The sequence below is a fragment of the Haliscomenobacter sp. genome (assembly GCF_041740695.1).
Lineage (GTDB): Bacteria > Bacteroidota > Bacteroidia > Chitinophagales > Saprospiraceae > Haliscomenobacter.
This window is the reverse complement of record NZ_JBGSLK010000116.1, coordinates 1-109,997: the sequence shown is the minus strand read 5'-3', so window position 1 is coordinate 109,997 and position 109,997 is coordinate 1. Positions and strand designations below refer to the sequence as shown.

Annotated in this window: 86 protein-coding genes and 1 pseudogene; 36 read left to right on the top strand and 51 right to left on the bottom strand. The window is 47.1% G+C overall.

What is annotated here, in order from left to right:
- Positions 1 to 105: 105 nt before the first annotated feature.
- Positions 106 to 777, top strand: coding sequence for a uridine kinase (locus tag ACEW9O_RS24305; protein ID WP_373552819.1), 672 nt, complete (start codon positions 106 to 108; stop codon positions 775 to 777).
- On the opposite strand, the gene ACEW9O_RS24300 is transcribed toward ACEW9O_RS24305, so the two are convergent.
- Positions 774 to 1,055, bottom strand: a complete 282-nt coding sequence (locus tag ACEW9O_RS24300; RefSeq protein ID WP_373552818.1) for a hypothetical protein — start codon at positions 1,053 to 1,055, stop codon at positions 774 to 776. The genes ACEW9O_RS24305 and ACEW9O_RS24300 overlap by 4 nt on opposite strands.
- A 119-nt stretch (positions 1,056 to 1,174) precedes the next feature.
- Here ACEW9O_RS24300 and ACEW9O_RS24295 point away from each other — a divergent pair, with 119 nt between their 5' ends.
- The gene (locus tag ACEW9O_RS24295; RefSeq protein WP_373552817.1) at positions 1,175 to 1,543 is read left to right on the top strand and encodes a DUF6249 domain-containing protein; all 369 of its coding nucleotides are present in this window, start codon (positions 1,175 to 1,177) and stop codon (positions 1,541 to 1,543) included.
- 121 nt (positions 1,544 to 1,664) lie between these two features.
- Here the strand turns inward: ACEW9O_RS24295 and ACEW9O_RS24290 are convergent, their stop codons facing one another.
- The 3 genes from ACEW9O_RS24290 to ACEW9O_RS24280 are packed head-to-tail and all read right to left on the bottom strand — an operon-like array spanning position 1,665 to position 4,340.
- Positions 1,665 to 2,183 carry a hypothetical protein gene (locus tag ACEW9O_RS24290; RefSeq protein ID WP_373552816.1) on the bottom strand — a complete coding sequence of 173 codons (519 nt, stop codon included), beginning with the start codon at positions 2,181 to 2,183 and terminating at the stop codon, positions 1,665 to 1,667.
- 3 nt (positions 2,184 to 2,186) lie between these two features.
- Entirely contained in the window at positions 2,187 to 2,744 is a 558-nt protein-coding gene (locus ACEW9O_RS24285; protein ID WP_373552815.1) for an RNA polymerase sigma factor, read from the bottom strand.
- Between the two features lie 6 nt (positions 2,745 to 2,750).
- On the bottom strand, positions 2,751 to 4,340 hold the full coding sequence (locus ACEW9O_RS24280; RefSeq protein ID WP_373552814.1) for a formylglycine-generating enzyme family protein: 1,590 nt from the start codon (positions 4,338 to 4,340) through the stop codon (positions 2,751 to 2,753).
- Between the two features lie 130 nt (positions 4,341 to 4,470).
- Between ACEW9O_RS24280 and ACEW9O_RS24275 the strand changes: the two genes are divergently transcribed.
- Entirely contained in the window at positions 4,471 to 5,754 is a 1,284-nt protein-coding gene (locus ACEW9O_RS24275) for a Gfo/Idh/MocA family oxidoreductase (protein ID WP_373552813.1), read from the top strand.
- Between the two features lie 48 nt (positions 5,755 to 5,802).
- Complete coding sequence (locus ACEW9O_RS24270; RefSeq protein ID WP_373552812.1) at positions 5,803 to 8,727, top strand: DUF1080 domain-containing protein; 2,925 nt, start codon at positions 5,803 to 5,805, stop codon at positions 8,725 to 8,727.
- A 123-nt stretch (positions 8,728 to 8,850) separates the two neighbouring features.
- On the opposite strand, the gene ACEW9O_RS24265 is transcribed toward ACEW9O_RS24270, so the two are convergent.
- Together ACEW9O_RS24265 and ACEW9O_RS24260 are read right to left on the bottom strand one after the other, a co-directional pair.
- Entirely contained in the window at positions 8,851 to 10,290 is a 1,440-nt protein-coding gene (locus ACEW9O_RS24265) for a metallophosphoesterase (protein ID WP_373552811.1), read from the bottom strand.
- 270 nt (positions 10,291 to 10,560) lie between these two features.
- Positions 10,561 to 12,174, bottom strand: coding sequence for an aminopeptidase P N-terminal domain-containing protein (locus ACEW9O_RS24260; protein WP_373552810.1), 1,614 nt, complete (start codon positions 12,172 to 12,174; stop codon positions 10,561 to 10,563).
- 276 nt (positions 12,175 to 12,450) lie between these two features.
- Here ACEW9O_RS24260 and ACEW9O_RS24255 point away from each other — a divergent pair, with 276 nt between their 5' ends.
- Positions 12,451 to 13,095, top strand: coding sequence for a hypothetical protein (locus ACEW9O_RS24255; protein ID WP_373552809.1), 645 nt, complete (start codon positions 12,451 to 12,453; stop codon positions 13,093 to 13,095).
- A 307-nt stretch (positions 13,096 to 13,402) separates the two neighbouring features.
- Here the strand turns inward: ACEW9O_RS24255 and ACEW9O_RS24250 are convergent, their stop codons facing one another.
- Positions 13,403 to 15,046 carry an amidase gene (locus tag ACEW9O_RS24250; RefSeq protein ID WP_373552808.1) on the bottom strand — a complete coding sequence of 548 codons (1,644 nt, stop codon included), beginning with the start codon at positions 15,044 to 15,046 and terminating at the stop codon, positions 13,403 to 13,405.
- Positions 15,047 to 15,106: 60 nt separating this feature from the next.
- Here ACEW9O_RS24250 and ACEW9O_RS24245 point away from each other — a divergent pair, with 60 nt between their 5' ends.
- The 4 genes from ACEW9O_RS24245 to ACEW9O_RS24230 all read left to right on the top strand — a co-directional run bounded on the left by ACEW9O_RS24245 (position 15,107) and on the right by ACEW9O_RS24230 (position 18,992).
- Positions 15,107 to 16,381 carry an aspartate kinase gene (locus tag ACEW9O_RS24245; RefSeq protein ID WP_373552807.1) on the top strand — a complete coding sequence of 425 codons (1,275 nt, stop codon included), beginning with the start codon at positions 15,107 to 15,109 and terminating at the stop codon, positions 16,379 to 16,381.
- A gap of 154 nt (positions 16,382 to 16,535) precedes the next feature.
- Entirely contained in the window at positions 16,536 to 17,363 is an 828-nt protein-coding gene (locus ACEW9O_RS24240) for a helix-turn-helix transcriptional regulator (RefSeq protein ID WP_373552806.1), read from the top strand.
- 4 nt (positions 17,364 to 17,367) lie between these two features.
- Complete coding sequence (locus ACEW9O_RS24235; RefSeq protein ID WP_373552805.1) at positions 17,368 to 17,598, top strand: hypothetical protein; 231 nt, start codon at positions 17,368 to 17,370, stop codon at positions 17,596 to 17,598.
- Between the two features lie 173 nt (positions 17,599 to 17,771).
- Positions 17,772 to 18,992, top strand: a complete 1,221-nt coding sequence (locus ACEW9O_RS24230) for a pyridoxal phosphate-dependent aminotransferase (protein WP_373552804.1) — start codon at positions 17,772 to 17,774, stop codon at positions 18,990 to 18,992.
- 34 nt (positions 18,993 to 19,026) lie between these two features.
- On the opposite strand, the gene ACEW9O_RS24225 is transcribed toward ACEW9O_RS24230, so the two are convergent.
- Positions 19,027 to 19,485 (bottom strand): DUF3293 domain-containing protein, encoded by a 459-nt coding sequence (locus ACEW9O_RS24225; protein ID WP_373552803.1) that lies wholly within the window; start codon positions 19,483 to 19,485, stop codon positions 19,027 to 19,029.
- A gap of 112 nt (positions 19,486 to 19,597) precedes the next feature.
- Between ACEW9O_RS24225 and yidC the strand changes: the two genes are divergently transcribed.
- The 3 genes from yidC (at position 19,598) to ACEW9O_RS24210 (ending at position 22,845) form a co-directional block, all read left to right on the top strand.
- A complete protein-coding gene (gene yidC / locus ACEW9O_RS24220) occupies positions 19,598 to 21,499 on the top strand; it encodes a membrane protein insertase YidC (protein ID WP_373552802.1) in 1,902 nt (633 codons plus the stop codon).
- 67 nt (positions 21,500 to 21,566) lie between these two features.
- Positions 21,567 to 21,911, top strand: a complete 345-nt coding sequence (gene yajC, locus ACEW9O_RS24215; protein ID WP_373552801.1) for a preprotein translocase subunit YajC — start codon at positions 21,567 to 21,569, stop codon at positions 21,909 to 21,911.
- A 37-nt stretch (positions 21,912 to 21,948) separates the two neighbouring features.
- Positions 21,949 to 22,845, top strand: a complete 897-nt coding sequence (locus ACEW9O_RS24210) for a YbbR-like domain-containing protein (RefSeq protein WP_373552800.1) — start codon at positions 21,949 to 21,951, stop codon at positions 22,843 to 22,845.
- Here ACEW9O_RS24210 and ACEW9O_RS24205 read toward each other — a convergent pair.
- From ACEW9O_RS24205 to ACEW9O_RS24185, 5 genes are all read right to left on the bottom strand, one after another.
- Entirely contained in the window at positions 22,838 to 23,266 is a 429-nt protein-coding gene (locus tag ACEW9O_RS24205; protein ID WP_373552799.1) for a hypothetical protein, read from the bottom strand. The genes ACEW9O_RS24210 and ACEW9O_RS24205 overlap by 8 nt on opposite strands.
- 197 nt (positions 23,267 to 23,463) lie before the next feature.
- Positions 23,464 to 24,909 carry a thioredoxin-like domain-containing protein gene (locus tag ACEW9O_RS24200; protein WP_373552798.1) on the bottom strand — a complete coding sequence of 482 codons (1,446 nt, stop codon included), beginning with the start codon at positions 24,907 to 24,909 and terminating at the stop codon, positions 23,464 to 23,466.
- A gap of 89 nt (positions 24,910 to 24,998) precedes the next feature.
- The gene (locus ACEW9O_RS24195) at positions 24,999 to 26,414 is read right to left on the bottom strand and encodes a redoxin family protein (RefSeq protein WP_373552797.1); all 1,416 of its coding nucleotides are present in this window, start codon (positions 26,412 to 26,414) and stop codon (positions 24,999 to 25,001) included.
- Positions 26,415 to 26,680: 266 nt separating this feature from the next.
- On the bottom strand, positions 26,681 to 28,654 hold the full coding sequence (locus tag ACEW9O_RS24190) for a tetratricopeptide repeat protein (RefSeq protein WP_373552796.1): 1,974 nt from the start codon (positions 28,652 to 28,654) through the stop codon (positions 26,681 to 26,683).
- Between the two features lie 16 nt (positions 28,655 to 28,670).
- Positions 28,671 to 29,366 (bottom strand): LytR/AlgR family response regulator transcription factor, encoded by a 696-nt coding sequence (locus ACEW9O_RS24185; protein ID WP_373552795.1) that lies wholly within the window; start codon positions 29,364 to 29,366, stop codon positions 28,671 to 28,673.
- Positions 29,367 to 29,555: 189 nt separating this feature from the next.
- On the opposite strand from ACEW9O_RS24185, the gene ACEW9O_RS24180 reads away from it, so the two are divergent.
- From ACEW9O_RS24180 to ACEW9O_RS24160, 5 genes are read left to right on the top strand one after another with little or no spacing between them, the layout of a single operon-like run.
- Complete coding sequence (locus ACEW9O_RS24180; protein ID WP_373552794.1) at positions 29,556 to 30,092, top strand: hypothetical protein; 537 nt, start codon at positions 29,556 to 29,558, stop codon at positions 30,090 to 30,092.
- Positions 30,093 to 30,134: 42 nt separating this feature from the next.
- Complete coding sequence (locus ACEW9O_RS24175; RefSeq protein WP_373552793.1) at positions 30,135 to 31,766, top strand: right-handed parallel beta-helix repeat-containing protein; 1,632 nt, start codon at positions 30,135 to 30,137, stop codon at positions 31,764 to 31,766.
- A gap of 27 nt (positions 31,767 to 31,793) precedes the next feature.
- Positions 31,794 to 33,941 (top strand): RICIN domain-containing protein, encoded by a 2,148-nt coding sequence (locus ACEW9O_RS24170; RefSeq protein WP_373552792.1) that lies wholly within the window; start codon positions 31,794 to 31,796, stop codon positions 33,939 to 33,941.
- 2 nt (positions 33,942 to 33,943) lie between these two features.
- A complete protein-coding gene (locus ACEW9O_RS24165; RefSeq protein WP_373552791.1) occupies positions 33,944 to 34,990 on the top strand; it encodes a carbohydrate-binding protein in 1,047 nt (348 codons plus the stop codon).
- A 15-nt stretch (positions 34,991 to 35,005) separates the two neighbouring features.
- Entirely contained in the window at positions 35,006 to 35,623 is a 618-nt protein-coding gene (locus tag ACEW9O_RS24160) for a hypothetical protein (RefSeq protein WP_373552790.1), read from the top strand.
- Between the two features lie 170 nt (positions 35,624 to 35,793).
- Here the strand turns inward: ACEW9O_RS24160 and ACEW9O_RS24155 are convergent, their stop codons facing one another.
- Complete coding sequence (locus tag ACEW9O_RS24155) at positions 35,794 to 39,063, bottom strand: AAA family ATPase (RefSeq protein ID WP_373552789.1); 3,270 nt, start codon at positions 39,061 to 39,063, stop codon at positions 35,794 to 35,796.
- 153 nt (positions 39,064 to 39,216) lie between these two features.
- On the opposite strand from ACEW9O_RS24155, the gene ACEW9O_RS24150 reads away from it, so the two are divergent.
- Positions 39,217 to 41,853, top strand: coding sequence for an AAA family ATPase (locus ACEW9O_RS24150; RefSeq protein ID WP_373552788.1), 2,637 nt, complete (start codon positions 39,217 to 39,219; stop codon positions 41,851 to 41,853).
- A gap of 456 nt (positions 41,854 to 42,309) precedes the next feature.
- Here ACEW9O_RS24150 and ACEW9O_RS24145 read toward each other — a convergent pair.
- The 7 genes and pseudogenes from ACEW9O_RS24145 to ACEW9O_RS24115 form a co-directional block, all read right to left on the bottom strand.
- Positions 42,310 to 42,582: pseudogene (locus ACEW9O_RS24145) on the bottom strand (hypothetical protein); the annotation flags it as partial.
- Between the two features lie 37 nt (positions 42,583 to 42,619).
- Positions 42,620 to 42,976, bottom strand: coding sequence for a hypothetical protein (locus ACEW9O_RS24140; protein WP_373552787.1), 357 nt, complete (start codon positions 42,974 to 42,976; stop codon positions 42,620 to 42,622).
- Positions 42,969 to 43,253 carry a hypothetical protein gene (locus ACEW9O_RS24135; protein WP_373552786.1) on the bottom strand — a complete coding sequence of 95 codons (285 nt, stop codon included), beginning with the start codon at positions 43,251 to 43,253 and terminating at the stop codon, positions 42,969 to 42,971. Before ACEW9O_RS24135 ends, ACEW9O_RS24140 begins: the two co-directional genes overlap by 8 nt.
- Positions 43,250 to 43,597, bottom strand: coding sequence for a diversity-generating retroelement protein Avd (gene avd, locus ACEW9O_RS24130; RefSeq protein WP_373552785.1), 348 nt, complete (start codon positions 43,595 to 43,597; stop codon positions 43,250 to 43,252). Before avd ends, ACEW9O_RS24135 begins: the two co-directional genes overlap by 4 nt.
- Before the next feature lie 270 nt (positions 43,598 to 43,867).
- Positions 43,868 to 44,335: an HRDC domain-containing protein gene (locus ACEW9O_RS24125; RefSeq protein WP_373552784.1), complete on the bottom strand. Its 468-nt coding sequence runs from the start codon at positions 44,333 to 44,335 to the stop codon at positions 43,868 to 43,870.
- 183 nt (positions 44,336 to 44,518) lie between these two features.
- Positions 44,519 to 47,230 carry an SUMF1/EgtB/PvdO family nonheme iron enzyme gene (locus ACEW9O_RS24120; RefSeq protein WP_373552783.1) on the bottom strand — a complete coding sequence of 904 codons (2,712 nt, stop codon included), beginning with the start codon at positions 47,228 to 47,230 and terminating at the stop codon, positions 44,519 to 44,521.
- A gap of 292 nt (positions 47,231 to 47,522) precedes the next feature.
- Positions 47,523 to 48,668: an SIR2 family protein gene (locus tag ACEW9O_RS24115; protein ID WP_373552782.1), complete on the bottom strand. Its 1,146-nt coding sequence runs from the start codon at positions 48,666 to 48,668 to the stop codon at positions 47,523 to 47,525.
- A gap of 486 nt (positions 48,669 to 49,154) precedes the next feature.
- On the opposite strand from ACEW9O_RS24115, the gene ACEW9O_RS24110 reads away from it, so the two are divergent.
- Positions 49,155 to 52,205, top strand: a complete 3,051-nt coding sequence (locus tag ACEW9O_RS24110; RefSeq protein WP_373552781.1) for a PVC-type heme-binding CxxCH protein — start codon at positions 49,155 to 49,157, stop codon at positions 52,203 to 52,205.
- Between the two features lie 243 nt (positions 52,206 to 52,448).
- Here ACEW9O_RS24110 and ACEW9O_RS24105 read toward each other — a convergent pair whose 3' ends face one another.
- The 5 genes from ACEW9O_RS24105 to ACEW9O_RS24085 all read right to left on the bottom strand — a co-directional run bounded on the left by ACEW9O_RS24105 (position 52,449) and on the right by ACEW9O_RS24085 (position 58,879).
- A complete protein-coding gene (locus ACEW9O_RS24105) occupies positions 52,449 to 53,468 on the bottom strand; it encodes a PspA/IM30 family protein (protein ID WP_373552780.1) in 1,020 nt (339 codons plus the stop codon).
- 45 nt (positions 53,469 to 53,513) lie between these two features.
- Positions 53,514 to 54,065, bottom strand: a complete 552-nt coding sequence (locus ACEW9O_RS24100; protein ID WP_373552779.1) for a hypothetical protein — start codon at positions 54,063 to 54,065, stop codon at positions 53,514 to 53,516.
- A 201-nt stretch (positions 54,066 to 54,266) separates the two neighbouring features.
- Positions 54,267 to 55,631, bottom strand: a complete 1,365-nt coding sequence (locus ACEW9O_RS24095) for a Gfo/Idh/MocA family protein (RefSeq protein WP_373552778.1) — start codon at positions 55,629 to 55,631, stop codon at positions 54,267 to 54,269.
- A 99-nt stretch (positions 55,632 to 55,730) separates the two neighbouring features.
- Positions 55,731 to 56,363, bottom strand: coding sequence for a hypothetical protein (locus ACEW9O_RS24090; RefSeq protein ID WP_373552777.1), 633 nt, complete (start codon positions 56,361 to 56,363; stop codon positions 55,731 to 55,733).
- A 98-nt stretch (positions 56,364 to 56,461) separates the two neighbouring features.
- On the bottom strand, positions 56,462 to 58,879 hold the full coding sequence (locus tag ACEW9O_RS24085; RefSeq protein ID WP_373552776.1) for an outer membrane beta-barrel protein: 2,418 nt from the start codon (positions 58,877 to 58,879) through the stop codon (positions 56,462 to 56,464).
- A 195-nt stretch (positions 58,880 to 59,074) separates the two neighbouring features.
- Between ACEW9O_RS24085 and ACEW9O_RS24080 the strand changes: the two genes are divergently transcribed.
- Positions 59,075 to 60,115, top strand: a complete 1,041-nt coding sequence (locus tag ACEW9O_RS24080) for a sensor histidine kinase (RefSeq protein WP_373552775.1) — start codon at positions 59,075 to 59,077, stop codon at positions 60,113 to 60,115.
- A gap of 49 nt (positions 60,116 to 60,164) precedes the next feature.
- Positions 60,165 to 60,899, top strand: coding sequence for a LytR/AlgR family response regulator transcription factor (locus ACEW9O_RS24075; RefSeq protein WP_373552774.1), 735 nt, complete (start codon positions 60,165 to 60,167; stop codon positions 60,897 to 60,899).
- A gap of 8 nt (positions 60,900 to 60,907) precedes the next feature.
- Here the strand turns inward: ACEW9O_RS24075 and ACEW9O_RS24070 are convergent, their stop codons facing one another.
- The 12 genes from ACEW9O_RS24070 to ACEW9O_RS24015 all read right to left on the bottom strand — a co-directional run bounded on the left by ACEW9O_RS24070 (position 60,908) and on the right by ACEW9O_RS24015 (position 78,368).
- A complete protein-coding gene (locus ACEW9O_RS24070) occupies positions 60,908 to 61,642 on the bottom strand; it encodes a (Fe-S)-binding protein (RefSeq protein ID WP_373552773.1) in 735 nt (244 codons plus the stop codon).
- Between the two features lie 159 nt (positions 61,643 to 61,801).
- Entirely contained in the window at positions 61,802 to 63,172 is a 1,371-nt protein-coding gene (locus ACEW9O_RS24065; RefSeq protein WP_373552772.1) for a DUF1080 domain-containing protein, read from the bottom strand.
- Positions 63,173 to 63,354: 182 nt separating this feature from the next.
- Positions 63,355 to 66,897, bottom strand: a complete 3,543-nt coding sequence (locus tag ACEW9O_RS24060; RefSeq protein ID WP_373552771.1) for a hypothetical protein — start codon at positions 66,895 to 66,897, stop codon at positions 63,355 to 63,357.
- Between the two features lie 437 nt (positions 66,898 to 67,334).
- A complete protein-coding gene (locus ACEW9O_RS24055) occupies positions 67,335 to 68,306 on the bottom strand; it encodes a T9SS type A sorting domain-containing protein (RefSeq protein WP_373552770.1) in 972 nt (323 codons plus the stop codon).
- Positions 68,307 to 68,674: 368 nt separating this feature from the next.
- Positions 68,675 to 71,137 carry a T9SS type A sorting domain-containing protein gene (locus ACEW9O_RS24050; protein WP_373552769.1) on the bottom strand — a complete coding sequence of 821 codons (2,463 nt, stop codon included), beginning with the start codon at positions 71,135 to 71,137 and terminating at the stop codon, positions 68,675 to 68,677.
- Positions 71,138 to 71,279: 142 nt separating this feature from the next.
- Positions 71,280 to 71,816, bottom strand: coding sequence for an acyl-CoA thioesterase (locus ACEW9O_RS24045; protein ID WP_373552768.1), 537 nt, complete (start codon positions 71,814 to 71,816; stop codon positions 71,280 to 71,282).
- 97 nt (positions 71,817 to 71,913) lie between these two features.
- Positions 71,914 to 72,309: a hypothetical protein gene (locus ACEW9O_RS24040; RefSeq protein ID WP_373552767.1), complete on the bottom strand. Its 396-nt coding sequence runs from the start codon at positions 72,307 to 72,309 to the stop codon at positions 71,914 to 71,916.
- Entirely contained in the window at positions 72,306 to 73,040 is a 735-nt protein-coding gene (lipB, locus tag ACEW9O_RS24035) for a lipoyl(octanoyl) transferase LipB (protein ID WP_373552766.1), read from the bottom strand. Before lipB ends, ACEW9O_RS24040 begins: the two co-directional genes overlap by 4 nt.
- Before the next feature lie 77 nt (positions 73,041 to 73,117).
- Positions 73,118 to 75,190 carry an HD family phosphohydrolase gene (locus ACEW9O_RS24030; protein WP_373552765.1) on the bottom strand — a complete coding sequence of 691 codons (2,073 nt, stop codon included), beginning with the start codon at positions 75,188 to 75,190 and terminating at the stop codon, positions 73,118 to 73,120.
- A 64-nt stretch (positions 75,191 to 75,254) separates the two neighbouring features.
- Complete coding sequence (locus ACEW9O_RS24025; protein WP_373552764.1) at positions 75,255 to 75,806, bottom strand: cob(I)yrinic acid a,c-diamide adenosyltransferase; 552 nt, start codon at positions 75,804 to 75,806, stop codon at positions 75,255 to 75,257.
- 40 nt (positions 75,807 to 75,846) lie between these two features.
- Entirely contained in the window at positions 75,847 to 77,187 is a 1,341-nt protein-coding gene (locus ACEW9O_RS24020; protein WP_373552763.1) for a DUF2911 domain-containing protein, read from the bottom strand.
- A 50-nt stretch (positions 77,188 to 77,237) separates the two neighbouring features.
- Positions 77,238 to 78,368 carry a DUF3179 domain-containing (seleno)protein gene (locus tag ACEW9O_RS24015; protein WP_373552762.1) on the bottom strand — a complete coding sequence of 377 codons (1,131 nt, stop codon included), beginning with the start codon at positions 78,366 to 78,368 and terminating at the stop codon, positions 77,238 to 77,240.
- Between the two features lie 215 nt (positions 78,369 to 78,583).
- Between ACEW9O_RS24015 and ACEW9O_RS24010 the strand changes: the two genes are divergently transcribed.
- Together ACEW9O_RS24010 and ACEW9O_RS24005 are read left to right on the top strand one after the other, a co-directional pair.
- Positions 78,584 to 81,127, top strand: a complete 2,544-nt coding sequence (locus tag ACEW9O_RS24010) for a TonB-dependent receptor domain-containing protein (RefSeq protein WP_373552761.1) — start codon at positions 78,584 to 78,586, stop codon at positions 81,125 to 81,127.
- 41 nt (positions 81,128 to 81,168) lie between these two features.
- On the top strand, positions 81,169 to 81,882 hold the full coding sequence (locus ACEW9O_RS24005) for an outer membrane lipoprotein-sorting protein (RefSeq protein WP_373552760.1): 714 nt from the start codon (positions 81,169 to 81,171) through the stop codon (positions 81,880 to 81,882).
- Between the two features lie 231 nt (positions 81,883 to 82,113).
- Here the strand turns inward: ACEW9O_RS24005 and ACEW9O_RS24000 are convergent, their stop codons facing one another.
- Positions 82,114 to 84,495 carry an amylo-alpha-1,6-glucosidase gene (locus tag ACEW9O_RS24000; RefSeq protein WP_373552759.1) on the bottom strand — a complete coding sequence of 794 codons (2,382 nt, stop codon included), beginning with the start codon at positions 84,493 to 84,495 and terminating at the stop codon, positions 82,114 to 82,116.
- A 280-nt stretch (positions 84,496 to 84,775) separates the two neighbouring features.
- Positions 84,776 to 87,064: an NADP-dependent malic enzyme gene (locus ACEW9O_RS23995; RefSeq protein WP_373552758.1), complete on the bottom strand. Its 2,289-nt coding sequence runs from the start codon at positions 87,062 to 87,064 to the stop codon at positions 84,776 to 84,778.
- 391 nt (positions 87,065 to 87,455) lie between these two features.
- On the opposite strand from ACEW9O_RS23995, the gene ACEW9O_RS23990 reads away from it, so the two are divergent.
- The 3 genes from ACEW9O_RS23990 to ACEW9O_RS23980 all read left to right on the top strand — a co-directional run bounded on the left by ACEW9O_RS23990 (position 87,456) and on the right by ACEW9O_RS23980 (position 89,767).
- Positions 87,456 to 87,971 (top strand): hypothetical protein, encoded by a 516-nt coding sequence (locus ACEW9O_RS23990; protein ID WP_373552757.1) that lies wholly within the window; start codon positions 87,456 to 87,458, stop codon positions 87,969 to 87,971.
- A 131-nt stretch (positions 87,972 to 88,102) separates the two neighbouring features.
- Entirely contained in the window at positions 88,103 to 89,155 is a 1,053-nt protein-coding gene (locus tag ACEW9O_RS23985; protein ID WP_373552756.1) for a DUF3298 and DUF4163 domain-containing protein, read from the top strand.
- A gap of 39 nt (positions 89,156 to 89,194) precedes the next feature.
- Positions 89,195 to 89,767, top strand: a complete 573-nt coding sequence (locus ACEW9O_RS23980; RefSeq protein WP_373552755.1) for a DUF3828 domain-containing protein — start codon at positions 89,195 to 89,197, stop codon at positions 89,765 to 89,767.
- Between the two features lie 161 nt (positions 89,768 to 89,928).
- Here ACEW9O_RS23980 and ACEW9O_RS23975 read toward each other — a convergent pair whose 3' ends face one another.
- Positions 89,929 to 90,225: an antibiotic biosynthesis monooxygenase gene (locus ACEW9O_RS23975; RefSeq protein WP_373552754.1), complete on the bottom strand. Its 297-nt coding sequence runs from the start codon at positions 90,223 to 90,225 to the stop codon at positions 89,929 to 89,931.
- A gap of 170 nt (positions 90,226 to 90,395) precedes the next feature.
- On the opposite strand from ACEW9O_RS23975, the gene ACEW9O_RS23970 reads away from it, so the two are divergent.
- The 3 genes from ACEW9O_RS23970 to ACEW9O_RS23960 all read left to right on the top strand — a co-directional run bounded on the left by ACEW9O_RS23970 (position 90,396) and on the right by ACEW9O_RS23960 (position 95,063).
- Entirely contained in the window at positions 90,396 to 92,093 is a 1,698-nt protein-coding gene (locus ACEW9O_RS23970; RefSeq protein WP_373552753.1) for an AMP-binding protein, read from the top strand.
- A 221-nt stretch (positions 92,094 to 92,314) separates the two neighbouring features.
- On the top strand, positions 92,315 to 92,770 hold the full coding sequence (locus ACEW9O_RS23965; RefSeq protein ID WP_373552752.1) for a (2Fe-2S)-binding protein: 456 nt from the start codon (positions 92,315 to 92,317) through the stop codon (positions 92,768 to 92,770).
- 22 nt (positions 92,771 to 92,792) lie between these two features.
- Positions 92,793 to 95,063 (top strand): molybdopterin cofactor-binding domain-containing protein, encoded by a 2,271-nt coding sequence (locus ACEW9O_RS23960; RefSeq protein ID WP_373552751.1) that lies wholly within the window; start codon positions 92,793 to 92,795, stop codon positions 95,061 to 95,063.
- A gap of 95 nt (positions 95,064 to 95,158) precedes the next feature.
- Here the strand turns inward: ACEW9O_RS23960 and ACEW9O_RS23955 are convergent, their stop codons facing one another.
- The 4 genes from ACEW9O_RS23955 to ACEW9O_RS23940 form a co-directional block, all read right to left on the bottom strand.
- The gene (locus ACEW9O_RS23955) at positions 95,159 to 95,887 is read right to left on the bottom strand and encodes a PIN domain-containing protein (protein WP_373552750.1); all 729 of its coding nucleotides are present in this window, start codon (positions 95,885 to 95,887) and stop codon (positions 95,159 to 95,161) included.
- Positions 95,888 to 95,940: 53 nt separating this feature from the next.
- Entirely contained in the window at positions 95,941 to 96,417 is a 477-nt protein-coding gene (locus ACEW9O_RS23950; RefSeq protein WP_373552749.1) for a DUF3368 domain-containing protein, read from the bottom strand.
- The gene (locus ACEW9O_RS23945) at positions 96,418 to 96,654 is read right to left on the bottom strand and encodes a UPF0175 family protein (RefSeq protein WP_373552748.1); all 237 of its coding nucleotides are present in this window, start codon (positions 96,652 to 96,654) and stop codon (positions 96,418 to 96,420) included.
- Positions 96,655 to 96,873: 219 nt separating this feature from the next.
- On the bottom strand, positions 96,874 to 98,175 hold the full coding sequence (locus ACEW9O_RS23940; RefSeq protein WP_373552747.1) for a sialidase family protein: 1,302 nt from the start codon (positions 98,173 to 98,175) through the stop codon (positions 96,874 to 96,876).
- A gap of 195 nt (positions 98,176 to 98,370) precedes the next feature.
- On the opposite strand from ACEW9O_RS23940, the gene ACEW9O_RS23935 reads away from it, so the two are divergent.
- On the top strand, positions 98,371 to 99,090 hold the full coding sequence (locus ACEW9O_RS23935) for an SDR family oxidoreductase (RefSeq protein WP_373552746.1): 720 nt from the start codon (positions 98,371 to 98,373) through the stop codon (positions 99,088 to 99,090).
- Between the two features lie 17 nt (positions 99,091 to 99,107).
- On the opposite strand, the gene ACEW9O_RS23930 is transcribed toward ACEW9O_RS23935, so the two are convergent.
- Positions 99,108 to 99,932 (bottom strand): hypothetical protein, encoded by an 825-nt coding sequence (locus ACEW9O_RS23930; RefSeq protein ID WP_373552745.1) that lies wholly within the window; start codon positions 99,930 to 99,932, stop codon positions 99,108 to 99,110.
- 158 nt (positions 99,933 to 100,090) lie between these two features.
- On the opposite strand from ACEW9O_RS23930, the gene ACEW9O_RS23925 reads away from it, so the two are divergent.
- Positions 100,091 to 100,528, top strand: a complete 438-nt coding sequence (locus tag ACEW9O_RS23925) for a hypothetical protein (protein WP_373552744.1) — start codon at positions 100,091 to 100,093, stop codon at positions 100,526 to 100,528.
- A 22-nt stretch (positions 100,529 to 100,550) separates the two neighbouring features.
- Here ACEW9O_RS23925 and ACEW9O_RS23920 read toward each other — a convergent pair whose 3' ends face one another.
- A complete protein-coding gene (locus ACEW9O_RS23920; RefSeq protein WP_373552743.1) occupies positions 100,551 to 101,543 on the bottom strand; it encodes a 2-hydroxyacid dehydrogenase in 993 nt (330 codons plus the stop codon).
- A 270-nt stretch (positions 101,544 to 101,813) separates the two neighbouring features.
- Between ACEW9O_RS23920 and ACEW9O_RS23915 the strand changes: the two genes are divergently transcribed.
- Both ACEW9O_RS23915 and ACEW9O_RS23910 read left to right on the top strand, forming a co-directional pair.
- Positions 101,814 to 102,359 (top strand): delta-60 repeat domain-containing protein, encoded by a 546-nt coding sequence (locus ACEW9O_RS23915; protein ID WP_373552742.1) that lies wholly within the window; start codon positions 101,814 to 101,816, stop codon positions 102,357 to 102,359.
- Positions 102,319 to 103,443: a hypothetical protein gene (locus tag ACEW9O_RS23910; protein ID WP_373552741.1), complete on the top strand. Its 1,125-nt coding sequence runs from the start codon at positions 102,319 to 102,321 to the stop codon at positions 103,441 to 103,443. The genes ACEW9O_RS23915 and ACEW9O_RS23910 overlap by 41 nt, the downstream gene beginning before the upstream one ends.
- Before the next feature lie 209 nt (positions 103,444 to 103,652).
- On the opposite strand, the gene ACEW9O_RS23905 is transcribed toward ACEW9O_RS23910, so the two are convergent.
- The 4 genes from ACEW9O_RS23905 to ACEW9O_RS23890 all read right to left on the bottom strand — a co-directional run bounded on the left by ACEW9O_RS23905 (position 103,653) and on the right by ACEW9O_RS23890 (position 106,543).
- Entirely contained in the window at positions 103,653 to 104,573 is a 921-nt protein-coding gene (locus ACEW9O_RS23905; protein WP_373552740.1) for a GIN domain-containing protein, read from the bottom strand.
- Positions 104,570 to 104,938, bottom strand: coding sequence for a GntR family transcriptional regulator (locus ACEW9O_RS23900; RefSeq protein ID WP_373552739.1), 369 nt, complete (start codon positions 104,936 to 104,938; stop codon positions 104,570 to 104,572). Before ACEW9O_RS23900 ends, ACEW9O_RS23905 begins: the two co-directional genes overlap by 4 nt.
- Positions 104,935 to 105,366 (bottom strand): hypothetical protein, encoded by a 432-nt coding sequence (locus ACEW9O_RS23895; RefSeq protein WP_373552738.1) that lies wholly within the window; start codon positions 105,364 to 105,366, stop codon positions 104,935 to 104,937. The genes ACEW9O_RS23900 and ACEW9O_RS23895 overlap by 4 nt, the downstream gene beginning before the upstream one ends.
- Before the next feature lie 328 nt (positions 105,367 to 105,694).
- Entirely contained in the window at positions 105,695 to 106,543 is an 849-nt protein-coding gene (locus tag ACEW9O_RS23890) for an ATP-binding cassette domain-containing protein (RefSeq protein ID WP_373552737.1), read from the bottom strand.
- A gap of 166 nt (positions 106,544 to 106,709) precedes the next feature.
- On the opposite strand from ACEW9O_RS23890, the gene ACEW9O_RS23885 reads away from it, so the two are divergent.
- From ACEW9O_RS23885 to ACEW9O_RS23875, 3 genes are all read left to right on the top strand, one after another.
- A complete protein-coding gene (locus ACEW9O_RS23885) occupies positions 106,710 to 107,222 on the top strand; it encodes a heme-binding domain-containing protein (protein WP_373552736.1) in 513 nt (170 codons plus the stop codon).
- A 156-nt stretch (positions 107,223 to 107,378) separates the two neighbouring features.
- Positions 107,379 to 109,103: a GMC oxidoreductase gene (locus ACEW9O_RS23880; RefSeq protein WP_373552735.1), complete on the top strand. Its 1,725-nt coding sequence runs from the start codon at positions 107,379 to 107,381 to the stop codon at positions 109,101 to 109,103.
- Positions 109,104 to 109,125: 22 nt separating this feature from the next.
- Entirely contained in the window at positions 109,126 to 109,719 is a 594-nt protein-coding gene (locus ACEW9O_RS23875; RefSeq protein WP_373552734.1) for a gluconate 2-dehydrogenase subunit 3 family protein, read from the top strand.
- The last annotated feature ends 278 nt before the right edge of the window (positions 109,720 to 109,997 follow it).

The window sequence follows — 109,997 nt, the reverse complement described above, 5'->3', positions numbered from 1 at the left end:
CGAGGGTGCTGAAACCTATGCCCGAATTCAAGGCTTCATTAGTACCTGTCGTAAGCATCAACTCAATGTTTTCAATGAACTTCGTGCTGCTTGCAGCACCCAAATATATGTCGCGCCCTTCGGGCGCTAAATAGTTACACTCAACAAATGAACTCACCTTTGGTCATTGGGATTACTGGCGGCAGTGGTTCCGGTAAAACTACGTTTATCAAACTGCTACGGGAGCCGTTTCAGGATGCCGATGTCTGTGTGATTTCACAAGATGATTATTACAAACCCCGGGCCAGCCAAAAAAAGGATGAGCAAGGGGTCGTCAATTTTGACCTGCCTAACTCGATTGATAAAAAATCGTTTTTGTTAGACATTGAAAAATTGTTGGCGGGGCAAGTCGTTGAGCGGGTTGAGTATACTTTTAACAATGAACAAGCCAACCCCCAAACCTTGGTGTTTAAACCAGCACCGGTGGTTATCGTCGAAGGCCTGTTTGTATTTCACTACCGCAAAATCAATGCCTTACTGGATCTGCGCGTCTTTTTACACGCCAAGGAAAACCTCAAGGTGATTCGCCGGATTCGCCGCGACCAAATGGAGCGCAATTACCCTATCGATGATGTGTTGTACCGCTATGAGAACCATGTCATGCCCAGCTTTGAAAAGTATGTACAACCGCACGTGGAACACGCCGACCTGATCGTCAACAACAATAAGGATTTCAACATGGGGCTAAAAGTGGTGCAGGGGTTTATTAAGAATTTCTTGCAGGAGTATCCTCGTTAAATAATCCGATCAAATTCTTCTTCCTCTTCTTGAATGACGTTTCGTGCAATGGCCTGATTTTTCAGTTCGTGCATATTGGTGAGCAATTGCAATACCTGGGCCTGTAAAGGTGCATCTACTACCTTTTGCACATCTTCAAAACTTTCAATGCCCTCGCCAATTCTGAACTTGTAGGTCTGCTCGTACAAGCCCGATTCAAACTTGACGGAAATGCGGTTTTCCATTTTAAAAACCGTGATTTTAAGGATGGGGTGATCAATATTCCCAATGATGCGCATGTCAAATATTAATTTAGAGCGCAAAGCTCGAAAAAAAATGCATTTTTTTGTAACCAACAATGATCAAGACTCCGTCAAAAAAGCGTTCAATAGTTTAAAAAAGCACTAAAAAGAAAAATATGCACGGAGCCGAAGTTGCTGTTGCCATTAACGCGATTGTGTGGCCATTTATCGCCGCCATCGTTTTTTTCTACATGTATTTTAGCCATCAGACTAAAATACGTTTGGCTTTGATTGAGTCAGGACGCGATGCCAGTATTTTTCGGCGCAACGCAGTAAACAAGCTACGCTCTCTCAAGCACGGAATAGTAGCCTTGATGGCGGGAATTGGTCTCTTGTTTGGAGGCTTTTTTGATGCTTTGGGTATGGAAGATGGCGTGGCGTATCTTGCTGGAGTACTGCTGTTTGTAGGCGCAGGATTGGTCATGTTCTACTTTTATGTGAGCCGTACGGCGGATGTACATGAGCAGGAGTCGGACATTTTGTAAAAAAAATGGATGCCGGATTGTAGAGACGCACAGCCGTGCGTCTCTATGCTTGTGCTGGATGCAAAAGACGCACGGCTGTGCGTCTCTACAGTGCGCTGCCACGATTGTTTATGAACTCCAATTATTTCTCGGCTTGCGTAAACAAGCCCAACAACTCCGGCGCATCTTCCAGTGAAACGCCTTTCGGGTTATTGAGTATTAGTTGAATGCTATCCCGATCGCGGTAGACCACCCTGGTCTTTTGCACTATCCTTTCTCTCCACACTATTTTTTCCCGCAACAAAGTATCGCGTACTTGCACCACCGTGGGCGCAATGACCTTTGGTTCCGACTTACTGATCCAAAACGTACTCAACACCCCCAACAGAATGGCTGCTGCGGCTTGCCAGAGTGGAACCTGCCGCTTCCACCAAAGTTGAGTTCTGCCCATTTTTTCCTGAACTGCCAGCTGCCCCACCAATCGAGCACGCAACTGAGCGGGAGGCTGCACCGCTTCATCCAATGCTTTGATCTCCTGCAAGTGTTGATGCAAGCGCTGGTAATCTCCTTGACTCATCTGCGCCAATACTTGTGCTTGTTCAGTGCGGTTTAATGCCGACCAATCTTTATACATCGCCCAATCTTCAATCTTCGTGTCCATACTTCAGTGGGTTTTCCAAGCTTCCAAATGTTGACTTACTTGCTGCAAAGCGTAATGCAAGCGCGATTTGATCGTGCCTTCCGGGCAACCAATGATCGCGGCTATTTCGGCCACCGATTGTTCTTCCTGATAGCGCAAAATGAAACATTGCCGATGGTTAGCGCTCAATTGGTCGATTGCCCGCCGGAGTTGTTGATCAAATAAGTGCTGGTCCATTTTTTCTGAAAAGTTTTCGAATAAAACGCCCTGATCCAATTCTGCAAGTTCGCAGGGTTTTTTTCGGCGGTATTCATTTTTACAAAGATTGGCGGCCAGGGTGTACAGCCAGGTACAAAAATTGCGGGATGGATCAAAAGACTGCGGTTTTTCAATGATTTTCAGGAAAAGCTCCTGCGTAAAATCCTCCGCTTTGCCAGCATCCTGCCACAACATGCGGTAGAAATAACGGTACATTCGGGGCCCGTACCGATCGTACAGAACCCCGAATGCCTGTTGTTTGCCCTTGATCAGTTCGCGCATCAGGGCCTCATCACTGTATTGTTCCAGCGCTTTTTTAAACATCCGCCGCTATTCTTCGATGACCTCCATAAACACCCGAAATCCAAGGCTAGGACTGGGCTGTGTATAGGTTTTTTGCAAATTGATGTAGGCCATTTGTGGGGGATCTTGCCAGCTCCCACCTTTACTGATGCCGTATTCCTGAATCATCTCAGCCACATTTCCGGACACGCAATACAACCCAAAGTCATTGGGGAGATAGGAATTGGCCAGCACGCTAAAAATTCCGCCATCGATGCCATCGCCACCTTGGTCGGGGCAATCTCCGCAGGGTTGAACCGATTGATAATTTCCGAGGTAGCAACCCTTGGCATTGCGATAAAATTGGCTGCCCCAGGGAAACTGATCCCCTTTGCGGCCACCCGCAGCAGCCGTTTCCCACTCGGATTCACTCGGCAAACGGAACAATACCTTTTTGAATTTTTTCTTTTCTGCCGAAGCATTGTACACTTGGGTGATCCAGGCACAATAGCGTTGAGCAGCTTCGTGGCTGATGCTTTGCACAGGACTTGCAGTTCCACTGGGGTTGCCGTTTTTAAAAACTTGTTCCAGTGGCGTTTTGCTCAGGTTTTCAGGCAGCAACGCCTGCCAATCCACCGGATGAATGCGGCACTGGGCAATTTGATCGAAGTCTTTGTTCTTTAACAAGTCTTGCAAAAAAAGTTCGTATTGCCCATTGGTCACCTCGGTTTCGGCGGCATACAATTTGGGTGCCACTACCCGCATGGCCTTATCGAGGTTTTTTACTGAAATGGCGGATACAATTGGTGTGGCCGTTTTTTCTGGTAAAAATAAGGCGCTAACCTCGGCTTCCCGCTCGGCTGCACGGCCTACCTGTAGGGCTAAAGATTGCACCCGATTGGCTTGTGGCAAAGCGCCGTTGGCCGCGTAATACCGATGCAGCAGCACCAGGGCAGGCACATAATTGAGGTTCAAACGGGCAATCAAAGCAGGGTCTTTTTCGGGTTGCAGGGAAAACTCCAGGTAATCCAGGCGAAAATGTTGTTCAAAATTTTCGCGCAACATCACTACGTTGTCGAAATTTTGGAGGCTGTATTTAAGCGCCAAACCAGTGAGGTACAAGCGGGCTTTGTCGGCAAACAAGAGATTTTTATTGGTCATCACCCCAAAATAGATGGGCGTTTTTTGCAAATAAACCTGATTGCGGGTATCCAAAAACTGTTTCCAAAAATCGCTCAAACTTCCCTCCACCGCAATCCAGTGCAGTTGGTGATCCCGGATGACCAATTTCCGATACTCCAGATTTTCCAATAATTGGATGCCTAAAATTTTGACATCAGGACGTACCTTCAAGGCGTATTGCAACAACAAAGCTGGATAAGTGTCACTTTCTTGCTGAGTAAAAATAAAAGCGTCTTTTTCGACAGACATTAGGGCGTTGTAATTCCAGTTCAACACGCCGGGGGAATATTGACCACTGGCATACCATTCTTTGCAAATGGATTCGACCTGAGTTTTGTCGCCGATCAGTTCGGCTTGACGCAGGCGGTTTTCAAAATCGCCGCTGGAGGCTAAGAGGCTGACATTGAATAAAAAGAAGGAGGCTAAAAAAGCCATCAATAAACTGCTTTTGGACATAAAAAATGGGTTTTGCTGGGTTTACACGGCAAGAGTTGAAACGTTCAAAATTTTAGAGAAAATATTTGGCTAGACTTCCATCCCTACTTTTTCCAAAACCTGCCTATCTTACTCTATCAAAATACAGTGTATGTCAGCAGACCAAAACAAAACGAATCAGCTGCGATCTCGTCGCAATTTCATCAGGAACTCCGCCTTGGCAATCGGCGCGTTTAGCATTGTACCCCGTCACGTATTGGGCAAGGGATTTTTGGCCCCCAGTGATACCCTCACCAAGGGCATTATTGGCGTCGGCGGCATGGGGCGCGGCCATTTTGGCTACGAAGGCACCAAACTGGTTGCAGTGTGTGACGTGGATAAAAAGCACCTCAAGATGGCCGTCGACCAATCGGGCGGTCAGGCTAGGGCTTATTCCGATTTTCGCGATTTGATTGCCCAACCCGATATCGACATCGTCCACATCGCCACGCCGCCGCACTGGCACGGCGTGATGTCGGTGATGGCCGCCCAGGCCGGCAAGGACGTCTGGTGTGAAAAACCGATGACTCGTACCATCGGCGAAGGCAAACGTGTAGTGGAAGCCATGGAACAATACGGTCGGATGTTTCGCCTCAACACCTGGTTCCGCTTTACCGACCAATTCTACGGATTGAATACCACGGTCAAACCACTAAAAAAAGTAGTTGAAAGTGGTGTGCTGGGTTGGCCCCTTACGGTAAACATCAGTGGCGTAACGGGCTTCAACTGGAAATTTTATTGGGTGGGCAAAAGCAACCTGGAACCCACTCCGGTACCTGCTGATCTGGACTACGACATGTGGCTCGGCCCAGCGCCCTACAAACCTTATAATCCCCACCGCGTACACACCACCTTCCGGGGCTACTGGGACTACGATGGCGGCGGCCTGGGCGACATGGGGCAACACTACATCGACCCCGTGCAGTACATCCTTGGCAAGGACAACACCAGTCCGGTTAAAGTAGAGGTCGATTGCCCCCAGCAGCACGACGATGCCGTGGGCACCTGGCGTAAAATCACCTTTACCTATGCCGATGGTTGCAAAATCATTCTGGATGGAGAAAACAAAAACCCGGATGCAGCCTATATCGAAGGCCCCAAAGGGAAAATCTACAAAGGTTTTAAATCAACCATTCCCAATCTGTTGCAAATGATCGACAGCTTCCCTGATCCGGCACCCCAGGTGACCAGCTTCAGTGAATCGGTGAAAACCCGCCAGAAATTTGCCCTTAACGAAATCAACGGCCACAATTCCTGCACGGTAGTCAACATGGGTAAAGTTGCCCTACAGCTGGGGCGCAGCCTCCGTTTTGATCCACTCAAGCAAGAATTCATCGACGATGAAGCTGCCAATCGCCTCATCAACCAGCCCATGCGTGGCCCCTGGAAAATCTAATCACCGTTGCAAAAACCAACTATGAAACCACATCCATCCATATCTTCGATGCCTAACCATAACCATCATACTTCCACCGTGCCAACCCACGGTTTTAGCCGTGGGAGGCACCACCACCGTCCCGACCCACGACTTCAGTCGTGGGGAAAGCCGTGGGAAAACCAGTCGTGGCTAAGCCTACGACTTCAGTCGTGGGGAAAACTCCTGAGCCTCACCTTGCTCCTGAGCCCTTTCCTCCTCTTCGCCCAACCCAACACCCCCACCAAAATCGCCGACATCCTCGCCACCCTCCCAGCCACCAGCAATCAGGCTGCCGAGCGCAACTATGCGGAACTGCTGGCTACTGGTGCAGTTGGCCTTGGCCTGGTTTGCGAACAGGTCGCCCCCAGTGGTCAAGCGGCAGGGGTAGCTTCGCGTTACGCCGTTTCACTGCTGACCCACTACGCCAAAACGGCTACGGACAAAGCTTTGATTGAAAAAGCCTACCTACAAGCTTTGGGCAAAGCGTCCGACACGGAGGTGAAAGCCTATTTCATCAGTAACATTCAGTTGGTGGGCACTACCGCCAGCGTCAAAGCTTTAAGCGCATATTTCGCTAACGACGCCCTATACGCTCCAGCCATTGCTGCCTTGGTGACCATTCGTACTCCTGATGTAGCCCCCGCTTTGGTGGCAGCCTTAAAAGCCGCCAAACCAGCTGTGCAAAACCGCATCATTGAAGCTTTGGGCGAACTTAGAGCACGGACTACCATCCCTTCTATTTTGGCTTTTGCCTCCAGCTCAGATGTGGCCTTGCAAAAACAGGCGCTCTGGAGTCTGGCTTTGATGGGTGAAGGTTCAACCTACTCCCTTTTGCTGAACAAAGCCAAAGCGGTGGATTTTAAAAATGATCCAACCGAAGCTGCAAGTGCATTGGTGGAATACCTGAAGCAATTGCAGCGCCCCCAGAACATCGCCCTGGTCAGTAAATTGGCTAGTGATATGTTGGCGCTTACGCTCAAAACCGAACAGCAGCACTACCGCTTGGCTGCCCTCAAAGCTTTGAATTGGGCCAATGCTGAACTGGCAGTCAAAACTTTGAATGCTGAACTCAATCGTTTCGATGCAGAATACCGCCGGGAAGTGCTGAAAGTTGCGGCAAGCTCCCTTAAAAAACCTACGGTAAAACCACTATGGGAGGCGATTTACAGCAAAGCTACTGCGGATACCCAAGGCGAAATCCTGGCCATGCTGGCCGCAACCTCCAAATCAGATCCAACTTTTGTGGAAAAACGTTTGCTACCTGGTTTGAGCTCCAACAATGCGGCAGTTCGTACCGTGTCTGCCAATGCAATTGCTTTGACCGGGAATAAAAAATACGCCACAAATTTGCTGGATTATTTGTTGAAAGCAACCTCCAGTGAGGAAGCCCAACCTGCCCAGCAAGCTTTGTTGCAAGTAGTGGACAAAGACAATTGTAAAATTTTGGTGGACAAACTAGGGGCTGCTTCGCCCGCAGCACAATTGGCTTTGATCCAAATTATTGCCGAACGCCGTGCCAGCGCTTATTTCGACAACATTGCTGCATTGACCCAGTCTGCCGACACGACGGTGCAAAATGCCGCTTATCAAGCCTTGAGCCGTTTGTCTACCTCGGCCAAGTTATCCAATTTGTTGGGCATGTTGCCCAAAACGGATAAAGAGGCCCACCTTAAAGCCATCCAGGCGGCCATCGTTCCTGTTTTGGATGCCAGTTCAGTTGCAGTGGTCAATGAGGCTTACCAGAGCAACAAAAACAAAATCATTCCTATATTGGCTTACCTGGAGGACAAAGGCGCCTTGGAAAAAGTCAAGACCAGTTTTGAAAAAGGAACGGGTAAAGAAAAAGAAGCTGCTTTTGCCGCCTTGTGCAATTGGAACAACAGCGAGGCCATTCAGACTTTGTTGAAAATCCGGCAAAATCCTGATTTGAGTGCTTACCATTCCCGTGCTTTCAACGGGATGATCAACCAGTTGAACCGATCGACCTGGAACGATGAGCAAAAACTGGCCATTTTGAGCGAAAGTGTGCTGGGTGTCAACAGCAAAGCGGATCAAATTGCGGTGGTTCGGGCCATTGGCCGTTTGCGTGGCTTGGCTGCACTGATGTCGGCGAACCGTTTTATTGACAATCCAGATTTGAGTGCCACGGCCAGTCGCTCGGTGATGCAGATTGCCTTGCCTACCGCCGATGCCAAACCTGGCCTCACTGGCCCCGCAGTGCGCAGTGCTCTGGAGCGTGCCCGCAAGGTACTGGACGGCCCGGATAGCCAATACGAACTCATCGACATCGATACCTACCTGGCCACCCTTCCAGCATCAGGCACTGAAACCAATCAGGCCTATGAACTGACCGTAGATGAAAAAAAGGAGGGCTTTGACATCCTGTTCAATGGCAAAGATCTGGACAATTGGGTAGGGAATAAAACGGATTACGTAGTAGACAACTACACGCTGGCCATTTATCCAACGGCTACCCAAAACCGGGGCAACTTGTATACGGCCAAAGAATACGGCGACTTTATTTTCCGCTTTGAATTCCAATTGACACCTGGCGCCAACAATGGCCTGGGTATCCACGCACCACTGGAAGGCGATGCAGCATACGTGGGCAAGGAAATCCAGATTCTGGACAACACCGCTCCGATTTACGCCAAATTGGAGCAATACCAGTACCACGGTTCTGTATACGGCGTAATGCCCGCTAAGCGTGATTTCCTGAAACCAGTAGGGGAGTGGAACCAGGAAGAAGTATACGTCAAAGGTAACTTCATTCGGGTGACGCTGAATGGTACCGTGATTGTGGAAGGGGACATGAAGGAAGCTTCCAAGAGTGGCACCCTGGATCACAAGGATCACCCAGGTTTGAACCGCAACACTGGCCATATTGGCTTTTTGGGGCACGGCTCGATCCTGAAGTTCCGGAATATCCGCATTAAGGACCTGAGCAAATAGTATCGATCCTGAGGTGCCTCTTCGGTGTCTGAGGTTCCTTAGGTGGTGAATTATCCTGCTCCGCAGGCTTTTTCTTTTTTCACCACCTAAGGAACCTCAGACACCGAAGAGGCACCTCAGGAATTATTTTTTCTTCTTGGTCTTTACCGTTTTACCCTTCGCTGCTTGCACTTTAATCGCCTCTTCATGCGCCAATTTCCGCGCTTTGTAAGCATTGAACCGCTCGATCCATTTACCCCGTTCCGCTGCATTGAGTTTTTCCAAACGGGCGGTCGTCAATTCAATTCTTTCCTTCAAACCAGCAGGCGCCTGATCGATGAATTTTTTCCGCCCATTTCCAGTTTTAATCAATTGAAACTTATCGTACAAATCGCCGACAGTAGTATATGCCTCGTAAGTCAGGGTATCCTTATTGACATGCACCAATTGGTACAATTGCGTTTCTACCGCTGCCCGATCAATCCAGGATAACAAATTGGACAAGTACATCTTCGGGCCACTTACGGACACTGCGTAGACTGGCCCCGTGGAGTCAATCACCGTGGCACCGCTGGGCAAATTGTTGCCACCCCGGGCATAAGTATGGTCGTGCCCCTGGAGCACTACATCCACGTTGTATTTGTCAAATAGGGTTTTGAAGCCGCTGCGCAAAGCCGGGCTGTCCCGATCTCCGGCTGGCGAAAATACTGGGTGGTGCATGGTGACGACGGTCCATTTGTTGGGATTGTTCTGCAAAACCTGATCCAACCACAACATCTGGCTGATGCTGTCTTTATCAAAATAGAGGTAGGCTGTCGAGTTAAGCGAAATCACCCGCGTGCCTTGGTAGTCGACGTAATAAGCACTTTCTTCCAGCCCGCTAGGGCCATTCTCTGGCAAAGTGAAGGAAGGCCGCCAATGTTTGCTCAGTGCCGTTTGGTTATTGATGCGTGGATACTCGTGGTTTCCAGGGGTAATTATACTGGGGATGTTTTGATAAATCCAGCCTCCAGCATAAAACCATTCACCCCATTCCTGGTCGCGTTGGGCTATGTTGATCAAATCTCCAGCGTGCAGCATGAAGTCGGCTTTGGGCAAATCGCTGAACGCCTGCCGAATGGTGCGCGACCATTTTGACTTTAAATCATTTTGAGCATCGCCAAAGTAAATGAAGGAAAACGGCGCTTCTTTGGCCTCGGCCGTGCGAAAATGAATCCATTCACTCCAAATATTCATGCCGTCTCCAACGCGGTAGGCATAGAGGGTATTGGGTTTTAAACCTGTAAAATTGAGTGAGTGGTAGTTTGCTGCACTCAAGTCGCTGATCAACAACTCGCTAACAGCCTCCGTCATTTTAATGCTGTCAAAATCGGGACTAGCACTGGCCAAGGCAATTTGTCCTGCTCCTTTGCTCACACTCACCGCAGTGCGCCAGTTGACTGAAAAGGAAGTGCTGGGATCGGTTTTCCAACTGGTAATGATGCGATCGGGTACCGGGCTGGGGGGGTAGTAGTCTACGGGTATACTTTGGGCATTCAACAAGTAGACACTGAGCAAAAAAAGTAAGCTGAATAGATTTCTCATGAGAGGATAGATTTGGGTAATTGTTCCATTATTCTTAAAGTGATTTGATAATCAATCAATTGATGTTCTTTTACTTTGGTAAAGCGTTTTTTGAGTGACGAGTTCCGAATACATGACTTACGAGTTTTGAAGTGAGCTACCGCAGCGGCTTTGACATTGCCATGCCCAAGTCGCTGCGGTAGCTCACTTCAAAACTCGTAAGTCATGTATTCGGAACTCGTCACTCAAAAAAATTATCAATTGCCTAATTATCAATCTGCTTCAAGTCTATTAATTCTTCTTGTCTAGATTCGGCAACAAAAATGCATCCAAGGGACTCGGTTGGGCCATCATTTTTTCAATGTCCTCAACAGTCCGGGGGGCAGATTTTGACAGCAATTCATAGCCATCCTTGGTGATCAGCACATCATCCTCGATGCGCACCCCAATGCCCCACCACTTGGGATCACAAGGGCTGTTGGGTGGAATGTAAATGCCCGGCTCAACGGTAAGCACCATACCCTCAGCCATTGGCGCACCTGTGCTGCGGTCGTGTACATCCAGGCCAATGTGGTGAGAAACCCCGTGGGGGAAATATTCATGCTGTGCGCCGGGTTTGATCAAACCCAATTCAGCCAAACGTTTATCCGCAATTTCCCGGCAAATACGGGTCGTTTCACGCATAGCCGTGCCTGGTTTACATACTTTGAAAGCAGCTTCCTGAGCCTCCAAGACAATATTGTAAATGGCCTTTTGTTCTTCCGAAAAAGTGCCATCGGCAGGAACGGTGCGCGTAATATCGGCGGTGTAGCCGTGGTATTCAGCACCCAGGTCCATGAGTACCAAATCGGTAGAAACCCGTTGGCGATTGTTTTCGACGTAGTGCAATACACAGGAATTGTGGCCGGAACCTACGATCGAAGGGTAGCCCTCATATTCCGAACCGTAACGGCGGAAAACAAACTCATGGATGCCCCGGATTTCCATTTCAGACATTGCAGGGTGCATGGCTTTCATCACTTCCACCTGGCCCTGGCAGGATACCTCCACAGCTTTGCGCAGCAATTTTAGTTCCGCATCGGTTTTGACCATGCGCAATTGGCCCATTTTTCCTCCCAAAGAACTTGGATCCAGATTTTTGGGTAAAACCGGGATTTTGGCGACAATTTTTTTGGCTTCTTTGCCTGAACCCGCCTTGATAAAAGCTTGCAGGTGTTCGTCGTTGCGCATGCCCGGGTTGCGGCCATAGCGGGCAAAGACGCTTTCCGCCACCTGCTTGTAATTGTCCTCGGTGACTTCGCGCAATTGGGCGTACATGGTTTCCCTGGCGCCGTTGAACTGGCTGGGAATCCCCGCTTTGTCCCTGAATTGCTGGATCAAATCGTACAAATCAGCTTCTCCACCGGCGTCGCGTACGTCGTTTTTGAAGTCAAAAAAGAGCACTTTCTCAAAGGCGGCAAAATCGATTTTTTTATCCTTAAATTCCTTGTGGTCAAAGGTATTGGCGATGCCTAATTTGGACTTGACACCCTCCGGCCCCAGGCGTTTGCCATCCCAACGCTCACGCAATGGATCACGGCTTTGGGCAAAAAACAACTCGGTGTACTTGTTGCCTTTGTCATCGGTTTGTTCGTCGGCAAACAAAATCAACATGGCGTTGGGCTCTTGATACCCAGTGAGGTAGTAAAAATCGGGATCCTGGTGGTAGAGGTAGTCGACGTCGTTGGCGCGGTTGCGGACCGGGTTGGCGAAGAATACGGCAACGCCTTTGGAGGGCAACAACTTGCGCAAGGCTTCGCGGCGACCGAGGTGGAAGTCGGCGGGGAGTAGGTCTTGGGGCTCATCTTGGGCGAAGATGCTTGCACTCAATGAGCAGATCAGGAGGAGGAGAATCAATCGGGTCATGGTTGTTTTGGTTGAGGGTGGTTGAATGTGGAGGTCAAAGTTAAGGTGTAGGGGGGAATTTTTTGAGGGGGATTTTTTTTGGGGGGGGGATTGGACAGGAGAAGTGACGGAGTTATAACTAAACACGAAGGCTAGAATTTGTTCGGAAGTTCGAGTGGCTGGGAAATTTAATATGTTAATTGTTTGTTGGATCAACTATGCATTGCTATATTGTTGCTTGAAATAGTTGGCTTGTTTCACACAAGTAAAAAAGAGATGAACAGCAAATCAATCGCAATGAAGAAAAAAATAAATATTAAATTAGAATACTTTTGCCTGATTTTTATTTCAATATTTCTGTTCCGATGCCAGGGGAATGTCCAAAAAAATAAGGATTGTTCAAAGTTTGCAAACGAAATATACCAAGAAGTTTCAGATACTTCATTGGCAAAAGAAGCATTCGAATTTCAAAAATACCTGCTTGAAAAATTCAGTGAAGAATCGGTGAAAGGATTAAATTATGAAGCATATCACCTGCAATTTTATTCTTCGCATGGATATGGAGAATCGGTGAAATTCGTGAATAAAAACGGTGTTTATTCAATTGCTATAAAATGTAGATCCAAAGAAGAGTGGCTTCCGGATTGTAAAGAATATGAAATCAGGATAGACAAAGAAGAATGGAATGAATTAGAGAGAATGATTTATGAATTCAACTTCTGGACAGAAGAAGATTTTAAGACAAACAAGGGTGTGTTGGATGGATATGCGTATATTTTAGAGGGCAATAGACCTGAAGCAAAAAAGTGTAATAAAAAGGCCTACAAATTAGTTGGTCGAGGTTCTCCAAGATATGATAAAATTGGGGCTTTGTGTGGTAACATTCTTGATTACGAAGACCAATTGAAGTTTAAATACGAGCAAAGGAATAAAATAAAGTAATGTAAAAAAGAAACCTGATTCCGATGATTTATACCTCCCAATCCATCTAACATATTGTAACCCCCGCCTTTAGTCGGGGGCTCAAGGCCACCCACATCTAACATCCTTCCAGAGGCCCGCATCTACTACAATTTCATGATGTTAGCCTCTGGAAGGATGTTAGATGTAAAGAGTGGGGGCATCTGGATCCACCCGTTGAAACGGGCGGTTACAAGATGTTAAATGTGGTTGGTGCCAATACCTTATGATGAATTTGTATTCAATGCTTTTGAAATCCGCTCGCTAAAAACATTTTACGCACCCAACCCTACAACACCGGATGTTCCTTATGATGCACCGTCGCCTCCTGATACACCTTCGCCAAGTTCAAAATTTTCCCTTCCTCAAACAACTTCCCCGTAAAACTCAGACTAGTAGGCCGTCCATTCCGAAAACCATTCGGAATCACCACACAAGGATGCCCCGTATGGTTGGTGATGTTCAAACTGCGGCCACCCCAGGAAGGATGTACGTACACGTCCACTTGGTCGAACACCTTTTGCATGTCCTGCATCAGTTTGGTACGCAAACGATTAGCCTTGATGTACTCTACGGCGGGAATAAAGCGCGACTCCCGGAAAGAATTGGGCCAGGCATTTTTGATTTGACGACGCATCAAATCATCCCGACCACTCAGCGTCAATTCATCAAAGGCGGCGGCGGCTTCGGCAGAAAGAATGATGCTCAAATCGGGTGATTCCGGCAGTTCAATAGGGATCAATTTGAAGCCCATTGCTTTCATTTTTTCCAAGGCCACACTATCCTGATCGTGAAAAGCATACCGCCGATCAAAGTCTTTTTTCAAATAACCAATCTTCAATTGCCGTGGATCAGCGCTGGCATCGTACTGGAAAGCGGCAGGAATGAGCGATACGTCCTGTGGGTCTGGCCCCTGGATGGCGTTGAAGACAATCGCACAATCCTCCACTGAGCGACAAATCGGGCCAATTTTATCCATCGACCAACTCAAAGCCATCGCCCCGTGGCGGCTTACCCGCCCATAGGTAGGCCGCAGTCCCGAAGTGCCACAAACGGTGGAGGGAGAAACAATCGATCCCAGTGTTTCAGTCCCAATCGCAAAGGGCAACAAACCCGCCGAAACCGAGGAAGCCGAACCTGCCGAGGAACCGCTGGACCCCGTTTTAGTATCCCAGGGATTGCGTGTCATTTCCCCAAACCAGACGTCGCCCCAGGCCAATTCGCCCATGGTCAATTTGGCGCAAAGCACTGCTCCGGCAGCCTCCAATTTTTTGATGACCGTGGCATCGTAATCCAGTATTTGATCCTGGTAGGGCACCGAGCCCCAGGTGGTTTTGTATTTGCGGGCAGCCAAGAGGTCTTTAGCACCGTAGGGAATGCCGTGGAGCAAGCCACGATACTTGCCTGCTTTGATCTCCGTATCGGCTCGTTTGGCTTGTGCAATCGCCAAATCCTCGGTCAAAGTGATCACACAATGCAGCTGTGGATCATACTTTTTGAGGCGATCCAGAAAAAATCGGGTGAGTTCCTCGGAGCTGATTTGACGGGTACGCAACAATTCGGCCAATTCCCGCACGGTATACCAGGCCAGTTCATCGCGGTTTTGGGGCAAACGCACCAGGGGGGCTTTTCCAAAGTTGACTTTATCTGGCCCCGTGGGGATTTTCATGCCGGGAAGCAGCGGGTTAAACCAAATCGCTGGCCCTAAATCATTGGGGATGGTAGTTTTTCGGTTGGCAATATAACTGCTACGCGCATCTTCCAAACCGGGCAACAAGGAATCAATTTCACTTTGTGTCAGCTCAAGTCCGGCAATTTTTGCGGCCCCAATGACGTCTTCACTGCTGATTTTATCGCTAAAAAAACGCCCAGTAAAGGCGCCAAGGACAAAAATGATGCTCAATAGTAAAAAGAGTCTGAAAGTTTTTTTCATCTGATCCATATATTTGCAGCTTTATTTCGGGTATGCTCCCGAAGGGTTAACAAACATACAATGAATCAGCGCAGCAAAGTGTTCAAGTTTGGGGGTGCATCCGTAAAAGATGCCGAAGCGATTAGAAACGTAGCCGATATCCTGCAAAAATATCGACAAGAGACACTCATGATCGTCGTATCGGCAATGGGCAAAACCACCAACGCCCTGGAAAAGATAGTCGAGGCGCACGCCCATCAAGACGGGAAAGCCCTGGAATTGCTGGAAGAACTCAAACTCCAACACTACCGCATCATGGCCGAGTTGTTCGAGCCAGATGATGAAGTGTACGCCCTGGTGAACGATACCTTTGTGGAAATTGAATGGGTTTTGGACGATGAACCCCACGACAATTACGACTACATGTACGACCAGATCGTATCGGTAGGGGAGTTGTTGTCCACCAAAATATTGTGCGCTTACCTCAATAATGTTGCGCTACCCAGCCAGTGGCTGGACGCGCGTGACGTAGTTCAAACCAACGAATTGTACCGCGAAGCTTGGGTGCAATGGCAGGAAACCGAAGAACGTTTTTTGAAAAATGCCCAGCCGCTGCTCGACAAGGGTGGTTTTGTGGTTACCCAAGGCTTTATTGGGGCTACGCAAGAAAATTTCACCACCACTTTGGGTCGGGATGGATCGGATTATTCGGCGGCCATCTTTTCATTTTGCGCCAACGCTGAGAGTATGACCATCTGGAAAGATGCGCAGGGGGTGTTCAGTGCTGATCCAAGGTTTTTTGCCGAGGCAAAGATGTTGAGTGAAATGTCTTACGATGAGGCCATTGCGATGACCTATTACGGGGCAAAAATCATTCACCTAAAAACGGTTGGCCCGCTCAAACGCAAACATATTCCGCTGCACGTCAGGTCTTTCCTGGAGCCAGAAACCGGCGGAACCCTGATCTCCGAAAATGAAGTGGACGCGTATCCACCCTTATTGGCCGTAGAGGTCAATCAAGCCTTGTTGAAAATCACCAACAAAGATTTCTCCTTTGTGACCGAGCAGCATTTTAGCGAAATATTTGCCGCCATTTCGGATTTGCGCATGCAGGTTACTTTTATCCAAAATACGCCGCTGACCCTTTACCTCTGTGTGTTTAATCAAGGTGAAAAAGTGGCTCAGCTGGCTGGACGCATTCAGGAAACCTTGGGAACTGAAGCGGTAACTGGCCTGGAATTGATCAACGTACGCCATGCTACGCCTGAATTGTTGGGTCAATTGCGTAGCACACGTAAGGTTTTGGTGGAGCAGACGAATGGGGCGACGGCGCATTTGGTGGTGGAAATGAGTTGAAGAGTTTAGGATTTCCCTCCGGCGCTTCGGCTTCGCTCAGCGACCGGAGGGAAACCCTAAACTTTTCAACTAAAAAATCCCCCCAATCTAAGCCCAATTGACTACATTTGTTTAGGTCAGCGAATTTGCTCAATCAGCTGCTAAACCGCCCCCAATGAATAGTATTGTTACACAGCGCTTTATTCAGTGCCATCACCAACTTAAACAAGAAAATCGAGTGCGTTCCAGTCGGCAATTTGCGCTTGCACTGGATTATTTGCCACAAAGTTTGAGCGAAATATTGAAAGGGCGGCGAGATGTAACGATTGATTTGTTGCGCAAAGCGGTTGAGGTTTATCAGGTTAACCCTATTTTTTTGTACACTGGAGAAGGTGAACTATTTCTCAAACCCGGTGAAAACAAAGAATTGCGGATTCTGACCATAGTTACCGACCAACATCATGACGAACGCATCTTGCACATTCCCTGTTCGGTCCAGCCTGAATACGTGCAAGAAATTGGAAATCCTGAATTTATTCAATCTCTACCTTCTTATTCCTTGCCATCGCTGAACAACAAAACTGCTCAAAGGTCTTTTGACATCAATGGCGACAGCATGGAGCCCACTTTTTTTGAAGGAGACAAGGTAGTTTGTAGTTTCATTGAGCCAAACCAATGGGAACAAGGCATCAAAAACCAGCACGTTTATGTATTGGTGTCCAAGGCAGCCGTTGTGGTCAATCGGGTGCGCAATGAATTGAAAGAACACCAACACTTAAAGCTGTACGCTGACAATAGCTTTTACGAGTCGCATACTATACATTTGTCTGACATTCAGGAAGTATGGCAGGTGCACACCCAAATCAGTGCCTTTTTACCCGCCCGTCAACATCATCATTTGCCCGTGCAAGAAGACGTCAAAGCCTTGCGTCAAATGCTGGGGGAACAACAACTGATGATTCAGCGTTTACACAATACCATTGAAAAACTAGTTAATTCATAAAAAGATGCGAAAGAAAAAAATCAAAGGAAAGGTGGTCTACCTCGAATTGGAAGGTGGGATTTGGGGCATTGTAGATGAAAAAGGTGGCGATTGGCTACCGATCAATATGCCTTTCGAACTCATGAAAGATGGACTGGTTGTAGAGGTTGAAGCCCATAAAGTAAGCGATTTTATGTCAGGAGGAATGTGGGGCATTCCCATCGAAATTTCCGATTTTCAAATTTTGCTGTCGTAAATTAATCTGGAATTATTCCAGTCTAGTGGCAAAAATGCACTAATTTTCCGCCCTAACCAGAATCCAGAATCCAAATATTAAGGGAGTTGAGACGTTTAGGAGTTGAGACGTTGAGCACTCGACTCCCCATGTTCTCAATGTCTCGAAACTAATTGCTAGCAAACTTATAAGCAATGCCGAATATTTCGCAGCGGGCCAACAATGTCCCGTTATCACCCATCCGCAAGCTAGCAGGCTCTGCGGAACGTGCCAAGGCCAAAGGGCGGCACGTGTATCACCTCAACATTGGCCAGCCGGATATCGCAACTCCAGAAGCGGCCATGGCGCGTTTGCGCGAGGTGGATATCAAGGTACTGGAATATAGCCCAACGGAAGGTTGGGCGAGCACTCGAGCGGCATTTGCGGCGGCAATGAAAAAATTTGACGTTCACGTCACCAAAGACGAGGTCATGGTGACCACGGGCGCTTCGGAAGGCAACCAGTTGTTGTTCTTTGCCTGTTTCGACAAGGGGGATGAGGTCATCATTCCGGAGCCTTTTTACGCCAATTACAATGGCTTTGCCCAGATTGCCGATGTGGTGGTACGCCCCGTAACCAGTACGATTGAAACGGGTTTCGCGATGCCTCAGATTCAGGATTTTGAACGGGTCATCAACAGCCGTACCCGGGCCATTTTTCTGAATAATCCTAGCAATCCTACCGGGGCCTTTTATCCGCGTCAATTGCTCGAACAACTGGCCTTATTGGTCAAACAATACGACCTGTACCTGATTGTGGATGAAGTCTACCGCGATTTTTGCTACGATGGTCAGGAGTTCTTTTCGGTTTTGCGGCTGGAAGGATTGGAGGACAATGTGATCGTCCTGGATTCAATTTCCAAAAAATTCAGTGCTTGTGGTGCCAGGATTGGTACCATCATCACCCGCAACCCGGATGTGATGGTGGCGGTGAGCAATTACGGCAAACTGCGGCTGAGCCCACCCGCATTTGGACAATGGTTGTCGGAATTCCTCTGTGAGCTGGATGACGAATACATGGACAATGTCCGCGAAGAATACCACCGCCGCCGGGATCTGGTGTACGAACGACTGACTCGCATGTCGGGCGTCGTATCCTACAAACCGGGCGGAGCCTTTTATTGCTTTGCCAAATTCCCGGTAGAAAATGCCGATCACTTCTGCCAATGGATGTTGGAGGAGTTTGAATACAACGGGGCTACCGTGATGCTGGCCCCCGGGGAGGCATTTTATGCCACTCCTGGCTTAGGAATCGACGAAGTAAGGATCGCTTACGTACTCAATACCACTGCTTTGGATGCAGCAATGGATTGTTTGGAGCAGGCACTGGCCGTTTATCCGTATAAGAAGGTACGGGATATGGCGGTGATTGGATAGAATTTTCGAGGTAGAGACGCACGGCCGTGCGTCTCTACATTCGGCAATGTCTGTCCGCAATCAACAGCAATTCCGCCTCCTTTCCAATTTCCCCCCACACCACCGCATTCTGCGCCCATTTTTTTCCCAAATCCAGTGCCGCATTCCGCTCAATGCCCGCCACCCAAAAACTCTCCTCTGCCAGCCAAGTGCCATCTGCTCCGATTCCCCAACCGATTAAATAAGGCAATTGTAGGTTTTGAATGGTTTCTAGCAAGGCCAAATTCTGCGCTGCATTTTGACTCACCTCCAATAACTGCGAATGAGGATTCCAGGCCGTGATGAACAACCAATGGGCATACCCCACTTCCAACAGATGCTGATCCAACTCAGGATGTTTTTGACCTATGTGGATGTCCAACCTCGATTCGGGAGAAAAACACACCCGATAACAAGTACTCAAATAGGCTTGAAGCAGCCGTCCATCGAATGGAATCGAAGAATTATCCATCATTTGTGCAATTACAGGTACAAAGTAATTACCTTTGCTGCGATTTTTTACACCTCATTTTTTCAACTGAGATAAACAGTGTCTCAAAGGATTTTGTAATCTGTACGTCTGAAACATGGATAGAAATAACATCATCGGGATAGCCCTGATTTTCATTCTTTTTTTGGCATGGCAATACTTCCTCACTCCGTCAAAAGCGCAAATTGCCGCGCAGCAACGCACGCAGGACTCCATCGCCAGAGTAGAACGACTCCGCGACAGCTTGACCATCGTTAAAAAGCAGGAAGCCAAGAAAAAACTGGAAGCCGCAGCTGAAGTGCCCGATTCTCAGCGCGCACAAATATTGGGGGGACAATTTGGTACTTTCGCTGCCGCTGCTGTTGGCAGCGCCGAAACAACTGTGCTGGAAAACGAGCTCATCAAAGTTACTTTCAGCAATAAAGGTGGGCGCATCAAGGATGTGTTGATGAAAAAACACTTCAAGATGGTGCACGGCAAGGATCGCAAAGACCGGAAAATTCCCTTGCACTTGTTGGAGGACAACAAAAACCGCTTTGAGTACATCCTGCCCGTACAAGGTTTGCGCAATGGGGTCAATACTGCTGATTTGTACTTTACTGCTGAGGAAAATGGCAACTCCGTAACTTTCCGGGCGGATGCGGGCAATGGCCAGTATTTTGCACAGACCTATACGCTGACTGCCAATTCCTACAAGTTGGACTATGCGCTTGATTTTACAGGAATGGATAAAGTCTTTGCTTCCAATGCCAAGACGATTGAGTTGAAATGGGTGAATTATTTGGATAAAATTGAAAAATCCACCCAATACGAGCGCCAGTACTCGACCCTGAATTTCAAACCAGTGGATACCCGTGCCGGACGTTGTTCGCCCACCAAACAGTATTCTGAAAAAGATGCTGAAGGAGCACCCATTCAATGGGTTGCGAATACCAACCAGTTTTTCAACAGCGCCATAATGTCGGAAAAAGGTTTTGCCAGCGCCAAAATGAGCAGCAAAAACCTGCCCGAAGAGTCAGAAGACTTGAAAGAGTTGGTTAGCACCATCCAGATTCCATTCGGAGGTGGCAGCAATGAGCAGTTTGCCATGCACTTTTACATCGGACCGAACGAATTTGACCGATTGCACAATATGGGTTACAGCATGTCGGACATTGTTCCCTTTGGTCAGAACATCATGGGGACGATCAATCGTTGGATCATTCGCCCTTTGTTCAGTTTTTTGACTTGGCTGATTAGTAGCAAAGGTATTGTCATTCTGATGTTGACGCTCTTGGTTAAATTGATTTTGTTTCCCTTGACCTATCGCATGATCTATTCTCAGTCGAAAATGACGGCATTGAAGCCCGAAATCGACCGTTTGAAAGAACGCCATGGAGATGATCAGCAAAAGGTACAAATGGAAACCATGAAGATGTACCGCGAATTTGGGGTAAACCCACTGGGTGCTTGTTTCCCGATGTTGCTGCAATTGCCCATCTGGTTTGCCTTGTACCGCTTCTTCCCGGCATCTATTGAGTTCCGCCAGGCCAAGTTCCTGTGGGCAGGTGACCTGTCTTCTTACGACGAGTTTTTCCAATTGCCATTCAGCATTCCTTTTGGGTTTGGCGACCACATCAGCTTGTTTGCCCTCTTGTGGGTATTGTCTACCTTGCTGTATACCTGGTACAACTCCAAAAACATGGACTTCTCTGCTCAACCGGCGATGTTGTACATGCAGTACATCATGCCAGTAATGTTCATGGGCTTTTTCAATAGTTCTGCTTCTGGCTTGTCAGCTTATATGCTTTTTAGTAACTTGCTGAACATTGGACAAACCCTGGCTACCAAGTACTTCCTCATCGATGAGAAAAAGATCAAAGCTGGGATGGATGCCTACCGCAAAAAGCCCAAGAAAAAAAGTGGCTTTGGTGAACGAATGGAAACCATGCTGAAAGAACAGCAAAAATTGGCTGAAGAAAAAAACAAAGACAAAACCAAACCAGCTAAACGTAAATAATTTGCTCATTACTGAATCAAGGGCAATGCGCTCTTGATTCAGTTATTTGTCCTTAAAAATACAACACATGTTACTTTTACAAGCAGCAACCGGAGCTCCGGGAATGGGTTACATGAACCTACTTTTTATCGGTTCCATGTTTTTGATCATGTACTTGTTCATGATCCGCCCACAGGCGAAAAAACAACGCGAACAAGCTAACTTTGGCAAAAACTTGTCCAAAAACGACGAAGTAGTGACCAACAGTGGGATGCTTGGGCGTATCAGCAAAATTGAAGATGACGTGATTACCTTGGAGGTAGGCACCAAAGTATATGTTCGGGTATTGCGCAATGCTATTTCAAAGGAATTGACTGATGCCATCTATGGAGCAAGTAAAAAGCCGCAGGTGGTTACGACTACCGAAGAGTAACCTCGTCCCTCGTGCCAGGGAAGACCGGGCTATTCTAATGCAATGCATTGGAATAGCCCTCATTTTTTGGGTAGGGGTACGGATGTCTCAAACCTATGTGTCGACCAAAAAAATTGAACTCCATTTTTTACTGCCTCCCAATCAGGCTTTCCGCCAAGCTCCGCCCCGCAATATGTCCATCCAACTCAAAGGCCGAGGCTGGGACATGCTGTACGATTATTTGCTGGGGGCCAGAATCCATCTGACTTATGATCTTACCCAGCGCAATAACATTCGTTTGGATGAAAAAAGGCTGCTCAATGACATTCGTGAGCATGTAAATGCGGATGATTTGAGTTTTTCCAATCTTAGTCATACCGATATTCGAATTAGCCTGGAGCCTAAAATGCAAAAATGGGTGCCCATCCGACCTATTTCTGATTTGAGTTATTCACCCGGCTATTACCTTTCAGGAAATGTAAAAGTGAACCCCGATTCTGTCAATATTTCCGGGCCAGCATCTAAAATTGGCCCAACTTATGAATGGCCAACGGCTAAACTAACTTTGCACGATTTAAAAGATGATTATGAAGGCTTAGTGGAGCTAAAAACACCACCTGCAGAAATCAACTTAAACCTTCAGCGGGTTAATGTTCAGGTCCCAGTGGAGCAAGTGACGGAAAAAACACTCTTTGTAAAAATTCAGGTAAAAAATGCGGATCGGGAATACCGCTTGTTCCCCAGTCAGGTGCGCCTGACCTGCAATGTAGGCTTGAGTCATTTTAACTCGCTCAACTCAGAGGATTTTAAAGCAGAGGTAGATTTGTCGAATGCTGCGCTACAGGAGGGCAACACCGTTCCGGTAACAGTGAACCTTCAGCCAACCATTGTGAGCAATGTGCGCTTTGTACCGAAGGTAGTAGAGTTTTACGCCGTTAAAAAAGAAATCAATTGAGGAGACTAGGGTCTTTTTGTAACTCTTCAATCAGTTCTGCTTCTATTTCGAGATCAACTTCTACAATAACATCTTCTTCTTTCCATTTTTTAAATACGCCTCGAATCTGTGAAGGCAACAAGCTCACTCGATGCCCCAACCAAGACTCTAGAGTGACCGCCAAGACCATATACCCTTCCGTAACGCCAGGCAGTGGAACAGCAATACACATAAAAAAAGGCAGAAATTTAGGTAAGTCTTTGAGCTGCTCCCGGGCTTGTTGTAATTCTTCGGCAGTGGGTCCATCTTTTGATTTGGAGCGAATGATTTTACCCCTCCCATGTTTCACGAAAGTTTTGACCATTTGCTTGGTTTCGACTCCTTCCATCCAGAAGGCCCAGAGCATCATTTTAGGAAAACGGGCAATTTTGCGTAATCTCATAGGAATAGAGGTATGGTGTAATGGAGAGGTAACGCAAAATTACGGTAAAATGGTTCCAATTGCAATTAAATCGACCATGACAGTGACAGGATCGATATATGGGCGGCCGTCGTAGGGGCGACCCTACGTGGTCGCCTTTTTTTCGGCCGAAGGCCGCGTACGTCCAAAAGGGCGACCACAAAGGGTCGCCCCTACGGTTATTTATTTCCCGCGTTTTCTTTTTCCTTTTTGTTCATTTCGATGATCTTATCCATCACATCTTCCAACTGATCGGCGGGAACCTGCTTGGAAATGATCTCTTTCTTGTTGTCCAAAATGTACATCTGGGGGGTGGTTTCTACATTGTACTGGACATAATAACGCCCCGTTGGGTCAAAGGCATTGTACCATCCGGTCAAGCCATTTTCCTGAATGTATTTGAGGCATTCGGGTTGATCCTGGGCGGGTTTCACACAGATGGCTACCAGGGTGATGCCTTTGTCTTTGAATTTTTCAAAGAATTTTTTCATCGCGGGCATCGATTCTTTGCAGTGCCCACAATCGTAGCGCCAGAAGTAAAGCAGGGTATATTCTGACTTAAGCTGGCTCAACATTGTCCGGGCACCATTGCGTTCGAGTACGATGTCCGGTGCCGTTTTGCCAATCAGTAGTGGCTTGAGCTTTTTGGCATTGTCCACAATTTTTTTCACCTGTTCCTGGTTTGCCCAGTTGGCTTGACCCGTGGCGTAGTACTTTTCGGACATGTGCACATATACGGCGTCCATGCCCACAAACTTGGATGCGGCAAAGCTGTTCAAAAAGTGAATCAGATAATATTTAAAGGCCTCATCGGCTGGCCGCAAGCGCTCCAACACCGTATCAATGGCCACACTGATCGAATCGGGGTGTTGTACACTGAGTTTGTTGACATAATTATCGAGGCGTGAGAACAAAAACGGGGTGCGCAGCAAGCGGTTGTCACTCAGGTTGAGGTTGTCAAAAAAGTGCTTGCGCGTCCAGAGCCACAATTGGCGGTTTTTTTCTTCTTCAGCTAAATTGTCAAAGGTTTTTGGGGGCTCTACATTGATATTGGCATTGATGATGGCGGCGGCAAAAGTACCCTTGTATTTGACCACGTAGTCTTTTTGGTATTTTTCCACGTCCTCATTCAGCTTGTCCATTTTTTTCTGGGCAGCATCTTTGGCAGCCTGATTGTCTTTGGCTTCTGCAATTTCTTTGCCCAGGGCTTCGGCTTCCGGGCGTTTGGCGTTCAGGTAATTGACATAGTCGTAGAACAAGCTGTTTTCTTTGCTGCCCTCAAACTTGACGTTTTCACCCGGTTTGTCTTTGGTAGTCCGTACAAAAAAAGATTGTTCCTTATCGGTTACCAAGACTTGAAAAAAATCATTGCTTGGGGGCAACACCACGATGTACATCCCACCTTTGAGTGCTTCGGGGCCGCTGAACACAAATTCTCCTTTGGCGTCCACCAAAGCCGTGTCCATCACATATTGCTTGTCGCCCATGTAGTAACCCAGGAAGAGTTGTTTTTCGGTAAAGCCATCAATTTTTACCCGGATTTGATAAGCGTTTTTAGCCGTTGTCTGAGCAAAAACACTCGTGATCAAAAGGCTGGCAAAAAGTGAAAGAAAGTATTTTTTCATCTTGTCTATGAATTAATGCTGTTCAAACAATGTGATGAGATAAAGGGTTTCGGAACATGTTTAAATTTAAACATGCTGATATGGATTGATTACAACTTGTTTTTTTTACGGAGTTCAATGATTTGGTCCACCACTTCCTCCATTTTTTCATCCACAATTTGTTTGCCGATGATGACTTTGTTGCGGTCCATTAAATAGACCTGCGGGGTTGATTCTACATTATAGGTCTTGATATAAGCCAATTTGGGGTCATAGACGTGCAGCCAGGATCCCAAACCATTTTCATCCACATACTTCCAACAAGCCGGGATTTCGTTTTCAGTAACGTGACAAAGCGCGACTAATTTCACCCCCTTGCTTTTAAACTTGTCGTTAAACTTTTTCCAGTACGGCACCGAATGTTTACAATGCCCACAATCGTAGGCCCAAATGACCAGCATAGTATATTCCGATTCCAATTCGTGCAGGTTGAATGTTTTCCCCTGGCGATCTTTCAAGACCAGATTGGGCGCCACTTTACCCATCAACAAGGGCTTTCGTTTTTGCGCTATTTCAATCAACTTGTTCTGTTGCTCCACGTTGGCTAGCTTGACTTGGCCCGTTGCCAGGTAGGTTTCCACGAGGTGTACAAACATGGCATCCATGCCCATCACCTTGGATTGCAAATACTGCCGCATCAACAAGACAATGTAATATTCAAAAGCTTCCGGATTGGGCCGCAATTGGTTTAAGACATAATCGATGCCGACTTTAAGCGAATCGGGGTGTTGAAACAACAACTCGTTGACATAAGTAGTAACGGCCTGGTAATAATGCGGCGTGCGCAAGAGCCGAAACTCCTGCAAGGGCACATTGTCAAAACAATGTTTGCGGGCATAATACCAGGTTTTGTACATTTTTTCTTGATCGGTTCCCGTAAAGGTAGGGTAGCGAATGGGCAAACTGGCTTTGATGACCAAAGCTGTATAGGTGCTGCGGTTTGCGCTCAAAAATTGTTGCAAGTAATTTTGTACAGTTGAATCCGCTTTGAGCAAGTCCTGTTTGAGTTTTTCCTTTTTGGGGCCTTCTGTACTGCGTTTGTACTGCGCACGAAGTGTGTCCAACTTGGGATTGTTTTCACTGACGTAATGGATGTAACTTTGAAACAGCTCATTTTCCTTGGATCCAACAAATTTTAAACTGGCAAAGGGGCTGTCTTTTTTGGTCAGGACGCTGAATTGTTGTTCTTTTTCTGAAACGATGATATCGATGCCTACGTTACTCGGCATCATCACCAGGGTATAAATTCCCGGAACCAAGGCAGTAGCACCACTGAAGGTATAAGTCCCATCTACCCCCATTTTTACCGTATCCTTGATGTATTGTTGATTGCCGAAATAGTAAGTCAAGGTTAATTTGCGTTCCCGATAACCATCAATCTTCACATTGATGTTGTATCCCGCAGTGGCGAATACACTCAGCGTGTGAAAACAGAAAAGGACCAGCGTAGTAAATGCTATTTTCATGGATACAGATTGCTTTGTTGTGGGGCAAAAATAAGTGTTCCTTTTTCCTTTTGCCAAAGGATTAGATAAGACACTTGAAATGAACCATTTACTTATCTAATCTTTTGGCAAAAGGAACACTTATTTTTTTATCGCCCCTTTTGGGACGAAGGTATAAAACCTTGGTTACATCATCGGTGGCACAAAATTCGCAACTCTTTCGTAATTGCTTCCAATTGCCGTCAAAATTAACGAGTGCTTAACAGAATTAAGTGTGGAAAGGAGATTTAAGACTGTATTTTCAATATAACTCTAGCCCCACCTTCCGAGGCATTTTCAAATTGCAAGACAATTCCCAATTTTTGGGCAAAATCATGCACCACCTGTAAGCCAAATCCACTGAGGAAAATCTCGTTTTGGGCTTCATTGGAAGCATTGAGAATGTTTGCCGGAAACCCAGGGCCATTGTCGCTTATGCTCAGGTGTTTTTGCCCTGCTACACTCCAGGCCTTCCAGCTGATTTTTCCATTGCTTTGGTTTTTTAGTGCTTTGCTGGCATTGGAACTCAGGTTTTGGAGCACAATCCAGAGGTAGTTGGGATCGGTATGGATCACAAAATCCGTAGGACACTCGAATTCCCACTGCAACTGATCCTGTACCGAAAAAGTAGCCTGTAAGCGCCGAAAAAGCTCAGGAACCGATACATCCTGTAGCTCCACGCTAGCTTGATTCATTTGTTCCTTACTCCAGAGTAGCATGTTTTCGAGGTTCTCTAAGAGCACTTCGGTATTGGTAGTGATCCGATTTTGATTTTGGGTGGCCATCTCGGGGGTCAACAGATCAGGAGCATTTTTTTGCAAATGCAGCAGACTGATCAAATTACTCAACGGATGCCGCAAATCATGGCTCAATACCGCCAGCAACTGTGCTTTTTGCCGATTGGCACGATCCAAGGACTGGTTGAGTTGTTGGAGTTGCTGATTGGATTTACGCCGAATCTGACTCAAACGGTAAAACAAAAAGGCAATCACCAGAAACAAAAGACTTCCCAGCGCAAAAGCCAATTGAATTTTGCGTTGATTGCTGATTGTGAGTTTTTGGATGGCGATTTCAGCGTCTTTTTTTTCGAGGAAAAAATTGCTTTCTGCTTCAGCGAGTTTGTTTTTGTTCTCCTGGGAATAAATTGAATCGTATTGTTCGTGGTATTTATACAAGGCCTGATAAGCAACAGGGTAGTTGCTTTTGGCTGCTTCCAGTTCTGCATTTAGCCCAAGCAAAAAATGTTGATTGCCATGATCCTGGGCCGAATCTGCCCGAGCCTTTGCTAGTTGAAAATATTTCGTGGCTTTTTCCAATGCCAATTTTCGGAAAGCTGTGTTGTGTTTTGCACTATCGAGAAAAGACCAACCAATGTTGCCCAGGTTGGTGATCGACAATTGGTGTGCGGGAAAAGTTTGATCCCAAATGGCCTGCGCTTTGAGTTGGAGTTGAAGCCTTGTACGCAATTGTTTGAGCAGAAGTGCCTGGTTTTGATAAATCTCAGCCATTTTGGTTGGTGTGTCCGAGAAATGCAACAGATCAATGGCTTTTTGATAGTATAGTATGGCTTTAGCTGTATCCCCGGTTAGTTGGAATTTGTTGGCTATACCCGCATGCGTAGAGGCGATACCCAAGGTGTCGCCAATCTCCTGGTATTTGCGGAGCGCTTGACGAGAATAAGATAATGCTTTATCAAAGTGGTTTTGATCAAAATAAACGATTGCGATATTGTCCAAGATAATGGGTAGCAAAGCGTTGGATTTGGACTGCTCAGCAATCCTCAATGCTTTCAAGTAATTTTGTAGCGCTTGGGTGTGTTGGCCTTGCCTTAAGTTAAGCGTACCTAATGAACTATAAGCACTGGCAATATTGATTGAATCCTGATTCTGTTGATGGACTTTCAGTTCTTTGATGATGTAGGGTTTTGCTTTGGCATATTCTGCATTGTCGGTATATATCCTGCCAAATAGACCATTAAAAACACCAATTCCTTTGGACCAACCCATTTTTTTCACCTGCTTCATGCCCAGGTTTGTATAGTAAAGGGCTTTTTCAGGCTGGTTGGTAAACTGTTCTATGATGGCTTTGTACAAACGTGCACGTGCAGTATCGTTTTTTGTTTGAGGCAAAAGCTGGATCAGTGAATCTGCAGTGCTTTGAGCAGGAACGCCCCATGAGCAAGCAAGCAGCAGATACAGCAAGTACAAAAAACGATTGGGCATAAATTATTTTTTTGGCTCAAAAGGAAAGATTCTGCTTGTATTTCCTACCAATGGGCAAGGAAATGCCACGCACCACGATTTCCGAAGCACCAATTTTTTCAATAAAAAACTTCTGAATCGCGTAACTGCGGTGGATGCGGGTGAAATGACCAAATTCGGGCATCGACAACATGCTCCCCAACGTAGACAAAACGCAATGATTCTTCTGAGTTGTCACTATTTTGGTATAATCACCCAAGGCCTCCAGGTACAATACGTCCTTGAAGTTGATGCGTTGCTGTTCGTGGCCTTCTTTGATGAAAAAACTTTCGGATCCGATAAACTGGTCAAATAGCCCTGATTTTTCCTTCAGCAAAAAATGTTCCTGCAAACGCAGCACGCAGCGCTCAAAACGTTCCGATTTTAGCGGTTTGACCAGAAAATCAAAAGCAGCACTTTCATAACTGTCCAATGCATATTCAGGGTGAGCAGTGATGAAAACACAGATCGGCTTAGGGTCGAGGCTTTGCCAAAACTCCAAACCGGATTGTTCGGGCATGTCAATGTCCAAAAAAAGTACTTCAACCTTGTTTGTTAGCAAAAATTGAACTGCCTCAAGACTGGAAGAAAAGGTACCCCGCACATCCAAAAAAGGCACCTTACGTACCATCGATACATTCATCAGCAAGTCTACAGTGTCGTCGTCTACAATGATACAGGTGTGTTTGAGCATGTTTCTCCTTCGTTTTCACTTCTAGAGCTTATTTAAGGTTTTACAAAAGTAGCCATCTGAATTTGGTTCTGGTGTCGTTTACCGATAAAAAAAGTAGTTCATCGAGTAGCACTTGAGAAGGGTGGGACAGGGGCGTAGTTTTGAATTATCATTTAAACAAGCTCTAAAGCTTAAAATCGTCAATGGACTATGAAAAATCGAATTGCCCTTCCGCTTATATTGGCTTTTAGTTTTGTTGTCAGTTCTGCCTTTATGTGCAGCAAAGATGATACGGAGATCGCCCCCGTCACTCCTGAATTCACCTCTTTGATTGGTTATTGGAAGCTAAAAAGCGGAGCTTCCTTCGGCATCAATGAAAAAGGTGAAAAGAAACAAACCGCAACCATGAAAGAAGGTACAGTTGCCTACGAGTTTTTTGCAGATGGTACTTTTATCAGCCATGTATTGGTCGGAACACCTGAATCTGAAAAGGGCAACTGGAAATTGGAGGTCAAAAAACTGGTCAGCAAAGACATTGAAGAGGGCGTTTTAACACTCACCTCAGCTGGCACCAAAGCTAATGCCGGCGAAGTTTGGATAGATCAAGATGGCTCAATGCGGCAGCAAATCTCCAGTCTTGATAAACCGACTGGTGCCACCAAGCCCCGCATTTATCTCGTTTCGAAGCGCATTGAGGTGTATCCGTATAAAGAAGCTTGGGTGGAGACAACTTATGAAAAACAATAGTCTTTTTAAATAAAAACAAATCCACAACCTTAATCCCTAAACATGAAACATATCTTAATGCTTTTGCTTTGCACCATAACCTGGGCGCTACGAGCAAAAAACCTTTACGTTTCCACCACGGGAAATGACAACAACGCTGGAACACTAACTACCCCCTTTAAAACCTTAAGCAAAGCCATTTCCGCTGCTGCTTCTGGGGACATTATTGAACTACGCGGCGGCAAATACACCTCCAACGAAATTCGCATCAACAAAAGCAACCTGACCATTCGCTCTTACGCCAATGAATGGGCCATCATCACTGCCGTAACCAACGTGGAGGACATCAGCTCCTGCCTTTGGTACAACGAACCCGAAACCGACGGCGGCACCCTCGAACGCCTGGAAATTGTCGGTGGTTACTACTATGGCCTCAAATTTGAAAGCAATTGGGATTGGGACAACTCCGTACCTTTTTCCAAACGCCGAGGCACAAGCAACATCACCGTGCGCAACTGCATCATCCACGACACCGGGAGGGATGCCATCAAACTCACCCCGGCTTGCAAGGGCATCAAAATCCTCAACTGCGAAATTTACAACAGTGGCAAAGGCCCCGGTGCTCAATTGGACTTCAACGCCGAAGGCATCGACAACGTCAATGCGCCGGATATGTTGGTAAAAGGTTGCAAAATCCACGACATTGCCACTACGGGCATCTACGCTAAGGGCGGCGCCCGCAATTGCCGCATCGAAGGCAACACCATCACCAATTGTGGGGAAGGGGGGATTTACCTGGGTTTTTACACCGATGCAGAATGGTTTGATTCCCAATCCAATCCCGAATACTACGAAAACATTGATGGCATAATGATCAACAACCTGATCATGAACACCAAGCACGCCGGGATCGGCTTATGGGGGGCCAAAAACGCCCAGATTTACCACAATACGGTAGTCAATACCGGGCAAAGTGAAATGGCCACCCTCTTTTTTAACGTTGGTGACGTCTGGTTGAGTGACACAAAATCTGCCCATCCTGGGAACATCAACGCCAAGATCCAGAACAACCTTTTTGTGCAAACTTCAACCCAAAACCTGCCCATGTTCCGAATTCGGGACAATGCCGGCTCCAAAACCAATGTTATCGACAACAATGTGTATTTCCGCAACGGGGGCAAACCCGTTTTTATCAACGATGCCATCACCTGGGAAGACCTGACGCTGGCCCAGTGGAAAACGCAAAATGGGACGGATCAAAAAAGCCTGGAGGTAGACCCCAAGATTGACGCAAAAGGCCACCTGATCACGGGCAGCCCTTGTATCGGCAAAGCCATCCCCGTTCCGATGATTACCCACGATGTGGATGCGGGTTTGCGCGACAACAGCCCGGACATCGGTGCCGATGAGTTTAACATCGCTTCAAGTGTAAAAACTACACCTGCTAAAACAGGCTTACAACTGCACATCAAACAAAACCCCATCCAGGGTGAAACCCTCTATTTTGCCTTGAATACTGAACAAAAACTCAATGCCAACCTCCATATTCTTTCCACAAATGGCCAGGTACTCAAAAGCAAAAGCATGAGCCTATCCTCTGGTGAAACAGCACAGCAATGGTCAATGGCCGACCTGCCCGCTGGCGCTTATCTGCTTAACATTTATGGTCATAGTGCAATTTTTGTAAAACCTTAAAACACCTAAACTTAACTTCATACTACCATGAGAAATCCAATCTTTCGATTTTGGATAAGCCTATTGCTGTGCTTATCCCTCAACACCTTTCTGGATGCCCAACCTGTTAAAATCCAAACCCAAGTACCCAGAAACACCAACACCATCCTTCAACGGCAACCCATCGCCGACGGAGTTTATTACCTTAAAGTGCTCAACTCTGCAAAACACCTGGGTGTAGCAGGAGTGGATACACGCAATGGAGCAGCACTCATTCAATGGGATTTTGCCAATCAAGCCAATCATAAATTTGAGCTCAAAAACATTGGCAATAATGTATTTACCCTCAAGGCTTTGCATAGCAACCGCTACTTGAATGTGGCCGGACAGTCCCAAGATGACAATGCACCCATCATCCAGTGGGATTACGTCAACCAAGCAAATTTGCATTTTTCGCTTGTGGCTAGTGGCAACGGTTACAGCATTCGTTGTGAACAATCTCAAAAATATTGGCACCTGCAGGGTGGCAATGGACAAAATGCAAATGGGATAGCAGTTGTACAATTTTCAGGTCAAGGCGCTATCTTTTCGCTGGAGTCCGCTAACCAAACTTTTATGGCACCCGTAAGTCCTGCGATAAGTGGCATCATTGAAAAATCTCGCCAGACGGCAGATGGACACACGATCGTCTCAAAATACCGGGTTGCTACGCCGCTTAATTCGACAGGTTCCAAGTTCCCAAAAAAAGGACTTGTTGAAAAAGAAGTATCCAACCAAGGCGGTGGTGGTAATTGCCAAACAACTACTGTAAAAATATCGCTGGAAGATGATTCTTTCATGAGTGCTGATATTGCTGCACAATTGAATGAGATTGTACCAGGTACAATTTTTGATGTGAATGACTATTTGAATGGCTCCTGGAAAAGACAAGAAACTTTTCTTAAGCCCATTACACTTTCGGCCGATGTCGTAAACCTTCAACAAGGGGGCGAGGTGGCTCGAACGGTTTCAAATCCTACCAAACCATTTTTACAACAGGCCGTGGCACAGTTGTTTGGTTCGTTTAGTACTGATCCCAATCAAGCGGCCAACCTTACGACGAGTGTAACCATTCGGGAGGTAAACAATGAGGCTGATTTTCAAATGCAGGTAAGCGCAGGGGCGCACTATTTTGCATATAGCGTGAACAACTTATTCAGCTTTCAAAATAAATCCCGGAAAACCCGGCTTTTAATCGACATCATCAAGCCGATGTTCATCATCGAAGCTCATGCTCCGCAAGGTGGTTTCTTTACCGATCCAGCCCTGAATCAGGCCGGTAATCTGGTCTACCTGAAAAAAGCCGAATATGGCATGCGTATCTTGGCGAGTGTAGAGTCCAATGAGTCGATTGAAACCATCGCCAACCGCTTGGACATAAGTGTAGAAGCCCTTTTTGCCAGCGGTAGCGCTACGCTGGATGTGATGAGCAAAAATGTGGATCAGGATTTGACCATCAAAATGTACGTGGTGGGAGGCCAATCTCGTGATGTGATCCCCGCTTACGACGCCAAAGATCTAAAAACGAAAGTGGAGCGCATGGCTGGATCGCTAACTTACCAAACCTGCAAACCCATCCGTTACATCATTGCCAATACCCGCGACAATTACATTGTAAACTACCACAGTGCCACCGATGAATTTGTAAAGCAAAACTGTGGCGGTGGCATTTCCTTGCGTCAACTGAGCATCGAAGGTGGTCCCGATGGAGGCGATTTAAAAATGTACGGCAAAGTATGGGCGATGGCTTATCAAGCCGATGGTAAGGAAGTACCTGCCTTGAATGGACAAAACATGCTACTCGATTTACCCGGTGGGCAAGGCGTAGACCTGGATAACAAGAACAATCGAATTAGTTCCAATAGTTTGGTTCGTTACGAATTCCCGCCTGGCAGCATAGAAAATAGTTACATTGAAGTTCATTATGCTATTTTTGAGGAAGATGCAAACCCCGATTACGCTTACGGTGACGGAGATGATGACCATTTTACCTTCCGCAACTTCGACCAATCTAAAGGCTGCGAAACTGGCAAAATGAGTCGCCGGGTATGTACCCAGCGCTTTTACCTCAAAAACCTCAATGGAAACCTGGTTCGGGAAGAATTTGCAGAACAGGGGAGTGATGAATCGGTAGTCGTTAGCTTTCAAATCAAGTAATCATGCAAAGAATCACCATCATTGGTATCCTGATTATGGGGCTGTTACAGGGTTTGACGGCGCAGTTACCCGTTTGGGCCACTTTAAATGGAGAAACCCGCCGCGAACTTGACGTTCTGAGTCTGGGGCAAAACCAGCTGGCCGTGATTTCGCAAGACCCCAACTACATGATGAAATGGAAACACTGGAATGGATCAAGTTGGAGCGCCTGGAAAAATATGTTCTGGAGTCTGGCACCCACACTTTGTCCACCCAAAGTAGTAAGTTGGGGACCCAACCGCATGGATGCCTTTGTAGTGGCTTCCGAAGACAGGAAAATGTATCACGCCCATTGGAATGGTGGGGAATGGAGCGATTGGGAAAATCTTGGAGGTAACTTTAGTGGAGATTTTGATGTGGTAAGTTGGGGGGCTGGTCGACTGGATCTCTTTGCTAGAGATTATGTGGGCGGTCTGCAACATTTGTGGTACGATCAAAAGTGGGGTCAATGGACAACCATTCACTCGGGAAAGCTTCGTGAAAAGCAGAGTGTCACGGCAGTTTGTTGGGGACCCAACCGCATCGATGTGTTTACCGTAAAAACAGATGCAACCATCCAACACTTTTGGTACGACCAAAAATGGCAAAGCGCCGAATTTCTGCCCGGCACAGTGGCTGGTGATCTGACTGCGGTTAGTTTTGCCCCCAATCACCTCGATATTTTTGGCGAAGGCCACGACGGGGCAGTTTGGCACCAGTACTGGGATGGGAATCGCTGGAGTGATTGGCACTCCCTGGGTGGGAAGCTTGCCAATCGCGCTGAGATTGAAGCCGTTGCGTGGGGTGGGAACCGACTAGATTTGTTTGTCAAAGGAGCAGATGCGGGATTGTACCATGCCTACTGGGCTGGAGGCAACACCTGGAGTGGATTTGAAAACCTGGGTGGAAAAATGCTCAATGGCCCGGCAGTTTGTTCCTATGGTCCGAATCGCCTGGATATTTTTGCGGCAGGAACCGACCAGGCAATCTGGCACCTGCCCTGGAATGGACAACAATGGGGATACCGATAAATAACTCAATCAAATATGAGTACTCAAAAAAACCGTGGCCGTTGCCTCCTGCTTTTTCTTGGACTCGCTCTACTCAGTTGGGGCCTATACGAATGCCAATACCAATACAGCTATTGGCGCGACTACCAAACCCGCCCCTGGGCCTACAGCAAAGACAAAAATGCCAAATTGCTGGTGGGAGAGTGGCAGGGCAGCTACACTGACCCCGACGGAATCGCCAAATCCATCAGTTTGGAAATTTTTGAACCCTTATCCGACAAGGAGCGCCGTAAACAAGCCAATCGCAGTAGCCGCAGGCGCACCCGCGGAGGCCTGGGCTCCCGCAAAGACAAACGCCTATTTGAAGGCGTAGCCAGCGTAACCAGTCGTTTAGGCCAAGAGGATTATGTCCTATCTGGCTCCGTCGGTGAGGATGATTTCCACCAGTTGAAACTACAATTCGGCGCAGCCGACGAAGCCAAACGCCTGCAACCCAACTTCGCCCTCAACCTCAGTGAATCCGGGCAGTGGGCCGAAGATGCCATGACTTTGCGGATGGGTTTCTCCTATTTCAAAGCGGATGGCTCCAGTTTTTCGAGCAGCGCTGACCCACGTTTTGACCATATTGCAACCCTAACTTTGAAGCGAAAGTAGTGACATACTTTGATACCAATAACTTACAACATAATCCCCTTAGGTGCCCCTTAAGTGTCTTAGGTGGTGAAAAAGAAAAAAGCCCTGCGTAGCAGGGTAAATATTCACCACCTAAGAAACCTAAGACACTTAAGGGGCACCTAAGACTCGATAGTATTAGGCCATAACCCTCAAAAACGCATCAATTCTCTTCGCAACTCCGTGGCCAAACCCGCATACACCAGCAATTTAAACTCCTGCCCACTCATATTCATGACGTTAGTATATTGCGTACGCAGGTCGGTCAGGGTGCGATTACCATCGTACAAGCGGATGACCTGCCAGGTATTGATTTTTTCGGCCACGGGTTTGATATGCACTCGGATGGGAAGTGGATTTTGATGCGCGAGGTAAAACAAATGAATACCCGCTTCACTTTGTAGCAATGGCGCAATCCCATAATCCTCAGCTACAATCAGCTGTTCTTCAGGGTAATAATCAAACTCAACATTCAAGTGCTCGAGTAAATCCTGATAGCGGTCGGCCAGGTATTCCATTTCGCGTTGCCCTTGCCCAGCTACCAGCGACTCCATTTTGATCTCCACCTTATCCAGTTCACCGCGCAAAAAGGCCCGCCCCGCCAGGCGCAGCAGCCCAACATTGAGGTAATGATCCACAAATTCGGTATCCATGGCGTCATACACCCCATTGGCAAATTGGTAAGTTTCACTCACCTCCTTCAAAGCCGCATCGTGGAACAAACGCGCTTTCACATCCTCCAGCGATTCAGGATTGCGCGAATTGCTGCGATCCCGGAACAGTTCGGATTGTTTCAGACGCAGTGGAGTGGGTAAATTGCGTACAAAGTTGTTGTTGTTGAACGCAATCATGAACGTGGCAATGTTCTCTTTCATCTCATCCAGGCGGGTGATGAAATGGTAATAATGCCAGTCCTCCTGAAGGCTGCGTCCATCGTAATAATCAGGGCCAGTGTTGCGGTTGCTGACTTGTTCGTTCAACTCATCGACCAGATTGAGCAGGCGGCGGTAAAAAGCACCTCCACTATCAGGTTTTGGTGGTTTGGGGAAATAAGTTTCGCCGCTCGCCGTAGCAAATTCCAGTGGGAAAATGTTTGGAATCAAGCGGTCCTCATTCAGGTGAATGTCCAGAATGATCGGGCCTGGGGTGCGGATTTTCAACAACTGATCAGCGGATAAGCTGGTCAAATCCCGCTCAATCTGCCGCCGCAGCGCCCTGCCACCCATTTCTGGATCATAACCCCGGTTGGCTACCCATTCCAGGGCTTCTTTTTGGATGTTCAAAATGGTGGTACGGCGTACAAACCCATCGCGTTGCAACAATTCCTTGATTTGCAAACGGGCGATGCCCAGGATATGCTCCCGTTCCAGGGGCCTGAAGATGACGATTTGTTCAATTCGGTTGACAAACTCAGGGCGGAATTGTTTTTCCAACGCGCTCCGGTACACCTGAGCTTGTCCCTGATGTTGTGGATCATTGGTCAACGAAATGCGGAAGCGGTTGTCATCGGCCCCCACATTGGAAGTCATGATGATGATGCAGTTGGTAAAATCTACGGTGCGCCCGAGCCGATCGGTCAAACGACCATCGTCCAGCAATTGCAAAAAGAGGTCGTGGACCTTCGGGTGCGCTTTTTCAATCTCATCCAACAACAATACACTGAAGGGCCGATAGCGAATTTTACCCGTCAATTGCCCTTCTGGATTGTATTCGTCCCCAATGAGCCGATCAATGGCGTAGGGATCGAGGTATTCGTTCATGTCAAAACGCACCAGCGCTTCTTCCGTGCCAGTCAGGTAGCGGGTCAGAATTTTCGCGGCATGCGTTTTACCTACTCCGGTTGGCCCGATGAACATGAGCGAACTGATCGGCCTGCGGGGATTGTTCAATTTGGCTTTATACAGCTGAATCACGTTGTTCAGGGCCATGGCAGCCTCTTGTTGGCCGATCAACTCCCGTTGCAAGCCATTGAGCACTTCGTTTTTTTCAAACCAATGCCCTGAACTAAAAATTTCCTCCCTCAGTCCGCTGACCATCCCAAACTCTTCCCGCACATTTTGAGCATCAACGTAACCGTAGCGGTGTTTGATTGCCATTTGCCGCAGGAGGCGGATGACCGCGCCCGGCAGCGCCTTATTGGACTGAAAAATTCGGTGTACGTACATCAACTGGCTGAGGGCCGAGATGGAAATGCGCAGACCGTTTTCCTGTTCCAGAATTTTTCGTTGCTCCAAAATGATCTTCAACGCCGTCGAAGGATCCGGCTCATACACTCGGATGACCTGAAACAAATCGCTAAAAGCCCGGTCTTTTTCCTGAATCAATTGCCATTCCTGGGGCGTGGCAATGAGGATACTTTGCAAGCTGCGTTTTTCCAGATAGGGCTTGAGCACATCGCTTAAAGTCATGGAGTTTTGCCCCGATTTGCCAATGCGCAGGAGTGCCACGGGGTTGTCGATCAATAATTTATGCCCCGGATTGGGTTTGATTAGGTATTGAATGATGGCTTCGGTGCGTTTTTGCCATTGCCCCACGACCGACATGCCGCTGATGATGCGGTTGGGATCCAGGTTCCACACGCTGACAGGCAACTCTTTTTCATCATCAGAACGTTGGGATAAATAGCGGTGCACTGCATTGGAAATCAAATTGTGCCTGCCGACCCCTTCTTCACCTACCAATACAAAGGGGATGGGGTCGCGTTGGTACATCAAGTCGTGCACTTCTGCAGCCAGCTCGTCGCGGAAAAAACTTTGTTGTAAGGCGTGGGGGAAACTTTCATTGAGGTCGTTGCCCGTTTTGGCAGCTTCCTCCGCGCCATCAAATTCAGTTTCCTGGAAAAAGCGGAAAAAAGGATTGGTATCCTGAACGTCTTCAAAACGATTGGGGCCAGCTTTCAGGTCTAGTTTGACCGAGACATCCACTAAATAATCGCGCCGATTGGCATAATATTCCTCGGGCTGGAACTCTCCCCCCTGGTATTCACGTTCTTTCTGCAACAACTTTTTGATCACTTTTTCCAACTCCACGTCACTAATTGGTGTTTCTTCTGTAGCCAAGAGTTGCATGGTGTTGTTAAAAGCAGGCAAATACAAGATGGGCAAGTCGTTTACAGTGAATTGTAGCACCAAAAACAATCCATCAACCTGGTGTTTGCCAAAAGAAAATTGAACCTTGCGTTTTTGAAACGAGGGTTTGGGTTGGAAAATCAACCAAAGGGTTTGATCCAACGTATTGCGGCTAATTGGGTAAGCAGATAGATGGTGCCTTACTTCCTTCCGAAAACCCGCCACCGCCTCCTGATACCGACGATGAATGGAGATCGGACCGGGCCAAAACAGCGGTCTTAGGCTAAAATAGGGCCTTCCATCTACTTGAATGTGTTGGACTAAGGTGGGTACTTTGAATTCTTGCTGGGACATTAGATGACTTTGTAGTGGGGCAAAATTTTTTTTGTCGCCCCTTTGATGCAAGAAAGTTAAAAACTTTGTACAAAAAGCAGCATATTAGCAGAGCGAAAACAAAAAATTAAACAAATCTTGTGTTCTGTGTGTGCATAAACCCAGAGTGATGTTATGACGGAAGAATTTGCAAAACCAGGATTTAAGCGGCATAAATTCAAAGAATTGAAGGTTTATGCCTCGACGGAGTGGCTGGCTGATAATAAAAAGAAGTATCGGCAGGTGTTTGATCGTTTGGAAACTACTTACATCTACGCAGAACTCTCTTTTTACAACAAGTACTTCGACATCGAAGATTGGGAAATCGACGTGGAGTTGAAGTGTTATTCCCTAAAAAAAGGCCGGAAAGAGATTTGTGATTTGCCCTTGCGCAAAAAAGTGAGCAAATACGACAATGTCGTTTACATCCGCGAAGGCTGGGGCAACAAAACCGAAGGTTCTTTTTGGAAAAACGGTACGTATTATTGGGAGGCCTGGATCGAAGGGGAAAAGGTAGGTACCAAATACTTTTACATCGAAGACGCTGGCCAAGACTTTTTGCGCGGTGAAAATCCCTACCTCGCCGTAAACTCCCTGCGCTTGTACGAGGGGCCTTACGACGATGTTCCAGAGCTGGATCGGGTGTATTACAAATCCTTCAGCGGCGAAGAAACCCGCTACATCTACATCGAAGTAGTGCTGCAAAACCAACACATTTCCAAAGCCTGGCAATGTGAGTTGTTCGCCAAATTCTACAACGATGCCCGGGAGTTGAAGGGGCAAGTGGTGCGTTTGCACCGGGTGGAAAAAAAGGACGAGTTCATCAAAATTACCACCGGCTGGGGCTCCAATGTCAAGGGTTCCTGGCGCAAAGATCGCTATACGGCCGAGTTGGTCTTTATGGATCGGCTCATTGCGGTGATTCCTTTTGAGATTGACGAAGATTTTGTCGAGGGCATCTCGCCAGTTTGGTTGCCCGATCGGGGTCAACAAATTGTGCCTAGCATCCAACCCGATGACCGCCAGAGTTTTGACGACGCCATGGCCCAGTTTGACAACCTGATTGGCCTCACCGACATCAAGCAACAAGTCCGCAATCACGCGGATTACATCAAGTTCCTGCAATTGCGCAAAGAAAGGGGCTTTGATGAAAAAGAAAACGTCAACGTCCATTCGGTTTTCATTGGTAATCCTGGCACAGGCAAAACCACCGTGGCGGGCATGATGGGCCTGTTGTACCGCAAAATGGGCTTGCTCAGCAAGGGCCATGTTCATGAGGTAGATCGGGTAGATCTGGTGGGTGAGTACATCGGCCAAACTGCACCCAAAGTTAAAGAAGCCATCGAAAAAGCCCGGGGCGGCGTCCTGTTCATTGACGAAGCTTATGCCCTGGCGCGTTCCAGCGACGATACCAAAGATTTTGGCCGGGAAGTGATTGAAATCCTGGTGCGGGAAATGTCCAATGGTGCTGGTGATCTGGCCATCATCGTGGCGGGTTACCCCAAGGAAATGAAGCAGTTCCTGGATTCCAACCCCGGCCTGAAATCGCGTTTCCAGTTCAATTTTGAATTTGCGGATTACCTGCCGCAGGAGCTTTCCCAAATTGCCCGTTTTGTGTGCAAACAGAAAGGGGTCAAACTGGGCGAGGAGGCCGAAAAAAAGGTAGACGAAGTCATCATCGACGCCTACCGCAAACGCGACCGCACCTTCGGCAACGCTCGTTTTGTGAACGACCTGATCGAAAAAGCCAAAATCAACCTGGGCTTGCGGATCATGCGCAATGAAGACCCGCGTCTGTTGTCGCGAGAAAACCTGGAATTGCTCGAATTGGCCGATATCGCCGCTATTGACCTGAAAGCCCGTCGGCCATTGCCCAATATCCCCATCGATGAAGTACTGCTGCGCGAGTCGATCGACGAGCTGAATCGCCTGATTGGTATGGACAAAATCAAGGCGCAAATCCAGGAAATGGTGCGTTTGGTGCGTTTTTACCGGGAAACGGGCAAAGATGTGTTGAACAGCTTTTTCCTACATACCGTCTTGATTGGCAACCCCGGCACGGGTAAAACCACCGTCGCCCGCATTTTGACCAAAATCTACAAATCTCTGGGCATGTTGGAGCGGGGCCACATGGTGGAAACCGACCGCCAGGGACTGGTAGCGGGCTATGTGGGGCAAACAGCGATCAAAACCAACGAAAAAATCGAAGAAGCGCAAGGTGGTGTCCTCTTCATCGACGAAGCTTACGCGTTGACGGCCAAAACGGGCGGCGCACACGGCGACTTCGGCGACGAAGCGATCCAAACCTTGTTGAAACGCATGGAAGACCTGCGGGGCCATTTCTTCGTCTTTGTGGCGGGTTACACCGACAACATGGAGACCTTCCTCAAGGCCAACCCGGGCTTGAACAGCCGCTTCGACAAAATGCTGCGCTTTGATGACTACCTGCCGCAGGAGCTCCTGGAAATTGCCATGTTCATGCTCGACCAAAGTGGGCTGATACCGACGCCGGAAGCAGAGGAATACCTGAAGAGCTACCTCACCTTCATTTACGATTGTCGGGACAAATACTTCGGCAACGCCCGCACGGTGCGCAACATTGTGAATGAGGCGATTAAAAATCAAAACCTGCGCCTGGCGGCTTTGTCACTCGAAGACCGCCAAAATGTGCCGAATAACTTGCTGACCTTGGATGATTTGGAGACTTTCAAGTTGGACAAGAGTACGTTTGCGTTTAATCGGCAGACGATAGGGTTTAAAGCCAGAGGCTAAAAAACCCTGAGGTGTCCCTTAAGTGTCTTAGGTTTCTAAGGTGGTGAGAAGAAAAGGCCTGCTGCGCAGGTAGGGTATTTTTTCACCACCTAAGAAACCTAAGACACCTGAGGGGCACCTAAGTCGGGTTAAGTTTTTAGATTCGTACCAACGCGAAGGCAAGTCGCACCCCAAATTTTCCAAAGCGGCATTTTTTTTCACAAAGGACACCAAGTCAGCACAAAGGGCACAAAGTTAGACGTTGACGGCCACGCTGGTACAAGTCTCCAGACTTGTACCCGTATCTGCGCGTCTCCAGACGCAGGAGTATGCAATATTTCTCAACTTTTCCTGGAATTTATTATTTGAAGCAATGGCTTGATTGCTGTGCGTTGAGGCACGTCAGAGGCGTGTGGATATTGGTACAAGTCTGGAGACTTGTACCAGCACGAAGGTACTTGTACTAGCAGAAAAACGCTACTTCCGCAGTTCGAATTCATCTACTAGGCGGAAGCAGAAATGGCTATTTGATCTGTACTGAAATTCCCATACAGATGCAGGATAAGCAGACTGGACAGCAGAAGCCTCGCTACCAGCATCCATCCATAGATAAGACTGGTATTCCGGGAATTTGTCGGCTGTATTGGCAAGACGGAAACCTATATTATTGTTGCGGTTATCGGGATTGTTGTTGTTGCGATTCGCAACCCGCGCGTTGATCGCGTTGTTGTTCCACGATCCGCCACGGTTAACACGGTTGGAGCCTTATGCCTGCTTAACCTCTATTTTAGTGTGTAGTTGATGCCAATTTCGAACGCAAACCAAAAGTGTCTCCAAACGAAAGGCAAGCCCAATAGCTGTTTAAAGAGGCGAGATAGCTCTCCTCATTGATTTCACCCTGCTTCCATTCCAACTCACGCATGGTCATTCTGCGGAGCATCCGTACGAGGTTTGGCCTGGCCAATCGGATCATTTGAGAGTAAATTCTTTTGCCTAAAAAAGTGAGCCCATTGCTCGCTTGATTGACAAAAGTAGCCGAGGGTTTGAGCCGCAATTCCAAATCACTGGCCAGGAATTGCTGGATTGCGTGCAATTGTGTTTTTAGCACCTGTTTATTGGGGGCAAAAAGCACAAAATCATCCATGTAGCGAATGTAGTGCTTGACCTTTAGTTCCTTTTTTACGAAGGAATCCAGTTCGTTGAGGTAATTTAGGATCGTAAATCTGGATGTATCGGTAAGGCTGGGGCGCATAGGTCAAACTTTGCAATTCTTCCTGTAGCTGCAACAATTCCGCTTCCAGATTGACAAAGAAAAAGCTGTTCTCCTGATTGCGGCGACTACCCTTTCTGGCTTTGTAATAAGCCTGGAGCAGATTGGGGAAAGCGACAAACTGCTCGAATAAATTCCCGATCCTTTTCATGCTGCTTGCTGATTTTTGATCCAACCACCACACATTTTCCCGGCTTCATTGATCTCGCGCGAAATGTACTCGTATTGGGGGAGGGTGAAATAATGGCGGTCTTTGCAGAGCCGACAATACAAACGCAGCTTTTCCAATTGCAGGTTGATCGATAACAATTTGGGTGATTTTTCCTTGGCGTAGATGGCTTCCAGCAAGAGTTCCGCTATATCGGTGGCCATGGTGACCATTCGGCCACTGATGGTGAAGCGGAGGTGTTTGGGCATTCGATCACAACGATCCAGCAACCAGTTCATCGTTTTGTACCAGTGCTCGTACAATGGATAATAATTGGGTGTAGGCATACCACTTATTGTTGTAAAGGTTGTTTATTAGACTTGATGTGATTTGATTATCAATGAGCTATAAACTTAGAGGTAACGACCAGCGGCAGAGCCGCCAAAACGTCTGTAGCATTTAGACCAAGCAAGGCTGTCAAGGTGCAGAGCACCGGAACAAAAGGCAACAGTTGCGGTACTACGTACCTTAAAATCTATCGTCATTTCTTGGGCTACAGACGTTTTGGCGGCTCTGCCGCTGGTCGTTATGCCTAAGATCACCCAATTTCTTGATAATCAACTCGCCTCAAGTCTATCCGGCTTTTTTTCCACCTGCTCCTCATAAAACGCCTTCACCATCCCGATGATGGCTTTGCCATAATTCTGCACCCGCTTTTGCCCAAAACCCTTGATTTGTTTAAAACCTTCCAAGGATTGCACCTTCAAGCGCACCATACTGACCAGATGCTGATTGGTGGCAATGATGAACACGGGCATCCCCTCTTTTTCGCCCTGCTTTTTGCGCCACTCGCGCAGGCGATTGTACAAGAGCTGCTGCGCATCATCCAAATCCCGCACTTTTTCCTCCCCCTTCACCAGGGTTTCGTACTGCACCGCTACTGACCAAAATGGCCGTCCCTCGTGTACGAAAAACTGCGACTGCACACTGTACACCTTTTTATTGAGGCAAAATTGCGTGACAATTTCATCGGAAAATCCCTCTGAAATTGGGTCAAATGGCAAGGTGAAAATTCTAAAATCCATATATGCAAATGCTATAGGTGTACAACGAAGTTTGAAAATGGATTATTGTAACATATATAGGCAATTTTTGCACCAGTATATATCCTGGTTTCAAACCAGGATATATAAACTAAAAGAGCTAGCGCACTGCGCTAGCTCTTTTAGAAAAAAACCACCTTGTAAAAAGGTAAAAAGGACAAAAGGCTACTGCTGCCTGGCAAGACGGAAACCTATATTATCGTTGCGGTTATCGGGATCGACGTCGTTGCGATACGCAACCCGCGCGCCGACCGCGTCGTCGTACCACGATCCGCCACGGAGAACACGGCCGGAGCCTTCTTTGGCTCCCTGGGGGTTCAGTTTTTGCTCAAGGTCATAACTGTCATACCAATCCCAACACCATTCCCAGACGTTGCCACTCAGGTCATAAAAGCCCCAGGGATTTTTCTTTTTTTGTTCCACGGGATGGGTGCGCAGCACGCCATTGATGAGCGAATTGTCATCGTACCAGCCCAATTCGTCTAGCTCATTGCCCCCACTGTAAATGGTCGACTGCCCAGCTTTGGCGGCGTATTCCCATTCGGCTTCGGTGGGTAGGCGAAAGCCATTTTTGTTTTCCAGTAAAGTGACCAACCAACCACCGCGGTCTTTTTGAGTTGTAGAATCAACAGCGTAGACTGGCTCTAATCCAAATCGAGGGCTCAGCCAATTGGCATACAAACAAGCGTCAAACCAATCGACAATAACCACTGGATTGTCTCCATCAATGCCCCAGTTAGGAGAATAATCACTCAGTTTGAGCCCATTGGCGGCACAATACAAGCTCCACTGCCAAAAGGTGGTTTCCGAGCGCGCCAGGGCAAAACTGCTGACTTGAACATGGTGGAGATCCTCTCCGTCACGGCATCTCTGATCGAGCATCGTATCACAACCCATTTGAAAACCACCTCCTTTTACCACAAGCATCACTGGATAATAGCGCTGCATCAAGGCCGTGTAGTGGGCATTGTCTACGCTTTGGAGGGCTTGGCGCAGGGCTGGGGCGGATTTACTTTGCGGCCCTTTTCCAGCTTGGCCTTTCAGACGGCGAATCTGCTCGATCAGGTCAACCGCCTCCGCGAGGTTTTGGCCTGATTCGACCTTTACAAATGCAATCTCTTGCAGTGCTTGGGCAACTTTGTCCTTGTTTTGTTCCAACTTTGCCGCAGCCAAAATAGAAGGTAAGGCTTCATCGTACTTCACGTGGTAAACGGCGTCTTTGGCTACCTGAAGCAAGGCGTCTACGGCTACTTTGGCATTTCCATTGGCTTGTTGCAAAGCCGTAGCCGCTTTTTGTTCTGCTTCGAGGGCTTGTCGCTCTTTGCGTAGGGCAATGGCGGCACTGGTATCCGCTTTGGTTTTTTCCAATTGTGCCAGGCTGCGCTGTTGCTGCGCCACCGCTGCACTATCCAGCGCCTCCGTTTTAGCCTGCTCCGCCTGGCTGCGCGATTGTTCGGCTAGTCCAGTCTGTCGCCAGGCCCACAGCGCCGCCACCAGCGCCACCCCCGTCAGCACAAAACCCGCCACCGCCAGCCATGTTGCCCTTTGCCTTTTACCCCGCTCTTCGGCCAGTTCCTGTTCCTTCGCCAGCTGTGCCTGTTCCGCTGCCTGGATGGCCTCCTGCGCCAGGCGCTCCTGCTTCGCCCTTAGCACGGGTGCCACCAGCCGGTCGTGCGCCAGCTCGTAGGTATAGCCGCCGCGCAGGAAGGGTTCGGCGCGCAGCAGGCGGCTGTTCACCAGACGCTCCAGCAGTTCGCTGTCCACACCGTACTGGTGGGTGATCTGGGCTTCGTGTAGGGAGAGGCGGATGTTTTCGCCCTCCAGCACCAGCCCTTCTTCGATCAGTTTGCGGGCGGCGGAGCGGCTGTGTGCATTGGGCAGTGAGCCCAGTTTATCGTGGTAGTAGTTTTCGATGATTTGCTCGAACTCGCCCAGGTGCCGGGCTTCGATCTGGGTGAGGCCCTGTTTTTCCACCAGTTTTTCTTCAAAATACTGGCAGAGCAATTGCAGCAGGATGGCCTCCACGCGGTTGTCGTCGTCGGGGTCTTGCAGGTAGCCCAGCAGGTTGCTCAGCGCCGGGGCAGCCCAGGTAAAGCTGGGGGTACAAAATTCCCCGGCTTTTTGGGCAGGCTCCACAATGGCGGCGCGGGCATCCTCGGGGCGCAGGGCGCGGAGCTCGTACAGGTGGCGCAGGATATTGGGCAGGGTATCGGCCAGTTGGTGCAGCAGGTGCATGCGGTCGGAGCGGATGGCGAACACGATGCGCGCTTCGAGTGGGGTTTCCAGAGCGTCTTCTTCTGCTTCACTCAGCTCTGGAGCAGCTCCAGCGTCCAGCAGGCGGCGGTAGCGCAGGGGGAGTTCGGTGTGCAGTAGTTCAGCCAGTTCCTGCCGAAAAGCCTGAATGGCCGTTTCGGGATAGGTGAAAAGTTCTTCAAACTGGTCGAAGAGCAGCAGGGGGCGGCCTGCGCCGTTCAGTTGGCGGTTTTTGGCGCAGCGCCAGAGAGAGTCTTCCTCGGGCAGCAGGGGTTGCAGGGTAGGCGAGGGGGCCTGGCCGGCGTTGAGGTAGGCTTTGGTGAGGTCGAGCGGGGTGTCGGTTTTGCCCTCCGTCCAGGCGCCGAATTTGATGACGACGGGTTCGTATTCGGCGGATTGCAGGCTATGGGGCACGATCCCGGCGTTGAGCAGGGAGCTTTTGCCGAGGCCACTTTTGCCGTAGAGGACTACCAGGGCTTCGCGGCGGATGAGGCGGTAGAGGTCGGCGATATCGAGGTCGCGGCCAAAGAAAACTTCGCTTTGGGCTGTTGTAAAGGGTTGTACGCCGGGGTAGCGGTAGGGGCGCCCGGAAGGAGTGGATGGGTATGGAGGGGTGTTGGTCATTGGTGTCTATTAGTTATACCTCGAAAAGTGTGTTTGTTGAATTTCATTTGGCTTGAAATGGGTTCGTTATCAGTGAATAATGCTTTTGCGTGAGGCCCTTTTGAGTTAAGAGTTAAGAGTACATGACTTACGAGTTTTGAAGTGGGCTGCCGCAGCGACCTGGACCAGGGCTGTGTCTAAGTCGCTGCGGTAGCCCACTTCAAAACTCGTAAGTCATGTATTCTTAACTCGTCACTCAAAAAAAATATACCCCAAAATCATAGAACGAAGCATCAATTGCCTAATAATCAATTCACCCTAATTCTCCTGCTTTATCAATCAACACAATCAATCGATCGGCAATCTGATTCTGCTCCACGTTGAAATCCCGCGAATCAATCGTGCCCCGCAACTCTCGCTGCCGCAGCAAATTGTACTGATTGCGCAGTACCACCAGATCATTGGCGAGGGCGTAACTGCGCGGCTTGCGGCGATCCAGCAAGGCTTTCAGGTGCAGGAATGCTTCCTGGGTATGCGCCTTAGCCACCAGTTCCTTCAGCGCATCAGCACTCAGCTCGGGTAGCCCGGCCAGTTTTGGATCGGGAGCGGGTACTTTTTTCAAGGTGCCTGCCTTGGCACAAGCCTGGTACAAATCCTGGATAAAAACTTCTGGATTGCTGGCAAAAAAATTGATCTTGAACTCCTCGGTGTACAACTTCTGCAACTTGGGGTTTTCAAATTCCTCCAGGGCCATCCGCTCTACGTCTTTCAGTTTTTCGGAATGCATGGAGAGGACCCGTAGCAGGAGTTGGAAGTACCATTTTTCGTAGGGCAAGCCCAGGAAAATGTAGCGTTCGGCCTTTTCCAGTTCCTCCTTCAGTTGGGGGTGCATACTTTTGGCCATAAAAACCGATTCGAGGTAGTCAAAAAAATCGCTGTGGGTCAAAACCAGACTTTCGGGCTCCTCGATATTGCCCAGGAGGTTGTAAATGAGTGGCTTGTTGCGGCTGGGTTTTTCAAAGTCCTTGGCGTGGGGGCGATTGCGGAAGTACAAATCGGGTTGGTAGGCCAGGCCCAGTTCATCAAAGGTGCGCGCCAGGATGTTGTCAGGCATCAGCGAAATGATGATGTTGAAGGGGATTTGGGCCAGTTCGGTAAAACGGGTGCTGGTTTCCGGGAAAGGCTGGTTGTAAAAACTTTTGATTTGTTCGATCACCTTGCGCTTGTGCCGCCGTTCGTTGCGGAAGAGGAAAAAGCCATCGTCGTTGTAGAGGTGGATGGCGGGGTGGTCGGGTTTGTTGACTTCCAGCCATTGCTCCAGGGCGCTCTGAATGCCTGGGGCTACGGGGGCCTGGTAGATGCCGCTGCCGAGGAAGATGACGCATTTTTCGGCTTCGAGGCTGTCGATGATGTCTTCCCAATCTTGTTCGACGCGGGGTGGAGAAAAGGTCTCAGGCATAGCTTACGGGGTTGAATCTGGTTTTATGCAGATTTCAAAAATATAAAAAGTCAGTGGATATATCAGAATGAGATGATTTAAAATATTAGTGAAAGGTTAGTGGGTCGCCTTCGGCGACGTGGAGCGATAATTTTTTACCCGCAAATCACACAAATTGAGGTACAAATCTTACTGCTAATCGCCAACCACACATTTAAGCAGCTTCGCTGCTTGTTTTTAACACGACGGCACAACGGGACGACGACACGACGATTAGCTACCGCTACAACCCAACGCCAGGCGTTGGGACACTCAGCGCCTAGCGCTGAGGACGTCGTGTCGTCGTTTCGTTGTGCCGTCGTGTTAAAAAAATTTGGCGAAGCCAAATCCAATTGTCCGTAGTATTTAGCCGCAATCGACACTCTGTAAAAATCTATTGCCTCAAAAATACTCGCATCTTGTTTTTCTCCCTATTTTTAAGCATCACCAACATCAGATTAAACAAACATGAAACAACTTGCCTACTGTGCACTGCTCGCTTTACTGGTGGCCTGTGCCCCCAAAAAACCTTCAATCGACTTCGACAAACTGGACGAACCCGCCAAACGCCTCGCCGCCAACGCCGTCTACGGCATGGAAGTAGCCGACGGCTGTGAAGTCACCCTCTTCGCCTCCGAACCGATGCTCATCAACCCCACCAACATGCATGTGGACGAACGGGGCCGTGTATGGGTTTGTGAAGCCCTCAACTACCGCAATACCCACAATCCCGAAAATCCCGAGCGCGTGGAAGGCGACCGCATCCTCATCCTCGAAGACACCGATGGCGATTCCAAAGCCGATAAAAGCACTGTGTTTTACCAGGGCACTGACGTCAACGCCGCGCTGGGCATCTGGGCGGTGGACAATCAAGCCATCATTTCCTGTAGCCCTTACGTATTCCTTTTAAGTGATACGAATGGTGATGACAAAGCCGACAAAAGAGATACCCTGTTCACGGGTTTGAGTGGAGAGCAATCCGACCACGCCGTACACGCCTTCGTACAAGGTCCGGATGGCAAAATGTATTTCAACTTCGGCAACAACGGTAAACAAATCATGGACCGCCACGGCAAACCCGTGATCGACCTGAGTGGCAACGCCGTCAATGCCAGTGGCGCACCTTACCGCCAGGGAATGGTCTTTCGCTGTGACCCCGATGGCAGCAACCTGGAAGTACTGGCGCACAATTTCCGCAACAACTACGAAGTAGCGCCCGATTCCTACGGCACCCTCTGGCAGTCCGACAACGACGACGACGGCAACCTGGGCGTACGCATCAACTACGTCATGGAATACGGCAACTATGGCTACACCGACCAAATGACTGGCGCCTCGTGGAGCGATCGCCGAATCAACCTGGAGTCCGAAATCCCCTTGCGCCACTGGCATTTGAATGACCCAGGCGTGGTGCCCAATTTGTTGCAAACGGGTTCAGGCTCCCCCTGCGGCATGGTGGTGTACGAAGGAGACATGTTGCCAGAGGCATTTCGCAATCAGCCACTCCACGCCGAAGCTGGGCACAACGTCGTGCGGGCTTACCCCGCTAAATCGAATGGTGCGGGCTACAGCGCCGAGATGCTCAATTTGGTCAAGAGTAAAGACCAGTGGTGCCGCCCTTCTGATGTGACGGTGGCTCCAGATGGATCGGTCTTTTTTGCTGACTGGTACGACCCTGCCGTAGGTGGGCACAAATTTGGTGACACGGGTCGCGGACGAATATTCCGAGTAAGCGCGGGCAAAAAAGGCCGCAAATACCAGCCGGCCAAAGCCATTGCTGGTTTTGAAACGGAAGACCAATTGTTGGAATCCCTGCAAAATCCCAACCTCGCCGTACAGGCCAAAGCCTCCAACGCCTTGCGCAGCAAAGGCACTAGTGCAGAAGCTGGTTTGCTCAAACTCTGGAATGGCACCAACTCCCGGGTACGCGCCCGCGCCTTGTGGATTTTGGGCAAAATGAAGGGCAAAGCCCAAACTTACGTGCAAGCAGCCTTGGACGACATTGACCCCGACATTCGCATCGTGGGTTTGCGTTTGGCCCGACAAGTACTGCCCAATCAAATTGCGCAACTGGCCAAAAGTGTATCCAATGACCCTTCCGCACAAGTTCGGCGTGAAGCAGCGGTATCCTTACGTTTTGCCAAAGGGGCAGCAGCAGACAAGGTTTGGGCGGATTTGGCCAGTCAATACGATGGGCTGGATCGTTGGTACCTGGAAGCATTGGGCATAGGTTCTGATCTACAAGCCGACAGCCGTTTTTTAGCTTGGAAAAAGAAAGCAGGTGCGAAATGGAATACAATGGCGGGCAAAAACCTGGTTTGGCGCAGCCGTTCAAAAGAGGCGCTACCCTTGTTGAAGGAGATGATCCAGGATCCGAAGATCAAAGCATTTGACCTGCGGCAGTACTTCCGGGCTTTGCATTTTCATGCCGATTCTGCTAAGAATGAGTTGATCGAGAGCCTGGTACAAGGCAAACACCCCATGCAAGATTCGATCAATATTTTGGCCTTGTTTTCTGTTGATCCCGCCTATTATCAACAATCGGCTGCACTAAAAACTTTGGCAGAGCAGGTATTGCCCAAACTGGAAGGCAGCGTGGAGTATCTGGATTTATTGGGTCGTTTGCAAATCAAAAACCAAAATGACAAGTTGTTGAAAATGGCCTTGGAGAACAAGGATGAAGCATTACGTGGCCAAGCCGCCAGCCTTTTGGTGGCCAATAAAGGTATGTCGCTGTTGTTGCAACAACTCAAAGGTGCCGATGAAGCAAAAGCTCAACAAATCCTGTATGCCCTCGCCCCAGTCAACGATCCCGCTTTGTTCAAACTGTATCAACAATACTTGAGCGAAAACAATCCACTTGCGGTGCGCCGGGCGGCATTGAATTGCCTGACTAGCAACTGGGACGGACAAATTTATCTATTGGGCTTGTTTGAAAAAAATCAGGTACCTGAGGTGTTGGCCATGCAAGGTTTGGTGTCCTTGGCAGGCGCCTGGAACACCGATGTACGCAAAAAATCGCGGGCTTTGTTGACCAAAAAACAAAAGGAAATGGGTAGTGATTTGCCCCCAGTAGCGGTGTTGGAAGGCCGGAGTGGTAAGGTGGCCTCGGGTAAGGCGGTCTTTTCGCAGCATTGCGCAACTTGCCACAAAGTGGGTGCAAGCGGTGTGAATTTTGGCCCCGCCTTGACCGAAATTGGCTCCAAACTGGACAAGGGTGCATTGTACAATGCCATCATTTACCCTTCTTCCGGGATCAATTACGGTTATGAAGGTTTTAATGTGGCTTTGAAAGACGGTTCAACAGTGCAGGGCATCGTGGAAAGCAAAACGGCGAGTGATTTGAAATTGCGCATCATGGGCGGTACTTCTCGGTCTTACCCTATTGCAGATGTTCAAAAAATGGAAGAAATGCCACAATCTCTGATGATGGAAGGCTTGTACCAAGGATTTAATGAACAGCAATTGGTGGACTTGGTGGAGTATTTGGCGACGCTGAAAGTGAAAAGTGAAAAGTGAAAAGTGAAAAGTTTAATAAGCGCCGCAGGCGCATCCTTTCTAAGGTGACCCCTAAGGTGAGCTAAGGTGTCTTAGGTGGTGAAAATAAAAAAAGCCCTGCGGAGCAGGGCATGTATTCACCACCTAAGACACCTTAGGGGTCACCTTAGAAAAGGATAATCCTAGAATATTGTAAAAAACAAGGGGGAAAAGCGACACAATCGCCATTCCCCCTTATTTTTTCGATTTTCGCTATTCGCTATATTAGTTATTGAAAAGATTACTGTAATCATTTCCATCCCCTTTCGCTTCTTTCTCTGGACGGGTTTTGAAGCTATCCAGATCCAGGGACTCGGCAGAAGAAGACTTGCCAGTACCTTCCATCAGCATCAGGGTGCTCTTTTTCTCCCAATCCTCCAACATGGCCATGCCTTGTTCTTCGAACATGCCATTTTGCAGGTCGATGGAATCCATCAATTTAGAAGACATGTCCATGAAGTTTTCCATCTCACCTACCTTGTTGGCAACATCTTCGGTGATGGCATCCATGGCAGCATCAAACATTGCGCGCTTATCGGGATCACCGCTAATGACGCTCATTGCCGAACGCATGGCAGAGTGTGAAGTACGGATGGCTTTGCGTTCAATTTCTTTCACCTTCACCTGATCCTTGGTGTCTTCCAACAGGACTTCGGAGTTGCTGTGCATCTTGGATAAGATGCGGTACAGGATCTCCATTTTTTGGTGTAAGGCGGCGTATTTTTCGTTGCTTTCGCGCAAACGAGCAGCTTTACGGGAAGCCAATAACATCTGCTGGTCTTTGTCCTGGTCGCGGGCGACGGCAGCAAGACGCATGTTGGAATCAATCTCTTTGTTGTTATCCTCGATCAAGGTGGTCATTTGACGCATTTGACCACGCAACACACCAATTTGTTTGCGCATTTTACCCAGGTTGTCCTCCAGGTCTTCAATGTAGTTCTTGAGGATACCGATGGGGTCAATGGTCACAAACATACCGGTCACCCAGCGCATCACACTTTTGTACATGTACCAAACGAGGGTGCGCATTTTGGGATCGAGCACCATATAAAGTATGGCTACCAATGCAACAATCATCAGTGCCAAAGTAAGTGTATTGGCAGCCAATCCGATGAGGAAAGTAATATTGCTTGCAATAAGGTAACCTACTCCTGCCAAAATAGCCAGTCCAAAAAGAGCACCAGTAGTGCCTTCTGGACGAGACCAGAATGATTTTGTTTTAAATTCGGGATTTTCTAACGCCATAATAAGGTATGTTTTGGTGGCACTCAATTCTGAGTACGCTCAAAATTACAAATATTGTTGAATGTTCAGAATATCGCGGTCAATTTCGTTCATCAAGGCACGCAGCGTAGTATCGAAACCATTTTGGGTGTTTTCGATTTTGGCCAACTCGGCTTCGATCAAATCACCGGATTGATCCACGGTAGACTGATCTGTAGCAACTTTGGCTTCTAATTCTTTGATCTTAGCTTGATAGGCTTCAATTTGCTTGCGCAATTTTTCGACCTCCATTTGCTTCGTTCGCACCTTTTGTTCCACCTGTTTTTGCACCGCAGCATCAAAGTCAGATTTTTCCTTGGTTAGGATTTTTTTGTAATGTGCTGCGGTATCCAACAACTTCTCCTTGGTCAAACCCACCGTTATTGCGGTAGCATAAGCTGACTTAAACATGGTTGGTTCATCCATCCCCAAATTAACCAGGTTACCAATGGATTGTTTGAACTCAATGTAGTCGAAACCAGGAAGATTGTTCTTCTCTAAGGCTTGGGTTAAAAAATTGACGCTTTTTTCGTCCAGCCCGTGGTGAACGCCAAAAAGCGCTTTTAAACTTTTCTGCATGTGTCTTGACATTTCTGTTGGCGCAAATTAATAGTTTTTGCGCATAAAAAAGCTTGAAATTTCGATTTCCCTGGATATAACTTGGATGAAAGTTGAGAAAGTTGAGAAAGTTGAGGAAGTTGAGGCTACCGCGAACGACTTGAACAAGGTCGCATCCAAGTCACTGCGGTAGCCTCAACTTTCTCAACTCCTCAACACCTTTTACTTTTTCTTCAACTTCATCGCCACCGGATCCCAATTGATCACCTTTTGCGCAAAATAACTCTCGTTACACGCCAGCGCAGGCCCGGCAGCCCGGAAGCCAACAATCGGATCTTCAATCGTTCCTTGGCTGCCTTTGCGGATGTTTTCGAAGAAATTGCCGAAATGTAAGGCGTGGCCATCTTCACCCTTGGGTGCTTCAAACTTGATTTCTTTGACCGGCTCGGCCTTGCGGCTATCTTCTGGGTACTTGGCATCGTACTGTTTCACAAAATCCTTTTGGGTTCCCTCCGGGAAAGTGAAATAGCTGTCATAACCACCATAACCTGGTGCCTGGGCCAGCTTCTTTTTGGTCAACGTGATTCGACCATTGCCAAACAGAATTTCCCCTTCGTCACCGATGATGCGCGTGCTGTTGTTGATGGAGCCCGCGTTGGCAAAATTGACGCGGTACACGGCCTGGAAGGCACCATGTTGGGCGGTTTGGGGGTAATCCATCACGGAAACCAGTACATCGGGCACATCCCGGCCATCTTTCCAGTGGTACAAACCGCCAGAAGAATAAATCCGGGTTGGGCCAACCGAATTGGTGATGTAATGGGTGCTGGTTAGGAGGTGTACAAACAAATCACCAGCTACCCCGGTTCCGTAATCGCGGTAATTCCGCCAACGGAAAAAGCGAGTGGCATCAAAAGGACGTTTTGGTGCATTGCCCAGGAAGGTATCCCAATCCACGGTTTCGGTGGATGCATCGGGTGGGATGGAGTAATTCCAGGCACCAATGGCGTTGAAGCGGTCGCTGTTGGATTCCATATAGTTGATGGCACCAATTTCACCGGCAGCAATCATCCGGCGTGCTTCGGCGGCGTCGGACCCACTGATGCGCTGGCTGCCAACCTGCATGGTTTTGCCCGATTTTTTCCAGGCATCGATCACGCCGAGTCCTTCCGAAATCTGTTTGACCATCGGTTTTTCGCAGTACACGTGTTTGCCTGCGGCCAGAGCGTCGATGGCAATTTTGGCGTGCCAATGGTCGGAGGTCACAATCAAGACTGCATCAACATCAGGGCGTTGTAAAATCTCGCGGTAATCGCGGGTGGTGAAAAGCTGTTGCCCAAAGTCGGCTTTGGCGCGTTCCAGGCGACCTTTGTACAGGTCAGCCACTGCGACCAATTCTACATCTGGATTTTTTAAGGCCGAACGGGTGTCATAATGCCCCTGGATGCCCATGCCGATGGTGGCGATCCGAATTTTGTCGGCGGGGCTAACCGTCATGTCTTTGATCAGGTGGAAAGGTTGGATCGCAGCAACGGGCGCCACGGCAGCCATTTGCTGGATAAACCTCCGACGTGCTATTTTTTTCATCGCTTGTCTTTTTGTAGGTAGGAAAACTAAACAAGCTCTAAGATGAAAAAAACTGCGGATTATTTTCAAAAATGGATTTAAACAAATGGATAAAATCGCTCAATGACCTGATTCTCCATCTGAATGTTTGAGGGGTAGCGCGATTCCGATGCCCAACAAAGGGCCTTGGTTGTAGGCAGTTTTTTCTTCGGGCAATAAATCCGTCAATCCGAGGTAATAGCGGAAATCGATTTGGATTTTGACCCCATTGCGGCCAATGCTTTCGATGCCGATGCCTTGGTAAGTCCCCAATTCCCAACGGCGAATGCCCAATTGTTTCCAGGGAATCACCGCCTGATGAGCATCGCCATTTTCAAAAGCGACCAAGGCTTCTGCTTCCACGCCGCGTGATAAAGATGGGCCAAATAAGGCGAAAATGCGCAATTGTTCAAACTTGAAACCGAATTTCAGCAAGGCACTGGCTTCTATCGCACCTATTAAAGGCTGGAAATAATAGCTGCCATCAGGAAGTGGTTTGCGAATGGTGACGTTTTCGCGCCGAACGTAGCCAAATTCAAGTTGTTTTGCCAAAAATTTTCGCTCCCAGGAGCATTGAATCACCCCGCGAACTTGTAAATTACTCGGCCACCCGGAACCATTGAATCCTATATAGGGTTGACTTTGAGCGAGCAGGGTAGGAGCGGAGCCTGCAAAAAGAAATAGGGTCGTCATTGCGGCACATAAACGGTTCATGGGATATGATTGTGGGTGTATAGGATTACAACGCAATAGAAGAAAGCTTATTTTGCATTTTAAGCTTGAGACTATTGTGTCGTAACCCTATATACCCCTCAATTCACCCGATTACTCTCCTCTTCCAAGCCCGTGCTCCGCTTTCTGGCTGCTTTAATTTGTTGACTGCCAAAATTGTAATTCAAATTGAGTCGGAATTGTTGGCTTTCCCAGCCTCCGCCAGCGTCGATGGTCAAGCCGCTGAAACGGCTAATGGCCCGCCACTGCATGCTGTTGAACACATCGCTAAAAGTGAGTTTAAGCGTAGCTTTTTCTTTGAACAAACGTTTTTGTAGCCCTAGATCCATGCCCCAAAAGCGCCGATTGGCATAAGTGCCCTTCCAAATGGAAGGAGAATTGTAGAACCCCGACGTTTCAATGCGCCAACCTTTGGGCAAACTGAAGGTCTGCTGGGCGTAGAGGCTAAGGACAGTCGCTTTCAGGTTGAGGAAACGACCTTCGCCAAAATTGGCCTCATACACGCTGCGGTAGGCATTCACATTGGCGTAGATACTCCACCATTTGGCCACATTAAAAGGATAACTAACGTTGAGGCTGATCACGTTTTCGGTAGCCAGGTTGCTGGTCATGATGAAACTGCGGTTGCCTTCGGTGGTGTCGCTCAGTTCACCAAAAAAATCAGTGGTGCGGCTGAAGCGCAAAGAAGTGGTCAGGGTGTATTTGTAGGTGTGGGACAGTTCCAGATTGTTGGTGTATTGGGGGCGCAAAAAAGGGTTGCCTTTGCTGTAGGTCAGTTCATCCAAGGGGGACACGAAAGGATTGAGGGATTGGTAGCCGGGGCGATCGATCCGGCGACTGTAGTTGAGCGCCACACTATTGTTGTCATTCACTGTATGGGTCAAACCAGCGCTGGGGAACAAATTGGTATACTGGCGTTTGACCAAATCGTCTTCATTTTGCTGTACACTGTTCAGTTCTCCTCTGGAGTTGGTGTTTTCCAGGCGCAGGCCCGCATTGAGGCTCCATTTTGACCATTGCTGTTGATAACTTGCGTATGCAGCATTGATGTTTTCCGCATAGTCAAAAAGGTTACTGCGCTGGGTATTTAAAAGCTCACTTCCATCCACCACGTCGTAAAAATTGAAGGTGTTGTCGGTATTCACCAGGGAGGCTTTGATGCCCAGGCCCAGTTTGCCTTTACCGAGTTTTTGGATGTAATCTGCTTTGAAGGTGTAGATGTAAATTTCCGCCGGGGTGATCATTTGAAAAGTGCGCGAGGAAAGGATGGATTTTTCAGCTGCATCGTAATAAGTATTGGGTTGTAGGCTGCTGTTGTCGCGGCTGAAGCGACCAAAGTCGGCATCCAGGTTCAATTCGTAGCCCGAGGTATCGGCAAAACGGTAATTGAGGTTGCTGTTGAAGTTGTTGCGCACGCTGGCCGAAGAGTTGTTGGCTACCAGTACACTTTGTGGCGTAATGGTATTGAGTGCAAGGATGGGCGTGCGGCTGAGGCTCAGGTTGTCGCTGTCGTTCAGGTTGCCATTCAGCACAAAACCTAAAGTATGTTTGGGGTTCAAAAACCAATCGGCGCCTACTTTGAAGTTGTTGTTGTCGCTTTGGCTGCGGCCCACGGTGCGTTGTTCATAGCGAAACCCGCTTTGCTCGCGGAACATATTGATGAAGCTTTGTTCCAGGGCCCAGCGGCCAGCGTAATTGCCAAACCAGTTGCTGCTTTTGTTGCGGTGATTGAGGCTTAGCCCGCTGTTCCATTTGCCGAAAATCCCCTGGGCGTAGCCCATGTTGATGCTGCCATTGGTGCCCAGGCGTTTGTCTTTTTTCAGGCGAATGTTGATGATGCCTGCATTGCCCGCTGCGTCAAAACGGGCCGAAGGTTGCGAAATGATTTCGATGGCCTCTACTTCGTTGGATTGCATGGTTTTGAGCACCGCGTTGAGATCGCTGCCTTGCAATTGCGATTGGCGCCCATCAATGTAAATGATCACCCCGGATTTGCCTTTGAGGATGATGTTGTCGTCTTTGTCTACCATGACGCCGGGTGATTTTTGGAGCAGCTCCAACACATTATTGCCGGTGGCATTGATGGTGCCTTCTACATTGAAAACCGTTTTATCTGCTTTTACTTCAATCAGCGCTTTGCGGGCACTTACCGTGACGGTTTTTAGCTCGGTATTGCTTTCGGCGAGGGCAATGTCGGGAACTGTGGTGTTTTTATCCGTTTCTACCTTAAATTGGGGCGACTCGAAGGAGGAAAAACCAACCATGGAAACCGTGAGAAAGTATTCAGAGGGTGCAACATTCTGAAAGGTATAAGCACCATTTTCATTGCTGTACTCGACCTTGACGAGGCTGGAATCCTGGCTTTTTTTCAATTGAATACTCGCATAAGGGAGTGTTTCATTGCGGGTATTGACAACCCGGCCCATTATCGAACTTTGAGCGGCAAGGAATGTTGTGCTGAGGAAACATAAGGCGATCCAAAAAGGGTACTTCATCATCTTCGGCTGATTTTGAGTGATTCAATTCCTCAAAACTAGGCCCAGGAGGGGTGGATAAAAAGGCAAAAAAGACCAATGCACAAATGCGGCGTTGAGTGAAAGTAGATTTCCATTCATCGGGTTATATGTTCATTCATCGGAAAATTGTGAACCTTTTTGCCCGGAAACATTTATCATTGAAGAAAAATCAAAGGCATGTTTATAGGGCTACATCGGTACCGGATTTGGGGTGTTTCATTGGCTGAACTGATCGTTTTGCTCAGCATGTACGTGTTTTCTGCCCTTTTTTACTACTATGCGGTGTTCGTTTCTGCCAATGGCGAGGGCGAGCCCTATGAGCGCTTTATTTTTGAACAAATTATTCGCTTGCTCTTCTCGATTCCCATTTGGTGGCTGATGATTCGGAAACTCAAGGAGTGGCCGATTTGGATCAAAATCATGTTGCACTGTGTGTTATTACCCATTTATGTCAAGGGTTGGCAACAGACTTATTACTGGGTGGCGGATTATTTTGGCCTGGGGCACCTCTGGGGGAATGGCGAAATTTGGGACATTTACATTACGACCTTGTTGTACATCATCCAATTTGGGGTCATGCATGGTTATAGCTACCACCTCCAAGTAAAAGAACAACAAGCCAGAGAAGCCGCATTGAAACAGTTGGCCTTACAAAGTGAACTCACTGCACTGAAAGCTCAGCTCAATCCCCATTTTTTGTACAATGTATTCAATACCATCAGTGCCTCGGTGCCGCGTGAATTGGAGCATACCCGGGAAATGATCGCGAGCTTGGCGGACCTTTTTCGTTATCAATTGCGGGCAACCCAGGAAGATTTGGTGCCGGTAGAGGATGAAATTGCTTTTGTGAAAAAATACCTGGAACTGGAGAAGGCCCGTTATGGCACCCGCTTGCAGTTGCAACTGGATATTGCCAATGATGTGTTGGACAAAAAAATCCCGCCGATGATTTTACAACCTTTGGTAGAGAACGCCATTCGGCACGGCATTTCGCCTAAAATTGATGGGGGGCAGGTGAGCATCCAAATCCATCGGTTTGGTGAAAAGTTGCAGATTCAGATTGCGGATACAGGTGTTGGTGTCGTGGACAAAAAGGCCATTTGGAGTAAGGGAATAGGTTTGAAAAACACCGCACAAAGGTTGGAAAAAATGTACGGCACGGTCCTGCGACTGGAGGACAATTTACCCTCGGGGCTAAAAATAAGTTTTGAATTGTAAGGGGCGATGAAAAACAAATGTTCTTTTTGCCCCACTACTAAACTGTAACATGCAAAAAATCATCATCATTGACGATGAAGCGGCGGGTCGGCAATTGCTGCGGGAGTACCTCGAAGATTTCCCCGATTTGATCGTCATCGGCGAAGCCAACAATGGGGTGGATGCCATTCGGCTGATTCGGGAGTTTAAACCTGACTTGATTTTTTTGGACATTCAAATGCCTGGTTTGAATGGTTTTGATGTTTTGACTCGTCTGGACGAAATGCCCTTGGTGATTTTTTCTACTGCTTACGACAAATATGCGCTCAAAGCCTTTGAGGTGCATGCCCTCGATTATTTGCTCAAACCCTACACAAGGGATCGTTTTTCGATTGCGGTGCAAAAAGCCTTGAACTCCCTGCAACACAACCTGAACAGTGTGCAGTCTCTTACCGAAAGCCTGCTGACCCCCGAGAGCAGTTACCCTGAAAAAATTCTGGTTCAAATTGGTGCAAAACTGGTGACTGTCGACTTGGCTGAAGTCATCTGGATTGACGCCGAAGGAGATTATTCCAAACTCATCACATCCAAACAACGCTACCTGAGCAATTATGGCCTGGGGGCTTTGGAAAAAAAGCTCGATCCACGCCGCTTCATTCGGGTACACCGCTCGGCCATCATCAACCTGGCTTTTGTACAGGAAATTCAAAAACAAATTTCCAGTTACGATGTGATTTTGCAGAATGGGGAGGTGGTACGGGTGAGCCGGGGGTATATGGAGAACATTAAGCGGTTGACGTATTGAAAGACAGCTCAACCCCCATTCAAAATCTCCGCCACATGCAGCACCTGCACCTTACTTCCGCTCCGCCGCAAAATTCCCTCCATGTGCATCAAGCAAGACACATCAGCGCCCGTGATGTACTCTGCCCCATGTTGTAAATGATCAGCCACCCGATCTTTACCCATTTTGACAGATACTGCTTCCTCCATCACACTGAACGTGCCGCCAAATCCGCAGCACTCATCGGTACGGGTCAGTGGAATCAATTCCAGGCCTTGCACCTGGGCCAGCAACTGGGCGGGTTTGGAAAAAGGTTCGGCCATCAGTTCCGACATTTGGGACAAGCCCAATCCCCGCTGCCCGTGGCAACTTTGGTGAAAACCCACCCGGTGTGGAAAACTGGCCTGCAAATTTTTCACCTGCAGTACATCCGTCAAAAACTCACACAATTCGTAGACCTTGCCTCGCAGGGCCGTAGCTTCAGTCTCCCGTTTTTCGTCGTGCAAGTGTTCTTTGAGGTGCAGGATACAACTCCCCGAAGGGCCTACCACATAATCGTACTCCGCAAAATTCTCGATGAACAAGCGGTTACAATCCAGGCTCAAATGTTCAAACCCGCTGTTGGCCATCGGTTGCCCACAGCAGGTTTGATTCGTGGGAAAACCGACCGTGCAGCCGCATTTTTCCAACAATTGCAACGTTGCAATGGCCACCTTGGGGTAGAATTGGTCAACGTAACAAGGAATAAATAAACCAACTTTCATTGCTTTTTAGCTTCAGATCCAGGGGGCAATAAAAAAATAAGTGCTCATTTTGCCTAAGAATTAGATGAGAAAACGATTCATTTCAAGTGTCTTATCTAATTCTTAGGCTCAAGAAAAATGAGCACTTATTTTTGCCCCACTACTTAGTTGCAAATCAAACTACAAAGTACGGATTTTTATACTCCGGTAGTGCACAGTATTGCCGTGATCTTGCAAGAGGATACGCCCCTTGTCATTCAGGCCAAAATTTTCAAAAGTATTGTATTTGCTGCGTGCCACCAGGGCAGCAAAAATGTTGCTCTTGCGCTCGTATTCCAACACTTTGAAGCCATTCAGCCAATGTTGTACGATGTTGTTGGGCAGTACCACGATGCGGGCCTGGCACCATTCGCCAATTTTGCGCTTGAAACGGTTGTCCAATTTGTACGAAGGAATCAGGTCGTACAAGCTGGCCAGGGTACGATTGCCCGCTGCGCCCATTTTGGCGTCAGGATGTTTTTCGTCGTCCAACAATTGGTATTCCAAGCCGATAGCCGAGCCACCTTTGCTGTCAAATTTTTCACTCACAAAATACTTCACGCCTGAATTGGCCCCAGGAGTGAGTTTGAAATCAAAAGTCAGTTCAAAAGCGCTGAATTCTTCTTTGCTCACGATGTCGCCGAAGCTGCGCGATTCCGAACCATCACTGCCCTGGATGCTCATTACGCCATTGCTAACCAACCAACCCGCTTCGGGCGCCGTAGTTTTGAAAGCCGAGCGCCATCCATCCATATTTTGCCCGTTGAACAACAAAAGCCAGCCTTGTTTCTTTTCCGCTTCGGTCAGGGAATTGGGCTTGAGGTTGACGATGGGGCAATTGTTGATGGGTTTGGCCACGATGTCGGCCCCGGTTTGGATGCGGATGTTGCGCCAGCGGATGGTTTTACCCGCTAGTTTCTGGTCGGTTCCAATGGAGTGTACTTGGAGTGCGATGAAGCCTTTTTCCACCAGGGTGTCCATCAAGTTGGCGGTAGGAATGTCATTGATCCAGGTACGGATTTGGCCGTCGATGGCTTCGATGCGGTATTTGTTCCAGGCACCATTTCCTTTAAATGCTTTTTGACCTTCGGGGTTAAAGTTGAGGTTGTACAACCATTGGCGACGTTGTTCGTCGTAAATGCCACCCGACCAGGCACGAGCGGAGGGGTCCACTTCGCATTGGGGGCCGTACACGACCTCTTTGCCGTCGTTACTTTTGCGCACATTGCTGCGAAACTGGATGCCTGAGTTCATCTCGCCACCGAGCGACAGTTCGAGTTCCAGTACAAAGTTGTCGTACAATTTATCCGAACACAAAAAGGTGTTGGGGGTATTCTCCAGCGTAGTACCCACTATTTCTCCGTTGGCTACAGCGTAAGTTGCATTGCCCCCTTTTTTGTTCCAGCCGCTCAGGGTTTTGCCGTCAAACAGGGAGGTCCATTTTTCTTTTTGAGCTGAAACACTCAGGCTGATGCCCAGTATAAGTCCCAATAACAGCGTTACTTGCTTCATGATTGTGATGCAGTCTATACGTTTACACAAATGTATTTCAAAGGTAAAGACTCGAATACCTGCATCCACCCTGAACTCACCTGTTGAAAAAGGAAAATTTGGCGTGAAAATTAGCGAGGCTGATCCCAAACGCAAGTTTTGAATCAGCCTCTCTAGGAAATAGAAGTGAGCTAAAATTTTTTCTACTTATTCACCACCAGCTTACCAAAGGCAATGATTCTGCCACCGTTTTTCAAGCTGTAAAAATACAATCTTGGTGGCAAATGATTTACTGTCCAGCGAATTTCACCAATGTTGTCATTGAGATCAAATCGTTGAAGCGCTTTTCCAGTAAAATCAACTACCTGCAAAGTGCCCTGACGGATTTCCTGGCCTTCCAGGTTGTATTTGAAAGTTACCTCGTGAGTAGCTGGATTGGGCACTACTTGAACAGAGGAAGGAGTTTGCAAAACGGCCTTTTCTGCAATGGGCACTACATTTTGAATTTTCGAATCCACTTTTTCAGCAGGGAAAGGCAATTGTTGCGTAACATACTGATAACCATAAAAGAAATTCAAAATGCCTTTTGCTTGTTCAGCAGCGCGACCGAGGTTGCGGTCTGCCAGTTCTACCAAAGCAAGCACCTCTGTTTCATTAAAGTCCGCTATGCTGCGTCCTTGCTCCATCGCTTTTACTTTCAAATCGGTTATTTTCCGGTAGTCTTCATGTATTTTCTGCTGCTGATCAGTGAATTTGAATCGATTACCAATATCATTCAGCGCTTTCTGAGCTTCCTGGGTATTTTTCTCTTGTAGCCAGCTTTCTACAATCTGGTAAGAAGATTCCAGATCGTTTTTGTTGTACAACCATTCCCGCACTTTTTTCAAATCCACTGGCGCTGTAACCAAATAATGATGAACAATGGCATTAGTGCTTGTGCTTACAATCGTTCCTGCCTGGGCTAAACGGCTTTCCAAAGCGCTGCGCTCCGTGCTGTTTGCTTGTGCAGTCTTTACCTCACTTAGTTGATCAGCAGTCAATGTTTTTTGCATCTTCTGTTGTAAGGTGAAGTTGTAGAGGGCATCAGGGTTGGCGGCTAATATTTTTTGGATGAAACTTGCTGTGAAAGCATCTTTTTTATCCAAAACTCTTTCTAATACCTCCGAAGAGAGCCAGGGTGAAATGTTCAGTAGTTTTTCCTCCAATGCTGTAGAAGTTGTGCCTAGTGCTTTATCTACTTCAACGAGTAAAGCTTTGGTGTCACCATTGTCTATTTTACTGTTTCTGATCTGTGATTCGTTATCGTAGCTTGCCTTCCCTGCATTGTATTCATTTTGGAAAGCAAGTAACTCATCTGAAGCTAAACTACCGCCACCTCTAGCAAAGGAGCTTGAGCAGCCTGGATTACCACTTGTCAAGATTTTGGTAATACCCGTTGTATTTGCTGGATTCTCCCCACTCGTGCTTCTATAGTAATATTGAGTAGTGTAACTACTGAAATTACTAAAATCTGAACCAGTGGGTGTAGAAAGTAGGCTAAATTTATTGCCAGCTCCAGCAGAAGAAGAGCCCTGAGGGGTTGCAATTCCTGATAAAGTGGAACCAATGAGAGGGTCTATAGATACTAAAAAGTCGTAACTATGGTTGCTGGTATTGAGATTACATAAATATTTCAAGCCATTGGCAGGGTTGCTATTATTCCGGTTGTCGCCATCAGATTTATTAGCAGCATATAAGCCAGTATAAGAGTTATCCCGAATGATATTGGTTGCATCTCCGGTATTAGAGCACAGCACACCTACTGGCTGGGGCGTAAGGGTGGGCGAAGAGCCGCTGAAACTATTGTTTTGTACAATGTATCCTGTACTGATACTGACGAACACCCCATGATTGTACGTGCCAGTGCGATACTGTCCTACATTAAAAGTGTTATACGTTGCTGACATATTATTGACACTACCCGCATAGATACCCAGAGCATTATTGCTAAACGTAGACGTGCTAACCGAAAAAGTACGACTCGTGCTGCTATTGGTGCCATATATACCGCTAGTGAAGCCATTAAAAGAACAACCTGTTAATGCCTGATAACCTGCATCAATGGTGTAAATTCCGTATTTTTTGTCTGTTACACTGGCGCTTAGATTTCGGAAAGTACAAGTCGTGAAAGGAATGCCGTAATTGTCCCAAATGGTAGCATGACCAATGTAAGTAGTTTGAGGATAAGTCGTAGTCAACTCAAAAATACAATTGCTAAAATAACTGACATTATCAGCAATATTGTACGACACAAACTCAACCGAACGGCGATTATTGCGAAACGTGGTATTATCTGCCTTGATAATGCCGCCACCTTCCCAGGTGATGCCATTTGTACCCGTAGTAATGGCGTTATTGGCGAATTCTATGATGGTATTGTTTTTGAGTTCCAGGGTGCCTTGATTGGCGGCAGTTTGAGATAATGCGGGGTTTCCAATAACCTCTATTCCAGTCCAATAGTTGGTGCAATTTTTTGTAATTGTACCTCCATCTACAACTAGTTTCCCCCCTTTCTCAATGATTATTTTACCTAATTCGGGCATCCCTATTTTACATTTGATTGTCAAGGTGCCACCAGTTTTTATTCTCAGGTTGCAGTTTAATTTTTTCTCTGAATTCCATGTTATGTTCTCTCCAGAGTTTATACTCATTTCTGGTTGACTTACTGAACAAAAATCTTGAACTAGTGCCTTATGTACTGTAGGACACTGACTTCCTAAACATTTTCCTTCTAGTATCCAGTGCATTCTCCCTAGTTGATCTTGTGTAAAAGAACATCTATTAATCCCTGCGTAGCTCATATAATTATTTGGGGTATTTCCAAAAGCGGGATCGTCATTCGTATCATTGCAATAGTCTCCGTCAAAAGGATGGAATAATCCTAAAGCATGCCCTACTTCATGTGTGAAGCCATTTAAACTTGATGCAGGTAGTGCACCCCCATTGGCCGTATATTCTGCAAGCCTAGCTGTGAGCATAATATAATTCCTTCCATTTAGATTTGCTATTCCTGATGCGAACCCGCCCCCAGTTATTAGTGTTGTCCCGTCGTCCAGTGTACTTGCTTCTGCAAAAAATACATGGAGTGCATCTTTCTGTGTGGCTGTTAATTGATTATTATTAGTAACATATTCATCAAAAACATCACAACTCCTCTGAAAATTAAAAGGACCGTTAGTGGAGCCGTTATTACAGTAATAATGGCCACTTGCCCACGCGTCCGAGTCCTGCCAAAAAAATAAATCGGTAGTAGGATTGAAACTAAATCGAATCCTACTGTCTGGAATATGTGCCGAAGGATTACCACTAACTACGGGCAATGGAGAGCATAATCCGCTAAATTTGGCATTTAGCCCCAAAGTAGAGTGATTAACCCAGCCATTTAGGTAATTAACATGCGCTGTAATGTTCTGAAAATTTTGAGGATTTCCAGGAGTAGCATTCTGAAAAACATGAAAAATTAATCTAACTGTTTTTATAGGCGTAAATCTAGGATCAAGCGGGGCATAATTTTCGGAATTGTTACAAGCATTAGCCGAAGTCAAGTCCCCCAACCCACTTATGCAATCACTAGGACTCGTACAAGTGCCTCTTAGTGATTGACGTAAAAAAGGATTAGGCGTTTGACAATCTTGTCCTGTTAAAGGCAAACAAAAATAAAAGTTTAAAATGTAGAAAAAGAAGAACGATAAAGATTTGGTTCTCATGATTATTTAGTTTTTGGTTAAAAGTTGTAATGATTTTAGTTCAGATTCTAGGACAGAAGTGCCCTGATTAAGAGCAAGCAACTTGAATTTTAAACCCTAGAAGAATTCCTTTTTGATGACATGCCATGGTAATCTTTGCATAAAACTTCTACTGATGCAAATGCTGATTCCAATGTGATCTACCTAAAAAGAAAAGCCCTGTTTTAATAGAGACAGATGCTAGTATTCTCAGAAGTATAGAGCCAAAATCAACATAGGATATCTATGCGAATAATGGGTTGAAAATTGGTGCTGATTTTCAGTAAGTTGCAACGCGAGTTTACCGGATTTTTCAAAACTGAAAAAATTAGACTATTGATTTTTAGTTACTTGCAATGTTCAACCCATTATTCGCATTATCTATGTATTTCTGTAGTGGGTTACCTCTTAGGCACTGTTCAATTTGATTTTATTATTTTTTTACAAACACTTACTCGACCTTCTTTAGACACTATTTGGGCGAAATAAATCCCAGGGGATATATTGGAAATATCTAATTGAACCAGTGAAGCTTCCAAGGGTTTTTTCAAAACTACCCGTCCTACGACATCAATCAAAATAATATTGGTAGTGTTTTTACTCAAATTTAAATCATGCTGAATAAAAAGTTTTTCAAAAGTAGGATTCGGGTAAATATTTACTATGTCAGGATCATTCAAATCCTTCACATCGCTAATAATATCTACATAACAGTTGCCTTTGTACAAACGAGGATGTGTATAAATTAAAGTGTCATTTTGTTTAAAGCAAAGTAAGTCTAGAAAGACTTGAGGGGTAACCGGCAAAAACAGGGTATTACTTGGGTCAGGGAAAAAGCCGAGCGTACTTCCAATGCCCTCTATCCAAGAATGGCTGTAAACTCGACTGAGCGTGCCATTTTCATCTTTTCGTAACCAATTAAAATTATATCTTAATCGTTTGATATCATCATTATATATGACAGTGTCTATGGAAGTAAGCTGATTGAATCTGCATCCAATACTACTTGTATCACAATTACGGAAAGTTATGTAAACCCAGCCAATAGAAACATTGAAATTGTACAATAACCTTGGATTAATTTCTCCTTTGTCTAAAAAAAATACGCGACCTAATTCGTTAATATAGGCACCTATATATTGAGCAGAATCAATATTAAATGCTTTGCCCGTGTTGGTATATAATTTTGTAAATTTTTTGTTTTGTATAATTGTATCCCCTACTGGAGTATAGTGGTGAGTAGTATAGATTGGATCATTGTCGCCTAATACAGTAAGCAATCTACTCCATTCAGCATTTTCAGTTGGAAGAGGCAAAAAAGTTTGTGCTTTACCTTTAAAGAACACCAATAAGCAGGTCAGCAACAATAGCATTATTACATTCTTTTGCATAATAGTTAATTTAGATAATGAAAAAAGCTACGCTTGCCCTCATCATGAGGGTTATGTTATTCAGATAACCATCTTCCCTAGTAGTTATTAGGGCGGCAATCGGCAAAGAACCTTGAGACATTCAATAGCTGATAATCCGGAATATTGATTAGTAGGCTGTTATAACAAGTATAATGCAAAAATGCACCCTATTCAGCACAAGCACAAGAGCCAGGAGAAGCTTTAACCGCCAATAGCCGACAATTCAAAGAATTTAACATTCATTAAACGTAAATAAAATTGAGGATTTGTAAATCAACTCATTGAAAGTTTGATGACCTCGTAAATCAAAATTTATGTTTTTGTAAAAACAATGTTTTAATTTTGCGCTAAGTCTTGATCACCTTGCGGGAAATTTGCGCCCTACCATTGCTGATCTGAATAAAATACACCCCTTTTTGCCAGTTTTCGGTTTTTAATTGCAACTTGTTGAACGCGTTGCTACCCAGATTTTGGGCCAAAACAATTTTTCCAGCTGCGTCAAACACCTTAAGATTCCAGCTTGATTGCTGCTCTGGCGCTTCCCAGTCCAGGTTTAGACTAGCGCCAAAGGGTAGGGGATAGGCTTTGAGGGTATGTTGGGGCAGGTTGAGCTGAGGAGCGCTGGTCACTACATTATTGAGCAAAGACTGGAGTGGATAAGCCAGGATAGATTTGCCGTGGGTGCCAACCACCAGTTCGTTCCGTGCTACATTCCAGGCCAGACTGTAAGCGGCGATGATGGGCAGATTGGCACCTAAGCGGTACCAGTTTTTGCCTGCATTGACGCTAGCATATACCCCACCATCGGTGGCAACAAACATAACATTGTCCCGATAACCCGGTAGGACAATGAAATCGTTGATGGCGAGGGGTGGAAGATCTCCTGCTGCGGAAGACCAGGTTTTGCCCAAATTGCGACTGACATGCAAGTGTGGCCGATTGTCATTGTCTTTGTAGCCCGAATGACTCACATAAAGGGTGTTTTCGTTGCTCGGCGAAGCTTTCACCGCAGTGACGTAGCGCTCAGGAAGCCCGGGATCGATGCGGTTCCAGGAAGCCCCTGTATTTGAGGTGTACCAAACATTGCCATCGCTGGTTCCGGCCATGATCAAGTTTGGATTGAGCGGAGATTCCGCCAGACAGGAGATGGTGTGAAAATTGCGTCCAAAAATCTCCCCGTCCGTCAAATCAGGACTGATGGCTTGCCAAAATACGGCTAACCCGGTACTGTTTTGGTAGACTTTCTGAGTGCCAGTATACAGTATTTCAGGATCGTGGCTACTCAGAATGAGGGGGGCGTCCCAATTGACCCGATCACTCCGGTTGATGCCCTGCAGTGCCAATTGGAAATAACTGCCTCCATTGTTGCTGACCCGCAGCGTGCCATTTTGGGTTTGTGCCCATACAATTTGTGGATCAAAAGGATGAAAACGCATTTGGAAGCCATCTCCACCTTCGATGCGTTGCCAATCCTGATTCAGGGCACTGCCTTGTACAGTGCCGTGATCCTGGGCGCCACCGTAATAACGATTGGGGAAATGCGGATTGTAGTCGATGCGGTAAAATTGGGTAGTGGGAATGGATTCAATATCGATCCAGGTTTTACCGCCGTCATTGCTTTGATCGAGGCCTCCGTCACTGCCTACGATTACATTTCCGGAAGGCGTGAACACCAAGTCGTGTTTGTCAGAATGGATGTCACTTTCACCAATGGCTTCCCACATTTTGCCTCCATCACTGCTTTTCCAAAGTGAAATGCTCAACAAATAGAGTTCAGCAGGATTTTTGGGATTGACTTCAATTTTACCAAAATACCAGCCCAGACCACCCATTACAGAGCTTGGGAGGTTGGATTTTCCACTTACAATCAATGCTTCCCAGGTACTGCCCGCGTCGGCGCTGCGGTAAATGTTTTGCAAATTTGAGTTGATATCGATGTAAATGGCGAAAACCAAATCTGGGCTGCCGGAATAAAACGCCAAACCAATGCGCCCCATACTGCCAGTGGGCAAGCCACCACCGCTGAGTTTGCTCCAGGTTTGGCCGCTGTCTGTACTTTTGAAAATACCCGAATCTGGCCCGGCGATGATCGATTCCCGGTTGTTGCGGATGCGGGTCCAGGAGGCAGCATACAATACATTGGGTTTGCGGGGATCGATCACTACATCGATGATGCCCGCCTGTTCGCTGACAAATAAGGTCTGCTTCCAACTTTTTCCGGCATCGGTACTGGTGTACAAACCCCGTTGACGGTTGCGCTCAAAAGGCAGGCCCATGGTCCCTACATGGATGCGTTGCGGGTTGCTGGGATCAATCACGATTTTGGAAATGATGCGGGTATCGTCCAGGCCAATTTTGGTCCAACTTTGACCCCCGTTGATGGAACGGTATAGGCCATCACCCAAAAAAGGATAACCAGTGATGTTGGGGTCGCCAGTGCCTACGTAGATGGTCTCAGGATTGCTGGGATCGATGGCGATGGCACCAATGGCCAGGTAAGCACGATCGTCAAAAACGGGAAACCAGGAGCGACCGCCGTTGGTGGTTTTGTAGAGACCACCGCCTGAAAAACCGGCGTAGATGATTTGTTCGTTGCCGGGATGTACCGCAATGGCGTTCACTCTGGCACCGATATTGCCTGGGCCTTTGGTGTTCCAGGCTTCGCTAAAGCCCACCGGAGATGTGTTGCGTAAATTTAACTGCTCCCTTGCTTCAGCTAAGGCAGCAGCATAAGCGCGATCTGAAAAATGGGTTTCAGGGTAGGCTCTTTGTAAAAAAAAGTGATCGGCAGGGGCGTGTTTTACAGCCACCACACTAGATTCAGGAGCTTCAGTATTTTGTGGTGATTTGTTGCAAGCGCAAAGGAGAACCAAGGCAGCAAAGCGTAAAATTTTCGGACAAAAGTGGTAAAGGTATGTCATGGGTGTTGGGATTACATTTGTATAGTTGTAACTACTTCGATGAAAACTGCTTAAAATAATCTTTCAGATCTGTCGCATCTTCCGGTTTCATTCGCCCGCTCAGGATCAGGCGAACTTCACGTCGGCGAGGTGCACTGTCGTAACGTTGCTGCTCAATTTCGGTAAGGGGGATCACCGGAGGAACGCCGATGGGGCTACCATTGGCATCATCGAGGGCAACAAAGGTGTAGTAGGCATGGTTGCAGCGCCGTGCATTTTGGCCCTTGATGTCGGCTGCAAATACTTCCACGTACACTTCCAGCGAGCTGTTGAAAGCCCGGGTAACGCTTGATTCCAGCGTTACCACATCGCCCACTTTGATGGGGCGTTGAAAAGAAACATGGTCAACGGAGGCAGTCACTACGTGTCTTTCGCAATGTTTCCCCGCGCAAATGGCACTGGCAATGTCCATCCAACGCAATAGGTTGCCGCCCATGAGGTTACCCATGGGATTGGTGTCGTTGGGCATGACCATTTCGGTCATTACCGAACGGGATTCAGTAACACGTTTGGGCTCTATGGCTTGCATTGTTTTTGGTATTTGGAATGGGTAATGTTGGCTTCAGCCTAAGCGCCCGGTCACCGAGCGTAGCCGAGGTGCAAGGGTGCTTAGGCTGAAGCCAATATTACCGAATCATCACTCCTTTTTTCTCCAGAAAAGGTACGGTAGTAAAATGGTCTTTGGATATACTCCCATGGACAAAAACATACTTTTTGTCGTACATCAGGTCATCGATCACAAAGCTGACCCAATATTCGTTGGCCAGTGAGAACAATTTGTCCTGAATGGGTTCGATGAGGGTATATGATAGGGGGGGGATTTCGTCAAAAAAGTGGCGCAGTGTGGTAGTTTTTACCTTTTCTCCCTCGATTTCACCATAACCAGTCGAATTGATCAAAACAGTGGATAAAGGAGAAGGTTTTAAATTCAATAAATATACGTCCCATAGGTCATCTTCCGCTCCCGGAATGATGGCAATGGCCAGGTCTTCTACTTTAGGAATTAAAATGTCTTTTTTCATTCAATAGTGTTTACGGGAATAGCAAATGTAAAACCAAACAATTGGGCGAAATGATTTTTAAGGCGCGCTTTAACTTCCTCAATGTCCATTTCCCGACCTAATTCTTTGGACAAGGAAGTCACCGTTTTATCCTCGTCGGTGATGCCGCAGGCGATGATGTTGTTGAAGTGCCCGAGGTTGGTGTTGATGTTGAACGCAAAACCATGCATGGTCACCCAACGACTTAGGTGGACGCCAATGGCGCATATTTTGCGCAACGGTTGATCCGCAGTTGCTTCCAGCCAAACCCCGGTGTATTTCTCCACGCGGATTCCAACCATACCGTAATCGGCCAGGGTCAGGATGACCGCCTCTTCCAAAAAACGTACATAGCGGTGTACATCGGTAAAAAAACGATCCAGATCAAAAATGGGGTAACCTACAATTTGCCCGGGGCCGTGATAGGTGATGTCGCCACCGCGGTTGATTTTAAAAAACTCGAAGCCAGCTTGCGCCAGAGCTTCATTGTCCAATAATAAGTTGTCGATAGAACCACTTTTTCCAAGGGTATACACGGGAGGGTGTTCACAAAAGAGGAGGTAATGCAGCCCGGAACTGGATGCTGGAAGTGTTTGATTGGCTTTGCGTAGTGCCAATTTTTGGTCCACAATTTCCTGGTGCAATCTGGTTTGAAAGTCCCAAGCTTTCTGATAACTCATGCACCCCAAGTCCTTAAAAATCACTTGCTCCATACCCTTTCAGAAATGTCGCGCAAAGGTAATACTCTGTGTGGAATAAATCCAGCTTTTTTTACACTACAGGAAGTGCCTTACTTTTCGGCAGGATATTCAATTCTGGCGTGGTAAACCGAGCGCAAAATTTGCAAAAAAACCGCCTTACATTTTTCCAGGTCGCTAAAGGTCAGGGCAGAATCTTCTAGTTGTTTTTTATTGAGTTTGCCCGCAATGATGCGCTCTACCAGGGCTTGGATGTCACCTGGCGCCGGGTTTTTCAAACTGGCTTTAGCCGCAGCTTCAATCGAATCTGCCAGCATCAGGATGCTTTCTTCCTTGGTACGTGGCCTGGGCCCAGGGTAACAAAAATCGGATTCATTGATCACCTCGCCGGGAAACGCTTCCTGTTCTTTGCGGTAAAAATACTCCACCATGGTGGTTCCATGGTGGGTCAGAATGAATTCATTCAGTAGCTTGGGCAAGCGGTATTGTTTGGCTAGCTCTACCCCTTGGGTGACGTGGGCGATGATCACCTTGGCACTCTCGCGGAAGGGCAATTGATCGTGCGGATTGACGCCGCCCTGATTTTCAATAAAGTATTCGGGTTGGATGATTTTTCCAATGTCGTGGTACAGGGCGGCTACCCGTACCAACAAATGATTGGCACCCACACGTCGGGCCGCAGCCTCAGCTAAATTGGCTACTTGTAAGGAATGTTGCAAAGTCCCGGGCGCCTTGATGGCCAACTCCTGCAAAAGTGGACGATTGAGGTCTGACAATTCAGCCAACCCCATCGAGGAGGTATACCCAAACATCCGCTCCAGCAGTGGAATCAAGGGATTGGCCAACAAGGTTAAAAAGGTGCTTAAAAAAATCCAGTTGAACATTGAAAGGTCGATGCCACTGAAACTGCCCTGCTGGACCAAACTCAGGCCCAAATACCCCAGGCAAAACGCCAAAAAGATGTAAAGAATGGTGAAGAAATATTGATTCCAATCCCGAGTATCCACGTTGGTCAACAAAATAACTACTCCAATCAGGGTTTGTAAAAATGCAAACTCAAAACCCGAGGAAGACAAAAAGGTGGCCAACAATACAATCATCGAATGGGTGAACAAGGCCAGCCATTTGTCGTAAAAAGTTTTGACCAAAATGGGGACGATGCCAAAGGGAATAAGGTAAACACTCAAAGCATCGATGCTGGTAATGATGTACACCAGGTAGGCAAACACCGGAAACCACGCCAATAAAAAGGTCAACTCGTACCAGTTGTCAAACAAAGGCCGACAATACAAATACAAAAAGGCCGCATACAACCCAATGACCAATGCCGTCAATAAAAAATACCCGAAATATATCCCCCAACTGCGCTGGGCAATTTCAATTTCGAAATGCTCTTTTAAACTCTCCAGTTTCAGTTGAACGGTTTCGCTGATCACGCCAAAACGAGGCACGATCAATTCCCCCTTACGCACCATACCATTGAATTTCACCACGCCATTGATCATGTCATTGCGGGTTTGTTCGGTATTGAGTTTGTCGTACTTCACATTGGGTTCGACACATTCGGCGAGTACGGCGTACAAAAAATCGGCATCCGACAAACCGCTGCTTTGCAGCGTATCGGAAATGATTTGATTGATTTTATGGGTAGTAAACAAACCGCCCAGCGTTTTCTCCTCGGAAGTGTTGCCTTTTAAGAGGTGAATGACAAAGTTTTTATCCGCGTTTTGATGGCTTGGGTCAAGTTCAACTACCCCCCGCTGGTAGTTTTTTTGCAGGTACTGCGTACCAAAATTGCGGTAAAGTTGAGGATTACGCCGCACGTCGTTGAACTGGCCTCTTTCCAGGTTTTGGAGTTGCAGGTCAAATCGCTCCTCAAATTTGCGCAGACTGCGCACCCCCACGCTGTCATCCATGCGGTAAAAAGGCGAAAAATCGGAGAGCAGAGAGTCCGTTTCTGCCTTGAGAATGCGATCGGGTTTTTTGATGGCAAAATCGAAGGGGGCAACGAGGTCTTCGTAATTCCAGATTTGATCTTCCTCGTAGCTGTATTTGAAACGGGTATGTGTCGGAAACAAAATGCTGATGAAGACAATAATGCCTCCAATAAACAGGTGCTGCAAAGTGCCCCGCAAGTAGCCACGTATGTTTTGCCATGCAATCATGGGGTAAAAGTAAAAAAAAGTTGAAGAGTTGAAGGGCAACTCTTCAACTTTTCAACTCTTCAACCTACTTCCTAGGGTGCCAGCTCACTTCTGTCACTCCCAAATCTTGCGCCATTTTACGCGACAGTACAAAAAGGTAATCGGATAAACGATTGAGGTACCGTAGCAGGATTTCTTCTACGGGTTCATTAGCCGCCAAAGCCACCACCTGTCGCTCGGCTCGGCGGCAAACCGTACGGGCAATGTGGCAATAGGAAACGCTGGGATGGCCACCTGGTAAAATGAAATTTTTCAAGGGTGGCAAATGGGCGTCCATCTGATCCATTTGTTGCTCCAGGGCTTGTACGTCTGACTCAAGCAAGTCGGGCGTATCCATCGATTTGTCGGGGTCGCTGGCCAGATTGGCACCAATGGTGAACAAGCGATCCTGGATTTCCTTCAGAAAATCACGGCTTGCTTCTTCGCTCAAACTATCGCGTACCAAACCTAGGTACGAGTTCAACTCATCGACGGTACCATAAGCCTCAATGCGCAAATGGTATTTGGGCAAACGTTTGCCACCAAAGAGCCCCGTTTCACCCTTGTCACCTGTTTTGGTGTATATTTTGAAAGCCATGTTTTTTTCGCAAAAATAGACCTAAACTTTTAATCAGTGCTTAGAATTTGGAAAAATCATCCACCGCCGCCGCCGCTTTGTAGTCGGCTTCACCAACTTTGCCGCCTTCATCCGAGTCGTAATCAGTTAGAATTTTCCACACCCCATTTTCCTTGCGCAGGAAAACGTGAAATTTGCCATAGGCAACATTGGGTGCACCTGCTTTTGGATAACTGGTGTATTTAAAGTAACCCCGTTCGGAAGCAGTAGTTGCAGAGGCAAAACGTTCGAAAAATCGGAACTCAATGCCGGAGCGACTACCGTTGTCAATGGCCCACGCGAAACTCCGTTCGGATTGGGCGGCATACCCAGCTAAGTCGAGGCTACTTTTATTACCCCCGCTGGCCCGAACAAATTCTTTGGAATGCAAACTGATGTACTTGGCCGCGTCGTTGTTGGCGTAAGCTTCGGAGAAGGGGGTCCAGATGTCGCGGTTGATGTCGCGCAGGGCATTTTTGGCTGCCTGAGCCTCCGCTTGTTTGTTTTTCCAGCGTTTTTCGGTTTCGATGACGTCCATTTCCAGCGCACCGAAGACTCCTTTTTCCTCCTTATTGTCGCCTTTGGCCAAGGCCCGAATTTTTTCAGTGCTGGCAAAAGCACTTTTGTAATCCTCTTTTTTGGCTTGCCAGAGGGCTTTTTTCCAGAGGTTCCATACATGTTCACCCGCTTTCAAGCTTTCGTCCAGGTATTTCTGGGCCTCCGTGAGTTTGCCCGCTTCGGTGAGTAGGTCGGCGGCTTCGGCCTGGAGGTACCATTTTTGTGCTGCATCGGCTTTGGCAATCAGGCTGTCATATTGGGCAATGGCGGCAGGGACGAAGTCGACTCGAAAGCGGACATTGACTTTTTTGTTGTCCCACAACAAGCTGAGCTGGCCTTCTTCCAGACTGAGTTGTTCGATCTGATAGGTAAGGTGTTCGAGTGGTTTTTCCAGGGTTTCTACCCGGGTACCTACCCGCAGTGCGTCTTTGGCTTCATTGTAAACAAAAGCGCCCCATTGTTTGGAATCGGTGTTGAAGACAGCGGTCCAGCCCTGATTTTGGCGAGGGATCAGGAAAAAAGCATAAGTACCCGCCGCCAAGGTTTTGCCCTCCATCTTTATGGGCGTGCTGAAGCTGATGGTGGTGGCGTTGTTGGCCCCAGCGCGCCAGATTTTGTCGAAAGGGACGATGCCACCCCAGATTTGGCGGCCACGTACAGCTGGGGCAAAGTATTGAATGTTGATGTCGGTAAGCCCGAGCCGGTAAGAAACACTGGCTTTAGCGCTTTTTTGAGGTAGGTTATTTTGAGCGTACAGACCTTGTAATCCACACAATAGTAAGAGCAGAAGAAATGAATTTTTCATATTTTTCATTTACGGTCATTAAATGGTGATCAAATACTTGGCTAAAAACACTAGCGCGCATCCCCATGGAAAGTTCGCCAACTGTGCCAAAACTCCTGATAGGCGTTGACTTTTTTCAAATTGCTCATGCCTGGATCCAAGGCTAGTCCATACCAGTTGTAACGAAAAATCTGGCTGAATAAGGTGTCATTACGCATGCTAAATTTTTCCAGATTGGGGCGTTCAAAAGCAACAAAACTTTTGTCGTCTTTGGCCAGTACAATCACAATGGGCGTATTGCCGACATGTTCATTCAGCACTCGTTTTACTTTTAATTCATTCCAGTCAAAAGCTTTGCTGTATGGCCCAATTTGAATGCCGACTACCCAGGATTTATCCTTCCAGGACGTGCTGTCAGTGCGGGTGAGTTTGCCTTTTTTGTTGCCATTTTCGTAGTTTTTTTGATGGGCGTATTCTTCCTTGTAGGTCGTATCTGCTTGCATCACCTTGCTGTTGGGATGGTATTTTAGCCATTGTTTTAAGGTCATTTGGGTGCAGGGCACTTCTGGTAAAACCTTCCCTTTGAGCGGCCCGGCAATGGCTTGCCCGTTCTCTTGTCGCCACCAGGAACGGGTACGCGAATCTTCAAACATGGCATTGAAATGATCCATGCCCACCAGGCGGAAAGTTTCATTTTTATCCTCCACTTTTGGATCAAACACCCTGCCTGTGCGGCACACATTGCAATAGGTAACCATGACGATTTGGCCACCCACCACGTCGCGCACCTGATGGTGATAGGCGAGGTACTGAATGGGGTAGGCACTGGCTTCCCCATTGATGCTAACCCCAAGTACGACCCGATTGAGTGAAACTTCGTTGTGCTGGCTGCTGTTCATCACCAATGTGGGCTGGATGAACATCCGTTCAGCGGTCATCTTGAAATTGAATTGGTAGGCTACAAAAGCCAAGGGCAGCAGGGTGAGTAGTGGAACCCATACCCGTTTGAAACGGGCGCGCCAAAAGCTAAAAAGAACCAGCAACCCCAAACCGATTCGGATGTACCAACGCCAGGAATACAAAAAATAAGCCAGTTCAATACTGTTCAGCTGCTGACTGCCGGGCAGGGGCATAATGAAGTAGACGTTGGCAACTTCGAAGGCAATCATTAAGAGGACTGCTAGATAAAACAATGCTTTCATGCGTAGGAATAGGGTTTAGAGATGCTAACATTGCATCTCTTGGTGTTAGAAAATATTGGGCAAAATAAACAAAATTGGGATGTGATGGAGGTAAAGAAGAAAAGTACCCTCTATCGCTCATTTTCCCCATCTCCATCACGTCGATGTTCGTTTTCATCTACTTTTTTTTGAAGCTGATGACTTAGAGGGCAACTTTGTGTTATCAAAATCAAGCCATGAAGAAAATTTACCCGATTCTTTCTTTAATCGCCCTCTTTTTTGTCACCCTGACGCCAGTGTTTGCACAATTTCCGATGGTGGGTGTCCCCACCACTGCAATTCAAAGCCCCAAAGGGAATGTAAAAATCAGCGGCATTCTCATCGATTCCAGCTCGCTCAAAGCCGTAGAGTACGCCAGCATCGCCCTTTACAAATTGTCCAATGGGCAAGCAGTAGACGGCACCGTTTCGGATGAAAAAGGCAAATTTAGCTTTAGCAAAATTGAAGCTGGAGAATACAAAGTGCTGATCTCCTTTTTGGGTTACCAAACCAAAACCATTGACAAACTGAATTTCACCAAAGGCCAGGAATTTGACCTGGGTGCCATCAAACTCAACCCCGTGGTGAAAAACCTGGACGAAGTAACCATCACGGGCTCAGTAGACCTGATCGAGGAAAAAGTGGATCGCCTGGTGTACAATGCTGAAAAAGACATTACCGCCAAAGGTGGGGATGCCACCGACGTGCTCCGCAAAGTCCCCATGCTTACCGTAGACCTAGACGGCAACGTTAGCCTGCGCGGCAGCCAAAACATCAAGGTGCTGATCAACAACAAACCCAGCACCATCATGGCCAGTAGTGTAGCGGATGCTATGAAACAAATTCCGGCGGATCAAATCAAAACGGTCGAAGTCATCACCAGCCCTTCCGCCAAATACGACGCAGAAGGCTCTGCAGGCATCATCAACATCACCACCAAAAAGAATAGCCTACAAGGGGTAAACCTCAACGTCGACGGCGGGGTGGGCAACCGGGGTTCTATCCTCTCGCTCAATGGCAATTACCGCAAAGGCAAAGCAGGTTTCACGTTGGGTGGTTTTGGTCGCGCCAATTACAACACAGTCACCAAATCCAGTCTGGAGCAAAGCAGCACGACTCAAGGTTTGACCACCACCGTACGTCAAACCGGAGACGGCTACAGTCAAGGGCTCTTTGGGCAATACAACCTGGGTTTTGACTACGATTTAGCCAAAAACCAAAGCATCACCGCCGGGGCTCGTTATGGCGTGCGCAACATGAGTTTTCAGCAAGACTTCCTGACCCAATTGTTCAGCAATGGCCTGGAAACTGGCACCTCCAGCCGGAATGTAGACAGCAAAAACCTCTCTGGCACTTTGGACATGAATCTGGACTATGTCCACACCTACAAACCCCAGCAAGAATGGAGCATCTCCACACTCTATAGCCGCAACGACCTGACCAACAACTTCGACGCTGATCTGCTGAATGAAAGTGGTACGCTGGCCGGTCGCCAACGCAACGACAACAATAACCTCAACCAGGAATTTACGGTACAAACGGATTACCAAACGCCGATCAAACGCAATCAAATGCTCGAATTTGGCGGCAAAGGTATTTTTCGCGAGGTCAACAGCGATTACCGGTTTTTGATCGCAGGCCCTTCTGGTGAATTCAACACCGATTTTAACCAACCCGCTGGTGCTTTGACTTACCATCAAAACATCGCCGCAGGTTATACTTCTTATACCTATACCACCAAAAAACGCTACACTTTTAAAGGCGGCTTGCGTTATGAGCACACCATGATCGATGCCAGCACGCAGGAGAATGGAGTCATCGGGATTGGGGATTACGGGATTTTGGTGCCCAGTTTCAACGCTTCTAAAACCTTCAAGGGGACTACGGTGAAACTGGCTTACAACCGCCGGATTCAGCGCCCGGGCTTGCAGCAATTGAATCCCAATTTCAACAGTGCCAATCAACAAAACATCACAGTGGGTAACCCTGAACTGCGGCCCGAATTGACCAACAATTACGAACTGACCCTGAGCAAAACCATCAAAAAAACCTTTGTAACCAGCTCGTTTTTTGTCCGTACCACCAACAATGCCATCCTCCAGGTGACCAAACCTTCGGATACCTTGGCAGGCGCGGTGATCACCACTTACGAAAACATTGGGCACCAACAAACCTATGGTTCCAATATCTTTTCCAACGTGGCGCTGACTTCCAAAATCAACGTCGGGATATTCCTGAATGTGCTCTATTCCACGCTGGATGGTCAGATCACCAATGCCAACGGGATTTTGGAAAGTAGAAAGAATTCCGGCTTCAATATCAGTGGCGGGATGTTTGGACAGGCTCAGTTTAAAAAAGGTTGGGGCGTACAGGCATTTGGATTCATGCAGGGCTCACAGGTGCAATTGCAAGGTCGCCAGGGTGGATTTGGTTTTTATACCCTGGGTGTCAAAAAGGATTTTAAGGACAAAAAAGCGAGTTTGGGACTTGCTGCCGAAAACTTCCTCGGCAACAGTTTCAATATTCACACTGAGTTGAATTCCCCGCAATTCAATCAGGTCAGCGACGTTTACCTTTACAACCGTGGTTTTAGACTCACCTTTAGCTACAAAATTGGCAAAATGAGCGCAATGGAAATGCCCCGTAAAAAAGGCAAATCCGTGAACAACGACGACATTAAAACCGATGGTCAAAACAGTGGTGGCAGCGTACCTGGTGGAGGACAACAGAATCGACAATAACTCAATTTTTCTTCTTTTTTAACTCAAAATCAAGAGCAATCATGAAAATGAAACTATTGTGTATGTTGGCTATTGCCACTCTTTCTTTTGCCTATGTACAAGCGCAAACGGTAGATGAAATTGTTGCCAAACACGTGGAAGCAATGGGCGGTGCAGATAAGTTAAAAACCGTAAATACCATTAGCACTGAGCGGGTCCTCGCCGTTCAAGGCATGGAAATTCCCAGCAAAAGTGTCATTGTCGTTGGCAAATCCTTGCGCTCTGAATCTACTGTGATGGGCAATGCGATGGTACAAGTGTTACACGGGGATAAAGGCTGGAAAATTATGCCTGCCATGATGGGCGGAACTGGTGAGCCCGAAGACATGTCCGCCGATGAAATCAAACCACTCTTCGGGCAACTCGACCCATTCGGTGCATTGTACAATTACCAGGAAAAAGGCAACAAGTTAGAGCTGGTTGGTAAAGAAAAAGTGGACAAAAAGGACATGTTCCATTTCAAAATCACCTCCAAAGATGGCGTAGTTATGGATGAGTACCTGGATGCCAGCACTTACCTCGTTTACAAAGTGGTGAGCAACGTAGGTGGCCAAGAAGGGGAATTGGTGTTTTCGGATTACGAAGCGATTGAAGGCATCAAAATGGCGAATACCATCGATATCACTAGTCCGATGGGCGCTTTTACGATGATCACCAACAAAACGGTGATCAATGGTCAGGTGGATGAGAAGATTTTCGCTAAGCCTGCGAAGTAGGGCTGGTTGTATCACAAATCTTTTTGACCAAAGCGACATTTTTATTATCACAAAGGGAAAAAAGAGAACACAGAGGACACAAAGCGAAGCGTCGTCAACGTCTAACTTTGTGTCCTTTGTGTTTCTTTGTGCTTTCTTTGTGAAAATTATGTCGCTTTGGAATTATTTTGAAAATTCGGGATGATTCATGCTTTTCCTCTTTGTGCTAATTAACATTGAGTGAATTCAGCTTTACAGTACAAACTTATTCACCCCGCTTTTCAACGGCAATATCTTCCCCTTCCACATCAAATTCCCCGTGGTCTTCCCTGGCAAATCAACTTGAATGTTCCACTTGTTTTGCACCCATTCATAACTCACCGCCAGGGCTCCATTGGGATGTGGAATGCTCCCACTGATCTTTTTGATCTCCCCGAGATGCGGCTGGATTTTTACTTTAGAAAAATTCAATCCGTCACTTTCGATGCCCAAAAGAGTGCGGAAAAACTCGATGTTTGGGCTCGATCCCCAGGCATGGCAGTCGGAGCGGGAGGTATTCAACTCGGAAGTTTCTGCCCAGGTACTCAGTCCCATTTGGATGTTTTCCCGCCATTTGTCCAACCATTTTAGGTAGTCATTGCCCATTCCCGCTTTCACCAAAGCTTGATGCAGGTAGTATTTGAAATAAATGGAAGCAGGTGCCAGATTGGTATCGCTGATCAATTTTTTTCCCAAGGGCGCAAGTTGCTCGGGTGCGAGCATCCCGGTAAGAATAGCCAGAGAATTGGTGTGTTGGGAAAACAGGTCTTTTTCCATCCGATCCGCGTACAGACCCTTGCTGGCATCCCAATATTTGCTTTGAATGGTCTTTTTGAGTTGTAAGGCTCGCGCCTGGTAAATCCCGGCGGATTCTTTGATGCCCAGCTTTGTTTCCAAATCAGCAGCCAATTGATAAGCCCACAACAATTGCAAATCCAACATAGCCGAGCTACCATCCTTACTTAGTGGCCCACGACCAGCCACCCAATCTTTGGCTGTCACCCAATCCGTGAACATCCAGTACGGAACATCGTGCAGGGAACCATCTGCTGCCTGGAATCCCCGGAAATAGTCCAAAATTTGCCGCATCCCGGAGAGTTTGTTTTTGACAAAAACGATGTCCTTGCCATAACGGCTGTAATCGTGCAACATGCCGATGTACCACAGCGAAAAGGTCGGGATATATTGTGGCGTATAAGAAGGATGTCGACTCAGCGTCACCCCTTCCGGCTGTCGGGATTGGTCCATCTGATCGAGGGCCTGGCGCAAAAGCCGTTCGTCACCACTGTTGTACAAGGACACCAGTGCCTGAATCCGGGCATCACCGATGTACTGCAACTGTTCGTAATACGGGCAATCCATATAGGTTTCAACGGCACAGAGTCGGGCGGTGCGCCAACCAATCTCCAGCATTTTTTGGATTTCGGTGTTTTCAGTGTTCAGGCTTGAATTCAATTGAAATGGATACCCCGTGAAGTTGCCAGAAATGTCGTGCAAGGTTAGCGTTTCGCCCTTGGTGATGATGCGCAATTGTACATAGCGGTAAGTCCGAAAATTGAGGGTAGTAAAAGTCTGGTTGGAACTGCCATCCGCGAATAAACTGTCTTTTCGCCCAATCATCTGTTTGCCTTCTACCTCATTCCGATTGCCTTTGTTGGGTGATTTGCTGAAGAGTGCTTCGGCATATTGCAGGGAAATGCTCCCGTCTTTCCCTCCGCTGAATTGCAAGGCAGGGTAGGCATTGGTCAGGTAGCCTTGATCCAGGAGAATGGTGGCGATGGTATTGGCGGGAATGTTCAGGTCCACTTTGGTATTCGGGAAACCAGCAGGGATTTCAATGCCTTGTACCTTGGCGACTTTGGCAAACCTTTCCGCTTTGAACTCCATTTGTGGCAAGGTGGAAGGGATGAGCATCCAGCCATAGGGAGTGCCGTATTGCCCCTGGATGTTTTTGGGATTGCCCGAGAAAATCGTTTTGGCACTTTTCCAATCCCCATCCGGGAAATCGAGGCTTTGCCAGTTCTTGGCTTGTTTGGCCAACTGAACCAATTCCCCCGGACCAGTCACGTAATAGCCAGGAATAGCAACCCTCAGCGGGGTATAACTGCTGTCGCGCTGGCACTTCCAACTGCTATTGGTGTTGATCACATTTAATGCTTCCGTGGCGCCTTGTACAATGAAAGCGGTTTGCAGGCTGATTTGGGCTTCTGGGCGCCATTCGGCTTCATTCCATACCTGGGCGGCGATACTGTTTTTTCCAGATTTCAGATAAGGTGCCAGGTCTAAGGTTTCGTAATGCCAGTGTTGCAGGTCGCCGCGCACTGGCCCCAGGGAGACCAGCTTTTCATTGACGAACAATTTGTAACGATTGTCAGCAGAGACATGGACAACAAAGGTTGCGGGCTGACTGGCGAGCTCAATGGTTTTCCGAAACAGATAAACACCATATCCATTGGGTGGCGCACCCGGAACGGTAATCCAGGAAGCCGACCAATATTTTTGTAAAATGGCTGGTGTAATGTTTTGGCTGGAAATGAGCCCGCTGTGTAAAACCGCACAGAACAGGCCAGCAGCTTGAATGAGGAATCTTTTCATCACCATGTTGTTTATAGCTGTAGAGACGCACTGATGAAGTTTTTTGAAATGACCGTTCTTAAACCTTAGGCTAGACGCCCATGAATTGCCTCCAGCTTTAGCTGGTGGATAGGCAGTCAACTCTAGTTTTTGGGCTTTAGCCCCATTTACAAATTTGAGGTTTGGGCTAAAGCCCATTCAAGATCTGACCTTCAAACCACCAGCTAAAGCTGGAGGCAATTCAAACTCCAGAGTCTAAAGGACGATTATTTCAAAAAACTTCATCAGTGCGTCTCTACTATCATTTAATGGTTTGTGCATCCACAACCGCAATGGCGATCATGTTCACAATTTCCCGGGTGGTACTGCCCAATTGCAAGACGTGGGCGGGTTTTTTGAGCCCCAACAAAACCGGGCCAATCTTTTCAATGTCCGCCACTTCCTTAACCAGGTTGTAAGCAATATTGGAGGCCGAAAGGTTGGGGAAAATCAAAAGGTTGGCACCACCACCCACCAAGTTACAGAACGGGTGGTTTTCATGCAGCAATTCCTGATCAAAAGGCAAGTGCGCTTGCATTTCACCATCTACAATCATTTCAGGATGTTTGGCTTTTAGCTTGCTGGTGGCTTCCCGCATTTTAACGGCATCCTCACCATTGGCCGTACCAAAATTCGAGTAGGTCAGCAGGGCAATGCGTGGTTGGATGTTGAATTTCTCGATCTCTTTGGCGGCCAACTCTGCTATTTCCACAATGTCATCCGCATTTGGATTAAAATTGACGGTGGTATCCGCTAGGAAAAGTGGACCAAAACGGCTCATCAGGATGTACATCCCAGAAATTTTGTTGACACCCGGCTGACGGCCAATCACTTGTATGGCAGGTCGCAGGGTGTCAGGATAGTTCCGGGTCATCCCACCGATTACCGCATCCGCTTCCCCCAATTCCACCATCATGGCACCATAGTAACTGCGGCGGCGCATCACCGCATGAGCTTCAGCTTTGTTGAAACCTTTGCGCTGGCGTTTTTCGAATAAAACATCGCCATAATGCTCCAATCGCGCGTGTTCTTCATCATTGTGCGGATGCATCGGATCAATGATGGTGAGATCCTTGATGTGCAAATGGTTGTCGTGAATCAGCTGTTTGATTTTTTTGACATTGCCCAGCAAAATTGGCTTGGCAATCCCTTCTTCCTGCACTTGTTGAGCTGCTTTCAAGACCGCGAGATTTTCGGCATCGGCCAGCACCACCCGTTTTGGTTTACGCCTAGCCTGGCTGATGATGGCTTTGGTGAGGGTATTGTCCAATCCCAGTCGCTTGGACAATTGGGTCTCATATGCCTCCCAATTTTGGATCGGGAACTTAGCGACACCAGAATCCATCGCTGCTTTCGCTACTGCAGGTGCCACGGCGGTCAGCAGGCGTGGATCGGTTGGTTTGGGGATGATGTACTCCCGGCCAAAAACCAGGTTGTCTTTGCCATAGGCCATATTGACAATGTCAGGCACAGGTTTTTTTGCCAAAGCAGCCAATGCACGTACCGCGGCGAGTTTCATTTCTTCGTTGATTTCCCTGGAACGAACATCCAGGGCACCACGGAAGATGTAGGGAAAGCCGAGCACGTTGTTGACCTGATTGGGGTAATCACTGCGCCCAGTGGCAATGATGATGTCTTCCCGGGCGGCTGTTGCCTCCTCGTAACTGATCTCCGGGGTAGGGTTGGCCATGGCAAAAACGATACAATCTTTGGCCATCACCTTGACCATGTCCTGGTCCAGGACATTGCCTTTGGAAAGCCCGATGAACACATCGGCGTTCACCAAGGCATCGGCGAGTTTGGTACTGGCTGGCGCATTGTCATTGGCAAATTCACTTTTTTTGCCATCCAGATTGGTGCGGCTGGGGTGGATCAAACCTTTGGAGTCAAACATGAACATGTTCGCCTTTTGGGCACCCAGGCTATGGTAGAGCTTGGAGCAGGAAATGGCCGAAGCCCCCGCACCGTTGACCACGATTTTGACTTTGTCAATCTCTTTGCCCACAATTTCCAGCGCATTCAACAAGGCCGCTGCACTGATGATGGCGGTACCGTGTTGGTCGTCGTGCATCACCGGGATGTTCAACTCGGCTTTGAGGCGTTCTTCGATCTCAAAACACTCGGGGGCAGAGATGTCTTCGAGGTTAACGCCCCCAAAAGTGGGCTCCAGAATTTTCACTGTACGGACAAATTCATCGACATCCTTGGTGTTCAACTCCAGGTCGAATACATCAATATCAGCGTAGATTTTAAAAAGCAAGCCCTTGCCTTCCATCACGGGTTTGCCCGCCGCCGGGCCAATGTCGCCGAGGCCCAATACAGCAGTCCCATTGGAAATAACGGCAACCAGGTTGCCCTTGGCGGTGTATTTGTAAACGGCTTCGGGGTCTTCGGCAATTTCCAGGCAAGGTTCGGCTACACCAGGGGAATAGGCCAGGGTCAAGTCGCGCTGGGTAGCGGTTTCCTTGGTGGGAATCACTTCGATTTTTCCCGGACGTCCTTTGGCGTGGTAATGTAGCGCTTCTTCTTTTAAGGTTTTATTTGTGTTCATTTCGGTAAAATAGGTTGAAAAAGATTCCAAGCTAAACAAATTAGCACGGCTCTGCAAATGTCTGCTTTGTTCCGCTAGGCTACAAATTTATGGGGTAGGAAATTCTGTGCAGAATTTGGGATTTAGAAGGTTAGTTATGAAGTTCCATGGCAACTCCAATAAAAACGACAAAGAACACCATCTTTATGGGGTTTACGATAGTGAAGAAGATGACCTTTTTGAATTTTGAATGTGTACTAATTTTTATCTATCAAGTGTTTGAAAATAAGGTAACCTTATTCTAAAATCTCCTATATTGCTGCTTCTAAGCAAGGATTCAGCAAAACTCCTTGCCGGGACTAATCGCTCACACCATGAGCAAAATCCATTTTTTCAACCAAAGTAGCTTGTTATGTCTACCTCTAATTCCTTTAGCAACAACATGCGGGTGATTCACCGCTATTTGGGCTTTTTTCTAGCTGGCATCATGGCCGTTTACGCCTTAAGCGGAATGCTGCTCATCTTTCGCGATACCGATTTTTTAAAGCAGAAGAAGCAGATTGTTCAAATGATTAAACCCAATGCCAGTGAAAAGGAGATTGGGGAACTATTGAAAATGCGCCAATTTAAAGTAGATAAGACCGAAGGTGATCTGCTCTATTTCCGGGATGGCACCTACAACAAAAGCACTGGAAAGGCCGAGATTACGGTAAAAGAACTGCCGACCATTCTGGAAAAAATGACCCATTTACACAAGGCAAAAACCGAAGACCCACTGTATTTCTTCAATATCTTTTTTGGGTTTTCTCTGCTGTTTTTTGTCGTTTCCGCATTCTGGATGTTTATGCCCCAAACCTCCGTATTTAAGAAGGGTTTGTATTTTACCTTGGGTGGAATCGTTTTAACTTTAATTTTACTGTTCGTATAAAATCGAATGTTTACAGGATGGGTAAATTAGCAAAATAGTGTTGTCATCTTTTTGTCACCGCTGTTTTTGCCATTTTACCCATTTTTTCGTAATTTGTTTTGCCTATCAAACCTGAAAATTTATCAACTGAAATGAGAAAACTGAATTTTTCTATCCTCAGCGCCCTCATGCTGGCGCTCGCTTTCTCTTGCCAAAACAATACGACTACTGATGTGGCCCAAGTGGTAAGCGTCGGCAGCCTCAGCCTCAGCAAAACGGAAGGCAAAGGTTGTGATCAACCCGACTCGCTACGTACCGACTGTGCCACCATTGACCTGAGTTGGCCCAATATCGATAATGGCTCAGAAGCCTTGAAAAAAAGTGTCAAAGACTGGGCCACTACCTATCTTGTTGGCATCTTGGCCCCTGAAACTGACCTTGAAAAAGCGGCTCAAGCCTCCATCGAGGAAAAGGCAGCAGAATTTATCAAAATGCAAAAAGACTTTGCCAAGGAGGCCCCTGATTCCCCAATGGCTAACTTTACGGCAGAAAGTAAATACAATGTCCTGCTGAACGACGGCAAATACCTCACCTTGGAAATTGAAGGTTATACTTATACTGGTGGTGCTCACGGAAGCCCGACCGCGGCAGTAGCTACCTTTGATGTGCTCAGTGGCAAAATGCTCAATTTGGACGACCTGGTGAAGGACAAAAAAGCCCTTGAAGCCCTCGCTGAAGCAAGTTTTCGGGCTGAAAGAGCTGATATTTTTGAACCCACCGATGGGATGGAGCCCTTCAATTTTGATGAAAATTTTCCTTTTGCACTGCCACAAAACTATGGCTTGGTTTCGGATGGACTTTATTGCCATTACCTGGCCTATGAGGTAGGCCCTTACGCTATCGGCAACACCCAATTTGTCATTCCTTTTGAAAAATTGGGCGCAATCGCAAAAATTAAATTCGCTGCAACAGAAACCATCGTGGTGACGTGTAGCGAAAAAGGAGAAATGGAATTGGCTGGCAAACCAATGGAGGACTTCGATGCACTCAAAGCGACCTTGCAAGCCCTTTTGGCCGAAAAACTAAAGAGTGGTGCCAAAGAATTCCCTTCTATTAAAACCGAAGGCTGTATGATGGGTGCCAGTGGTGAGATTCGCAGCATGTACGAAGAATTAAAAGCAGAACTTTTGAAAACGAAAGAGTAACTTTGGAATTGGTCCTTAAACATCTTTAAACCTTTCAGTATGAAATACCTATTGCTCCTTTGTTTGACCCTGTTAAGTTTGTCCGCTTGCCAAAACACGGCGAACAAGTCCAATCAAAGCACCGATACTGGCACCACACTAAATGACGCTGATCAGGAAGCAATTGCTGCTGTAATCCATAACTTTTACCAGTGGTATAACGATTCCATCAACAGCCTTCAAGGAATAGAATACATCAATTACGGCAAACACCTGACACTGAACATGGCCAAAGTAGACACATACTTTGAACAATTCCTCAAAACTGGCTTCATCAGCAAGGAATATGTCCAAGGTGAAAAAGGCTATTTGAAAGCATTGGAAGCCGATTGGGAAAAGACGGAATATGAAGATGGTCCAGTTGATGGCCTTGATTATGACCGCTTTTTCTGTGCACAAGACTGGGACATTAAGTTTTGGACTACGGCTCCGGTTAGTGTGGAAAGCCTTGGACCCAATCGCGTCAGAGCAATCTTGTCTGGAGATGAAGGGGGCGGCGAAAGAACCCAAAACCTTGTGCTGAAAAAAGAAAATGGCAAATGGTTGATTTCCAATATTGATTGTGGAGAATGAGTGGGAATGACAAATAATTCGAATGACGAATGACGAATTTTGGTGCGTTGCCTCCAAATTCGTCATTCGTCATTCGTCATTCAAAAATCGATGGTGGTAGGTAGTGGTTCCTTGATGTCTGTTGAAATGGTAACTGACAAATCGATGATTTTCATAAAGGACTAATTTTCAAATTTTAGGGAAAAATGCTCCACCGCAGGGGGCACTTCGAAAAAAGGGCCGATCAACGCCCGCCATTCCTGAAACAAAGCGGAACCGCGAAACCCTTCGGTATGGTCTTCCAAACTTGCCCAACGAATCAGCAAAACATAGCGAGTCGGTACTTCGATGCAGTGCTGAAACTGGTGGCCGAGGTAGCCTTTGGACTGGCTGATGACCGCTTGGGCCGCTTGTAGATTGGCTTCGAATTCGGCATTGCTGCCGGGTTTGATGTTGATGGTGGCTACTTCGAGAATCATGTGATTGTTTTTTTTGCAAAATAAGAAACTCCAAAAAATTGAAATAGAGCTTTCCATTTTTTCTTTACCTTCATAGGACTGGTGATGCCGAATTGTAGAGGCGCACGGCCGTGCGTCTACGTTGCGTTGCCCTGATTTTTTATGTCCCCTACCTACAAACCATCAAAAACATGGACATCAAGACCTATTTCAAAACAATACGTGAAGCCATAACCAATGAACAAATCCAGGACCTGCAAGCACTAGACCTGGATCAACCCGAAGCATTCAACTGGGTCATGGACGTATTTTGCCCCTTGAACATGGAACCATACCCCGACGCCGAAGCCCTCATCTGGCGGCATAACGAAAAAGAAAAACGATATACCTTCAAAAGCATCTACGCCACATCCAATCAATTCCTGAACTTCCTCCGCAAGCAAGGCGTACAACAAGGGAACTGCATCTATACCCAATTGCCACTTGATCCCGCCAACTGGATTGGCACTTTGGCGGCCATCAAAGGCGGCTTGATCCTCATCCCGGCTGCGAACAACCTGATTGAAAAAGACATCGCCTATCGCTTTCAAACCATCTTTCCGGAGGTAGTCATCACCGATCTGGCCAACGCCGGGAAAATCGAAGCTACGGAAAATATCCTGGGTCGGGAGGTCAAAGTGAAAATTGTAGTAGATGGTCGCCGGGCAGGTTGGCATTCCATCGAAGTGATCGCGCAGGAAGCGGAGGATGCAGACGCTGCTTTAACCCGTCCTGATGACCACCTGTTTTACTTTTTCACCTCGGGCACCACAGGATTGCCCAAAATTGTGATCCATACCCACTTTACCTACCCCTTCGGCCACCTGAGCACGGCCGCCTGGGTGGGCATGCGGCATGGCGACATCCACTACAACATTTCGGCGCCGGGATGGGCTAAATTTGCCTGGAGTAGCTTCTTTGCACCCTGGAGTATGGGGGCGACCATTTTTGCCAATCAGGTCGACAAATTTGACGCTAAAGAACAGCTAAAAACCATTGAAAAATACCAGGTCACCACCTTTTGTGCGCCACCAACGGTATTGCGCATGATGATTTTGGAAGACTTTTCTGGCTACCAATTTCAGTTTCGGCAATGCGTGGCAGCGGGAGAGCCACTCAATGCCGAGATCATCGAAAAATGGCAAAAGGGTACGGGTATCCTCATCCGTGACGGCTACGGCCAGACTGAAACGACCTGCCTGGTGGCCAATATGCCCGGCAGTGTAGTCAAATACGGCTCGATGGGAAAGGCGACCTTTTTGTACGACATCGTGGTTGCCGATGAAGAAGGGGTTGAACAACCAATCTTTGAAGAAGGTAGCATTTGCATTCGGATGAATGGCGGACGAAAAAACGGCGTATTCCTGGAATACCTGGGAGAACCCGAACGCAAGGCCAAAGTATTCCAGCACGGTTTGTATTACACGGGCGACAAAGCCTACAAAGACGATGAAGGCTACATCTGGTTTGTTGGCCGGGACGATGATGTGATCAAGGCTTCCGATTTCAGGATTGGGCCTTTTGAAGTGGAAAGTGTGTTGATTGAACACGATGCAGTGGTGGAAACGGCCGTAGTGGCCAGTCCACACGAATTAAGGGGTTTTGCGGTAAAGGCTTTTGTGCTTTTGCGGCCAGAATTGCTGGGGGATCAAGCGCTGGCCGAGGCTTTGTTCGCGCATTGTGAACAGAATTTGGCGGGCTACAAAATTCCGCGGATCATTGAGTTTGTGGAGGCATTACCCAAAACCATCAGTGGGAAAATTCGGCGGGTGGAATTGCGGGCGAATGAGGCGCAAAGTAAAAGTAGGGGAGAGGTAAAGGCGAATGAGTTTTTTCATTTGAAATACTAAGGTGGTTCTTAAGTGACTGAGGTTTCTTAGGTGGTGAAAGAATAACGTTTTTGTTTTTCACCACCTAAGAAACCTAAGACACTCAAGGAATCGCCTCAGAAATGATGCACTCTTCTACAACCAAATTTTTATGCTTTGATTTTCGTAACCATTGACTTGATTTCTATAATGTTTTGACAACAAAAGGTGCTTCATTTGTACATTTAATTAAACCTAATATCATGGCAGTTTTCAATCTGACTATCAACGGGAAAAAGCATCAACTAGATGTCGACCCCACTACACCCATTCTCTGGGTACTTCGAGACCACCTCAATTTGGTGGGTACCAAGTACGGATGTGGCATGGCGATGTGCGGTGCTTGCACGATTCACCTGGATGGAGTGGCGATGCGGTCCTGCTCGCTGCCGGTTGCACAGATCGGCAATCAGAAGATCACCACCATTGAGGGCCTTTCTGAAAATGGTGACCACCCACTCCAAAAAGCCTGGCTTGAGCACGATGTACCCCAATGCGGCTATTGCCAAACCGGGCAGATCATGAGTGCAGCCGCATTGCTCAAAGACAATCCCAAACCCAGCGACGAAGAAATTGATGCAGCGATGCACGGCAACATCTGCCGTTGTGGTACCTATATTCGGATCAAGGCAGCGATTAAGACCGCTGCACGTTCCTAACGCTTCCCAAAGTCCATATAAAATGACAAAGACAAAAATAGCATCGAGCAGACGCTCTTTCCTCAGAAATACCCTCTTCGCGGGCGGTGGTATGGTCATCGGATTTGACTGGTTGGCCCAGCAAAACCTCTCTGTTGCCAAAGACATCCTGGCTTTGCCCAAAGAATGGTTCGACTTCAATGCCTTCCTGAAAATAGGCGACAACGGCCTGGTAACCATTATTACCCCGAATCCAGAATTTGGTCAAAACGTGATGACCTCCATGCCCATGATCGTGGCAGAGGAACTGGATGTAGACTGGAAAGACGTGCGGGTAGAAATGGCCATACACGACCCCGCCAAATTCCCCAATGCTGCGATGGGGCAATTCACTGGTGGCAGTAGAGGCATCCCCTCCAAGTGGGACGCCCTGCGCAAAGCCGGAGCTACCGCCCGGCAAATGCTCCGCGAAGCCGCCGCAAAAGCCTGGCAAGTACCCGTAGCCGAAATCAGCACTTCCAACAGCGTTTTGCAACACAGCAGTGGCAAAAAGGCTACTTATGGCGAAATGGCTGCGGCGGCGGCCCAAATCCCCGTTCCGAAGGAAGTGAAATTGAAAGCGGTCAAAGATTTTAAAATCATTGGCACCTCGCACAAGAATGTAGAAGGGCCGAAGATTGTGACTGGTAAGCCACTCTTTGGCCTGGACTACAAAGTGGAAGGTATGCTGATTGCCATGATTGTCCATCCGCCCGCTTTTGGCATGAAGTTGAAATCATTCAACGATGCTTCCGTGAAGGGCATGCCGGGCATCAAGGACGTTTTTTCCTTCAAAACGTACAACGATGGCCAGGAAAAAGCGGCCTTCGACACCAATGCCTTCCCTGAATTGGTTGCTATCGTAGGCAATTCCACCTGGGAAGTGATGAACGCCAAAAAGGCGATCAAGGCCGAGTGGGAACCTTTTGCAACTTATAGCGAAACGGTAACTGGCTTTGGAGGGAACAAAAGTCAGGTCAAAGTACCGGCAGGCTTGGAAAATTCAGCTGACCACCTCGTCAAAATGAAAGAGTTTGCCAGCAAACCGGGTAGGGTGGTCCGCAAAGACGGCGACCCGGAGGCCGCTTTCAAAACTGCAGCTAAAGTATTGGAACGGAGCTATTCAGCACCCCACCTGGCGCACAACTGTATGGAACCGATGAACTTTTTTGCCGATGTAAAAGGCGACAAAGTGAAAGTTGCTGGCCCACTGCAAGCGCCGGGCCTCATCGAGCCTACCCTTTCTGCACGCTTGGGCATTCCCGCCGAAAACATCGAAATTGAAATGACCCGCATGGGTGGTGGTTTTGGGCGACGGGCTTACAGCCACTATATGGTAGAGGCTGCAATCATCTCGCAACAAGTCAAAGCTCCGGTGAAGTTGATGTATACCCGCGAGGACGACATGACCAACGGCGTTTACCGCCCAGCTTACTATGCCACGTACCGGGCTGCTTTGGATAAAAACAACAACCTGATCGCTTTTCACGTGAAAGCGGGCGGCATTCCTGAAAGCCCCCTACACGCCAATCGTTTCCCTGCGGGTGCGATCGACAATTACCTGGCTGAAGATTGGTCCATCGAATCCAACATCACCATCGGCGCCTTCCGGGCACCACGTTCCAATTTTATTGCTGCTGCCGAGCAGTCATTTCTGGATGAACTGGCTGAGGCGATGAAAAAAGATCCGATTGAAATGCGCCTGGAATTGTTGAGAAAAGCTAAGGCCAATCCAGTGGGCAAAAACAATGACTACGATGCGGATCGGTATGCCGGGGTACTGGAACTGGTGCGGGACAAATCGGGCTGGGCAAACAAGCCAAAATCGAAAGTACACCGAGGTGTGGCGGCCTATTTTTGCCACGCCAGCTATGCGGCCCATGTGCTGGAATTGACGGTAGAAGATGGCAAACCCGTGGTGCAAAAAGTAACCAGTGCCATCGACTGCGGCATCGTGGTCAACCCCGACGCAGCAGCCAACATGACCGAAGGAGCAGTTATTGATGGGATCGGTAACGCACTTTTTGGAGAAATGCCATTCAAAAATGGGGTGCCCGAAAAAACCAATTTCCACAATTACCGCATGATTCGGATGAGCGAAGCGCCCAAAGTGATTGATGTCCATTTTGTGAAAAATGAGATCAGTCCTACCGGGATGGGCGAGCCACCGTTTCCACCGATTTTTGGGGCAGTTGCGAATGCCCTGTACAAAGCGACCGGGAAACGGGTGTACAACCAGCCTTTTTTGGGGGATAAGCAGGAATTGGGGATGTAAGTGAGGAAGTCTATTCCATTGGAATATTCCCATGCCGCCGTAAGTTGGCTATACAAGCTGACCGGCGGCATGGGTCATTATTGGTTATTGTTCTCTTATTTTCCTCTTGCGATTTCTGATTGCCACTTTATCGAATCCCAAAATTCGTACTCATGATATTCATCCATTAAATCAATTGCTTCTTTCCTCATTTTTAATGCTTGAGCAAGATTATTTACGAAGTGAACATTTCCCATCTGTAATTCAGGATGAATTTTAGTTCTAGTCAGATCACTGGGATCGCCAAATTCTTTATGATTTGAGGTTACAAAAATTAAGTCTGTTGCTATTAGATTTGTGTTATTTACGTGCTCAACAGCTCCAAAGTAAAGTAGAGCGTCAGCCATATTGTTTTTGCTATTATGAAATGGGGCTTGCTTAGTTAGAGCTCTATTTGCCATGTCAATCTTGAGTTTATCTTCAATTCTAAAAACTTCCGAGCTTTTGAGTAATTTTTCAACTCTATTAAAAAACGCTTCAGCAAGTCGTTCTTGGTCAGCCTCAACATTTGTGTATTTTCGAATAATTTTTTCAAGTTCATTTCTTTCCTGTTCAGGTAAAAGCTCGGACATTTTCAATGCGCTTTTTGCATGGCTGCGGATACTCACAATTACCTCTTGCAAAACTCGCAGCTTATTTCTATTCCATTCTTCAATAATTATGTCGCAAGTCAATAAAACAGTAATGCTCTGCTTTACTTGTTCTTCAAGCTCAATTAAAACTTCTTCAATTTTTGGTTTTGCCAAATCAAACCATGAACTCGTATCTAATATCAATTTTGCCATTGAGGATGTTTGTCGTAGTAGCTAACATGATTTAAAAATAAATGAAATATGACTCACTCTTCTTCAGCAAGTTTCAGAACATGCTTATAAAGCTTAGGATTGATTCTAAACCCCTGATTTACCAACTGCTCCAACTTAGGTTTAAGCTCAGCGATGTACCCTAATTGTTTGGCTTTAAGCAAAGTACCTAACAATCCAACGATCTTGATCCCCATGCCTTCAGCAATGGTTCTTCCTTTTAGTTCATCGATGATCAGAAAATCAGGTTGAAGTTCCATGGCAAGTGCAATTGCCTCTGCTTCCCCTTTGTCTAGCTGCGTTTCCAACTGAGTAATTGCTGACCTATTTTCAGCAGGAACTACTGAAATCCAATCTTGGTCGTCAAGAATTTTCTTCTGATCGGGAAGTTCACAAAGCTCATTGTAAACGGTTTGAGGAATGATGATTTTTCCAAAAACGGCATTTAACAAATCCAGAGAGTCAATTTGAATAAGATTTGTAATGGGGGAGGTGTCACTAATTACAATCATTTACAGTGTCTCTAGATTCACTAAATCTTTCTCTAAGTCCTCAATTCCGAAATGGATGAAAACATCTCGCTTTGCCAGTTCTTTCTGAAAAGAAATTAAGTCCAGGTCTACAATTTTTCTGGCTTGACCGATAGAGAGGATTTGTTTTTCATATAAATAGACAGCGAAGTCTAACAATAGGTCTTCGGAGCTGATCTTGGCAGATACCAAGGCTTGGTCAGGAATGTTAATTACCATAATAGTTGAATTAATACGCCACCTAAGGTAATACATTTTTTTAAATTCCACAACATTTTTAATCAACTAAAGAGAAAGCTTGGGCGGACTTAACGCTTGAGAACTGTTGATAATGAACAAGTTGCCTACGCTTTTCTGTAAAAGCATGATGGCCCGCAAGGAAATTTTGCTTAACCTTTAAAAACAACTCCTTGCAGGCTATAATGGGGGAGAATGACCCTACAAAGCTACCGTACTGATTTTAAGACCATTCTTCTTATCCCGCTTCACTTCGTGAGCAAGCAGCAATTGATTATCCAGCATCAAACCCGTTGAATTAAGGGCATTTACCGTACCGTCTACGGCTACCGTTTCGGATACCTTATCGCCATTTATTTTTCGGAATACGAGCTGGCTTTTGCTGTCGGCCTGGCTTTGTTCCCAAAGCATTACCGCTTGTTTTGAACCCGCCATAATCCAGGGGTTTTTCACTGATGCCTCGTTCAAGACGAAGAGTTTTTTGCCCTCTTGAGTCACCAAACGGATGCCCGTTTCGGTTTCTGCACCGGAGAACCAGGCGATCAAAGCCCCTTTGCCATAGCTGCTAGAGATGGCCCCGCTGTGTGGGCAACCATTGATTTTCCAGCCATCGTTGTGGACGATTTGTGGTTTGGAAAAAGTTGCTCCATTGTCGGTGGAAGTTATTTTAGCGATGTCGCGAATGTCATCGTTGTTGTCCCGATAATAGACATGTAAGGCACCGTTGGCATCGACCAGAAGGTTGATGTTGCAGCAATCACAGACGACAGGATCGATCAATTTTTCGGGTTGAAATACGCCATTTTTGGTGAGTACCAACCGCAAATCCCGCTCTTCGTGTTTTGTGCTGTTGGCCACGTCTTTCAAATACACTACCGCAATTTCGTCGTTAGGCAGGACGATGGCGTCAAAAAAGCCACGCATGGCTTTGGCGGGGTCTGAGTCCACATTTTGAGGGCTGGTCCAGGTAGCACCAGCATCTTTCGATACACAATACACCAGGTCGGAGGTGCGGCGGCCACCTGCTGGTGCTCCTGCTGGTGCGTCAGGCCGATTGGTGAACACTGCGACCAGGCTGCCGTCTTTTTTGGCCAAAACTTTGGCCCTCATCAAACGGCTATTGCCAATCCCTTTGCTGGTAAAAATTACTTTTTTATCCCCAAAGGTTTTGCCTTTGTCCTTGGAGGAAGCGAGGCAAAATGAAACAAGGCCTTGCTCGTCCTTTTCTGTCCAGGAAAGCAAAATCTCTCCTTTGGACGTTTGGGTCAACAAAGGCATGGCGTAGGCCTTGGTAGAGTCTGTTTCAAAAACACTGGAGCCAGAAGGAACTGAGCTGAGTACAGGTGAACTCGGGAGTTTGGTCCATTGGTCGACACTTTCAACCATGTTGGTATTGCACATGGGCATGGTCTCATCAGCGTTTGTCTTAGTCGCTTCTTCTGGGCTGAATAGGGCTACCATGCTGAAAAACCAGACGTTGAAAAATGCAATTATTTTGATCATTGGATGAATGTATTGGTGAAAAATAGCAAATATAGTACTTGACAAAACGCTAAAGTATAAATGTAAGTGTTACCAATTTTAGTAAACCGACAATCCAGCCAATTGAGTAGATGGATCGGAAGGTTACGGAGATTTATTTCCGCTCAAGCTCTAAACGATTTCAACCATTTTAACCCTACCAACGTTCACAACCATATGAACAATCTCAACCAAATGACCGCCCTCATCACCGGGGGCAGCAAAGGCATCGGCTACGGCATCGCCGCTAGCCTGCTAAAAGAAGGCATCAATGTGGCCATCACCAGCCGCCGTCAGGAAGATGCAGATGCCACAGCTCGGGAACTCTCCTCCGTCGGCACAGGTAAAATTATTGGCATCGCTGCCGATGTCCGCGATTTTGCGGCGCAGCAAAAAGCAGTGGCCAAAACCCTGGAAACTTTTGGTCGTCTCGACGTACTCATCGCCAATGCGGGGGTGGGTCATTTTGCCCCCATTACGCAAATCACGCCAGAGCAATGGCATGAAACGATCGATACCAACCTTACTGGCGTGTTTTACAGCCTCAAAGCCGCGGTAGATGCACTAACTGATGCCAAGGGTTACTTCATCAGCATTGCCAGTTTGGCCGGAACCAATTTTTTTGCATCAGCTTCCGCTTACAATGCCAGCAAATTTGGCTTGGTGGGTTTCACCCAGGCCGTCATGCTCGACTTGCGGGATGCGGGCGTCAAATGTTCCACCATCATGCCCGGTTCGGTAGCTTCCCATTTCAACAACCACGAACCGAGTGACGCGGATGCCTGGAAAATTCAGCCCGAAGATTTGGGGCAGATCGTAGTAGATTTACTCAAGATGAATCCGCGGACTTTGCCTAGCAAAATTGAGGTTCGGCCAAGTCAGACGGCGAAGAAATAAAGGGACAACAAAGGACTTTATTTGTTTTTGCTAAAAAAATCATCCCATAGCTGTTGTTGCTTTTGGTTAGCTTCGCTATACGGCTCTTTAAATACGAGTTTAAGTCCTTTGAGATCGTTGCTGGCATTTTCGTAATACTCAAAAGTCGATTTTCCGTTTTCAGTAACTGGGCGATCATGAGCAATGATTAGCTGTTTTATGGGTACTAACTTTTCGTTTCGCCATTCATAAAGCGTCAGCGAAGGGTCTATGTACCAGCTGCCGAAGTAGGTCTCTTCAATTTGCTTTTTGGTTTTATTGACTACGTAATCCGTTGAGAAGGAGCCTGCGTATTGTATTGTACCGGTTTTTTTTGATTGGCAGTAGACCTCTTTCCAGGAGTTGCCGTTCATGTTTCGCCAGGTTGAAGTGATGATTTCCTTCTTGTTGTCACCATTCAGGTCTTCAAATTCAATGGAGTAAATGGGAATGTTGATTCGTGCATTGCCCATTGGCTTCCAGGCTTGATGACGGAGCTGAAAAAATTGGATCATGGTGTCTTTAAGATCGATTTCAACTGCGTGGATGTTCGCTGAATCAATCATTTTTCCGATCAACAGCTGCCTAAACAAGCTGTCCTCTTCAATCACGTTGTTGCCGTAAAAAAAAGTGTCACTAGTATCGGCTTGGGCAAGCGCCAAAGAGCTGGGTATAAATTTGTTGAGAATGGCTTGGGTTGTTTTTGTGGAATCTCGGGTGTCGGATAGAAATACTTCGTTTGGGATGATGCCATTTTGTGTCTCCACGCCATGGCAGGCACAAAGGATGAAAAGCAATAAAAAGCTTAGTTTATTGTGGTTCATTTTGGTTGCGTACCTTAGGTGACATAAATGCGTGAATGATGTAACTCTTTGTCAGAATGGTGTAACGCTTTGCTGTTCTAAATCAATCATTTTTGTAGGGTGCAAATTACTTTGCCATTTAAATTGATAAAACCAAAAAGTACAAAAATCTAATGATTATGTATGCTATTTCAATCAGAATGGGTTTTTGGATGATGCTTGCATCCATCGCATTCTTTTTATTGATGTACACCATCGGCCTGGGATACCGCAATGAACTCCATGTGTTTGTTGCCGCATTCCAATTGGTGTTTTTGTACTTGGCCATCCAAGCTTATTATCGACTTCATCCCGATAACATTGACAATTATATGGATGGTGTATTGCAAGGGATGGGCGCATCCCTGGTGGGAGTGGGTGGCTTCGCTTTGTTCATGACCGCGTTTCTGCTCATGGAACCAGCACTGATGAAAACCATTCAGGAAAAGGCGCATTTGGGGAAATATTTAAACCCTTTTACGGACAGTTTGGTTATTCTATCTATAGGCCTGGCAATCGGCCTGATCGGTTCCTACATATTGACTCGGCTTTTCAACCAGAAAGTCGTCCCAGATTGATTTTTTGTACCGAAAACCGGACTTACATTTTTATCTCGTTTTCAGAAACTTTAGCCGTTGTGAAGCAATCCAAATTGTACATCGTGGTTTTGGCAATATTGGTCAATGACGTTTCGGTAAGAAACCCTTGATGGCTGGTAATCAGTACATTTTGAAAAGTCATGAGCCGGGCAATCGTATCATCCTGCAAAATCTCATCTGAGTGGTCTCCAAAAAATAGCCCATCCTCCTCTTCATAAACATCCATGCCAAAATACCCAATTTGCCCGTTTTTTAATCCCTGAACCACATCGTTCGTGTTCACCAAAGCACCACGGCTGGTATTGATCAACATCATGCCTTTTTTCATCTGCTGGATACTGGATTCATTGATGATGTACCGGGTATCGTCATTGAGCGGCAGGTGCAGGCTGATGATGTCGGAGCGCTGATATAGTGTAGCGCAATCGGTGTATTCCACCGCATATTTTTGCTTGATCTCCTCGTTTTCAAACTTGTCGTAGGCCAGTAAGTGACAACCAAAACCATGCAGAATCCGGGCCATCACCTCCCCAATTTTTCCGGTGCCCATGATGCCTACGGTTTTCCCATTCATGTCAAAACCGGTTAGTCCATTCAAGGAAAAATTTTGCTCCATGATCCGGGAATGGGCGCGGATCAATTTCCTGTTCAGTGCCAGGATGAGCGCTACCCCGTGTTCGGCTACGGAAAAAGGCGAATAGGCAGGTACTCTCGCTACCCGGATGCCGTGTTGTTTCGCTTTATCCAGATCTACATTGTTGTAGCCCGCCGAGCGCAGGGCGATGAAACGAACGCCATTCTTATATAACAGTTCAAGTACGGGCGCCGAGGCATCGTCGTTTACAAATAAACTCACCGCCTCAAACCCAACACTCAAGGGGGCTGTTTCCAGCGAAAGCTCTACGTTGAAAAAATGCAGTTCATGACTGCCGTCATTTACTTGTTCGAAATAAGGCTTTTCAAATTGGTGGAAACTATAGACTGCTACTTTCATTTTATTAAGTTGTGTTGGTTTAGGACTAACTCCTGATCAAGAATTGGTTTGCTTCCTGATTTTGTGGAACAAAGTTCAACAGGATTAAAAGATAAGCCTTACACAATTAAAGCGTAATTTTACATGATTCACAGGTGTCTACCGCTTGCGGCCAATTCGAGCGGTTTGTTTTGGGGCCAATTTTCATTTATTTTGTTAAATACATACCACTGTAGCATGTTTTTGGGTTATGGGCATGATATTGTTTAATTCATTCCCAAAAACATGGCTATGAAAAAGCTAAAACTTACGCTAACTCTTCTCAGTATTGCTTCTTTATTGTGTGCTCAAACACTTGATCCCAATTTTTCGCCCAAAGTATTGCGGGCTAGCGGCGGTACAACCATGGTAACTCAAGCAGACAACAAGTTACTTATCGCGACTCAGAGTCAAGGATTTATAAATGACCAAGCGGTGAGCTTTTTATTTCGCCTGGAGGAAAATGGGGAACTTGACCCTAGTTTTCAATACCCAACTCTGTTGAACAATGCACCTACAACAATCAAGATCCAACAAGATGGAAAAATCTTAATTGGTGGTTATTTCAAAGATTCAACAGGGCAATTCATAGGAAGTTTGTTGCGCTTGTTGCCAAATGGAACAATTGACCCTTCTTTTTTGATTTTGAAAAATGAAAACTTTAGTTTGCAGCTATTAGAAGTATTGCCCAATCAGAAAATCTTTATTCTGGAGAATGCTATAACCTACATTTCTCAAGTTCGTCTCTTGAGCAGAGATGGTTCACCTTTACCCCCATTTCAGGGCTCATACTTTTGATGGAGCAGTTGCCGCTATTGGGGTTCAATCCAATAATGAATTGGTGCTTGCCGGAACCAACCTCAAAATTGGAAATCGTACACAAGCCGTTTTTCGCTTCGATTCCACCGGGCAAGTCGATCCTGATTTTAATCCACAACCTACCTCAGTATCTAATTTCATTGTACAGAATATGGCCATTTTACCCAGTGGTACACTTGGATTCTTAGCTGGTGATGGCTTTAATGTCAGTGTATTTGATCGAACCGGGCAAATCCTGGCCAATCATTCCTTGTCCAACGAAAGGGCCTCTCTCCATCGGGCCAGTAGCAATAGTTTTCTCATTTTGGGCCAGCGTGGGTATGAGGTGTTTGAAAACGGAGAAGCACGTGATTTGCAGGTAGTGAATGCGAATGGCTACGTATTTTGGGCTACCGAACAACAAAATAGTCGACTGGTGTTGACTGGCGGCTTTACCAGTACCAGTGCTTTTTTGTTGAAATTGGATGCTGCTGGTCAAATTGTACAAGCACCTACTCTTACCCACACCAGCAATAATTTTCCGGGGTTGAGTGAATTGTTCGAACTGCCCAATGGCAGCGTTTTGGTTGCTGGAGTCTTTAATCGCTACAACGACATTCCGGTAAACAACCACATTGTAATCGACAAAAACGCTCAACTCATCAGCAACTTTTTGCCAGAAATGCCTGCTGAGACGACTTATTCCACCACCGCGAATATCGATGGGAATAGCATGTATTTAGGGGGAATATTCACTGCTCCAAACGGTGCCGTGGGTTTGGTGAAAATTACTGATTTACTCACTTCCAGTTCTACTGTTGTAAACAAGGTAAAGAAAGGAAAAATTTTCCCCAACCCCAACGCCAACGAAACCTTGTATTTAGAACTCGATTCCAAAATTCAAAGCTCAAGTGTCCAGTACCAAATGCTGGAAATGGGCAGTGGCAAAGTGCTGGAATCTGGCCGGGTTGTGAACCCAGCTTTGCAAAGTTTTGACCTTAAAGCCTTAAAACAAGGAGCTTATGTGTTGAGATTGTTGGGGACTGACTGGGAAGAATCGCATGTTTTTAGCAAAGTGAAATAAATAGAAGTGGGCACCCTCTGCTCGACCAGCGCACAATTGACTTGTGCCGGTCGAGCAGTTACCCAGGAGTAGGAGTGGGCTTGGGCGTACCTCGGGGATCGTGGTAATCGGAACCGAGGCGAATTGGTTTAACAAACAAGTAAAAGTCGGGTGATGGAACGATGTGGAATTGGACAAGGTTCCTCTAAATGAATGTGTCTAGAGTTGAATTATTGAGCACGGGTGAATCCTTTGGGTGTTCGGTAACCATGAATGACTTTAGCCTTACTTTTACAAGTCAAGTCATTTCTGAAGAAAAAACGACCTGATTGAGGGGTGATGTAACTGAACAACTGACTTGGGTTGACAACTAGTTTGTTGTAGTCGCTTGTCTCTATCTTCGCATGGACTTGTCGACTTTGCAATTGACTTAAATCCAGGTAAATATGGTCGCCTCCACTGTTGTTGCGGATCTCAACCAGGTCTACTTTACCCTTTATGGTATGTAGTTTGCCTTGATTGATTTGTTGAATGTACTGATTGTATCTGCTTGAACTGATGGTATCAAATTGAATTGCCGTGCCAGGCTTTAGCAGATTCAAATTTAGATAGTTGGCATCAACCGTTAAATCGGCTTCATCCGCCTCAATGTCAATGTGAATACGATGTCCTTTTAACACTCCTTTTTGATGGAAGTGTTTAATCGCGGTATAGATGACAATTCTGTTTAATGATTGATAGCCAATTTTGATGTTAACACTGGGTAATTGATTATCGGTTTGATTTCCTAGCGCTCGCGTCTTGAAAAACTTCTTGCTGAAAATGTGCAGACTTGGGTTTGACGGCTCCATTTCGACCTTTATGTTGTCGAGGTAGCCACTGTCCCCGGTAATTTCAACAAACGGGTGTTTCGTAGGAATTAAAATCACTGAATCGATAAACTGTGATCTAATATTAAGCGTAGAAAACTGCTCAACTCGCTTTTTCGTATACACGGTTTTTCCAGACAATTGTAAAGTACCCTTACTAAACACCTCTCTGTAAATATAGCCTCTTGTAAGGGGTGTAAAATCAAATACAAGGAGCACAGTAGGAAAGGATACAAAAGCAAACCAGGCGAGCAGGTGTCCCGTTTTTATGGATTTTTTCATGATTTAGCAATTTGATTTTGGTGATACAATTCACTGATGTCGCTCAGAGAAATTTCAAGTAGCTGCATCGTTTTAAACACTTCGGGTAAGGTTTCTTCTATAAATTCACGACGCTTGAGCTTCCTAGCTTTTTCCAAGGCATTTTCGGCAATGTAATACCCAATGCCTCTTTGGTTTTGCAATAGGCCCTCTTGTTCCAGAAGTCCATAAGACCTTACCACAGTATTTGGATTGACTTGAATTTGTGCTGCCAATTCTCGCACCGATAAAGCTCGTTCGCCAGCTTTGGTTTTGCCTTTTAACACATCTTCTACCATTTGATCGGCAATTTGGAGGTAAATGGCTTTGTGGTCATTCCAGTTCATATTTCGCGCTGTTTAAAGAGGAAATAACCTGAGTATAGCATGATCGGAATGATTCCACACCCCCAAAGAAGTGTTGCATACAGGCGTTTGAATTGGAAAAAATAGACAGCGCTAAATAGTTGTGCCTCCATTGCACCAAAAATGCTTTGATCACTAGGTGAAGCTGTAATGTATGCAGGTAGTTGAAAAGCCTGGGCAATCAACCCGGCCAAAACAAATAACAACAAACACAATAAGAAAGAAAAAAGGAGGTGCACCTTTTTAAAAATCAACGCACCTGGAACGAATACTACGCCTACAAATAAAGGGACAATCAACGCAATTTGTACAAAAATATTGATGTCCTCTTGGTATAGCGGGTAGGTCATAAATCCTTTAACTGCTAAAGTTGCCTGTAAAAAAATGGGGCGAAAAACCAAAAAAATCAAGGTAAAGGCAACTGGCGCAAAGAGGAATGGAAAACAAAGTTTTGCTAGGTATTTTTCTGCTGGCTTTGCAGGCAACTGTAACAATTGTATCGTTTTGAAGGGTGTGCTCCATTCTGGAAACAATAAAAAAAGTTGCGTTGCAAAAACAAAGACCAGACCCAGAATAAAGTGGATAATGAAAAAATCAATGGCAATTGACAATTGCTGAGCAGGATTCATGATCAATACTAGGATCACCAACATATAGAGCAGAGCCGATCCGATTAAACTTTTCCATTTTTTTCCCCACTCTATCTGGATTAAGGATGAAATTCGAGTGAAACTATTGCTATACATACACTTTTTCATTTTGAAGGTGAACCAATATTTCCGGCTTTTCCACAATCGCTTTCATCAATATTTCCAAGTCTATCTCCGTTTCAGGGTCTCCAGGTTCAGCGATGTACAAGGCCAGATATCCGCCCGGGATTGGTTCGTAATACACAGCATCTTTACCCGGCTCCTCGGTACTCCGCTGGATGCAAAAACGGGCATTGAGCACTTCGGTACTTTGGTGAAACAACAGTTTGCCCTGATCAATCACCACCACCTGATCAAACTGCGCCCCCAATTCCCGCACCTGATGGGTCGAAATGACCACCAAGGTATCTTCGGGCAAGTGGCGGGTCCAGATTCTGCGCAGTTGCGATTTGGAAAAGATGTCCAAACCATTGCTCGGCTCGTCCAGCAACAGCACTTTGACCTGGGTCGCTAGGGCAAAAGCCAGCATCACTTTTTTCTGTTGACCAAAGGACAATTCGCTGAGCTTACCGGATACTTCCAGCTCAAACTCTTTGACAATGGCCTCAAAAAGCCGTTGGTCAAAACGCGGGTAAAAGGGCGCCAATTCAGTCAACCAACGTTGGAGGGTACGCGCTGGCATTTCGATGGTTTCAGGTACAAACAATACTTGCTGTTGCCAGGCCAGCTGCCGTTTGCGGGGTTCTGAACCCAACACAGTACAGGTTCCCGACCAAGGGAAGCGCAAACCCGCCAGTAAGTGCAACAGTGTAGTTTTTCCCGCCCCATTGGAACCAAGTAAGCCTACAATCCCAGGTTTGTCAATCTGGATGTGTAACCCTTCGAACAGTGGGCGTTTGGGGTGGTAGCGGAAGTGGAGGTTTTGGAGTTGAATCATTGTAATGGTGTATTAGTTTACTAGTACACTACAAATTTATAACACTTTTTAAATAAATCAAGCGCACTTCCAAAAAAATGCGAAAAATTTTCACAGAAAGCTTATTTTGGGAAGTATAAGCCCATTTTGAACCCTTTGTTTTGTTCGAAATTCAAACACAAACACCATGCTGAAAAAAATTCTGCTTGTTTTGTTAGCTATCCTCGTCCTCATTCAGTTTTTTCGCCCCGAGCGCAATACCTCGAATGACCTCACCTACGATGTGCATAAAAAATACCCGGGGCCCTATTACATTCAGGGTATTTTGGGAAAAGCCTGCAACGATTGCCACAGCAACAAAACCGAGTACCCCTGGTACGCGAATGTTCAACCCGTCGCCTGGATGTTGGCCAACCACGTCAAGGACGGCAAACGGCACCTGAATTTTTCGAATTTCACTTCCATGAAAATTGCCATTCAAAACCATAAATTTGAAGAGGTCATCGAAGTTGTGGACGAAGGCGAAATGCCACTGCCCTCCTATACTTGGCTGGGGCGGCACCCTGAAGCTAAATTGACCGCAGAAGAAAAAACTGCTTTGATCGACTGGGCCAGAACCAATATGGATTCCATCAAGGCCCAATACCCGGCGGATAGTTTGGTAATGCCCAAGCGGCCCGCGCGTCCTCCCGGAAAATAATTTTTGATTACACGTTTCTAAGGTGCCTCTTTGGTGTCTATGGTTTCTTAGGTGGTGAAGAAATTTTTTTAACCACCTAAGAAACCATAGACACCAAAGAGGCACTTAAGTAAATCCCAAAACGAAACCCCTTCGCAACTCTACATCCGCAAGCTTATGGCCAATCTCAACATCAAACTCAACAAAACCAACACCTACGATGCCATTGTCATCGGCTCAGGCATGAGCGGCGGCTGGGCCGCTAAAGAACTTTGTGAAAAAGGACTCAAAACCCTGGTCCTCGAAAAAGGCCGTATGGTCAACCACCTCGAAGACTATCCCACCATGAACATGGAAGCCTGGGAATTCGAAAACCGGGGAGCCCTCAGCGCCGAAGACCGCGAAAAATACCATATCCAAATCCGCAGCGGTTTTGTGGGTGAATCCACCAAACATTTTTTTACCAACGATCAGGAAGATCCCTACATCGAAAAAGAACGTTTCGACTGGATCAGAGGCAATCACGTGGGTGGACGTTCACTCACCTGGGGCAAACATTGCTACCGCTGGAGCGACCTCGATTTTGAAGCCAACACCAAAGAGGGAATCGCCGTCGATTGGCCAATTCGGTACAAAGACATCGCGCCCTGGTACACCTACGTAGAAAAATTTGTGGGCATCAGTGGCGAAAAGCTGGGCCTCGATCACTTGCCCGATGGTTACTTCCTGCCGCCCATGGAGCTGAATTGTCTGGAGCAACATTTCAAAAAGGAAGTAGAAAAGAAATTTCGGGGCCGAAACATCACCATTGGTCGCGTCGCCCACCTTACCGAGCCTCAGCCCTGGCACCTGGAACTCGGGCGGGGCAAATGCCAAAACCGCAACCGCTGCTCGCGAGGCTGCCCCTTCGGTGCTTATTTCAGCAGCAACTCGGCCACCCTTCCGGCCGCGAATCTTACCGGCAATTTTGCGATTCGCCCCAATTCGGTCGTACACTCCATCATCTACGACGAAAAAACCCAAAAAGCCACCGGGGTCCGGGTCGTGGATCACGAGAGCAAAGAAATGATCGAGTTTTACGCCAAAGTCATTTTTTGTTGTGCTTCTACCTTGGCCACCACTCAAATCCTGTTGCACTCTACTTCCGACCGTTTTCCCAAAGGAATGGGCAACGACAGCGGCGAACTCGGCCACAACCTCATGGATCACCACTACCGCACGGGTGCGATGGGCGTATACGAAGGGCTGGAAGACGAGTATTACAAAGGCCGTCGCCCCACGGGTTTGTTCATCCCCCGCTTTGCTAACCTGAATGACCAAACGAAAAACCCCAACTTCCTGCGTGGTTACGATTACCAGGGCAATGGCGGCAGCCGAGCCAACTGGGGTCGAGGCACCAACAGTCCCGGGGTTGGCGCTGAATTTAAAGAATCCCTCTTCAAACCCGGCCCCTGGAACATGGCCCTGATGGGTTTTGGGGAGTGCCTGCCCTACCACGAAAATCAGGCTAGTCTGGACGCTGAGAAAAAAGACCAATGGGGCATTCCACTCTTGGTGCTCAATGCCAAAATGCGCGAAAATGAGCTCAAAATGCGCGAAGCCATGAAAACCGACGCCGCTGAAATGCTCAGCTCCGCAGGTTTTAAGGATGTAATTATGTTCGATTACGCGGGTGGACTGGGCGTAGGGGTACACGAAATGGGTACGGCTCGCATGGGGCGTGACCCCAAAACTTCAGTGCTCAATGCCCAGAATCAAGTCCACGCTGTATCGAATGTATTTGTCACCGATGGCGCCTGTATGACCTCGTCTTCCTGTGTGAATCCGTCGATCACTTACATGGCGCTGACGGCCCGCGCCGTGGATTTTGCGATGAGTGAATTGAAAAAAGGGAACCTCTAACAGCTTCTAAAAACTGACAAACATGAATCGTCGCGATGTCATCATATCTTCGGGTTGGTTGTTGGGTTATGGATTGACCTCAGCCAGCTTGAGTACCTTATTTTTAAGTTGCCAGGCGGAGGCCAAATTGGACTGGCAACCCGTTTTTTTATCCAAAAATCAAGCCGCTACCCTGGCTGAAGTCACCGAAACCATCTTGCCCAAAACGGCCACTCCAGGCGCTAAAGAGTTGGGTGTGCCCCAGTTCATCGACAAGATGCTGAAAGAAGTGTTGGGCGAGGGGGATCAAAAAGCTTTTGTGGCTGGTTTGGAACAAATTGAAGCAGACAGTAAAAAACAACACAGCAAAGCATTCGCGGTATGCAGCCCGGAGGAACGCAACGCCTTACTTCTGGCCATGGACAAAGCCGCCGCCACCCAACCACCCTCGGTTTGGGGCATTACTTTGGCACCACCACAGCCCAGCGATTTTTTCCGCAACCTCAAAAGTTTGACCCTCTTTGGTTATTACACTTCCGAGGAGGTATGCACCAATATTTTGAGTTATGATCCGGTGCCGGGGGCGTACATCTCCTGTCTGCCAGTGGCAGAGGTGGGGAATGCTTGGAGTGAGTGATTCACAGTACGCAGATAGGAAGCAGCTTCGCTGCTTTTTTAACACGACGACCAACAACGGAACGACGACACGACGATCTTCGCGCTACGTGCTCAGTGTAAACGACGCTTTGCGTCGTATGTAGGCGGTAGCCATTCCGTCGTGTCGTCGTTTCGTTGTGTTTTCTATGGTTCAAGCAAGACATTGTTCAAATTTTTTTGATACATAACTTGATTTTTAACGACGGCAAAAACCCTGAGCAAAATCTTGTTGCGCATCGCATTGATAATGCAAAGATG

Bases quoted from the DNA above. Each gene is read 5' to 3' on its own strand.
- ACEW9O_RS24300 (WP_373552818.1), bottom strand. From the start codon at position 1,055: ATGCGCATCATTGGGAATATTGATCACCCCATCCTTAAAATCACGGTT.
- ACEW9O_RS24295 (WP_373552817.1), top strand. From the start codon at position 1,175: ATGCACGGAGCCGAAGTTGCTGTTGCCATTAACGCGATTGTGTGGCCA.
- ACEW9O_RS24290 (WP_373552816.1), bottom strand. From the start codon at position 2,183: ATGGACACGAAGATTGAAGATTGGGCGATGTATAAAGATTGGTCGGCA.
- ACEW9O_RS24285 (WP_373552815.1), bottom strand. From the start codon at position 2,744: ATGTTTAAAAAAGCGCTGGAACAATACAGTGATGAGGCCCTGATGCGC.
- ACEW9O_RS24280 (WP_373552814.1), bottom strand. From the start codon at position 4,340: ATGTCCAAAAGCAGTTTATTGATGGCTTTTTTAGCCTCCTTCTTTTTA.
- ACEW9O_RS24275 (WP_373552813.1), top strand. From the start codon at position 4,471: ATGTCAGCAGACCAAAACAAAACGAATCAGCTGCGATCTCGTCGCAAT.
- ACEW9O_RS24270 (WP_373552812.1), top strand. From the start codon at position 5,803: ATGCCTAACCATAACCATCATACTTCCACCGTGCCAACCCACGGTTTT.
- ACEW9O_RS24265 (WP_373552811.1), bottom strand. From the start codon at position 10,290: ATGAGAAATCTATTCAGCTTACTTTTTTTGCTCAGTGTCTACTTGTTG.
- ACEW9O_RS24260 (WP_373552810.1), bottom strand. From the start codon at position 12,174: ATGACCCGATTGATTCTCCTCCTCCTGATCTGCTCATTGAGTGCAAGC.
- ACEW9O_RS24255 (WP_373552809.1), top strand. From the start codon at position 12,451: ATGAAGAAAAAAATAAATATTAAATTAGAATACTTTTGCCTGATTTTT.
- ACEW9O_RS24250 (WP_373552808.1), bottom strand. From the start codon at position 15,046: ATGAAAAAAACTTTCAGACTCTTTTTACTATTGAGCATCATTTTTGTC.
- ACEW9O_RS24245 (WP_373552807.1), top strand. From the start codon at position 15,107: ATGAATCAGCGCAGCAAAGTGTTCAAGTTTGGGGGTGCATCCGTAAAA.
- ACEW9O_RS24240 (WP_373552806.1), top strand. From the start codon at position 16,536: ATGAATAGTATTGTTACACAGCGCTTTATTCAGTGCCATCACCAACTT.
- ACEW9O_RS24235 (WP_373552805.1), top strand. From the start codon at position 17,368: ATGCGAAAGAAAAAAATCAAAGGAAAGGTGGTCTACCTCGAATTGGAA.
- ACEW9O_RS24230 (WP_373552804.1), top strand. From the start codon at position 17,772: ATGCCGAATATTTCGCAGCGGGCCAACAATGTCCCGTTATCACCCATC.
- ACEW9O_RS24225 (WP_373552803.1), bottom strand. From the start codon at position 19,485: ATGATGGATAATTCTTCGATTCCATTCGATGGACGGCTGCTTCAAGCC.
- yidC (WP_373552802.1), top strand. From the start codon at position 19,598: ATGGATAGAAATAACATCATCGGGATAGCCCTGATTTTCATTCTTTTT.
- yajC (WP_373552801.1), top strand. From the start codon at position 21,567: ATGTTACTTTTACAAGCAGCAACCGGAGCTCCGGGAATGGGTTACATG.
- ACEW9O_RS24210 (WP_373552800.1), top strand. From the start codon at position 21,949: ATGCAATGCATTGGAATAGCCCTCATTTTTTGGGTAGGGGTACGGATG.
- ACEW9O_RS24205 (WP_373552799.1), bottom strand. From the start codon at position 23,266: ATGAGATTACGCAAAATTGCCCGTTTTCCTAAAATGATGCTCTGGGCC.
- ACEW9O_RS24200 (WP_373552798.1), bottom strand. From the start codon at position 24,909: ATGAAAAAATACTTTCTTTCACTTTTTGCCAGCCTTTTGATCACGAGT.
- ACEW9O_RS24195 (WP_373552797.1), bottom strand. From the start codon at position 26,414: ATGAAAATAGCATTTACTACGCTGGTCCTTTTCTGTTTTCACACGCTG.
- ACEW9O_RS24190 (WP_373552796.1), bottom strand. From the start codon at position 28,654: ATGCCCAATCGTTTTTTGTACTTGCTGTATCTGCTGCTTGCTTGCTCA.
- ACEW9O_RS24185 (WP_373552795.1), bottom strand. From the start codon at position 29,366: ATGCTCAAACACACCTGTATCATTGTAGACGACGACACTGTAGACTTG.
- ACEW9O_RS24180 (WP_373552794.1), top strand. From the start codon at position 29,556: ATGAAAAATCGAATTGCCCTTCCGCTTATATTGGCTTTTAGTTTTGTT.
- ACEW9O_RS24175 (WP_373552793.1), top strand. From the start codon at position 30,135: ATGAAACATATCTTAATGCTTTTGCTTTGCACCATAACCTGGGCGCTA.
- ACEW9O_RS24170 (WP_373552792.1), top strand. From the start codon at position 31,794: ATGAGAAATCCAATCTTTCGATTTTGGATAAGCCTATTGCTGTGCTTA.
- ACEW9O_RS24165 (WP_373552791.1), top strand. From the start codon at position 33,944: ATGCAAAGAATCACCATCATTGGTATCCTGATTATGGGGCTGTTACAG.
- ACEW9O_RS24160 (WP_373552790.1), top strand. From the start codon at position 35,006: ATGAGTACTCAAAAAAACCGTGGCCGTTGCCTCCTGCTTTTTCTTGGA.
- ACEW9O_RS24155 (WP_373552789.1), bottom strand. From the start codon at position 39,063: ATGTCCCAGCAAGAATTCAAAGTACCCACCTTAGTCCAACACATTCAA.
- ACEW9O_RS24150 (WP_373552788.1), top strand. From the start codon at position 39,217: ATGACGGAAGAATTTGCAAAACCAGGATTTAAGCGGCATAAATTCAAA.
- ACEW9O_RS24140 (WP_373552787.1), bottom strand. From the start codon at position 42,976: ATGGATGATTTTGTGCTTTTTGCCCCCAATAAACAGGTGCTAAAAACA.
- ACEW9O_RS24135 (WP_373552786.1), bottom strand. From the start codon at position 43,253: ATGAAAAGGATCGGGAATTTATTCGAGCAGTTTGTCGCTTTCCCCAAT.
- avd (WP_373552785.1), bottom strand. From the start codon at position 43,597: ATGCCTACACCCAATTATTATCCATTGTACGAGCACTGGTACAAAACG.
- ACEW9O_RS24125 (WP_373552784.1), bottom strand. From the start codon at position 44,335: ATGGATTTTAGAATTTTCACCTTGCCATTTGACCCAATTTCAGAGGGA.
- ACEW9O_RS24120 (WP_373552783.1), bottom strand. From the start codon at position 47,230: ATGACCAACACCCCTCCATACCCATCCACTCCTTCCGGGCGCCCCTAC.
- ACEW9O_RS24115 (WP_373552782.1), bottom strand. From the start codon at position 48,668: ATGCCTGAGACCTTTTCTCCACCCCGCGTCGAACAAGATTGGGAAGAC.
- ACEW9O_RS24110 (WP_373552781.1), top strand. From the start codon at position 49,155: ATGAAACAACTTGCCTACTGTGCACTGCTCGCTTTACTGGTGGCCTGT.
- ACEW9O_RS24105 (WP_373552780.1), bottom strand. From the start codon at position 53,468: ATGGCGTTAGAAAATCCCGAATTTAAAACAAAATCATTCTGGTCTCGT.
- ACEW9O_RS24100 (WP_373552779.1), bottom strand. From the start codon at position 54,065: ATGCAGAAAAGTTTAAAAGCGCTTTTTGGCGTTCACCACGGGCTGGAC.
- ACEW9O_RS24095 (WP_373552778.1), bottom strand. From the start codon at position 55,631: ATGAAAAAAATAGCACGTCGGAGGTTTATCCAGCAAATGGCTGCCGTG.
- ACEW9O_RS24090 (WP_373552777.1), bottom strand. From the start codon at position 56,363: ATGAACCGTTTATGTGCCGCAATGACGACCCTATTTCTTTTTGCAGGC.
- ACEW9O_RS24085 (WP_373552776.1), bottom strand. From the start codon at position 58,879: ATGATGAAGTACCCTTTTTGGATCGCCTTATGTTTCCTCAGCACAACA.
- ACEW9O_RS24080 (WP_373552775.1), top strand. From the start codon at position 59,075: ATGTTTATAGGGCTACATCGGTACCGGATTTGGGGTGTTTCATTGGCT.
- ACEW9O_RS24075 (WP_373552774.1), top strand. From the start codon at position 60,165: ATGCAAAAAATCATCATCATTGACGATGAAGCGGCGGGTCGGCAATTG.
- ACEW9O_RS24070 (WP_373552773.1), bottom strand. From the start codon at position 61,642: ATGAAAGTTGGTTTATTTATTCCTTGTTACGTTGACCAATTCTACCCC.
- ACEW9O_RS24065 (WP_373552772.1), bottom strand. From the start codon at position 63,172: ATGAAGCAAGTAACGCTGTTATTGGGACTTATACTGGGCATCAGCCTG.
- ACEW9O_RS24060 (WP_373552771.1), bottom strand. From the start codon at position 66,897: ATGAGAACCAAATCTTTATCGTTCTTCTTTTTCTACATTTTAAACTTT.
- ACEW9O_RS24055 (WP_373552770.1), bottom strand. From the start codon at position 68,306: ATGCAAAAGAATGTAATAATGCTATTGTTGCTGACCTGCTTATTGGTG.
- ACEW9O_RS24045 (WP_373552768.1), bottom strand. From the start codon at position 71,816: ATGCAAGCCATAGAGCCCAAACGTGTTACTGAATCCCGTTCGGTAATG.
- ACEW9O_RS24040 (WP_373552767.1), bottom strand. From the start codon at position 72,309: ATGAAAAAAGACATTTTAATTCCTAAAGTAGAAGACCTGGCCATTGCC.
- lipB (WP_373552766.1), bottom strand. From the start codon at position 73,040: ATGGAGCAAGTGATTTTTAAGGACTTGGGGTGCATGAGTTATCAGAAA.
- ACEW9O_RS24030 (WP_373552765.1), bottom strand. From the start codon at position 75,190: ATGATTGCATGGCAAAACATACGTGGCTACTTGCGGGGCACTTTGCAG.
- ACEW9O_RS24025 (WP_373552764.1), bottom strand. From the start codon at position 75,806: ATGGCTTTCAAAATATACACCAAAACAGGTGACAAGGGTGAAACGGGG.
- ACEW9O_RS24020 (WP_373552763.1), bottom strand. From the start codon at position 77,187: ATGAAAAATTCATTTCTTCTGCTCTTACTATTGTGTGGATTACAAGGT.
- ACEW9O_RS24015 (WP_373552762.1), bottom strand. From the start codon at position 78,368: ATGAAAGCATTGTTTTATCTAGCAGTCCTCTTAATGATTGCCTTCGAA.
- ACEW9O_RS24010 (WP_373552761.1), top strand. From the start codon at position 78,584: ATGAAGAAAATTTACCCGATTCTTTCTTTAATCGCCCTCTTTTTTGTC.
- ACEW9O_RS24005 (WP_373552760.1), top strand. From the start codon at position 81,169: ATGAAAATGAAACTATTGTGTATGTTGGCTATTGCCACTCTTTCTTTT.
- ACEW9O_RS24000 (WP_373552759.1), bottom strand. From the start codon at position 84,495: ATGAAAAGATTCCTCATTCAAGCTGCTGGCCTGTTCTGTGCGGTTTTA.
- ACEW9O_RS23995 (WP_373552758.1), bottom strand. From the start codon at position 87,064: ATGAACACAAATAAAACCTTAAAAGAAGAAGCGCTACATTACCACGCC.
- ACEW9O_RS23990 (WP_373552757.1), top strand. From the start codon at position 87,456: ATGTCTACCTCTAATTCCTTTAGCAACAACATGCGGGTGATTCACCGC.
- ACEW9O_RS23985 (WP_373552756.1), top strand. From the start codon at position 88,103: ATGAGAAAACTGAATTTTTCTATCCTCAGCGCCCTCATGCTGGCGCTC.
- ACEW9O_RS23980 (WP_373552755.1), top strand. From the start codon at position 89,195: ATGAAATACCTATTGCTCCTTTGTTTGACCCTGTTAAGTTTGTCCGCT.
- ACEW9O_RS23975 (WP_373552754.1), bottom strand. From the start codon at position 90,225: ATGATTCTCGAAGTAGCCACCATCAACATCAAACCCGGCAGCAATGCC.
- ACEW9O_RS23970 (WP_373552753.1), top strand. From the start codon at position 90,396: ATGGACATCAAGACCTATTTCAAAACAATACGTGAAGCCATAACCAAT.
- ACEW9O_RS23965 (WP_373552752.1), top strand. From the start codon at position 92,315: ATGGCAGTTTTCAATCTGACTATCAACGGGAAAAAGCATCAACTAGAT.
- ACEW9O_RS23960 (WP_373552751.1), top strand. From the start codon at position 92,793: ATGACAAAGACAAAAATAGCATCGAGCAGACGCTCTTTCCTCAGAAAT.
- ACEW9O_RS23955 (WP_373552750.1), bottom strand. From the start codon at position 95,887: ATGGCAAAATTGATATTAGATACGAGTTCATGGTTTGATTTGGCAAAA.
- ACEW9O_RS23950 (WP_373552749.1), bottom strand. From the start codon at position 96,417: ATGATTGTAATTAGTGACACCTCCCCCATTACAAATCTTATTCAAATT.
- ACEW9O_RS23945 (WP_373552748.1), bottom strand. From the start codon at position 96,654: ATGGTAATTAACATTCCTGACCAAGCCTTGGTATCTGCCAAGATCAGC.
- ACEW9O_RS23940 (WP_373552747.1), bottom strand. From the start codon at position 98,175: ATGATCAAAATAATTGCATTTTTCAACGTCTGGTTTTTCAGCATGGTA.
- ACEW9O_RS23935 (WP_373552746.1), top strand. From the start codon at position 98,371: ATGAACAATCTCAACCAAATGACCGCCCTCATCACCGGGGGCAGCAAA.
- ACEW9O_RS23930 (WP_373552745.1), bottom strand. From the start codon at position 99,932: ATGAACCACAATAAACTAAGCTTTTTATTGCTTTTCATCCTTTGTGCC.
- ACEW9O_RS23925 (WP_373552744.1), top strand. From the start codon at position 100,091: ATGTATGCTATTTCAATCAGAATGGGTTTTTGGATGATGCTTGCATCC.
- ACEW9O_RS23920 (WP_373552743.1), bottom strand. From the start codon at position 101,543: ATGAAAGTAGCAGTCTATAGTTTCCACCAATTTGAAAAGCCTTATTTC.
- ACEW9O_RS23915 (WP_373552742.1), top strand. From the start codon at position 101,814: ATGAAAAAGCTAAAACTTACGCTAACTCTTCTCAGTATTGCTTCTTTA.
- ACEW9O_RS23910 (WP_373552741.1), top strand. From the start codon at position 102,319: ATGGTTCACCTTTACCCCCATTTCAGGGCTCATACTTTTGATGGAGCA.
- ACEW9O_RS23905 (WP_373552740.1), bottom strand. From the start codon at position 104,573: ATGAAAAAATCCATAAAAACGGGACACCTGCTCGCCTGGTTTGCTTTT.
- ACEW9O_RS23900 (WP_373552739.1), bottom strand. From the start codon at position 104,938: ATGAACTGGAATGACCACAAAGCCATTTACCTCCAAATTGCCGATCAA.
- ACEW9O_RS23890 (WP_373552737.1), bottom strand. From the start codon at position 106,543: ATGATTCAACTCCAAAACCTCCACTTCCGCTACCACCCCAAACGCCCA.
- ACEW9O_RS23885 (WP_373552736.1), top strand. From the start codon at position 106,710: ATGCTGAAAAAAATTCTGCTTGTTTTGTTAGCTATCCTCGTCCTCATT.
- ACEW9O_RS23880 (WP_373552735.1), top strand. From the start codon at position 107,379: ATGGCCAATCTCAACATCAAACTCAACAAAACCAACACCTACGATGCC.
- ACEW9O_RS23875 (WP_373552734.1), top strand. From the start codon at position 109,126: ATGAATCGTCGCGATGTCATCATATCTTCGGGTTGGTTGTTGGGTTAT.